Raw genomic sequence first — 84,291 nt, 5'->3', positions numbered from 1 at the left:
GCCTAACTACACGGCATTGGCACTAGCGCCCCTTGGCGACCGTTAGGAGAAACGCTGAGTCCTCCACGGCCGTGACCGAGTGCCGGGCCTGCGGGATCACGATCAGGTCGCCGCGGGAACCCTCCCAGCTGACGTCGCCCACGGCGAGCACGATGCGCCCGGCCAGCACATGGGCCGTGGCCTCACCCGGGTTGTCGTGCTCGTCCAGCATGCTCCCGGCCGTCAAGGCGATGACGGTGTGGCGCAGGATCCGTTCATGCCCGCCCACGACGGTGCGGGCGGCGCGCCCGTTCCCGGACGTCGCGGCGGCCGCGAGCAGTTCCCGGGCCAGCGCCGTCAGTGATGACTTTTCCACGATGCTCCCTTGCCGTAGATGGATGCCCCCACCCTACCCGCCCATCAGTGCAGGTGGCGCTCGTCGGGTCCGTTGTACTCCGAGAGCGGCCGGATGAGCGCGTTCGCGGCGCGCTGTTCCATGATGTGCGCCGTCCAGCCGGTGATGCGTGAGGCGATGAAGATCGGCGTGAACATGTCCGTGTCGAAGCCCATCAGGTGGTACGTCGGGCCGGCCGGGTAGTCGAGGTTCGGCTTGATACCCTTCGCCTCGTCCATGGCCGCCTCCAGCCCGTCGTAGAGCCCGAGCATCTCCGGCCGGTCGAAGTGGGCGATCATTGCGTCCAGCGCGGCCTTCATGGTGGGCACGCGCGAATCGCCGTGCTTGTACACGCGGTGCCCGAACCCCATGACCTTCTTCTTCGCCGCCAGCGCCTCCTCCATCCACGCCTTGGCCCGGGCCGCGGCCTCCTCGCGGGACTCCTCCTTGCGGATCCCGATCTCGGTGAACGTGTGCATGACGGCCTCGTTCGCGCCGCCGTGCAGCGGCCCCTTCAACGCGCCGATGGCGCCCGTCACGGCCGAATGCAGGTCCGACAGCGTGGAGGTGACCACGCGCGCCGTGAACGTGGAGGCGTTGAACGAGTGCTCGGCGTACAGCACCATCGAGACGCGGAACGCGTCCACGACCGCCGGCGCCGCCTCCTCGCCGAACGTCATCCAGAGGAAGTTCTGCGCGTAGTCCAAGTCCTCGCGCGGTCCTACGAGGGGCAGCGAACGACGGCGGCGCTGGTCGTAGGCGACGACGGCGGGGAACGCCGCAAACAGCTCCTTGGCCTTCTCCAGTTCCGCCGCCGGCGAGGAATCCTCGGCCAGCGCGTGGTTCGCGCCGAGCACGGACACGGCCGTGCGCCCCACGTCCATGGGGTGGCAGTCCAGCGGCAGCAGGTCGATGGCGGCCTTCACGCTGGCATCCAGGACGCGGTTGGCCCGCTCGAACGCCTCGAAGTCGATCAGCTCCGCCGCCGTCGGCAGTTCCCCCGTCCACAGCAGCAGCGCCACCTCCTCGAAGCTCTTGCCCGCCGCCAGCTCCTGCACGGGGTAGCCGCGGTACAACAGGGAGTTCGTCTCCGCGTTGACCTTGGAGATGGCGGTGTAGTCGGCGACAACGCCGGCCAGGCCCTTCCTGACTTCGGATTCACTCACGGTGGTTCTCCTTCTCCCCTAGAGGTTGGCGTTGTTCGAGCCGATGTCCAGGCCGGGAACCTGGAAATTGAAGATGCCCGTATCGAATCGGTTATACGCCTCGTAGTCAACCAGTTCATAGAGCCGGGCGCGAGTGAGCATGGCACCGACCTGTGCGCCCTGGCTGCCGTCGGCCGAAATGGCGTCCAGCACGCGCTCGGCGGCGCCCATGGCGCTGCGCAGCAGCGTGACCGGGTAGATGACGACGGCGACGCCGACGTCGGCCAGGGCGTCCCGGGTGAACAGGTCGCTCTTGCCGAACTCGGTCATGTTCGCCAGTACGGGCACGTCCACGGCCCGGCACACGGCGTCGAACTCGGACAGGTCCTTCATGGCCTCCGGGAAGATCGCGTCGGCGCCGGCGTCGACGAGCGCCTTGGCCCGGTCGATGGCGGCGTCCAGTCCGTCCACGGCGCGCAGGTCGGTGCGGGCCATGATGAGGAAGTTCGGGTCGCGGCGGGCGTCCGCGGCGGCCGCGATGCGCTTGACCGCGGTGTCCAGGTCCACCATGTTCTTCCCGTCCAGGTGGCCGCAGCGTTTCGGGTTGAACTGGTCCTCGATGTGGCAGCCGGCCAGGCCGGCGTTCTCCAGCTCCTGGATGGTGCGGGCCACGTTCATGGGCTCGCCGAAGCCGGTGTCCGCGTCGATGAGGCACGGCAGATCCGTCATGCGGGCAATCTGCCCGCCACGGGCCGCCACCTCCGTCGAGGTGGTCAGCCCGATGTCGGGCAGGCCCAGATCGTTGGCGAGGACCGCGCCGGAGATGTACACGCCGTCGAACTTCTTCTCCTCGATCAGGCGGGCCGAGAGCGGGTTGAACGCGCCCGGGAATTGGCGTGCCGTGCCCGGGGTGAGCATGGCGCGCAGGTCGCGGCGCTTCTGCTCGGGTGTCTTGTGTGAGTACAACATGTCAGAACAGTCCCTTGGGGGCGGCGGCCAGGTCGATGACGCCGGGCGCCGCGACGATGTTCAACTGGTCCAGTTCACCGGCGGCCAGGTTGGGCAGGTTGGCGGCGGCGGCCAGGAAACGCTCGATCTCGGCCGGCTCCACCAGGCCCTCGGCCAGCGTGCGGAACTTGTTGACGTACTGCTCGCGGGCGAACGGGCGGGCACCGAGCGGGTGCGCGTCGGCGACGGCGATCGAGTCGGTGATGACCGTGCCGTCATTCAGGGTGATCTCCACGGTGCCGCCGAACGCCTTCTCGGCGATGTCGTTGGTGTGGTAGCGCCGGGTCCACTCCGGATCCTCCTCGGTGGTGACCTTGTGCCACAACGCCACGGTGTCGGGGCGGGCGGCCCGTTCCGGGGCGTAGGAGTCCACGTGGTGCCAGCGCCCGTCCTGCAGGGCGACCGTGAAGATGTAGGGGATGGAGTGGTCGAGGGTTTCCCGCGAGGCCGTGGGGTCGTACTTCTGGGGGTCGTTGGCGCCGGAGCCGATCACGTGGTGCGTGTGGTGGCTGGTCTTGATCAGCACGCTCGTGACATTGGCCGGGTCGGTGACCTCGGGGTGTTCGCCGTGCAGCTTGCGGGCCAGATCGATCCAGGCCTGCGCCTGGTATTCGGCCGAATGCTCCTTCGTGTACGTGTCCAGGATGGCGCGCTTGGCCTCGCCGTCGGCCGGCAGCGGCACCTCGTAGGAGGCGTCCGGGCCGTCCAGCAGCCAGGCGATGACGCCGTCCTCGCCCTCGTAGATCGGCACGGGGGAGGTCTGCCCGCGCATGGCACGGTCTACGGCCTCCACGGCCATCTTGCCGGCGAACGCGGGGGCGTGCGCCTTCCAGGTGGAGATTTCGCCCTTGCGGGACTGGCGGGTGGCCGTCGTCGTGTGCAGCCCCTGGCCGACCGATTGGAAGATCGTCTCGACGTCCAGGCCCAGCAGCGTGCCGATGCCGGCCGCCGCGGACGGGCCAAGGTGGGCGACGTGGTCGATCTTGTGCTTGTGCAGGCAGATGGCCTTGACCAGGTCCACCTGGATCTCGTAGCCGGTGGCGATGCCGCGGACCAGGTCGGCGCCGGACGCGCCGGTGTGCTGGGCGACGGCGAGGATCGGCGGGATGTTGTCGCCCGGGTGCGAGTACTCGGCGGCCAGGAACGTGTCATGGTAGTCGAGTTCGCGCACGGCCACGCCGTTGGCCCACGCCGCCCATTCCGGGGAGACCCTCTCCGTGATGCCAAAGACGGACGCGCCCGCACCGCCGGTGGACGGGGCGTGGGTGAGTGCCTGGGCGCGGGCGGCGACGATCGGCCCGCGGTTCAACGACGCGATGGCGACGGAGGCGTTGTCGATGATGCGGTTGATGACCATGTCCGTCACCTCCGGGGTCACGGCGACCGGGTCGGCGGCGACCCTCGCGATCTTGTGCGCGAGCTGGTCCTCGCGGGGCAGGTTTTCCTCGCTCTTGTACACGCGGACGTGGTGTTGCGTAACCATGGGGGTCCCTCCGGGGAGTTGGGTTTCGGTGGCTTGTCAGTTGTCTGTCAGTGGCTTGTCGACAGCAGGCGGTGCAGGCTGTTGTCCAGGTGCACGGTGGTGGCGGCGCTGGCGACGGCGGCGTTGCCGTTCGCGATGGCCAGCGCGATCGTGGCGTGTTCCCGGGCGGCCTCGCGCAGCCGGGCCGGGTTGTCCTTGGAGAGCCGGCGCACGCGCACCAGGTGCACGCGCAGGCTCTTGAGCGCCTGGGCCAGGTAGGCGTTGCCGACGGCGTCGTCGATGGCCGCGTCCAGCCGGGCGGCCAGCTCGTAGTAGGAGTGCCGGGACGGGTCGTCATCGGTGAGCAGGTCGCCGGCGGCCGCCAGCTCGGCGTGCAGTGCGCAGAACGTGGCGGCGTCGCCCCGTTCCGCGGCCAGTTCGGCGGCCCGGCATTCGAGCGCCGAGCGCAGCTCGAACAACTCCCGCACGTGGTCCAGCGAGATCTCCGTGACGACGACGCCGCGCCCGCTTTGCGGCGCGGCCAGCCCCTCGGCGCTGAGCCGGGCGAGGGCCTCCCGGACGGGTGTGCGGGACACGCCGAGGCGTTCCGACAGCTCCACCTCGGCGAGCACCGTGCCCGGCGGCAGGCGCCACTCGACGATGTCGGCGCGCAAGGTGGCGTAGGCCTTGTCGCTGGCCCGCATGCTGCCTCCCATGCTGTCTCCCTGGGGTTCCGGTGATGTGGGCCGTGTCCCGACCCCTGCCATCAGTGTATACAAAGCAAGTGGAGTTTGGGCAGCATTCCGGAAACTTCCGCAAGAATTTTTCACATGTGTATACATCGGGTCTTGTGTTGCGGCGACAGGCATGCCTAGCATGATGCACATCACGAAGACTGTTTTCAGTGGCCTCGAGGGGAGAAACCATGGGCAACTACGCAGCGGCGTACCGGCAGAGCCTTGGCCGGCGGGACGTGTTCTGGGCGGACGCCGCCGCCGCCGTGGACTGGGACGTGGCGCCGACCCGCGTGTACAGCGACGCACAGGCCCCGTTGAGCGAATGGTTCCCGGACGGCGAGCTGAACACGGCCTACAACGCGCTGGACCGGCACGTGGCGGCCGGCCGCGGGGATGCGCCGGCGCTCATCCACGATTCGGCCATGCTGGGCACCGTCCGCACGTACTCGTATGCGCAACTGACCGACGAGGTGGCCCGGTTCGCCGGCGTCCTGCGCGCGCGGGGCGTGGGCCGCGGCGACCGGGTTGTCATCTACCTGCCGATGATCCCGGAGGCCGCCATCGCCATGCTCGCCACGGCCCGGCTCGGCGCCGTGCACTCGGTGGTGTTCGGCGGGTTCGCGGCCGCCGAGCTGGCTGCGCGCATCCGCGACGCCCGGCCCGTCGTCGTCGTCACCGCCTCCGGGGGCCTGGAACCGAACCGGCGGATCGAGTATCTGCCGGCTGTCCACCAGGCCCTCGACCTGGCGGGCGTGCCGGGGCTGCCGGTCATCGTCAAGCACCGCGACGGCTTCGCCACCGACCCGGCGGCCCTGGCGTGGACGTGGCTCGACTGGGATGCCGCCATGGCCGACGCGGAGCCCGCCGCGCCGGTGCCGGTCAAGGCCACGGATCCGCTCTACATCCTGTACACGTCGGGCACCACCGGGGTGCCCAAGGGGGTGGTGCGCGACAACGGCGGGCACGCCGTCGCCCTCCTGTGGACCATGCGCAACCTGTACGACATCGGCGCCGGCGACGTCTGGTGGACGGCCTCCGACGTCGGCTGGGTGGTGGGGCATTCGTACATCGTGTACGGGCCGCTGCTCGCCGGGGCGACGACCGTCCTCTACGAGGGCAAGCCCGTGGGCACCCCGGATGCGGGCGCGTTCTGGCGTGTCATCGCCGAGCACGGGGTGAAGGCGCTGTTCACGGCGCCGACGGCGCTGCGCGCCATCAGGAAGATGGATCCGCAGGCGATTGAGCTGGCGAAGTACGACGTCGGCACGCTGGAAACGCTGTTCACCGCCGGCGAGCGGCTGGACACCGACACGTACCACTGGGCCACGGGGGTGCTCGGCGTCCCCGTGGTCGACCACTGGTGGCAGACGGAGACCGGCTGGGCGATCGTGGGCAACCCTCGCGGCTTGGAGCCGCTGCCGTTGAAGGCCGGCTCGCCGACGCTGCCCATGCCCGGCTACGACCTGCGGGTGGTGGACGGGCTGGGGGAGCCCGTCGCGGCCGGCGAGGAGGGGAACATCGTGCTGCGGCTGCCGCTGCCGCCGGGCACGCTGGCCACGCTGTGGGGCAACGACCAGCGCTACATCGACTCGTACCTGAGCGCGTTCCCCGGGTTCTACGCCACCGGCGACTCCGGCCACGTGGACGCGGACGGGTACGTGTTCGTCATGGGCCGCACCGACGACGTCATCAACGTGGCCGGGCATCGGTTGTCGACGGGCGCCATCGAGCAGGTCCTGGCCCAGCACCCGGCCGTGGCGGAGTGCGCCGTGATCGGGGTGGCCGATCCGCTGAAGGGCCAGCGCGCCAGCGGGTACGTGGTCCTCAAGGACGGCGTCACGGTCGATCCGGAGCAGCTGCGCGCGGAGCTGGCCGCCCTGGTCCGGCGGGAGATCGGCGCCGTGGCCGATTTCAAGCAATCAACCGTGGTCGACTCCCTGCCGAAGACCCGGTCGGGGAAGATCCTGCGCAAGACCATGCGCCAGATCGCCGACGGGGAGGACTACGTGGTGCCGTCCACCATCGAGGACCCGTCCGTGATCGACGCACTCATCCCCGTCCTCCGCCCGGCCGCGGCGAAGTAGCTTGCAGGAAGCGTACCGTTTTCGCCCCGTCGTGACGGGGTGTGGTGCGCTTGGGACATCCGGTTGGGTATCGTCTCAAGCACGGAGGACACGGACCCGACCAAGGAGGCCGCCATGAGCTACGACCCGACCCGGTTCAAGGACTACTTTGAACATTCCTTCACGTACGAGGCAGGCTTCCGCCGCAACACGGGCCGGTACGGGGCGGCGGTGGCCATGCTGGACCCGGCCACCGGGCGCGAGTGGACGTACAGGGAGCTGGCCGCCGACGTCGACCGGGTCGCCGCCATGCTGGCCGCACGGGGAGCCGCCGAGGGCGCGCGGGTCGCGTACCAGCTGTTCAACGGCCCCGAGTTCGCCATGCTGTACCTGGCCACGCAGCGGCTGGGCGCCATCGGCGTCCCGGTCAACTACCGGCTGGCGGAGGGGGAGACCGCCGTGATCCTGCGCGACAGCGATCCGGCCGTGTTCATCTTCGACGCCGAGGTGGCCTCCTCCGCCACGCAGGCCGTCGAGCTGGCCGGCTCGGACGCAACGCTGCTCGTCGTCGGCGCCCCGGCGACGGACGACATCGAATCGTTCGCCGCCGCCGTCGACGGCACCGACGGCGCGGTGCCGGCGCGGACCACGGCACCGTCCGTGTACGACGAGACCACGCGGCTGTACACCTCCGGCACCACGGGCCGGCCCAAGGGCGTGCCACTGCCGTCCATCGTCGAGGTGATGAGCGCCCACGACGTCATCATGCACTTCCCGCTGCGCCCGCAGGACCGGACCCTGAACATGACCCCGTGGTTCCACCGGGGCGGGCTCTACTCCGGCGGCCCGAACCCGGTCTTCTACGTGGGCGGCTCCGTGGTGCCGATGCGCAGCTTCGACGCCGCCACGGCGCTCGACTGGGTCGTGAGGTACGGCATCACGTTCCTGATCGGCGCGCCCACGACGCTACGCATGCTCGCCGACGAGCAGGAGCGCACGCCCCGGGACCTGTCCGGGCTGCGCGGCATCGTCACGATGGGCGCCCCGCTGGACCGGGCGGCCGTGCTGCGCTACCAGCGGCTGCTCACCCCGCGCATCTTCAACGGCTACGGCACCACCGAGGCGTTCTGGAACACGTTCCTGCGCCCGGAGGACCTGCCCGAGCATGCGGGCTCGGCCGGCCGGGCGTGCACGGACGACGACGTCGCCGTCGTCCGCCTCTACCCCGACCACCGCGCGGATCCGGACGACCTGGCCGCCCGCGACAACGCCGAGGTCGGCGAGGTCATCATGCGCTCGCCGAAGTCCGGCTTCAGCTACTTCAACCTGCCGGCCGCCAACGAGGAAAAGTTCGTTCGTGGCTGGCTGTACCCGGGCGACCTGGCCACGTGGGACGACGACGGCTTCGTCACCATCGTGGGGCGCAAGGACGACATGATCATCTCGGGCGGCGAGAACGTCCACCCCGTCCAGGTCGAGGAGGTGCTCGGCGCGCACCCCGCCGTCCGGGACTCCGTCGTCATCGGGCTTCCCGACGAGCACTGGGGCCAGCGCGTCGTGGCCTATGTGATCCGTGCGGGCGCGGACGTCTCGGCCGACGACCTGGACAAGCACTGCCTGGCCAGCGCCGACCTGGCCGACTTCAAGCGGCCGCAGGCGTACCGGTTCGTCACCGAGGTGCCCATGACGGCAACCGGCAAGAAGATGCACTTCCAACTGGCCGAACAGGCCGTCCGGGACGCGGCCGACGGGCTGTTCGAGGTGCCGGCCGGACACGACGGACACGACGGCGGGCAGGAACCCGGAATGCGCGGTCTCCTGTGAGCGCCGCCGGGGCACACCGCGAGCGCGTCGTCATCACCGGCATCGGGGCGGTCACCCCGCTGGGCAACACCTGGCGCGCCACGTGGGAGGCGCTGCTGGCCGGGCGCAGCGGCGTCGGGCCGATCACGCAGTTCAACGCCACGGATTTCCCCACCCGCATCGCCGCGGAGGTCAAGGGCTTCGACCCGGCCGCGTTCCTGCCCGTGAAGCGGTTGAACCGGTCCTCGCGCTGCACCCAGCTGTCCATTGCCGCGGCGCGCGAGGCCGTGGCCGACGCCGGTCTGGGGCCGACGCTGGAAGGCGTCGAGGCCGCCGTCGTGCTCAACAGCGCCGTGTCCGGATTCCCGGAGATCGAAAAGGCCACCGGCACGCTGGGCACCCAGGGGCTGCGCCACATCAGCCCCAGCTTCGTGGCCTCGGCGCTGACCAACATGGCCGCGTGCGAGGTCGCCATCGACCTGGGCGTGCACGGCCCCGTCAACGCCAGCGCCCTGGCCTGCGCCAGCGGCACGCACGCGCTGCTGGAGGCGGGCCGGCTGCTACTCGACGGCGACGCGGACGTGGTGGTGGCCGGCGGCGCGGACGCCGCGATCACGCCTGTCATGTTCGGCGGCCTGTCCACCATGCGCGGGCTGTCGAAGAACAACGACGCGCCCGAGCAGGCGTCCCGCCCGTTCGATGCGGACCGGGACGGGTTCGTGTTCGGCGAGGGGGCCGTCGTGTTCACGCTGGAACGGCTCTCCGACGCGGCCGCGCGCGGCGCCCGCATCTACGCCGAGGTGTCGGGGGCCGCCATGACCAGCGACGCGTTCCACATCGTGGCCCCGGAGCCGGACGGCCAATACGCGGCGCTGGCCATCACGAAGACGCTGGCGAAGGCCCGGCTCGACCCGGCCGACGTCGACCTTGTCTGCGCCCACGGCACGTCCACGAAGGCGAACGACAAGACCGAGACCGCCGCTATCCACCAGGCGTTCGGCGGCCATGCCGGCGCGCTCGCCGTCACGGCGCCGAAGTCGATGACCGGGCACCTGATCGGCGCCGCCGGGGCGCTCGGGGCGTTGGTGTGCGTCATGGCGATCGCCGAGTCGGCCGTCCCGCCCACCATCAACTATCAAACCCCCGACCCCGACTGCGACCTGGATTACGTGCCCAACCAGGCCCGGGCCATGACCGTGCGGCACGCGGTCACGAACGCGTTCGGCTTCGGCGGGCAGAACTGCGTGGTGGCGTTCTCGGCGCTGTAGGCGCTACCGGCCGCCGCGCCACCGGTATTCGAGTTCGGGACGGCCGGGGGAGCCGTGCCGCGGGGCCTTCACGGCCGAGCCCGTCTCGACGAGGTGCTCGAGGTACCGCCGCGCGGTGACCCGGGACATGGCCAGTTCCCCCGCCGCCTCGGTGGCGGAGAGCGGGCTGGCCGCCGCCCGCAGCAGGTCCGCCACGGCGCCCAGCGTCTCGGCCAGCAGGCCCTTGGGCAGTTGCAGCCGTCCGCTGGGGCGCAGCGTGGCCAGCGCCCGATCCACCGCGTCCTGGCTGGTGACGGACCGGTCGGCCAGCACGGCCGCATAGTCGCGGTAGTTCTCCAGCTTCTCCCGGAACGCGGCGAACGTGAACGGCTTGATCAGGTAGGCGGTGATGCCCATGGCGATGGCCGAGCGGACCACCTGGATCTCCCGCACGGCGCTGATGGCCACCACGTCCGGGGCCAGGCCCAGGCCGTGCACCCGGCGCAACAGGTCCAGGCCGTGGCCGTCGGTCAGGTTCAGGTCGAGCAGGACCAGCTGGATCGGCGCGCCCGCCGACCGCGCGGCCGTGAGCGCCGCCAGCGCCTCGCCCATGCCGGCGGCCATGGCACTGACCGCGAACCCGTCCATGCGCCGCACATAGTCGGCATGGGCGGCCAGGGCGACGGGTTCGTCGTCGACCACCAACACCCGGATGGGGCCGGATTCGGCCGTCATGGCGCACCTCCCTCCGCCCGCACCGGGGCGGCGGGGTCCGGAACGGGGACGCTCACGGTGAACACGGCGCCGCCGTCGTCCTCCACCGTGAGCGTACCGCCCAACGCGGCCACGGCGCGCCGCACCAGCGCCAGGCCGTAGCCGTGACCATGTCCGGGCGCGCCCGCGGGTTTGCTGCTCGCCCCGATCCGGGCCAGCGCGTCCAGGTCCGTGCCGGCCAGGCCGGGGCCGTCGTCGGCGACCGTCAGCAGCAGCCCGGCCTCATCGGCGGCCAGGTCCACCCACACGTGCGCGCCCGGCCGGCCCGCCACGGCGTCCATGGCGTTGTCGATCAGGTTGCCGAGGATGGTGATCAGGTCGCCCGGATCCAGGGTGCCCGGCGGCAGCGACCCGGCCGCACTGACCACCAGGTCGATGCCGCGCTCGCGGGCCTCGGCGTCCTTGCCGAGCAGCAGCGCGGACAGGTACGGCTCGTCGACGGCGCCCACCGCGTCCCCGGCGAGCCCGTGCGCCCGGCCCAGGCCGGCCGTGGCCAGGACCAGTGCCTCGTCCCGGTGCCCGAGCTCCAGCAGCGAGGCGATGGCGTGCAGGTGGTTGGCATGCTCGTGGGTTTGCGAGCGCAGCGCCTGCACGAGTGTCTGCGCGCCGTGCAGGTCCTCGGCCAGCCCGCGCAGCTCGGTGTGGTCGCGCAGCGTGACGACGGTGCCGCGGCCGCCGCCGGTGGGGCGCTGGCTGATGACCAGCAGGCGCGTGCCGGCCAGGTGCACCTCGTCGACGGCGGTGCGCCCGGAGGCGAACAACGCCGCGATCGACGGCGGCAGGTCCAGGTCGCCGGCCGGCGTCACCCGGGTGCCGGGCGGCAGGGCGAGCAGGTCGGCGGCGTGGTCGTTGTACAGGGCCAGCCGGCCCCGCGCGTCGATCAGGACGAGCCCCTCGCGCAGCGCGTGCAAGGCCGAGTCGTAGTAGTCGAACAGTCGCGCCAGTTCGGCCGGGCCGTAGCCGAGGGTGGCCCGGCGCAGGCGGCGGCTGAGCAGCCAGGCGACCACGGCACCGGCGACGACGGCGGCGCCGGCCACCAGCAGGATCGACGGCAGCGCGGCGGCCTGCACGGTTTCCAGCGACTTCAGCGTGAACCCGACCGCGACCATGGCCACGACCTTGCCGTGGCTGACCACGGGCACGATGGCGCGCACCGATGGGCCCAGCGTGCCCACGTAGTCCTCCACGAGCGGCTTGCCGGCCTGGGCGGTCGTGATGGTGCCCTGGTACCGGCCACCGATCTCGCCCGGATTCGGATGCGTGTAGCGAATGCCCTCCCGGCTCATGATGGTGACGAAGTCGACGTCCGCCGTCGCCACCAGCGTCTGCGTGAACGGTTGCAGCGACGCGGTCGGGTCCGGGCCGGTGACGGCGCCGGCCACGAACGGGTCGTGCGCCAGCGTGGTGGCGACGCTGAGCACGCGCAGGGACGCGGACGCGTGCGCCTGGGCGCGGGCCTGCTGGTAGCTGGCGATCGAGATGACGGCCGTCAGGACGGCGATGACGAGCAGCTGCCAGCCGAACAGGCGGCCGGCCAGGCTCAACTGCCCGCGGCTCCAGCGCGCCATGGACACCCTCCTTCCGGCCGCAGGGCCGGTTCCGGGGCCCGGTGTTGTGAACTCAATGAACACAAGGGCGGCCCGGTCCACTGTGACCCGGATCATGGATGGAAGTCACAGCCACCCCAAAGCACGGCAGCAAGGAGCAACCATGGCAACGAGGCCACGACCCGAACTTTCCACCCCCGCGGCGAAGTCCCGCGGCAAGAGCCACTGGCTATACATCCTAGTCATCGGCGCCGTGGTGCTCGGCGCCGCCGTCGGGCTGCTGTTCCCCGAGGCGGGCAAGTCACTCAAGCCGCTCGGCACCATGTTCATCGCCCTGATCAAGATGATCATCGCCCCGGTCATCTTCTGCACCATCGTGCTCGGCGTGGGATCTATCGCGAAGGCGGCCACGGTCGGGAAGGTCGGCGGCCTGGCCCTGGTCTACTTCCTGGCCATGTCCACCCTGGCGCTGGGGATCGGCCTGGTCGTGGGCAACATTATCCACCCCGGCGCGGGCCTGCACCTGCAGCCGTACAAGGCGTCGGCCGCCGGCGACAACGCCACCGTGAAGTTCCTGCTGGACATGATCCCGGGCGACATCCCGGTCCTGCCGACCCTGGTGCTGGCCCTGCTCGTCGGGTTCGCGCTGCAGTCCATGGGCAAGTCCAGCGAGCCGGTGCTCAATGGCATCAAGCACATCCAGAAGGTCGTCTTCCGCCTCATGATGATGATCATGTGGGTGGCGCCGGTGGGCGCCTTCGGCGCGATCGCCGCCGTCGTCGGTGCCACCGGCTGGGCCGCGATCGGTTCCATGGCCGTGCTCATGGGCGCGTTCTACCTGACCTGCGCGCTGTTCATCGTCGTGGTGCTCGGCACCATGCTGCGCCTGGTCACCGGCCTGAACATCTTCGCGCTGCTGCGCTACCTGGCCCGCGAATACCTGCTGATCTTCGCCACGTCGTCGTCCGAGTCGGCGCTGCCGCGGCTGATGGCGAAGATGGAGCATGCCGGCGTGTCGAAGCCCGTGGTCGGCATCACCGTGCCCACCGGGTACTCGTTCAACCTGGACGGCACGGCCATCTACCTGACCATGAGCGCCCTGTTCATCTCCACGGCCATGGGGCTGCCGATGAACCTGGGCGAGCAGATCGGCCTGCTCGTGTTCATGGTCATCGCCTCCAAGGGTGCCGCCGGGGTCACCGGGGCCGGGCTGGCCACGCTGGCCGCCGGGCTGCAGGCGCACAAGCCGGTGCTGCTGGACGGCATGGGCGTGATCGTGGGCATCGACAAGTTCATGTCCGAGGCCCGGGCCCTTACCAACTTCACCGGCAACGCCGTGGCGACGCTGCTGATCGGCAAGTGGACGCGTGAACTGGACATCACCCAGGCCCGGGCCGTGCTCTCCGGCCGGGACCCGTTCGATGAGGCGACCATGGAGCCGGACGCGCACGGCGCCCCTGTGGCTCCGGCGGAGGAACGCGAGCCCGTCGCCGTGTAGCGGAGCAGCCGTTCTGCGCAGCGCCGCGGCCCGTATGTTGCGCAACTGCGCAAGTTGCGCGGCCTTGGCCCCGGTACGTTGCGCAGATCGGCCGGCTCAGCGCTTGGCGGGCGGCTGTTGCTGCGCCAGGGACGCCAGGAACCCCTCGCCCTGCTTCTTCCGGCGCCGCACCCGGGTGCCCCACGCGTACGCGAGCGTGGACAGCAGCAGCTGGATGGGGAACGCGATCAACGGGACGCCGCCGGCCACCAGGCAGATCAGCACGGGCAGCAGCGTGATCAGGGACAGGTCCGGGCCCACCAGGAACGACCGCACGGCACCGGTCGGCACCGGGCCGAGCGGGCTGGCGACGGCCGGCATTGTCCAGTCCGGCGACGGGCGGAACGCGGCCCGGATGGTTGCCCCGCCCAGCCCGGGACCCGCGCACACGGCCAGGATGACCAGCGGCCACGACGCCGCGCCCAGCGCATGCAGCAACAGGAAGCACACCAGCGCCCACAACGTCATCCCGCCCGCCGGCAGCACCCAGTGTGTACGCCGCACGGTCCGCTCGGGCAGCGGCATGAGCCGGTCCACGGCCGGGTTGCCGGCGGCGAACCGGGCCGTGCCGCCCAACGTCGTGGCGGCCAGGTGCCCGCACAGGTACAGCACGAAGGCGATCAGGATGGCGTTGCCCAGGTGCGCCACGGACGCCACGGACGCCGGGATGGCGGCCAGCACCAGCACCCGGGCCAGCTGGGCGGGCTGGCGCAACAGCATGGTGGCGTGCGTGCTGATGAGCGTCTTGATGCTGCGGGCCGTGGCGGTGCCGCGGCGGAACACGACCGGCAGCCGGACGCGGGAACGGCCCACCAGGTTGCCGCCGCCCAGCGACCGGGACAGCTCGGAGGCGTCCATGGACAGCAGCGACCCCTGCACGTAGGCGCCGGCCGCCGCGGCCGCGCGCAGCCGGCCCGTCGTGATCCGCTCCAGTGAGGCGTAGGCGCGCAGCAGCAGGGCCAGGGCGGCCGGCAGCACGACGAGCGGCCACAGCGACCCCTGCGCGACGAGCAGCGGCCAGCCCGTGGGCAGGTAGGCCAGCCAGTCCATCGACAGGCTGTGCCCGGCGCCGGCGTTGTCGTACAGGGCCGTGACCACGAGCGTCAGCGGCGCGACCAGGGTGAGCACGCCCGCCACGCCCTTGAGGAACCGCAGCGAGTTCGTGATCTGCGCCCACGCGGCCACACCGTACAACAGCAGCCCCACGCCGATGCCGCACAGCACGGCCAACGCGATGCGCCCCGGCTGCGGCGCGCCCGGCAGGCCCAGCGTGAGGGGGACGACGACGGCGATCGCCGCCGCCGTCGGCCACACCATCGAGAGCAGGAAGCCGGGCTGGATGAACCCGCGCCGGCGCACCGGCAGGCCCAGCCACCACGCCGTCTGCGGCACGCTCATGGTGATCGGGCCGACCGACATCTCGACGCTCAGCAGCGCCCCGGCCAGGGTCAGCAACACCGTGGCGGAGGCCTGCAGCAGGCTGACGGCGTGGAAGTCGGGGGACAGGACGGAGGACACGAAGCCGGACCCGTTGCCGATGCCCAGGCTGTTGCGCAGCCCGACGACGACGGCGCCGGACATGACGAGCAGCACGACCGCGCCGAGCACGTACGTGTACCCCTCGGAGATGAGCTCCATGAGCCCGCCCTCGGACCGGCTCAGCCCGGCCCGGAACGTGTACTGGCGGATTTCCCTGGCGCTGAAGCGCTCCTGCGTGCGTGCGCTCATCAGTTCGCGTGCGGGTTCTCGGTGGAGATGGCCACGGCGGCCTGGGCCGGGGTCATGGTCCTGACCTCGTCGGCGATGAACAGGGCCCGGGTGGCCACGGTCTGCAGGAACGCGGGGTCGTGCGTGACCACGAGCAGGGCCAGCCCGGCGTCGACCTCGGCCCTCAGCCGCTCGGCGAGCGCCGTGCGCATGGCGGTGTCGAGGCGTTGTTCGGGTTCGTCGAGCACCAGCAACGTCCGGGGCCGGACGAACGCCGCGGCCAGCAGGAGCCGGCGGCGCTGGCCGGAGGACAGGCTGTACGGGCGGGCGTCGCGCAGCGCGCCCAGGCCGAAGAACGCCAGCTCCCGGTCGATGACCTCCTCCACCTCGCCGCTGCCGTGGCCGGCGGCCACGATGGCCAGGTGCTCGGCGACGGTCAGGGCGGGGAAGAACGCGTCGTCGTCGAACACCACCGCCACGTCGCGGCGGAACTCGATGTCCCGGTCGTCGACGGGCGCCCCGTTGACCTCCGTGCTGCCGTGCACGGGCTCCAACTGGCCGACGACGGTCTTGGCGACGGTCGACTTGCCGGCGCCGTTCGGCCCGACGAGGGCCAGCGCGTCGCCGGCCCGGACGGTGAAGCTGACGACGCCGCACACGGCCTTGTCGCCGTAGCCGGCCTGGAGCTTGTCGGCGCGCACCACACTGGGTCGGGCCGGGGCGGTCGGGGACTTGGTGGAGGGGGTGCGGGACTTGGTCATGGTAGCTGCAGTATAAGCGCGCCGGCCCAACATTCAGGCTCCACTTGAGGGTCAAGGCTCGTATTTCAGTGCGCCGGAAATGTCGCCGGGCGGGTCCGGATTGCCGGTAACCTTGGTGTGATGACACGTGATTTGGCGAAAGTGTGGACTGATAGGTGAGCAACGAGCAGAGTTCAACGACTCTTGCAGTGGATGACGTCGTGGTGGGCCCCACCGGGCGGCCGCTGACCGAGTTCCCCGAGCCGCCGGTCCTCGCCTCCCACGGCCCGGCACGCGTCATCGCCATGGTGAACCAGAAGGGCGGGGTCGGGAAGACGACGTCGACCATCAACCTGGGTGCCGCGCTCGCCGAGGTCGGTCGCCGCGTGCTGCTGGTCGACTTCGACCCGCAGGGCGCCCTGTCCGCCGGGCTGGGCACGAACCCGCATGAGCTGGACGTGACCGTCTACAACGTGCTCATGGACCGCAAGGTCGACATCCGGGACGCCATCCGGCAGACGGACATCGAGAACGTCGACATCCTGCCGGCCAACATCGACCTGTCCGCCGCCGAGGTCCAGCTCGTCAACGAGGTGGCCCGGGAGCAGGTGCTCGACCGCGCGTTGAAGAAGGTGGAGGACGAGTACGACGTCGTCCTCATCGATTGCCAACCGTCGCTGGGGCTCCTGACGGTGAACGCGCTCACCGCCGCCCACGGCGTCATCATCCCGCTGATCTGCGAGTTCTTCGCGCTGCGTGCGGTGGCGTTGCTGATCGAGACGATCGACAAGGTCCAGGACCGGCTGAACCCGCGCCTGCAGGTCGACGGCGTGCTGGCCACCATGTTCGACGCCCGTACGCTGCACAGCCGCGAGGTGCTGGCCCGCCTGGTCGAGGCGTTCGACGACAAGGTGTTCGAGACCGTCATCAAGCGCACCATCAAGTTCGCCGATGCGACCGTGGCCGCGGAGCCGATCACGCAGTACGCGGGCAACCACCAGGGCGCCGACGCGTACCGCCGCCTGGCCAAGGAACTGATCGCCCGTGGCGGAGCGCCCTAGCAAGCCCGGCTTCGAGGTCCGGCTGGACAATTTCACCGGCCCGTTCGACCTGTTGCTGGGGCTCATCTCCAAGCACGAGCTGGACATCACTGAGGTGGCGCTGGCCACCGTGACGGACGAGTTCATCGCCTACATCCGCGGCCTGCGGGAACTCGGCCAGGAATGGGCGCTGGACGAGGCCAGCGAGTTCCTGGTGCTGGCCGCCACGCTGCTGGACCTGAAGGCGGCCCGGCTGCTGCCGGCCGGCGAGGTCGAGGACGATGAGGACCTGGCCCTGCTGGAGGCCCGCGACCTGCTGTTCGCCCGGCTGCTGCAGTACAAGGCGTTCAAGGAGGTCGCGTCCCTCCTGGAGGAGCGGCTCGAGTCCGAGGCCCGGCGCTTCCCCCGCATGGTGGGGCTCGAACCGCGGTTCGCCGCCCTGTTGCCCGAACTCGTGTGGCGGCACACGCCCGCCCAGTTCGCCGCCCTGGCCGGGGCCGCGCTGGCACCCAGGGAGCCGAAGCCGACCGAGGTGGGGCTGGCCCACCTGCATGTGGCACCCGTGAGCGTGCGCGAACAGGCGGCCATCATGTCCGCCATGCTGGCCGGCGGGGCGACGCTCTCCTTCCGGGCGCTGTGCGCGGGCGCGGCGTCGCCGGTGGTCGTGATCGCCCGGTTCCTGGCCCTGTTGGAAATGTTCCGTGACGCGGTCATATCCTTTGAGCAGGCCAGCCCGCTCGGCGAGTTGATGGTGCGGTGGAGCGCGGCCGGGCAGTGGGACAGCAGCACCATGGCCAGCGACTACGAGGACCAGGACGCAGTGACACAAGAAGCCATGACACGAGAAGCAGTGACACAAGATACCGTGACGCGGGAGGCAGTGGGGGTGGGCGCATGAGCGAGCGGCAACCGCCCGATGACCCTCCCGGTGGCGCGCACGCCGCCCTGGAGGCGGTGCTCATGGTCACGGACGAGCCCGTCACGGAGGCCCAGTTGGCCGCGGCCACCGGCCTGGCCGTGTCCGATGTCCACCGGGTGCTGGCCGAACTGGCCGCCGAATATGACGGCTATACTAGGGACGGTATGCCCGCGCCCGTGCGCGGGTTCGAACTGCGGTTCGTCGCCGGCGGCTGGCGGATGTACTCGCGGGCGGCGCACGCCGGGATCGTGTCGCGGTTCGTGATGGACGGGCAGACGGCCCGGCTCACCCAGGCCGCGTTGGAGACGCTTGCGGTGATCGCCTACCGGCAGCCCGTGTCCCGGGCCAGGGTTTCGGCGATCCGCGGCGTGAACGTCGACTCGGTGGTGCGCACCTTGGCGCAGCGCGGGCTGGTGGAGGAGGCGGGCACCGATCCGGTGTCGGGGGCCTTCCTGTACCGGACCACGGGTTATTTCCTGGAGCGGCTGGGAATGGACTCGCTCGAGGACTTGCCACAGCTTTCCCCGCACCTGCCCGGGTTGGAGAACCTGGGCGACTACACCGCACATTATTGAGCAGCACGCCAGTTTTCACAGACGTAAGGACAAGCCATGACACCCACGCCCCGATCCGGCGGCAGCGCCGGCCAGCACCAGCCGCGGGGCGGCAAGCCGCGCGCCGGCGGAGCGCGCCCCGTCACGGGCGCCTCCGGGTTCGGCAAGGGCCACGCGGGCGGCGGAAAAGCCACGGAAAGGGGAGTCGGCCAGGGAAGCGGCCAGGGGACCGCCAAGGGCACCGGATACCCCAAGGGCAAGGGCACCGGCAAGGCCCCGGGCACCAGTACGTACGCGAAGAAGCGCCAGCGCGACGCGGCCAAGATCCGGCCCAACGCCCGCGCGTTCGGCAATGAGCGCTTCGGGCAGAACCTGGGCCCGGTGAAGAACCGCGCCGTGGAGGCCAACCGCCAGGCGGAGCGCACCACGGACGAGGTGGACCTGTACAACCCGGGCGGCGTGCGCCTGCAGAAGGTGCTGGCCGGGGCCGGGGTGGCGTCCCGGCGCGTCTGTGAGGACCTGATCCTCGAGGGCCGCGTGCAGGTGGACGGTGTCACGGTCACCGAGCTGGGCCTGCGCGTCGACCCGGAGACGGCCGTCATCTCGGTCGACGGCATGACCGTCCAGCTCAACGAGTCCCTGATCTACATGGTGTTCAACAAGCCGCGCGGCGTCGTCTCCACCATGAACGATCCGGAGGGGCGCCCGTGCATCTCCGATTTCCTGAAGAAGAGGTACCACAAGGAGCGCCTGTTCCATGTGGGCCGGTTGGATGCCAACACGGAGGGCCTGCTGCTGTTGACGAACGACGGCGAGCTCGCCAACCGCTTGACGCACCCCAAATACGAGGTGCCCAAGACGTATGTGGTGCAGGTGCGCGGGCCGATGGCGCACGGCGTGGGCCAGCAGCTGAAGGACGGCGTGGAGCTAGAGGACGGCTGGTCCCGGGTGGACTCGTTCCGGCTCGTGGACTCCACACCGGGCCACGTGCTCGTCGAGGTGGTGCTGCACTCGGGCAAGAACCGGATCGTGCGCCGCATGTTCAGCGCCGTCGGCTACCCGGTGGAGCGGCTCGTGCGGATCAAGTTCGGCCCGATCAGCATCGGCGACCAACGCCAGGGCAGCATGCGCCTGCTCGGCCGGCAGGAGATCGGACACCTGCTCGCCGCCGTGGGAATGTAGGGCCCATGGTGAACCCGTCACACCTGTCCGGCCCGGTCCTGGTGCTCGGCTCCGGCCTGCTCGGCGCGAGCATCGGCCTGGGCCTGCGGCACAACGGCGTCGACGTCGTCGTCTCCGACCCGTCCCCGTCCGCGCAGGCCGTGGCCGTGGACATCGGCGCCGGCCGTCCGCTGGACCCGGCCGAGGCGCTGGAACCGGAACTCGTCGTCGTCGCCGCACCACCGGACGTGAGCGCCCGCGTCGTGGCGGACGCGCTGCGAACGTACCCCGCCGCCGTCGTGGTTGACATTGCCAGCGTCAAGCTGGCCGTGCTCACCGAACTGCAGCAGCTGGTGGGGGAGGACAGCCCGCTGCTGGAACGGTACGTGGGCACCCACCCGATGGCGGGGCGGGAGAAGTCCGGGCCGGTCGCGGCGCGCGGCGAGCTGTTCATGTCCATGCCGTGGGTCGTGTGCCCGGGGGAGGCGAGCCGGCCGCATGCGGTCAAGGTGGCGCATTCGCTGGCCATCGACCTGGGTGCCGTGATCTTCCGGATGAGCCCGGACGAGCACGACGCCGCCGTGGCGCTCGTTTCGCACCTGCCGCAGGTGATGTCCTCGCTGGTGGCCAGCAGGCTGCAGGACACCCCGGCCGGTGCGTTGTCGCTGGCCGGCAACGGGCTGCGCGACGTGACCCGCATCGCGGCCAGCGACCCGACCCTGTGGGTGCAGATCCTGGGCGCGAACGCGGACAAGCTGCTGGGCATCGTGGAGGGCGTGCGCGCCGACCTGGACCGCCTGATCGCCACGCTCAGCGCGCCCACCGCGCCCGGCGCCCGGCTGGACCTGGCCCAGCTGATGGCCGAGGGCAACGCCGGCGTCTCCCGCATCCCGGGCAAGCACGGCGGCCCGGCGCAGCAGTACGCGTGGCTGACCGTGCTGGTCGACGACCGCCCCGGGCAGATCGCGAAGCTGCTCACGGAGATCGGGCAGATCGGCGTGAACGTGGAGGACCTGCGGCTGGACCATTCGGCCGGCCGGCAGGTGGGCATGGTGGAGTTGTCGGTGCTGCCCACGCGGCGCGTGGCGCTGGTGGAGGAATTGACGGACCGCGGCTGGAAGGTCATCTTGTGAGCACCCATTTCCCGGTCCTGCGGCCGGGCAAGCCGCTGGTCGTGGCGATCGACGGCCCGTCCGGATCCGGCAAATCCAGCGTGAGCCGCGAGGTGGCCCGGCGGCTGGGCCTGGCGTACCTGGACACGGGGGCCATGTACCGGGCCGTGACATGGCATTGCGTGAACGGCCGGATCAACCTGCGCGACGCCGTGTACGTCGAGGGCGCCGCCCGGTCCATCCACCTGGAGCAGAGCGTGGACCCGGACCATGAGGAGGTCCGGGTGAACGGCATCAACGTCACCGCCGCGATCCGCGAGCCCGTGATTTCCGAGCGCGTCAGCGCCGTCGCCACGACCATGGGGGCCCGGGCCGAGCTGATCCGCCGGCAGCGGGCCGTGATCAGCGAGCACCGGCACCGGATCGTGGTGGAGGGCCGGGACATCACCACGGTGGTGGCGCCCGACGCCGAGGTGCGGCTGCTGCTGACCGCCAGCGAGGAGGCGCGGCTGCGCCGCCGCGGCCTGCAGCTGGGCGGCACCCAGACGAAGGAGCAGCTGGCCACGCAGGTGCTGGCCCGCGACGCGAAGGACGCCACGGTGGTGAACTTCCAGCAGGCCGCCGACGGCGTGTTCACGGTGGATTCGTCCGAGCTGGATTTCGAGGCGACCGTGCGGGCCGTGCTCGAGGTGGTGTACACGGCGGTGCACGAGCACCCTGCTGTCGAGGCGGCGGACGCGTGAGCGTGGAACTGCGCCAGTCCTCCGGCCAGCAGCACTGGAAGACGTGGTGGAGCCGGCCGGTGGGACGTGTTCTTGACCACGTCATCTACAACACCCGGGTGCAGGGCCGGGCCAACATCCCGGCGTCCGGGCCGGTGATCTTCGCCGCCAACCACCTCTCCTACCTGGACGGGCCGGTCCTGGTGGGCGCGGCGCCGCGCTACATGCACGTGATGGTCCGGCATGACATGTTCAAGGGGTTCCTGGGCTGGCTGCTGGACGCCTCCGGGCAGATCCCGGTGGACCGCAGCGGCGACCGGCAGGCGCTGCAGGCCGCCAAGGCCGTGCTGGAGCGCGGCGACTGCATCGGCATCCTGCCGGAGGGCACCCGGGGAACCGGCGACGCCGCGTCCATGAACGGCGGGGTGGCGTGGCTGGCGCTCAACTCGGGCGCTGCCGTCGTGCCCGTCGCCATCCTGGGCACCCGGCAACCGGGCGAGCACAAGGACATCATCCCGCGCCCGCGCCGCCGGCTCGACGTCGTGTTCGGTGCGCCGTTCAGGATCGAGCGCGAGCCGGGCGTGTCGGGCCGTGTTTCAATGGACAGGGCAACCGAGCAGATCCGGGTGCGGCTGGCCACCCACATCGCCGCCGCCGGCGCGGCCACCGGCCAACAGCTGCCTGCCGACGACTGACTACCGATTAAGGACACACCATGAGCGACTTTCCCGCGAACGCCGCCGAGGACGAGTACACGCCCACCGGGACGGACAAGGTCGCCGAACACCTGGCCGCGATGGACGACGCCGAGGCCGAGGAGCGCGCCGCCGCGCTGCTGGCGGGGCTGGCCGACTATGAGCTGGACGAGGCGGACGCCGCGCTGCTGGCGGGGGAGTACGACGACGGCACGGGCGAGGGTGCGCTGCGCCAGGACCCGGTGCTGGCCATCGTGGGGCGGCCGAACGTGGGCAAGTCGACGCTGGTGAACCGCATCCTGGGCCGGCGCGAGGCCGTGGTGGAGGACACCCCGGGGGTGACCCGGGACCGGGTGACCTACCCGGCCGAGTGGAACGGGCGCAACTTCACGCTGGTGGACACCGGCGGCTGGGAGCATGACGCGCGCGGCATCCACGCCCGCGTGGCCGACCAGGCCGAGGTGGCCGTGGAGATGGCCGACGCCGTGCTGCTGGTGGTCGACGCGACCGTGGGCATCACGGCGACGGACGAGGCCGTGGTGCGGATGCTGCGCCGGGTGAAGAAGCCGATCATCCTGGTGGGCAACAAGGTGGACAACGAGGCGCAGGAGGCCGACGCGCACGAGCTGTGGGGGCTGGGCCTGGGCGAGCCGTACCCGGTGTCGTCCGTGCACGGGCGCGGCGTGGCGGACCTGCTGGACAAGGTCGTGGAGGTGCTGCCGGAGTTCTCCGCCGTGGCCGGCGTGGAGCGCACGGGCGGGCCGCGGCGGGTGGCGCTGATCGGCCGGCCGAACGTGGGCAAGTCCTCGCTGCTGAACAAGCTGGCCGGCAGCGAGCGGGTGGTGGTGGACCCGATGGCGGGGACCACGCGGGACCCGGTGGACGAGTTCATCGAGTTGGGCGGGCGCACGTGGCGGTTCGTGGACACGGCGGGCATCCGGCGCCGCCAGCACATGGCGCAGGGCGCGGACTTCTACGCGTCGCTGCGCACGCAGGCCGCGCTGGAGAAGGCGGAGGTGGCCGTGGTGCTGCTGGCCGTGGACGAGGTTCTCTCGGAGCAGGATGTGCGGATCCTGCAGCTGGCCATCGACTCGGGCCGGGCCATGGTGCTGGCGTTCAACAAGTGGGACCTGCTGGACGATGAGCGCCGCCGCTACCTGGAGCGGGAGATCGACCAGGACCTGGCGCACGTGGCGTGGGCGCCGCGGGTGAACATGTCCGCCAAGACGGGCTGGCACAAGGATCGCCTGGTGCCGGCGCTGGATCTGGCGTTGGAGAACTGGGACAAGCGCATCCCCACGGGCCGGCTGAATGCGTTCCTGGGCGAGCTGGTGGCCGCGCACCCGCACCCGGTGCGCGGCGGCAAGCAGCCGCGCATCCTGTTCGGCACGCAGGCCTCCAGCCGGCCGCCGAAGTTCGTGCTGTTCACCACCGGGTTCCTGGACCCCGGCTACCGGCGCTTCATCACGCGGCGGCTGCGTGAGACGTTCGGGTTCGAAGGCACGCCCATCGACGTGAGCATGCGAGTGAGGGAGAAGCGCGGCAAGAAGTAGTCCGGTGGTCGAGCCCGTCGAGACCCGGTGATTGAGCCTGTCGAAATCGCCACCCCAACCACTGCTTGAGCCTGTCGAGACCGTGGTCATCCCCCCTCGATTTATACGGTAAGCTCTTACAGGTGGTTCGGCCGGGAACGGTACGGGCCAGCGGGCTGTAGCGCAGCTTGGTAGCGCACTTGACTGGGGGTCAAGGGGTCGCAGGTTCAAATCCTGTCAGCCCGACCAATAATGAAGCCCCGGCGAGGCATTGTCTTGCCGGGGCTTTGCTGTCATCTGGATAACGTAGCGGAGAATATACGTGCGCTCGGTCGTGGGCGGTAAGGGGGCGCTGACATGAGGATCATTGACAACGTCAGTGACCTCCTCGGAGATGACCTCAAGGCCGAGATCACGCCAGGCTCGAAGGTACGCATCGCCGCATCGACGTTCTCCATCTTTACGTTCGAGGCGCTGCGCAAGGAGCTCGAGCAAGTCTCCGAGCTGGAGTTCATCTTCACCTCGCCCTCGTTCGTGACCGAGAAGGTGACGGACAAGCTCCGCAAGGAGCGCCGCGAGTTCTTCATCCCGGTCGGGCATGCGGAATCGAGCTTGTATGGCAGTGAATTTGAGATCCGGTTACGCAACAAGCTCACCCAGCGCGTCATCGCGAAGGAGTGTGCCGACTGGGTACGGCGCAAGGTGACGTTCCGCTCAAACGCCACGGGCAACCCGATGCAGCAGTTCGCCGTGATCGACGACAAGACCGCCTACACTCAGCTTCAAGGCTTCACCACCGCAGACCTCGGCTACGAGCGCGGCAACGCGGTATCGAGCTTCGTGAACCGGCTCGACGAAGCGCCCATGACCGAGCAGTACATACAGCTGTTCGACCAGATTTGGAGCAACCCAGACCAACTCCGTGACGTCACGCAGGCCGTCTACGACCACATCGCTAGCGTCTATGCCGAGAACTCGCCGGCACGCATCTACTTCCTGATCCTGTACAACCTGTTCGCCGAGTTCCTCGACGACATCAACGAGGACGTGCTGCCGAACGACCGCACCGGCTACCAGGAGACCAAGGTCTGGCAGAGCCTGTACAACTTCCAACGTGACGCCGCGACGGGCATCATCAATAAGCTGGAGACCTACAACGGCTGCATCCTGGCCGACTCGGTCGGTTTGGGTAAGACCTTCACCGCGCTTGCGGTGATCAAGTACTACGAGCTGCGCAACAAGTCGGTGCTGGTGCTGTGCCCGAAGAAGCTCGCCGAGAACTGGACGAACTACAACGCCAACCTCACGACCAACATCTTCGCTTCCGACCGGTTCAACTACGACGTCCTAGCACACACCGACCTGTCCCGCACGAAGGGCGAATCCCTTGGGCTGCGGCTGGATCGGATCAACTGGGGCAACTACGACCTCGTCGTGATCGACGAGTCGCACAACTTCCGCAACGCCGACTACGCCGAGGAGAAGGAGTCGCGTTACCAGCGCCTCATGCGGCAGGTCATCCGCGAGGGCGTGAAAACCAGGGTGCTGATGCTCTCGGCCACTCCCGTGAACAACCGGTTCAATGACCTGAAGAACCAGCTCCAGCTCGCCTACGAGGGCGAGTCGGAGAATCTCGCCCAGCACCTCAACCTGTCCACGACGGTCGAGAAGGTTTTCTCCGACGCGCAGCGGGTGTTCAACGAGTGGTCCAAGCTCGACCCCGAGCAGCGCACGACCGACCGCATCCTCCAGATGCTCGATTTCGACTTCTTCGAGTTGCTCGACTCGGTCACCATCGCCCGCTCGCGTAAGCACATCCAGGCCTTCTACGACACCACTGAGATCGGCGCCTTCCCGGAACGACGGGCACCGCTGTCGATCCGCGAACCCCTCACCGATCTGCCTGACGCGCCGGGGTTCAACGACATCTTCGAGCAGCTCCAGGCCCTCACCCTCGCGGTCTACACGCCGCTGGCGTACGTGTTCCCCAGCAGACTCTCCAAATACGAGGACCTCTACAACGTCACGGCGGGCAGCGCCCGCTCCAACCTCGGCCAGGCCGGGCGTGAGCAGGGCCTGAGGAAGCTCATGACTGTGAACCTCCTCAAGCGGCTGGAGAGTTCTGTCGACGCGTTCCGGCTGACGCTGACCAAGATCGAGGAGTCCGTAGACCGGACCCTGCGGCGGCTCGACTCCCACGCGGGCTCCCTCAGTGACCCGACCACGGCTCTGGCCGGGCTCGACTTCGATATGGACGACGAGGACGACGCGAACATCGAGGCGCTCTCATACGGAGAGAAGATCAAGATCGACCTCGACGACCTCGACATCGAGTCCTGGCAGCGCGACCTGTGGAACGACCGCGAGACCCTGCGTGAGCTGCTCGACGAGATGCGCAGAGTCACCCCCGCCCACGATGTGAAGCTCCAGAAGCTCAAGCAGCTCATCGCCGACAAAGCCGCGCACCCGATCAACCCGGGCAACCGCAAGGTGTTGGTGTTCTCTGCCTTCGCCAATACCGCGGATTACCTCTACCGCGAACTCGCCCCCACCCTCACGGATGCTGGGTTGGAAACCGCCGTCATCACCGGCGGGAGCCACGGCGCGAAGACCACCTTGGGCACCGGGCTCGACTTCCAGCAGGTCTTGTCCCTGTTCTCACCACGTTCGAAGCAGCGACATCTCACCATGCCACGTGAGACCCGCGAGCTGGACGTGCTCATCGGCACCGATGTGATCAGTGAGGGCCAGAACCTCCAGGATTGCGACTACCTGATCAACTACGACATCCACTGGAACCCGGTGCGGATCATCCAGCGGTTCGGCCGCATCGACCGCATCGGCTCCACCAATGGCCAGATTCAGCTGGTCAACTTTTGGCCCGACATCTCCCTCGACGAGTACATCAACCTCAAAGAGCGTGTCGAGAACCGCATGGTCATCGCCGACGTCGCGGGCACGGCCGACGACAACGTGCTCACCCTCGAAGACTCCGACGCCGCGTTCCGCAAGGAACAGCTCCGCAAGCTCCAGGACGAGATCATCGAACTTGAAGACGTCCGCACCGGCGTCTCCATCACCGACCTGGGTCTCAACGACTTCCGGATGGACCTGCTCGGTTACATCAAGGAGAACGGCGACCTCGCGACCGCACCCAAAGGTCTCCACGCTGTCATCCCCGCCGACCTGGGTAACGGGCTGAAGCCGGGGGTGATCTTCGCGTTGCGGAACGTGAATGCCGGCGAGAGCATCAATCGCGGCAACCGTCTCCACCCGGACTACCTCGTCTACCTGGACGGCGACGGCAACGTCATCGCCGACCACACCGAAGCCAAGCACCTGCTCGACCTCATCCGTGTTGGCTGCCGGCCCTACGACGAGCCCGTCGCCGACGTCGTGCATGCCTTCAACGCCGCGACGCGCGAGGGAGCGGACATGGGCAAGTACTCGAATCTGCTCACCGATGCGATCCACTCAATGATCGACGTCACCGAGGAACGCGACATCGACAGCCTCTTCACCGGCGGCCACACGACCGCCCTCACCCAAGCCATTGCAGGCCTCGACGACTTCGAGCTGATCGCCTTCATCGCCGTCGTAGATCCGGCCGCCTCGATGGTTGGGCCTGTCGAAACCCGAGGCGATGCCACATGACGGCCCTGCTCTACGGGTGGCCCGCCGCCGCGAAGTTCGGCAGTCGCGTGCCGAAGGATAAGTTCTACGAGCACGGCACCGTCACCACGGCCGTACGGGAGAAGTTCGTCTCCGAGGTTCAGCGCATCACCTGGGCGTACAAGCTTGCTGAGTCTACAATCAACCTGCCGGGCACTGAAGCAGTGCCCGAGGTGCAGGTTTTCCAGATTGATGCCAAGGGCGCGGACGTGTCCGAGGCAGTGTTGGCTGCGATTGACAAGGCCATCCCGTTCCCGATAATTTTCGAGATCACCCGCCCGGTCGCCGCGCTTGGCAGCGGCCACGGTGTCATCCGGATGACTGCCGCCCACAAGCATGCGGGTACCGGTGCCCCCAAGCTCAGCAGCTACTTCACGACCGACTGGCTCCCCGCGGACCAAGAGCGCCTCAGCCTGCCGACCGCGATCACGCTTCCCGCTCTGTACGCCTCACTCTTGGAACCGTTGACGAAGGTGCAGGTCCGGCCGGGTGAAGACGTTTCAGAGGTGGCTGCCAGACTGAAGACCATCGGCGCGCTCGAACGAGACATCGAAGCCCTGAAGCGCAAGCTCAGAAGCGAGAAGCAGTTCAACTTCAAGGTCGAGCTGCGCCGGGAACTCAAGGCCAGACAAGCTCAACTGGAACAGCAAAGGTAAGACCGTGGAGAAACTGCGCATGACGTCGCCAGACCTGACCGCCGCCAATATCGACAAACTGGCCGAACTGTTCCCCGCCATCGTCACCGAAACGCTCGACGCCGACGGCAACGTCACGCGGGCCTTTGACTTCGACATGCTCCGCCAGGAACTCTCCGACCACGTCGTCGAGGGACCTCAAGAGCGCTACCAACTCGACTGGCCCGGCAAGCGCGCCGCCGCCTTTGCCGCCAATGCACCCATCGCCAAGACGCTCCGCCCCGTCCGCGAGGAGTCGGTCGACTTCGACACCACTAAGAACCTCTTCATCGAAGGCGACAACCTCGACGCCCTCAAGCTGCTCCAAGAGTCCTACCTCGGCAAGGTCAAGCTGATCTACATCGACCCGCCCTACAACACCGGTGGGGACTTTATCTACGACGACGACTTCGCCGAGTCTGTTGACGACTTTCTCGCCCACACCGGCCAGAGCGATGAGACCGGCACCCGCCTGGTAGCCAACAGCGACAGCAGCGGCCGCTACCACTCCGACTGGCTGAGCATGATGTACCCGCGCCTCAAGCTGGCCCGGAACCTCCTCAAGGACGACGGCGCCATCTTCATTTCAATCGACGACCACGAGATCGACAACCTCCGCAAACTCTGTGACGAGGTCTTCGGCGCACAGAACTTTGTCGCCCAGATCATCTGGCAGAAGGTGTTCTCACCGAAGAACTCTGCCCAGTGGTTCTCCGAAGATCACGACTACATCGTGTGCTACGCCCGTGACAAGCAACGGTGGACCCCCAACCCGCTGCCACGCACCGCGGAGATGGACGCACGCTACAAGAACCCGGACAATGACCCGCGCGGTCCATGGACATCTTCTGACCTGGCAGCACGAAACTTTTATGCGGCGGGAACATACCCGATTACAACGCCATCCGGCAGGGTCATTGACGGACCACCGCGCGGTCGATATTGGGGCACTTCGGAAGACAATTTCAAAGCATTGGATGCTGACGGGCGAATTTGGTGGGGTGCTGAGAGGGACAACATGCCACGCCTCAAGCGATTTCTCGCGGAGATGACGGGCGGCCGAACTCCGCAGACATTTTGGCCGTACTCGGAGGTCGGGCATACCCAGGACGCCAAGAAGACGCTGCTGAAGTTCGTGCCGTTCGAGCACACCGAGAACGTCCTCAACTCGGTCAAGCCGGTGCAGCTGATTCAGCGGATCCTTCACCTTGCAACTGACCCCACAGCCGGCGACATCGTCCTCGACTTCTTCTCCGGAAGTGGCACCACGGCCCACGCCGTCCTCATACAAAACGCAATGGACGGCGGCAACCGGCGCTTCATTGCCGTTCAGGTGCACGAACCGCTTCGCACACCCGAGCCGGAGTTTGACTCGATCCTGGGTATGAGCACGATGCGTTTGCGCAACGTTGCCGCCGAGATCGCCCAGCAAGTCGACGTCACCGGCAGCCGCGACCTCGGCTATCGCATGACCAAGGTCGCCGCCACCAACATGGCGGACGTCCTTCGCGCCCCGGAACAGACGGATCAGCTCAACATCGATGCCCTGAAGTCGAGCGTCAAGCCCGACCGTTCCGGTGAGGACCTGCTGTTCCAGGTTCTGCTTGATTCCGGCCTCGAACTGACCATGCCGATCATGCGCGAGGAGCGCGACGNGAGAGAGAGAGAGAGAGAGTAGAGAGAGAGCTGCCGCGCGGTCTCGTCACCGAGCTTGCCGGCCGGCAGCCGCTGCGCATGGTCTTCCTCGACGAGGAGTTCTCTGATGATGCGGCGCGCATCAATACGGAGCAGATCTTCCGTGAACTCTCCCCGCATACGGAGGTCAAGTCGCTGTGATGGCACGCGGGCTGTCGCTCGCGCACTGGTCGGGGCTGGTGCGTGATGGAGAAGCGTACCCTGCACTCACCCGACCTCACGGCCCGCAACATCGAGAAGATCGCCGAGCTCTTCCCGAGCGTGATCACCGAGTCCCGCGACTCGAAGGGCAACGTGACTACTGCAGTTGACTTTGACCTGCTCCGTCAGGAGCTGAGCGACCACATCGTTGAGGGCCCGCAGGAACGGTACCAGCTCGACTGGCCAGGCAAGCGTGCCGCCGCGTTTGCTGCAAATGCGCCGATCGCCAAGACTCTCCGACCCGTGCGGGCGGAGTCGGTCGACTTCGACACGACCAAGAACTTGTTCATTGAGGGTGACAACCTAGATGCGCTGAAGCTGCTGCAGGAGTCGTACTTGGGCAAGGTCAAGCTGATCTATATTGACCCGCCCTACAATACCGGTGGGGACTTTATTTACGACGACGACTTTGCAGAGTCCGTTGATGACTTTCTCGCCCGCTCCTGCCAGAGTGATGAGACCGGCACTCGCCTTGTGGCCAACAGCGACAGCAACGGCCGCTACCACTCCGACTGGCTAAGCATGATGTATCCGAGGTTGAGACTGGCGCGGAATCTTCTATCTGACGACGGTCTGATCGCTATTTCGATTGACGACCATGAGATCGGAGCGCTCAGGCAGTTGGCAGATCAGGTCTTTGGAACGTCCAACTTCATCGCCACTGTGATTTGGCACAAGATGGACAGTCCAAAGAACTCGGCCCGACACTTGAGTGAGGATCACGAATATCTCCTCCTTTTTGCAAGGAATGCGGATATTTGGCGGCCTAATCTTTTGCCACGCACGGGCGACATGGTCGCGCGCTACAAGAACCTTGATGATGACCCACGCGGGCCTTGGCTACTTGGAGACATGGCGGCACGGAATCCGTACGATCAGGGGCAATACTCCATCACGACGCCTTCCGGCCGTGTTATCGAGGGGCCGCCACCGGGAAGCTATTGGCGGATCAGTAAGTCTAGGTTCGATCAGCTCGATGCGGATGACCGTATTTGGTGGGGTGACGGTTCTGTGCGTCCAGGAATTAAACGATTTCTGTCTGAGGTTCGGGATGGGGTCATCCCCCAGACCTATTGGCACTGGAAAGAAGTCGGAAGCACTCGAAACTCGAAGCAGGAGCTTCATAAACTAATGGGTGCCTCCAGCGGCGAGAACCTGTTTGTCACTCCGAAACCCGTACGCTTGATCTCACGTCTACTGCAAATTGCCACGGACTCCGACTCAGTCGTGCTCGATTTCTTCGCCGGTTCGGGAACTACGGCGGACGCCGTCCTTCGTGCGAATGCTGCTGACCGTGGTACTCGTTCGTTCATCGAAGTGCAGGTCGCTGAAGACATGCCCGATGGAGGGCAGTACTCGACTGTGGCCGACCTTGCACGGAAGAGAATCCAGAAGGTCTGTAACGAAGTCCTGGAGTCAGGGACTGTGTCGGGAGATCTCGGCTTCAGGGCATTTCAAGTGGACAGCACCAGTATGACTGATGTTCTGCGACCTACTGATGGCGTCGACCAAGACCTGCTGGGTGCGCTTGAAGCCAGTATAAAATCAGACCGATCTGGCGAGGACTTGCTGTTCCAGTTGCTGCTCGACTGGGGCCTGGAACTGACACTGCCGATGGTGCGTGAAGATATTGATGGCTGTGAGGTGTTCGCGGTCGATGATGACGCGCTGATCGCATGCTTCGCCGAGTCGGTGAGTTCCGACGTCGTGCGTGCCATCGCAGCCCGGCGTCCGTTGCGTGCGGTGTTCCGTGACGACGCCTTTGCCTCGGACGCCGCACGTATCAACGCGGAGCAGATTTTCAAGGAACTTTCACCCACAGGCACGGAGGTACGCACGATCTGATGAGTGACGCGGATCTGTTGGAACTGCTCGACTCTCTCCTCGCCGCCGGCGAGAGCGAGGTGGTCGAGTTCAAGCGTGCGGGCGGCAACTATGACACCGACAAGATCGGTGAGTATTTCTCCGCCCTCGCGAACGAGGCGAATCTGCGCGGCGTCGACGCAGCGTGGTTGGTGTTCGGCGTCGACGACAAGACCCGCAAGGTCGTCGGCACCGCCTACCGGGAGGACCCCGCACGCCTTGACAGCCTGAAGCTTCAGATCAGCCAGAACACCGACCCGAGCGTCTCCTTCCGCCAGATCCACGTGCTCAGCCATGCCGGCGGGCGCGTGGTTCTCTTTGAGATTCCGCCCGCCCCGCGCGGCTTCCCCATTGCATGGAAGGGCGACTACCGGGCCCGGGCGGGGGAGAGCCTGACACCCCTGGGGCTTGCCAAGCAAGACGAAATCCGCAACCAGGCCATCGCCACCGACTGGACCGCCGAACCAGTCCCCGGCGCCACGCTGGAACACTTGGACCCTGCGGCCCTGGCGCGGGCCCGGCAAGGGTTTGCGGAACGGAACCCGAGGCTGGCAGAACAGATCGTCGGCTGGGACGATGCCACGTTACTGGCCAAGGCCCGGCTCACCCTCGACGGGCACATCACCCGCGCCGCGCTGCTGCTCCTCGGACGTGACATCTCGGCACACCTGCTCAGCCCCCACATGGCGGAACTGACGTGGAAACTCATCGGTGAAGAATCGGCGTACGAACACTTCACAACGCCGTTCCTGCTGACCGCAACCAAACTGGTTCAGCGGATTCGGAACGTGCAGATCCGCTTCAACCCGCCCAATGAGCTGATTTACCGCGAGATCGAGAAGTACAACGAATCCAGTCTGCACGAGGCGCTCTACAACTGCATCGCGCACCAAGACTACCGGCAGAACTCCAGGGTCATCGTCACCGAACGCGTCGACCGGGTCGAGTTCATCAGCGTCGGAGAGTTCTACGACCAAACCCCGGACGCCTACATGCTCAGCGAGAGGGTGCCACGCCGATACCGCAACCCGTTCCTCGTCGCCGCCATGACCGAGCTGAACCTCATTGACCACATGGGCAACGGCATCCATCGCATCGTCGACCAGCAGCGCAAGCGCTTCCTCCCACTACCTGACTACGACCTGGGCGCACCCGGTGAGGTCAAGCTGACGGTCTTCGGCGCCGCGATTGACGAGGCGTACTCCAAACTTCTCATGGCTCGTGAAGACCTGCCCTTGGAAGACGTGCTCGTGCTGGACCGCGTGCAGAAGCACCTGCCCATCAGTACCGAGGCCGCGGCCCGCTTGCGGAAGGCGAAGCTCATTGAAGGCCGCAAGCCGCACTTGCGAGTTGCCGCCGCTGTCGCAGACGCCGCTGGGACCCGCGCGGAGTACATCCGCACCCGTGGCCAAGATGACGCGTTCTACATCAAGCAGGTCCGCGACTATCTAGAGAAGTTCGGATCAGCGAGCCGTGCCGACATTGACGGTCTGTTGCTGTCCCAGCTGAGCGCGGCCCTGGATGACGGGCAGAAGCGCAACAAGGTCGGAAACCTGCTGGGCAAGATGCGCGATGCGGGAACGATCCACAACGATGGCACCCGCGCCCGGCCGAGATGGGTGCTCTCGTAAATGCCCACCCAAACCCCGCAGCTATCCAAGGATCTACGAAAGACATCCCAATTCGCCAGGCGCGTCCCCGCCTGTCAGCACGGTCTCCACGGTCTTCGTGCGCACAATGGATCCAGCGACTACTACGAAAGAAAGCACAGCGTCGGATGAAGCTTCAGTTCAAGGTTCAGCAGTACCAGACCGAGGCCGTTGACGCCGTCGTCGAGGTCTTCGCCGGCCAACCCAAGCGCGACGGCATCTCGTACCGGATCGACCCCGGTGCGGTGACGCCGTCGTCCGCGCCCGCGTTGTTCGAAACGGACTCGGGCCTGGCCAACGCCCCCATCGAACTCAAACGCGCACAGTTGCTGGAGAACGTCCACCGGGTGCAGGCCTCGCGTAACCTGCCCAAGTCGAGTGCCTTGACGGACTCGAAGGCGGCACTGGGGGCGCCGAACCTTGACGTGGAAATGGAGACCGGTACGGGTAAGACGTACGTCTACATCAAGACGCTCATGGAACTGCAGAGGCGGTACGGATGGTCCAAGTTCATCATCGTCGTGCCGTCGGTTGCGATCCGTGAGGGTGTGAAGAAGACCTTCGACATGACTGCGGACCATTTCCAGTCCATCTACGGCACCAAGCCTCGCTCGTTCATCTACAACTCATCCCAATTGCATGAGCTGGAGCGGTTCAGTTCCGACGGCGGGGTGCAGGTGATGATCATCAACATCCAGGCATTCAACGCCACCGGCAAGGACCAGCGCCGCATCTACGACGTGCTCGACGACTTCCAGTCACGACGCCCGATCGACGTGATCAAGGCCAACCGGCCGATCGTCGTCATTGACGAACCCCAGAAGATCGGCGCAGACAACTCCTTGAAGGCTCTGGCGGAGTTCAACGCTCTCATGGTGCTGCGCTACTCGGCCACCCACAAGGTCGCGCACACCAAGGTCCACCGCCTTGACGCACTGGATGCGTACAACGCCAAGCTGGTAAAGAAGATTGCAGTGCGCGGCATCACCGTCAAGGGGCTGGCGGGTTCCACCGCCTACCTGTACCTTGACGAGATCCTGCTGAAGAAGGGCGCGGCGCCCACCGCCCGGATCGAGCTGGAAGTGCAGACCAAGGGCGGCCCAATCAAGCGGCAGACCCGAATCGTGACGAAGCGCTCCAACCTCCACGACCTGAGCAACGGCATTGAGGCATATAAACCGGAGGGCCAGCCGCTGTTCATCACCAACATCGACGCCAACCAGGACATCATCGAATTGTCCAGCGGCGATATCGTCACCGCCGGGCAGCTCGCCGATCGGGACGCAACCGAGGAATCGAAGCGACGCATCCAGATCCGTGAGGTGGTTCGTGCCCACATCGCGAAGGAACGCGAACTGTTTGCGCAGGACATCAAGGTGCTGTCCTTGTTCTTCATCGACGAGGTGGTGAAGTACCGCGACTACGACCGCGAGGACACGCTCGGTGACTATGCGCGCATGTTTGAGGAGGAGTACGCGGCCATCTGTGCAGAGGTCCTTGGTGAGTTGGAACTCGACGAGGGTACAGCGGCATACATGAGGTATCTCCAGCGCGACGAGGTCAACGCGGTCCATGAGGGCTACTTTTCAATTGACAAGAAGTCGAAGCGGCAGATCGACGGCAAGGTCTCGGGCCGGGGTGACGACAAGGGACAGTCCACGGACATCGACGCCTACGACCTGATCCTCAAGGACAAGGAACGCCTGTTGTCGTTTGCGGAGCCGGTGCGGTTCATCTTCTCCCACTCTGCGTTGCGCGAGGGCTGGGACAACCCCAACGTGTTCGTCATGGGGATGTTGAAGAAGAGTGACAATACGGTCTCCCGCCGTCAGGAGATCGGCCGTGGCCTGCGGCTCGCCGTCGACCAGCATGGAGAGCGGATGGACAACCCCATCACCGTCCACGAAATCAACGAACTGACCGTCGTGACAGACGAGTCCTACACCGACTTCGTCGGCGGCCTGCAGAAAGAGATCGCGGAATCGCTGTCCTCGCGCCCGCGCAAGGCCTCCGTCGACTACTTCGTGGGCAAGACAATCAAGACCCCGGATGGCGAGTCGACGTTGGAGAAGGATGTCGCCAATGCCCTGTACATGTACTTGATCAAGAACGACTACATCAACGAGGACCAGACGGTCTCCGAGGTTTACAAGGATGCCAAGGAGAACGGCACGTTCGCAGCCTCCACCTCAGAGATCCTGAGCCCAGTCATGGACTACATATGGCCGCTGGTCGACGCGCTGTACCTCGACGTCTCGATGATCGGGGGCGATGACCGGGCCATGAAGAGAATCCCGTTGAACGAGAAAAACTTCGCCAAGGCCGAGTTCAAGGAACTGTGGGGTCGGATCAACCACAAGGCCGTCTACCAGGTCGAGTTCGACTCGAATGAGCTGATCGACAAGGCGCTCAAGGCGCTCGATAAACAGCTGAACGTCACCGGCCTGTCGTACGTGATCGAGCACGGCAAGCAGATCGGCGAGTTGGAGGCCGCGCAGCTCGCGAGTGGGCAGGCATTCCGCTTGGACGGGCACAAGCGCGAGACCGAACAGATTACTGCGAACTCGTCGGTGAAGTACGACCTATTGGGTGAGATCACCGAGAAGACGCAGCTGACCAGGCGTACCGCGGCAGCGATCCTTCGTGGCGTGCGGCCGGATACCTTCGCGAAGTTCAGGCTGAACCCGGAGCAGTTCATCAGCGAGACCGCCCGGCTGATCAACGAGGAGAAGGCAACTGTCATCGTCGAACACTTGACATATGACGCGCTGGAAGATCGATTCGACACGAAGATTTTCACGGAGAACCAGTCGACGCAGGATTTTCGCAAGGCGGGTGAGAAGCTCACGAAGCATGTCTATGACTACGTCGTGACCGATTCGAAGGTGGAGCGCGAGTTCGTTACCAAGCTCGATACCAGCAAGGAGGTCGCCGTGTATGCGAAGCTCCCGCGTGGGTTCTTCATCCCGACCCCGGTCGGTGATTACAACCCCGACTGGGCGATCGCGTTCAACGAGGGGTCGGTCAAGCACGTCTACTTTGTTGCCGAGACCAAGGGCACCATGTCGAGTCTGGAACTCAAGGGCATCGAGGACGCCAAGATCGAGTGCGCCACCCGGTTCTTCGAGACCCTCACGAAGAAGCACCAGGGCGAGGTCGTCTACAAGCAGGTCGACGGCTTCGACCGTCTCATGGAACTCGTCGGGAAGTGACCGCCATGGCGTACGATCGGCGGGCAGAAGCTGCGGCTGTTCTCGAAACCGAGACCAGCCGACTGGGAGACACCTTCCGCGGTGATCGCGATGATTAAAACAACCCTGTCACGATCAAGGCCTTGATGGACGGCACGATTCCTGCCGGGCCTACGTTGGCGCTGCAATCTGCGCGTCGTCTGCAGACTCTGTTGAAGCGAACAGACCTTTCGCCGGAGTTGTGTGCGGACTGGGTTGCACTGGAGGAGCAGCTCACCCTTCGCGCCGCGGACCGAGTCGTAGCGGAGGCTGAGGAAGCGGAAACAGCAGGTTCAAATCCTGTCCGCCCGACCATGTGACGTCTCAGGACGACGTGGACACCCGCACTCGCCGTGAGCAGCCCAGATCCCCGCGGACTACGCTGCCCACCGGCGCGCAGGGCAGGCTGACCGACGTGAGGTGTCAGAACAGTCCGACGGTCAGCCCGTTCTCGTCGATGTCGATATGCGCTGCGGCCGGGTCGGAGCCGAGACCGGGCATCGTCTGCATCTGGCCGCAGATGGCGTAGATGAACCCTGCGCCCACGGAGGCCCGCACCTCCCGGATCGGCAACCGCCATCCGGTGGGGGCTCCGAGCAGCGTCGGGTCCGAGGACAGCGACAGGTGCGTCTTGGCCATGCACAGCGGCAGGTCTCCCCAGCCACACTGTTCGTAGTGCTCCAGCGACCAGGCGGCAGCCGGCGTGTAATCCACCCCGTCGGCGCCATAGACGCGGGTGGCGATCGCCTCGATCTTCTCGCGCAGCTTGGCCTCGGCAGGGTAGAGGTAGGTGAAATCGCCCGGCTCGTCGGCGGCTTCGGCCACGGCGTCGGCCAGCTCGGCGGCCCCGGCACCGCCGTCCTCGAAGTGCGTTGAGCGGGCGCACCTGACGCCGACCTGCGCCGCGATCTCGCGGATTGCGGCATGCTCGGAGGGATAGTCGCTGGAGAACGCGTTGATCGCCACCACGGGCGTGACGCCGTGCAACCGAATGTTGGCGATTTGACGGCGCAGATTGTCCGCTCCCGCATAGACGTCGTCGGGATTTTCCGCCAGCATTTCCTCCGGCAGGGGACGTCCGGCCACGACCTTGTGTCGACCCGAGTGCAACTTCAGCGCCCGTACGGTCGCGACGACCACGGCGGCGTCAGGCACCAGGCCGGAGACGCGGCACTTAATGTTGAAGAACCGCTCTGCGCCCATGTCGGCGCCGAATCCGGCTTCCGTGACCAAGTAGTCTCCGGCACGAATGCCAATCAGATCGGCGACGATCGAGGAGTTGCCGGTGGCGATATTCCCGAACGGGCCACAGTGCACCAGTGCCGGGGTGTTCTCAATGGTTTGCAGCAGGTTCGGCTTGAGCGCGTCGCGCAGCAGGACCGTCATCGTCCCAGCTGCCCGCAGCTGCTCGGCGGTTACGGGCTCTTGGGCGCCGGAGGTGTAGCCAACCACCACGCGCCCCAGGCGCTCGCGTAAGTCGCGTAGCGAGGTGGCCAGTGCCAGTGTGGCCATCAATTCCGATGCGGCGGTGATATCGAAACCGGTCTGCCTGGTCACGCCGTTCGTCCGCGGGCCAAGCCCCACCACGATGTCCCGCAGCGAGCGGTCGTCGACGTCCAGCACTCGGCGCCACGTGATCGAGGCCGGGTCGATTCCCAGGGGGTTGCCTCGGTATAGGTGGTTGTCCAGCATGGCGGCAAGCTGGTTGTGGGCGGCGGTGACGGCGTGTATGTCCCCCGTCAGGTGCAGGTTCAACCGCTCCATCGGGATCACCTGGCTGTGTCCGCCACCGGCGGCACCCCCCTTGATCCCGAGCGTCGGCCCCATCGAGGCTTGGCGGATCGCGATGGTGGCTTGCCTTCCGGTGTGATTCAGCCCCTGGCCAAGGCCAACCGTCGTGGTGGTCTTGCCTGCCCCCAGGGGTGTGGGCGTGATTCCGGAGACCACGACGTACTTCGCCAGCGGCCGGTCGGCGAGCTCCTGGATCGCTGCCAGGTCGATCTTTGCCACCCCTGTACCGTAAGGCTCGAGTAGATGCGCGCCGATGCCCATCTTTGCCGCGATGTCCGCGATGGGTTTCAGCGTGGCCGCACGTCCGATGTCCAGACTGGACCGCGGGTCCCGTCCCGATGTCGGAGTTGATGTCATTGTCCTCGCCTCCGGTCGGCGTTTCACTTGTCCGATGTTTCCGGGGACCGCTGGCCGCCGGTCGACACCTGCCGCCACCACCGGCAGCCGGCGATGTCATTGAACGTGTAGACCTAAACCACTGTAGCGCGTAGGCCGGGTCGGGGAAGGCCGGTGCAAGGTCGGCGAGCAACGCGGTGGGGTGCCACGAAGTAGGCGTGGCAAGATGCCGCAGACCGCCCCGATGGTGTAGCAGTACTCGCCTGGACTCGCCGACACCGATCTTGGCACCAACTTGCAGTAGGTTGCTTGCTCACGGTAGCCTGTCCAGTCCCCGACGACCAAGAGCACCGCATGCTCCTTGCGCGTCTTGAGGGTGTCACTGTTTCGAGCTATGACAGAGACGCGAAGGCGGGGAGTAAACTTCGGGTCAATCTGCGTCGGAAGGAGAAGTAGCGGGTTCCGTCTGGCAGTGAGAGCCCGGAAGCGCCGGGACCAAACCGGGACCAGAACTATGCATCCCATGGGTTGCACGCCTGGCAAACGGCCCCAGAGGCACGCAGAAGTCCCCGAGAATCGGCCAAATGGGCCGATGCGGGTATCTGGGGCCAAGGGGTCGCAGGTTCAAATCCTGTCACTCCGACCAGATTTGGCAGGAGGCAGTGTCCGTTATGGGCACTGCCTCTTGTACATCCTCCGAGTGCGGCCGGGCCGTATTGTCGCATCGACCCATTCGAGCAGGCGGGGCGAATTGAACCGGTCGACGCCGCCGCTCACGAGCTTCTCGCGGGTGCTGGAGGTGCGCGTAGGCGCGGGTCGTACGGAGCGGTCAGACGAGGGGGTGTTGCCACTCAGAGAAGAACATCCGATCTCGACACTCCCTCGATTTCGTATTACATTAATGACATGAATGACATGGCTTCGGACGAAACGATCAACGGCGTGCCGGTCACGGAGGAGCAGATCGCTGCCTGGGCTGCCGAGGCTGAGGCTGGGTACGACGTCGGGGCGTTGAAGAAGCGGGGTCGTGGCCGGCCTGGGCGCGGCGCGGAGCCGTCGCAGGTCGTGGCGCTGCGCCTCACGCTGGAGGAGCTCGCAGCTATCGATGCGCGAGCGGCGCGTGAGGGGAAGACACGCTCCGAGGTCATCCGTGAAGCACTGGCGGCCTCGGCCGCGTGAAGGTTCACGACTCGGCGCTCAAACACGGGATTCTTCCCGACGGTGCGGTCCAGGCTGCGAGCTGGGCGCTCTGGATTGAGGACCTCGACGAGCAGGGCCCCGCCAGGCAGCTGCGGCTCGGTTTCGATACGCAAGGACGTCTCCTGGAGACCGTCGTTCTTGTCTTTGACAGCGGGAATGAACTTGTTATCCACGCTATGAAGGCGCGACCTCAGATGCTCGAACTGCTTCCGTAGGGACTCGGAACGAGCAAATCGCCCGCTTCTCTGTCAACGCCTGGAAATCGAGACGATCCGAGTTTTCGGAAGAACCAGCTGTGATCAGGGTTTTCCAGGGGTTCGCTGATTCAAATCTTGTCAGCCAGAGCGCGGCGACCTCGCCGGGGTGTCACCGGAGATCCTCGACAGCCTGGCCCGCACCCTCCGGTTCGACGACGCCGAGGCCGAGCACCTGCACGACCTCGCCCGTGCGGCCGGACCGCAGCCGGTCCGCCGTCGGAAGCGTCCGGCCGGGCCTACAGCGCTTCCTCGACGCGCTCACCGGCGCACCGGTCTGGGTGCGCGACCGCCGGATGAACTTCGTGGCGGCCAACACGCTCGGGCGTGCGCTCTACGCCCCGGTCCTCGACGACCCTGCGAACCGGTCGAACACCGCCCGCTTCATGTTCCTCAATCCGGCGGCCCGCAACTTCTTCCCCGACCGGGAACAGGGCGCCGACGACATCGTCGCCACGCTGCGCGGCTACGCCGGGCAGAACCCGCGGGACAAGGGCCTGACCGATCTGATCGGCGAACTCGTCACGCGAAGGGACGCCTTCCGGTTGCGCTGGGTGGCCCACAACGTTCGCTTCCACCGCACCGGCGTCAAGCACATCCATCACCCAGACGTCGGGGACCTCGAGCTCGTGCCCGATGTCCTCGCCGGAACAATCGATCCGGCACGTCGGTTGCTGACCGCGCCCCGAGGGGTGTACTGCCAGTCACTCCCACAATCCAAACGGCACACCTAAAGTCGGGAGTATGACCATGAACGTGACCTTGAACAACGGTGTGGAGATGCCGGCCCTGGGCTTCGGTGTCTTCCAGACCCCGCCCGACGTGACCGCGAACTCGGTCGAAGAAGCACTCCGCGCCGGCTACCGCCTCATCGACACCGCCGCGTCGTACTTCAACGAACGCGAGGTCGGCGACGGCATCCGGCACTCCGGCCTGGACCGCTCCGAGGTGTTCATCGAGACCAAGGTGTGGATCAGCGACTATGGCTACGACGAGACGTTGCACGCCTTCAAGAAGAGCGCGGGCAAGCTCGGCGTCGACCAGATCGACCTGCTGCTTTTGCACCAGCCCGTCCCGACCCAGTTCGACAAGACCGTCGAGGCTTACCGCGCCTTGGAGACCCTCCTTTCGGAGGGACGCGTCCGCGCGATCGGGGTCAGCAACTTCATGCCGGAGGTGCTCGCGGCGCTCCTGGACCGGTCGAGCGTCATCCCGGCCGTGAACCAGGTGGAGCTGCACCCGTACTTCACCCAGCCGGACGTGCAGCGGGCGAACGCCGCGCACCAGATCCTGACCCAGGCGTGGTCGCCGCTGGGCGGCATCACCAGCTACCGCGGAGGTGGGCGCAGCACCTTCGACGACCCGGTCATCGCCCAGATCGCCGCCGAGCACGGCAAGACGCCAGCCCAGGTCATGCTGCGCTGGCACCTGCAGGAGGGGCGTTCGGCGATCCCGAAGTCGGTGAACCCCGCACGCATCGCCGCCAATTTCGACGTGTTCGGCTTCGAGCTCACCCAGGACCAGCTCGTGGCGCTCGACGGACTGGACACGGGCGTGCGCGGCGGGCCGGAACCGGAGACCGTGACTCCAGAGGCCTTCGGCCGGGACATCCCCGAGGCGTGACCCGCCGATCGACGGGGCCCAGAAGGCAACCGTATTCCGCAGGAACCGTCAGGAGAGATGATTCGTGCCTACAACCATGTCCAGCGTGCTGGTCGTCGGGGCAACCGGGAGCGTCGGCAGACTGGCCGTTGCTGGGGCGCTCCGTGCGGGGTTTGAGACTAGAGCGTTGGTGCGCAAAGATGCCCAGGTGACTTCGTTTCCCGCCGGGACCCTCACCGTCATCGGAGACCTCACGAGAGCCTTACACCCTCGGCGGCGGTCGAGGGCGTCACGGGCATCGTATTCACACACGGATCTCACGGCGGTGAGCATGATGCGGAGCTGGTTGATTACGGCGCGGTGCGCAACGTCCTGAGCGTCCCAGGCGCCCTGGCTCTGTACCTGCGGTTTCGACCAGCGGGTCTCGACGGGCTCGACCGCCGGGTCTCGACGACGGGGTCTCGACGGGCTCGACCGCCGGGTCTCGACGGGCTCGACCGCCGGGTCTCGACGGGCTCGACCACCACCGTCGTAGTCCTTTGCAACACCCTGCTTGCACGTGACTGCGCGCACACCTATGCTAGTTGTGCACTATTAGAACTGCATGTTCAAATAGTGAACAAGCAGTGACGGTGGTGAACGAGCCGCCCACAACGTAGTGAGGAGACCCCTGTGCAGTTCCACCATCACGGATACGTATCCGGTGACCCGCGCATCCAACCGGCCGCGGGGACGGGCATCGACCGCCCCGAGGAGCTTCCCGACGAGGTGGACGTGCTCATCGTCGGCTCGGGCCCGGCGGGCATGCTCACGGCGGCCCAGCTCTCCCAGTTCCCGGGCATCACCACTCGCCTCGTGGAACGCCGCGACGGACGCCTGGAGATCGGCCAGGCCGACGGCATCCAGGCTCGCAGTGTCGAGACCTTCCAGGCCTTCGGCTTCGCCGAGGCGATCACCTCCGAGGCCTACTGGATCACCGAGATGGCGTTCTGGCGCCCGGACACCGAGAACCCCACGCACATTGTCCGTGGGGGCCGCGCCAAGGACGACGAGACCGGCATCAGCGAGTTCAAGCACCTGATCGTCAACCAGGCCCGCGTGCTCGACTACTTTGCCGAGGTCGCCAAGAACTCCGCCGCGCGCTTGACCCCAGATTACGGCTGGGACTTCCAGGGCCTCGACGTTACTGAGGAGGGCGACTACCCGGTAAGGGTCACGCTCGTGCGCAGCGCCGGCCCGGACGAGGGCACCGAGAAGACGGTGCACGCCAAGTACGTCGTCGGCTGCGACGGCGCCCGCAGCAAGGTCCGCGCCTCGATCGGCTGCACCATGGCCGGCGACCAGGCCAACCACGCCTGGGGCGTCATGGACGTGCTGGCCAAGACGGACTTCCCCGACATCCGCACCAAGTGCGCAATCCAGTCGCACGACGGCGGCTCCATCCTGCTGATCCCGCGCGAAGGCGGCCATCTCTTCCGCATGTACGTCGATCTGGGCGAAGTGGCGGAGGACGACAAGGGGGCCGTGCGCAACACCACCATCGAGCAGATCATCGCCAAGGCCAACGAAATCCTCCACCCCTACACGCTCGACGTCCGCAACGTCGCCTGGCACAGCGTGTACGAGGTCGGCCACCGCCTCACCGACCGGTTCGACGACGTCCTCCCGGAGCAGCTGGGCAACCGCACCCCGCGCGTGTTCATTACCGGCGACGCCTGCCACACGCACAGCGCCAAGGCCGGCCAGGGCATGAACGTGTCCATGCAGGACGGGTTCAACATCGGCTGGAAGCTCGCCCACGTGCTCGAGGGCCGCAGCCCTGAGGCACTGCTCTCCACCTACTCGGCCGAACGCCAGGTCGTGGCGAAGAACCTCATCGACTTCGACAAGGAATGGTCCACGATGATGGCGAAGAAGCCCGAGGAGTTCGACAGCCCGTCGGACCTGGAGGACTTCTACGTGCGCACCGCCGAGTTCCCTGCAGGCTTCATGACCGAGTACGCCCCCTCGCTAATCACCGGCGAGGCCACGCACCAGGGGCTGGCCACGGGCTTCCCGCTGGGCAAGCGCTTCAAGTCGGCGATCGCGTGCCGCGTCTGCGACACCAACCCGCTGCACCTGGGCCACCAGGCCGCGGCCGACGGCCGGTGGCGCATCTACGTCTTCGCCGACCCGTCCCCGGCCGGTGCCGCCTCGCCCGTCGCCGACTTCGCGCAGTGGCTCTCCGCCGCGCCGGAATCGCCACTGGCCGCCATGCCGGGCGGGCTCGACGCCGATGCCTGGTTTGATGTGAAGGTCATCTACCAGCAGCCGCACGAGGACATCGACATCAACGCCGTCCCCGAGGCCTTCAAGCCTGAAGTCGGTCCGTTCAGGCTGACCAACCTGGAGAAGGTCTACGGGACCGTTCCGGGCGAGGACATCTTCGACGTGCGCGGACTGTCCCGCGACGGCGTGGTCGTCGTGGTCCGCCCGGACCAGTACGTGGCGAACGTCCTGCCGCTCACGGCCACCGGCGAGCTGGCGGACTTCTTCCGGCAGATCCTGCTCGAGCGGTAGGGCGGCGCCGCCGCCTTGCGTCGCACGCGGCGGACCGTAATGATGATTGATGGCGCTGTACGCCGGTCGGGCGTACATTTGATGTATGGGTGCGGTGACGAAAGATGAACGCCTGGCTGTGCGTGTCACGGCCCGCCAGAAGCAGACGATTGAGCGGGCTGCCGCTGTGCTCGGCCGCAACGTCACGGAGTTTTCCGTGCAGGTCTTGACTGAGCGGGCCGAAGAAATCCTGTCCGAGCGGCGCGTGTTTGGAGCGTCACAACAGGCTTGGAACGACTTCATGAGCCACCTCGAAGTACCAGCCCGCCCGGTGGCGGAACTGGTCGCGTTGATGCAACGTCCGTCCGTCTTCGAAAAGTGAGCCGCTACGCCCGACCCGTTCCACTGACGGCGGACCATGATCGGGCTGGTTTCCACAGCGGCAATGCCGCGCTGGATTCGTGGCTGCGCGACCGTGCTCACAAGAATGAAGCCTCGGGTGCGTCGCGGACCTTCGTCACGTGTCCGCTCGGGGAACCGATCGTGGCTGGCTACTACGCGCTCGTCGCATCGGCGGTTGAGCTTGACGTGGCACCCGGCGCCGTGCGCCGCAACATGCCGGACCCCATCCCCGTGATCTTGCTGGGACGGCTGGCGGTCGATCAGGAACACCAAAGGACCGGTCTGGGCGCATCACTGCTGCAGGACGCCATCCTGCGCGTGACTGGAGTGGCCGAATCGGTGGGCGTGGGAGCCCTCCTGGTCCATGCGATCGATGAGAACGCCGCAGAGTTCTACCGGCACTTCGGTTTCATTCCATCGCCCTTCGATGACCGGACGATGTTCCTGACCATGAAAACCGTCCGAGCCAGTATGCAGCGGGCAACGTCACCCGACTGACCTGGGTGACGGCGCAGACCAGCGGGTATGCGAACGGCCGCCCCCCAGTACCCACGACGGCGGGACGGACCTCCTGCGCGGACCAACAGTTCGCTTCGTGGTTGTCAGGGACCTGACTGTGGCTACCGGAGACGTGGCGACGGGATCCGGCTACGTTGGTGCCATGGCAACAGAAGCGGTGATGCTCCCGGTCGGCGACCGCGAGATCCGGATCTCCAGTCCCCATCGCGTCCTCTGGCCGGAGCCCGGCATCACGAAACTCGACCTGGCCAGGTATCTGGTGGACGTCGGCGACGCCTTCCTGGCCGCGAACGGCGGCCGGCCCATCACCTTGCAACGGTTCCCCGACGGCGTCGACGGTGACCAGTTCTTCTCCAAGAACCCGCCCAAGGGCGCGCCGGACTTCGTTCGGTCGGTGCCCGTGGTCTATCCCAGCGGCCGGAAGCACCCGCAGCTGGTCCTCGACGAGCCGGCGGCAGCCGTTTGGGCCGTGCAGATGAACACCGTGGTTTTCCACCCGTGGCCGTCCCTCGCCGAGAACTCGGACAACCCCGACCAGCTACGTATCGACCTGGACCCGCAACCCGGCACGGACTTCGGCGACGCCGTCCCGGCCGCGCAGGAACTGCGGACGGTGCTAGCCGAGGCGGGCCTGACCTCCTTCGTGAAGACGTCCGGCAACCGCGGGCTGCACGTGTTTGCGCCCATCAAGCCGGACCACGAGTTCCTGGACGTCCGGCACGCCGTGATCGCGGCGGCCCGCGAGCTGGAGCGGCGGATGCCGGAGCGGGTCACCACGGCCTGGTGGAAGGAGGAACGCGGCGAGCGGGTGTTCGTCGACTTCAACCAGGCCAACCGGGACCGCACGATGGCCGGGGCCTACAGTCCGCGCCCGCTCGCCCACGCGCCGGTTTCCTGCCCGCTGGGCTGGGACGAACTGGAGCACGTCAAGCCGGCGGACTTCACCGTCCTGACCGTCCCGGAGCGGCTGCGCACGGTCGGGGACCCGTGGGCCGGCATGGCCGCCGACCCGGGCGGCATCGAGGAACTGCTGGGCTGGTGGGAGCGGGACGTCGCGAACGGGCTAGGGGAGTTGCCCTTCCCGCCGGACTACCCGAAGATGCCCGGTGAACCGCCCCGGGTCCAGCCCAGCCGGGCCCACAAGGAGCCGTAGCCGGCCCAATAGCCGCCTCTCCATAGTCCATAGTCTTGTACAAACCGATGACCGAATTGTGCAATAAGGGAATGGCGACAATGAGTGTCAGCTCTGCGAGGGAGAACCTGCCGGCCGCGGTAGAGGAAATTGAAGACGTTGCCGCCTTTGATGCGGCCATGGCCGAAGAAGGCGAAAACATCCCGTGGGAACAGGTCAAGGCTGACTTGGGCTGGGGATGACGGGCTTGCATCATCCCGTTCCGTCAACATCCTTATACGTCAGCGACACCATCCGTCAGTGGCGGACACGCCGGGCGGCACACTCGATGCACAGCCTGGCTTCCGGCCGGGCCTCCAGCCGTGCCAAGGCGATCGGCCCGCCGCAGTGCTCGCACACGTCGTAGGTCCCGGCCGCCAGCCGGTTCAAGGCCTCCTGGAGGTCTGCCAGGCTGCGCCGCGCGCCCTCCCGCAATTCGACCTCCAGGGCCCGGTCCTGCGACAGTGTCGAGCCTTCCGGATCGTGCTCGTCGTCCTCCGCCGTGCCGTCCCGCGCCGCGGTGAGCTCCCCGATGCGCCGTGCGGCGGCCTCGAGCTGCGCGCGCGTTACCGTGATCCGGGCGTCAATGACTCGGCGGAAGCGGTCCGTGGCGGCCGGGTCCACGCCTACCCGGCCAGCGTGATCGAACCGGACAGCTGCCGGAAACAGTGCACCGCGAGGTCGGCGGGCGTCCCCGGACCGGTTGCCGCGGGGTCGGGCAGTGGGGCATCCGACTCCGCCCATGCTTCGAGGGCAACCCGGATGGCGTCGGTTGCCGCGGCGGCCGCCAGCCGGACGGCGAGCGGACTGGCGGCGGGGGACGCCAGGCCCCGGATGACACGCAGCAGTTGTGCCTCCGACTCGCGATTGACCCGATACCAGACCACCATCAGCGCCTGGTCCCGCACACCGGCACGTAGGAGACCGCGAGTCCAACCGAACCCCTCGACGTCGTCGGCGGTCCCCGGGGTGAGCGCGCTGATGATCGCCTTCTCGATGGTCGCGATGGGGTCGGCGGCCGGCCCGGCAGAGGCCAGCGCAGCCCGCCAGCGGTCCGCGCCGACACTGAGCAGGGGAGCGACGGCGTCCTCCTTGCTGCGGAAATAACGGTAGAACGTCCGCAGCGCGATTCCGGCGGCGGCGGCGATGTCATCGGCCGTCGTCCTGTCAGGTCCGTGCTCGGTGAAGAGCCGGGCTGCGGCGCGGGCGATGTCGAGCTGGGTCGCCGCCTTGCGGCGCGCGGTCAGGGAAGGGGCATTCGCATCCACATAGGAAGCCTACGCGAGACGGTCTTAAATGACACCGATCGACAATATGGCAGAGTGTGCCATATAGGCGTATTGTGTAGATGTTGAACCAACCGAAAGGTGGAGATCATGAATCGTTACGAGGGACGCCGCGCACTGGTCACCGGTGGCGGGTCGGGAATCGGCCAGGCGACCGTGCTGCGCATGCTTGCCGAGGGTGGCCGGGTGGTCGCCGCGGACGTGAGTGAGGCCGGACTCGCCGACACTGTCGACAAGGCGGGGGACGTCGGCAGCAGGCTGACGACCGTGCAGGTGAACGTCGCCGATGAGGCGTCGGTACGCGACGGCGTGGCCACCGCGGTGGCCACGCTGGGCGGCTTGGACGTCCTGGTGAACGCCGCCGGCATCCTGCGCTCGTCGCACACCCACGAAACGAGCGTCGACGCGTTCGAGCAGGTGCTCCGCGTGAATCTGGTCGGCGCGTTCCTCATGATCCGGGAGTCCATCCCGGCCCTGCTGGGAGGCACCGGATCCGCCGTCGTCAATTTCAGTTCGACGTCGGCCGTGTTCGCCCACCCATACATGGCGGCCTACGCGGCCAGCAAGGGCGGTGTGCAGTCGATGACGCACGCACTCGCGGCCGAATACGCGAAGCAGGGCATCAGGTTCACTGCCGTCCAGCCCGGGTCGATCTCCTCCGGCATGACCGACGGCAGCGGTGCGAGCAAGCAGAGCAGCGGCCCCGGCCTGCCGGACGACGCCGACATGGGCCTGTTCATGAAGCTCGCCCCGGCCCTGGGCCAGGGCTTCGCCGACCCTGAATCCGTCGCCGGAGTGGTGGCCATGCTCGCCAGCGCGGACGGGGCATTCATCACCGGCACCGAGGTGCGCATCGACGGCGGGACGCACTTCTGAGTGACGTCGCCTAGGGTGCGGCCGTCTGTTCGGCCAGCAGCTCCTCCCACGTCTGCTTGCCGACCGCGCGCTCAGGGACGAGGTTCGCCCCGGCCCGGATCGCCGCCGCCGCGGCGCCCGGGAACCGCACCGGCAGGAACAGGCGGCGCCGGCCGGTGGCGGCCAGGTAACCGCGGATGAGGTCGGCCATCAGGTAGGCGCGCGGACCGCCCAGGTCCGGGACCGCACCCGCCGGCTCACCCAGCGCGAGCTCCACCAGCGCGGCGGCCACCTCGTCGACGGCCACAGGCTGGAACCGGGTCCCCGTCGGCGCCGGGATCACGGGTGACTTCGCCATCTGCCGCACGACGGCCAGCATCGACTCCTGGAACTGCGTGGCGCGAAGCGTCGAGTAGGGGATGCCCGATTCGGCGACCACCTGCTCGGCGGCGCGCTTGGCCGCGAAGTAGCCGAACACGGCGCGATCCACGCCGCTGACCACGGGAACGCGCTCGGCGCCGACCACCGAGATGAAGACCAGATGCTGCACGCCCGCGTCCTGGGCCGCCCGCACCAGGGTCCGGGTCATGGCCGCGTCGCCCTTGGCGTTCCCGGCGCAGTGCACCACCGTCCGGATCCCGGCCACCGCGGCCTCGACGCCGGCACCCGTGGCGAGGTCGCCGATCACCCGCGCGCCGCCGTCGTCCGTCCCGTGCGCGTGCCGGCTCAGCACGCGCACCGACTCACTGGCGGCGCGCAGGCGCCCGACAACCAGCGTGCCAAGCCGGCCCGTGCCGCCGGTCACCAAAATGCTCGATGCCATCACATCTCCTTCATGGCGGGCGGTCCGGCGCGCCTCGTGGGCGAGCGCCCGGCCGCGTGGTTAGTGTTCACTAATCCTAGGTTAGTATTTACTAACAGACAAGGAGGAGGCCATGAAATCCACGCGTGAAGCCATCCTGGATGGTGCGCTCAGCGTGATGCGTTCCAGGGGACTGGCCCGCACCACCACCAAGGAGATCGCCCGGGCGGCGGGATGCTCCGAGCCCCTGCTGTACAGGCATTTCAACGACAAGATCGACCTTTTCCTCGCCGTGCTGGCCGAACGGCTGCCGAAGGTCGGCGTGGTCGTTGACGGTGCCGAGAGCCTTGCCGGCTCAGGGGCGGTGGCCGGCAATCTTCATCTGATCGTGGTCGAGGTGACGGGCTTCTACCGGACGGTGCTGCCGATCGGCATGTCGATCTTCTCCGACACCGACCTGCTCTCCCGGCACCGGGATGCCGTCCGCGCCCACGGCACCGGCCCCGAGATCATCAGCGATGGAGTGAAAGGCTACCTGGCCGCCGAGCAGGTTCGAGGACGCATTGACGCGACCGCACCCATCGAGGGGGCCGCGATGGCGCTGACCGGCGCCTGCATGCACCAGGCGTTCCTGTGGTGCTTCCATGGCGGCACCGCCGACGACGGGCCGCCGCCGACGCGCGTCGATGCGTTTGCCGGCGGGGTCGTGGCCGCCGTCCTGCCCTCACTGCGGGCGACGGCGGACTGACGCGCAAATTCGTTCGCTTTATGGCCGGCGCACGAGCGGCAACAGCTCCGCCGGCGGGCGCCCGCGATCAACCACCATCCACCCGATGGCGTGCGGTCTGGCGCCAAACAAGACGATCACCTGTCCGTCGGCGTCCTCGCCGGGCCGCATGCCGAGTTCAACGCGCCACCCCCCGGCCGCGCCGTCTCGAAGAGCCGCTGAGCGGGTGCGGAGGGCCACTGCGCCTTCGCCGCGTAGGCGTGCCGCCTCCTCCTGGCAGGCCGCATACGATTCGGTCCCGCCCCGGATCGCCTCGTCCGGCAATGCCGGGGACGCGAAGTCCTCGTCGTCAATCCTGATCGCCCAGATCGCCCGGCTGACGCCCGCGAGGTCGACTTCGTCCACGATCTCTTCATGGCGCAGGAATTCGGCCCACGCGCCGCTCGGCGTGTCCGCCATGTATTGAACGGGTCCCTCGCCATGACGGTGCCATCGCGCAGCGGGCTGATCCGCGTCTTCCCAGAGGAATGGAAAACGACTGTCGTTGTGGCGGAAGGCAATCATGCCGCGAGTGGAGCCAGCAGGGCGGCAGCGAGGGCCCTGACCTGTCGGGTGGCCTCGTCATCCGGCTTCCAATCCCCGGTCAGGAGTTCGGCGGGTGATCGGTGTGAAAGCACGGATCGCTGTCTGCCGAACCAACGGCGAATCCCGAAGTCGTTGTAGCTTCCGGCCAGGTCCGCCACGATCAGTGTCACGACGTGAAGTCTGGCTGCGATATGGTCGGGGGTCAAACGGTCGCGGGACCGGTAACGGTGCATCGACGTGATGGATGCTCCAACCAGCTTCGCCAGCATGTCTTCCCCCAGCACGTCGGCCATGGCTCCCCACTCGCAGTCGGGGAGCGGCGAGTCCTCGATGGCCTCCAAGACGTCGGTGAGGACTGCGGCAAGCCGCACCGGCGTGACCTGATCCCCCAAGGCGGCCGCGTGACGGGCGACGCCAACTCCGGCGAAGGCGTTCAGGGCCGCTTGGATTCCCGCCAGGCCGACCCCGGGCGTGGGTGACTTGGAGACGAGTTGCATGACTTCGGCCAGGGACACGAGTCGGACGGTCAGGTAAGCCGCCCTTGCCTCCGTGCGGTCGATAAGGGCTGGGCCAGGCTGGATCATTCGGAATTCCTTCGGAATTGCTTCGGGTCTATTACGATACCCGTTTTCTCTCCGAAATCCCCCATGGTCCTGTTGTCCCTGACGTCGCCGATCGCGGTGCCGTCAGGCCAGCAGCCACGCCGTAGGTCAAACGTTCAGCGGCACTACCCGCCGAGCCCGGTGACCCGCATGGTGATGTTGATCCGCCCGGTGGACAGGCCGCAGCCCTCTGGGGCCGTGCCCGGGTAAACCTTCTGGACGCCGTGGAACGCCAGTCGGCTGGGGCCGCCGAACACGAACAGGTCCCCGGAGGCCAGGTCGATGTCCTGGTACGGCTTGTTCCTGCTGGAAGTGTTGCCGAACCTGAACCGGCACGTGTCGCCGATCGACAACGACACCACCGGGGCACGCGAGCGCTCGTCCCGGTCCTGGTGCATGCCCATGCGGGCCGCATCGTCGTAGTAGTTCACCAGCGCCGTGTCCGGCGTGTAATCGTCGCCGGCGTGTGCGTCCCCGGTGGCCGCCACCAGGGCCGTACGGCCGAGCCGGACCATCCAGGCCGGGAAGTCCAGCACCCGGTTGCCGTTCACGTCGACCGCCTCCCGGGTGTATTCGTAGGGCCGCCAATGCCAGCCCAGGCACACCGTCTGCACGCTCATCTGGTGCCCGCCCATCGACGCCGCCCGGATCGGCACCGGCCCGTTCACCCATTCGTGGAACCGCGCGGCGATCCACCGCTGCTGCTCCAGCGTGAGCCAGTCGGGAACCCACGTGGCCCCGGGGGCCAGCTCACGCCGCGGCCGGGCGAAGAGCTCCTCGGGAAAGAGGGTGTTCATGGCGGTTCCTCCGGTGGTTCGGGGCGTGGGTGCATTGGCCGGGGCGTGCGGGCGCCGGTCATCCATTCTCCCGCGAACACGTCCCTGCCCGATACGTCACGGGCAGGCGGACGGCACGGGGCCGGTAACCTGCGGCAACAGCGTGGCCATGCTGTCCTCGACACGCGTCTGCCACGGATCGGCCGCCGCGCTCATGCCGCCTCCAACGCCAGCAGCGCTGCCTTGGCGTCGAGACCGCCAAGGTAGCCGCCCAGCGAGCCGTCGGTGCGCAAAACGCGATGGCAAGGCACGACGACGGGCAGCGGGTTGGTCGCGCAGGCCGAGCCTACCGCGCGCATGGCACGGGGATGGCCGACGCCCGCGGCAACGTCCGTGTACGTCCTCGTACGCCCGTACGGGATCAGCGTCAGGTGCTGTTGGACGGCCTGCCTGAAGCCGGTGGACAACGCGAAGTCCAGCGGCAGCTCGAACGCCGCCCGGGTGCCGGCGAAGTACTCGGCAACCTGCCGGGCGGCAGCATCCAACCGGTCCGGCGTGTGCACGGCCGGCGCGCCCAGCCGGGTGGCGAGCGTGTCCAGGACGGTGTCGAAGTCCTCGCATTCAAAGGCGACCCGCACCAGGCCCTTCGCCGTCGCGGCCAGCAGCAGCGGTCCGATCGGCGTGTCCAGCGTCGTGTAGTCGAGGGGATTCATCGGGATGCTCCTTTCGTGGGCAACACCCCGTAGACGTTGCGTCGTCCGGAAACGTGAGGTCATTCCCGGCCGCCGGGGCTCGTTTCGACCACCGGGGGGTCTCGACGGGCTCGACCACCGGTGATTGAGCCTGCCGAAATCCCTGGTTTCGACGAGCTCGACCACCGGGGGTTTCGACAGGCTCGACCACCGAGAGGTCCGACAGACTCGACCACCCAAAGCGACTACGGAATCCGAACCTAGGGTGGGTAGACTCGCGCACGTGGAGGGGATGCTGCCGAAGCTGCGCCGGACGTGGACGCGCCCGCCGGTGCGCATGGCCGTGCTCCTCGTCGCGTTGCTGGCCCCCGTCGTCGCGTGCCTGCTTTCCCCGTTGTCGCAGGGCGTCGGGTGGCTGATCCTTGGCCTCCTGCCCGCCGTGACGGCCGGCCGGATGAGGCCGCGTGCCGGATTCCCGGTCGCCCTGATCACCGCAGCTGCCGTCGTCGTCGGACTACTTGCCGGCAGCGGCCCCGCCAGCGCCGTCGTCGTGATGGGGCTCGCCGCGGCGGCGGTGGCCGCGTCCGCCCACTACGGCTGGAATCCGGTGGCCACCCTGGTGGCCATCGTCATGTCGATCGTCGTCATCTCGTCGCCGGAATACATCGGCGCGCAGGGCTCGGTGGCCGCCCACGGATCACTGGCCGTCGCACTCCTCGTGGCCGCGTTTTTCCTGGTCGGCGGACTGTGGGGCGCCGCGGTCACGGCGGCCACGATCAGGGCTCCGGGGACTGCGCGGTTCGACTGCGCGAGCACCGGAGAGGCGGTCGTCTACGGCACCGAACTGGTGGTCCTGGTGTGCCTGGGCACGTGGGTGGCGGTGTCATACATTCCCGGCACGCGGGCCTACTGGCTGGTACTCACGTTGTTCGTCGTCCTCATGCCCACACATGGCGAGTCGCGACGGCGCATCTGGGAGCGCGTCGGCGGGACCATGGCAGGCGGTGTGGCGGCGGCCGTACTCATCGAGGTGGTGCCGGTACCCCTGGTACTGCGGGTTTTCGGTGTCGTCTTCCTGATCCTCACCGTCGTCACCAGCCTGTCCAGGCCGTATTGGTTGTACGCGGCCAGCCTGACCGGGGCCCTGGTTCTGGCGTCGTTCTCGGATCGGGCCTCCGGCCTGGCGATCGCGGCCGAGCGCGTTGGCGCGACCGTCGCCGCCGGCCTCGCCGCCGTGCTCGTCATCGAGGTGGTCGACCGGCTCGCCGCGCGGGCGCGGAGGCCGGCATGACGAACGACGGCGGCGCTCGCCTCGGTGCCGCGCGTCGCCGCCATTGCATCCACGCCGGCATGTGGCCACTGAACCGCGAACTCCGAGTTTAATTCCCCAGGTGATGCAGGTTTTCGCGTCGAAATCTGCATCACCTGGGGAAACGGGCCATCCATGCGAGTGCCGGCCAGTGTGCATGGGGCGACCACCGGTGATTGAGCCTGTCGAAATCACGGGGTCTCGACGAGCTCGACCAGCGGGGTCTCGACGAGCTCGACCAGCGTTCACTCCCGCAGGCAGGCGGCCAGGATCGCGGTGACGGACGCCCGGTCCCGGGCCACAGCGTGCCATGCTGTAACGGTGACCGATACACCGAAGCAGACCATGCACCTTGCCCGGCGGCCGCACGGCAGCGGCGACGCCTGGGTCGAGGGCCCGGACGGGCGCCGCTATTGGGGCATGTTCGGCGCCGCCGGGCTGCTCGTGGCCCACCCGGTTGCCGGCATCCTGCTGCAGCACCGCGCCGAATGGAGCCATTTCGGCGGCACGTGGGGCCTGCCCGGCGGCGCCCGGCACGAGGGGGAGTCCGCCGCCGACGGCGCGCTGCGTGAGGCCAACGAGGAGGCCGGCGTCCCGGCCGCTGCCGTCGAGCCGCGCTTCGAGTCCGTGATGGACCTGGGCTGGTGGTCGTACACGACGGTCGTCGCCGCGGCGACGGAGGCGTTCACCCCCGTCATCGGGGACGCGGAGAGCCTGGAGTTGCGCTGGGTGCCGGCCGCCGCCGTCGACCATCTCCCGCTGCACCCCGGGTTCGCCGCGCGCTGGCCCTCGCTGCGCGCCGCCCTGGACATCCGGCCGCGGCTCATCGTCGACGCCGCGAACGTGGTCGGCGCACGCCCCGACGGCTGGTGGCGCGACCGTGTGGGCGCCACGAACCGCCTGCTGGAGAGGTTGCGGATCCTCGCCACCACCGGTGTGCCCGCCGCCCTGCTCGGATTGGCGCATGACCGGTGGCGGCCGGTGGTCGCGTTGGTCGTGGAGGGGCAGGCGAAGGCGGTGGCGGACGACGGCGTCGTCCGGGTGGTGCGTGCGCCGGCCGACGGCGACGGCGCCATCGTGGAACTGGTCCATGCCGGGGATGGGCCGGCCACCGTGGTCACGGCCGACCGGGACCTGGCCCGCCGTGTCGGCGGGCTGGGCGCGCGGGTGGTGCCGCCGTCGCGCCTGCTGGCGCTGCTGTAGGAGGGGCTAGGAACCGCCCACCCAGTAACCGAGGGCCGCGGCGGCCACGCAGCCGGCCAGCATGCCCAGCCCGCTGCCCAGGGCTGCCGCGTACCGGCGCTCGCGCACCAGCCGGACCGTCTCGTAGCTGGCCGTGCTGAACGTCGTGTAACCGCCCAGGAAACCGGTGCCCAGCACCAGGCTCCACTCGCTGGACACGAGCGAGCGGGTGACAAGTGCGGTCAGCAGCCCGAGCAGGAACGACCCGGTCACGTTGATGACGGTCGTGGCCCACGGGTAGGCGGTGACGAACCGGGCGCGGATGACGCCGTCGACCATGAACCGTGCGGCCGCGCCCACCCCGCCGGCCGCGGCCAGGGCCAGGAAGACCGGCAAACTCACCGGACGGCCGCCGCAGCCCCGGACCGTGCCCCGTGCGCGGCGCCGGCGGCGATGCCGGCCCAGGTGGCCAGCGCGCCGACCAGCACGGTGCCCGCCAGGTAGGCGACGGCCGGCCACGGCGCATCCCGGGCCAGCAGCACGCCCCCGACGGCCAGCGAACTGTACGTGGTGAAACCGCCGCAGAACCCGGTGCCGAGCAGCATGCGCAGCCGGCGATTCAGCGGCTCGGGCGCGCGGCCGCGGGTCAGCCACTCATACAGGTAGCCGAGGATGAACGCGCCGAGCACATTGGCCACGAGGATGGGCACGGGCACGCCGCCGGCCGCGGGGATGAGCAGCACGAGCAGTTCGCGCGCCGCCGCGCCCGCGGCGCCGCCCAGGGCCACGAGCCCGATCGACCGCCACCGCAGGTGGTGCGGCCTCACCCGCGATCCGCCGGGGGGAGATCGCCGCCGCCACTGCCGTGCCCGGCGTGCGCCGCGTGGCCGTGCGTCGGCACCACGTGCACCGGCAGCTGCTGTCGGCGCGCCAGCGCATTGGCCACCGAATGCCGGAAGAATTCGCGCATGTTCCCGCCGTGGGCGTCATTGTGCGTGCCGACCACGATCATCGACGCCGAAACGGCCGCGGCCAGGCCGGCCAGCGCATCCGCCACGGTGCCGCCGAGCAGCACGGGCCGCCAGGACACGCCCGTCGGAGCCAACAGGGACTGCAGCGCCGCGGCCACCTCCGGCGGGAATTCCTCCTCGGAGTCGTCGAAGTCGGGGTCCAGCGACGCGGTGGTGACGTTGCCGTCGTCGTCCTCGGTCACCACGTACCGGGCCACGTTGACGAAGGCGCACACCAGCTCCGCGCCCAACGCTCCAGCCAACCGTGCCGCCTCCGCGGCAACGGCAGGCGACTGGCCGCGGCACACGCCGACGATGATCGGGGCGGCCATCTCAGGCCACCGCGTCCGGGGGAGGGGGCGATTTCCGCGCGGCCTTCTCGGCATCCCTGACGGCCTTGGCCGCGGCCTTCGCGGCCAGCCGGGCCGTCCGCTTCTGCGCGTGGTTGCGCCGCCAGATGCGCGTGAACACGATCGCCGCCACGGCCAGGACCACGCCGACCAGCATGAAGGCGACGCTCCACCCGCCGAACCAGTTCGCCTGCGTGGCCCACACGAGCCGGGCGCTGGCCGCCGTGTTGCCGCGCCCGTTCAGCACGGCCAGGGTGAGCAGGTTCGGGATGGTCAACGCGACCGCCACGGCCAGGATCGTCACCCGCAGCCACCGCTTCATGCGCCTGTGGTGCGCCTGCCAGCCGACCAGCACCGGCACGAAGCTGAACACGAACCCGTAGAACATGCCCAGCGGGATGCCCAGGCCCAGGTTGCCGCCCACCTGCCCGGCGATGGAGTTGGCCCAGACCAGCGGCAGCGTCGCCGAGCCGATGACCCACAGGACGACGACGGCGGCGGCGATCGCCACCCCGACGATCGTGCGCTGCAGCCAGGCCGGCCGGGGCTTCCGTGGCACCGGCGTGCCCGGCACGGCGGGATTTTCGCTCATGCAAGAATCATGGCATGCATGCGGGCCGGGACGTAGCCTCGCGGCCCGTCCGTGTTCTAATTAATGAGCAATCACTCGTCACACGCGACACACCTTGAAAGGCCGGTAGCGATGAGCAATATCCCAGCAGAATTTTCCTACACCGCCGAGCACGAGTGGGTGGGTGCGCCCGACGCCGACGGTGTGGTCCGCGTGGGTATCACCGACTTCGCCCAGGACGCCCTCGGGGACGTCGTCTACGTGCAGATGCCCGACGCCGGCACGGATGTCACGGCCGACACCGTCGTCGGCGAGGTGGAGTCCACCAAGAGCGTCAGCGACATCTATGCCCCGCTGACCGGCCAGGTCATCGCCCGTAACGAGGCGCTCGACGCCGATCCGGCCCTGATCAACTCGGATCCGTACGGGGCGGGCTGGCTTGTGGAGATCAAGCTGGCCGACGCCGCCTCGGTCGCCTCGCTGCTCAGCGCCGCGGACTACCAGGAAAAGGTAGGCTAGGGAAACAGGCCCCGCGGTCACGATTTCGACGGGGCCCCCAACGACTAGTACACGATGGGCCGCGGCACGCGGTCCCGCTATGCAAGGAGGAGCGCCAATGGTTGACATGGGAAACGACGCCGGGAAGAACGGTGCGCCCGAGTCCCAGGATCAGCCGAGCGCTTCGGACACCACGTCGATCCAGCTGCCGTCGCCGAGCGTCGAGCCCCGGCTGGCCCCGCCGCTGGGGCCGGAGGAGCGCTCGGCCGTCGATTCGCTGCCGGCCGGCTCCGCGCTGCTCATCGCACACACCGGGCCGAACGCCGGGGCCCGGTTCCTGCTCGACGGCGACGTCACGACGGCCGGCCGCCACCCGGATGCGGACATCTTCCTCGACGACGTCACCGTCTCGCGCCGCCACGCCCGGTTCAACCGGGTCGAGGGCGGTTTCGAGGTGGTCGACGCCGGCAGCCTCAACGGCACCTACGTCAACGGCGACCGGGTGGACGCCGTGCGCCTGCGGACCGGCAACGAGGTGCAGATCGGCAAGTTCCGGCTGACCTACTACTTCAGCGCCGCCGCGACACCGGGTGCCTGAGGGGCGCCGTGGCCAGCCTGAACCACGATGCGAGCCGGCGACTCTCCGACGTCAGGGCCGCCGGCCAGCGCCCCGGCGCGCCCGTCATCTTCAACATCGGCGAGGTCCTGGCGCAGCTGACGGACGACTTCCCGACCGTCACCGCGTCCAAGATCCGCTTCTACGAGGAAAAGGGCCTGATCGCCCCGAAGCGCACCGCGGCCGGGTACCGCCAGTTCATGGATGCCGACGTCGAACGGCTGCGCTTCGTGTTGGCGCTGCAGCGCGACCACTACCTGCCGTTGAAGGTCATCCGCGACTACCTGGACGCGATCGACCGCGGCGAGACGCCCACGAACCTGCCGCCCGGGGTGACCATCGCCCCGCGCATGGTCTCCGACGAACTGGTGCAGGAGTTCAAACGCCGTTCCCGCCGGCTGACCACCGAGCAGTTGCGGGCCGAGTCCGGGGCCAGCACGGCACTTCTCGAGGCCATGGTCAGCTACGGGCTGATCGCCGAACACAACGGCTGCTACGACGATCACGCGCTGCGCGTGGCCCGGGCGTGCACCGAGCTGGCCGCACACGGGCTGGAACCACGCCACCTGCGCCCGTTCCAGGCCGCCGCCGACCGCGAATTCGGGCTGGTGGAACGCGCCGTCTCCCCGCTGTCCTCCCGCCGGGACGCGGCGTCCTCGGCCCGGGCCGCGGAGGCGGCGCGGGAGATTGCCGAACTCTGCCTGGGCCTGCACAGCGCCCTGGTACACACCCGCATCGCGCGAATGGAAACGTGAGCCACGCCATGATCGAGGTCGAAATCGTCGGCGTCCGCGTCGAGATGCCGTCCAACCAGCCGCTGGTGCTGCTCAAGGAGGTCGACGGCGACCGGCACATCCCGATTTGGATCGGCACGGCGGAGGCCACCGCCATCGCCCTGGCCCAGCAGGGCGTCGTGCCGCCCCGGCCGCTCACGCACGACCTGCTGGTCAACGTCGTCATGGCACTCGGCCGGGCCATCGTGCGCGTGAACATCACCTCCGTCATCGACTCCGTCTTCTATGCGCAGCTGGTGTTCGACGACGGCACGACCGTCGGGTCGCGATCCTCCGATGCGATTGCGCTGGCCCAGCGCGTCGGCTGCCGCATCTTCGCCGACGAGGAGGTCGTGGATGACGCCGGCGTGCGGATCACGGAGTCCGACGACGACGAATCCGCCACCCCGACCCCGGTGGAGGAGAACGAGCAGGAGCTGCGCCGGTTCCGGCAGTTCCTGGACGGCGTCGAGCCGGAGGATTTCGACAACTAACCCTCAGGCGGAGGCTGAAACTTTCGACACGCCGAAAGTTTAAGCATCAACGTCTTTGACCTTGGCCCCCAGCGGGAATAGCGTTCAGGTAGATGGTTCCCATTGCCAGCGGCGTGCTGCTGCGGTCACACTTGGAGTCAGCGACCTTGCGTCCTGTCCACGGTGCCGGCAACGCGTCCCGGCACCCACCCGTTTGAGGGAACTGCGACAAGGAGGATCCACGTGAGTCCGAAGGGCGACGCCGGCAAATTGCAGCCTGCCGTTGTTTCGAGCACCGCCATACCGGGCGGCGCCCAGGGTTTGCTGTTCACCGAGGATCTGCCGGTGCTGGACGAGGACGCCGGCTACCGTGGCCCCATCGCGTGCAAGGCCGCGGGGATCACCTACCGCCAACTTGACTACTGGGCCCGCACCGGCCTGGTGGAACCCGCCGTGCGCGGCGCGGCCGGCTCCGGCTCGCAGCGCCTGTACGGCTTCCGCGACATCCTGGTCCTGAAGGTCGTCAAGCGGCTGCTGGACACGGGCGTGTCCCTGCAGCAGATCCGGGCGGCCGTCGAGCACCTGCGCGAGCGCGGTGTCGAGGACCTGGCCCAGATCACCCTGATGAGCGACGGCGCGTCGGTCTACGAGTGCACGTCCGCGGACGAGGTCATCGACCTGGTCCAGGGCGGCCAGGGCGTGTTCGGCATCGCCGTGGGCCGTGTCTGGCGCGAGGTCGAGGGATCCCTGGCCCAGCTGCCCAGCGAGCACGCCGCGGTCGAGGAGTTCCCCGACGACGAACTCGGCAAGCGCCGCGCCCGCAAGATTTCCTAGGTCTCGACAAGTCTCGACGGGCTCGACCACCGGGTCTCGACAGGCTCGACCACCGGGTCTCGACGGGCTCGACCACCGGGTCTCGACAGGCTCGACCACCGGTGGTCGAGCCCGTCGAGACCTCTAGCCGCGGTACATGCGGCTGCGCGTGGCACCCTGGGTGACGACCTCGTCGAGCAGCTTGTCGAACAGCGCCGACGCGTTCTTCGCGGACTCGCCCGGCCACTGGTGGATCGGGTGCGCGGCGCCCTGGATCTGCTGCCAGTTCGCCTGCTCGGGGATCGTGGGGGAGAGCAGCAGGTCGCCGAACATCGTCTTCATCTCCTGCAACCGGTACGCATGCTCGTTCGAGCCGCTGCGCACCCGGTTGGCGATGATGCCGGCCGGTGTCAACGCCGGGGCGAATTCCTTGCGGAACAACTCGATGGCCCGCAACGTCCGCTGTGTCCCGGCCACGGAGAACAGGCCGGGCTCGGCCACGAGCAGCACCCGGCTGCTGGCCGTCCACGCCATGCGCGTCAGCCCGTTCAGCGACGGCGGGCAGTCGATGAGCACCAGCTGGTACGGGGCCACGCCGCCCCGGTCGGCGTTGGCCAGCACGGTCGACAGGCGGCGCAGGTCGCGCCGGCCCAGGTCCGGGCGGTCGTAGATGCCCGTGTACGCGCTGCCCATGGCGACGTCGAGCACCGGCGACGGCCCGGCGTCGTGCTGGTAGGCGGCAAGCCAGCCGCTGGGCACCACATTCGCCGCCAGGTCGGCACGCCGGGGCGCCTTGACCATCCGGCCGATGTCCTGCTGCCCGTCCGGGCGGACGGCCAGCCCGGTGCTGGCGTCCGCGTGCGGGTCAAGGTCGATGACCAGGGTGGGGATGCCGGCCGCCAGTGCCGCAGAGGCCAGGCCGAGTGTCACACTCGTCTTGCCGACGCCGCCCTTGAGGCTGCTGATGCTCACTACTTGCACGGGTAGAACCACGACCTTTGCATTCCATCTTCACTCACGTTTTGCGGGCGTCCGAGACGTCCGGGGCCGCTGCCGTCTGACACTTACAATATCTAAGGAACGTTCGCGACTTGGAGACCCCAGTGACAAACACCTCAAACACCCCAGACATGACAGCCGAAAGCCTGCCCACGAGCGGCTTCGCGGCGGCCGGCTTCAGCGACCGACACATCGGGGTGACGACCCAGCCCCATGTTCATCATATGTTGAGCACCCTCGGATTCGGTTCTTTGGAGGAATTGACCACCGCGGCGCTGCCCGAGTCGATCTACACCACCGAGCCGCTGTCGCTGGCCGCGGGCGTGTCGGAGGAGGCCATGCTGGCCGAGTTGAGGGAACTCGCGGCCAAGAACACCGTCAACCGCTCCTTCCTCGGGCAGGGCTACTACGGCACGTTCACTCCCGGCGTGATCGCGCGCAACGTGCTGGAGAGCCCGGCCTGGTACACCGCCTACACGCCCTACCAGCCGGAAATCTCCCAAGGCCGGCTGGAGGCGCTGCTGAACTTCCAGACCACCGTCGCCGACCTGACCGGCATGGTCACCGCCAACGCGTCCATGCTCGACGAGGGCACGGCGGCCGCCGAGGCCATGGCGCTGATGCGCCGCTCCAACCGGTCGGCAAGCGCCGACGCCGTGTTCCTCGTCGACGCCGACGTGTTCCCGCAGACACTGGCCGTCGTCACCACCCGCGCCCGCGCCATGGGCATCCCCGTCCTGGTCCACGACTTCGATGCCGGCGCCCCCGGGCAGGAGTACTTCGGCGTCCTGCTGCAGTACCCGGGCGACTCCGGCCGGATCCGCGACCTGGCCCCGCTCATCGACGCCGCCCACGCGGCCAAGGCCCTGGTCGGTGTCGCCGCGGACCTGCTCGCGCTGACCCTCCTCGAGGCCCCCGGCACGCTCGGCGCCGACCTGGCCGTGGGCACCTCGCAGCGCTTCGGCGTCCCGATGGGCTTCGGCGGCCCGCACGCCGGCTACATGGCCGTGCGCAAGGGCCTCGAACGCGCCCTGCCCGGCCGCCTGGTCGGTGTCTCGAAGGACGCCGACGGGCACATCGCCTACCGGCTGGCGCTGCAGACGCGCGAACAGCACATCCGCCGCGAGAAGGCCACCTCCAACATCTGCACCGCCCAGGTGCTGCTGGCCGTCATGGCCGGCATGTATGCCGTCTACCATGGCCCGGCCGGCCTGTTGGCCATCGCCGAACGCGTGCACGCGGACGCGGCGGCCGTCGCCGCCACGGCCGCGGCCGCCGGCCACACCGTGGTCCACGCCGACTTCTTCGACACCGTGCGGATCCGCCTCGCCGGCGCGAACGCCGATCAGATCGTCGCGGCCGCGCACGCCGGCGGGTATCTGCTGCGCCGGATCGACGACGCGCACATCCAGATCGCCGTCGACGAGACGACGACGGCGGCGGACCTCGCCGCCCTGGCCGGCTTCCTCGGCGCGGCCACCGTGACCGTCCCCACCGGAGCCGGCGCCATCGCCGCGGCCCGCACCACCGGCTACCTGGACAACGGGGTGTTCCACGCGCACAACTCCGAGACCCAGATGCTGCGCTACCTGCGCAAGCTCTCCGACGCCGACTACGCGCTGGACCGTGGCATGATCCCGCTGGGCTCGTGCACCATGAAGCTGAACGCCACCGCCGAGATGGCTGCCATCACCTGGCCCGAGTTCGCGGGCCTGCACCCGTACGCGCCGGCCGAGGACACCGTCGGCATCGTCGAGATGGCCACCCAGCTGGAGGCCTGGCTGGCGGAGATCACCGGCTACGACGCCGTGTCCGTGCAGCCGAACGCCGGGTCCCAGGGCGAATTCGCCGGACTCATGGCCATCCGCGCCTACCATGTCGAGAACGGCAACCCGGACCGCGACATCGTGCTCATCCCCACCTCCGCCCACGGCACGAACGCCGCCTCCGCCGTCATGGCCGGGCTCAAGGTCGTCCCGGTCGCCACGGACGGCTTCGGCAACGTCGACATCGATGACCTCAAGCGCCTCATCACGCTGCACGAGGACGACCTGGCCGCCATCATGGTCACCTACCCGTCCACGCACGGCGTGTTCGAGACGTCGATCACCACGATCTGCGCCATGGTGCACGACGCCGGCGGCCAAGTGTACGTCGACGGCGCCAACCTGAACGCCCTGGTCGGGCTGGCCAGGCCCGGCAAGTTCGGCGCGGACGTCAGCCACCTAAACCTGCACAAGACGTTCTGCATCCCGCACGGCGGCGGCGGCCCGGGCGTCGGCCCCGTCGGGGTCCGCGCGCACCTGGCCCCGCACCTGCCGGCCCGGTCGCTGGGCCAGCACTCCAGTGTGGGGCTCGTCTCCAGCGCACCGTACGGCTCGGCGTCGATCCTGCCGATCTCCTGGGCGTACATCCGCATGATGGGCCCGGACGGCCTGCGCCGGGCCACCCAGACGGCCATCCTGTCCGCCAACTACATCGCCCGCCGGCTGGCCGGCCACTACCCGGTCCTGTACACGGGGGCACACGACCTCGTGGCGCACGAGTGCATCCTGGACCTGCGCGGCATCACCGCCGATTCCGGTGTCAGCGTCGACGACGTGGCCAAGCGCCTGATCGACTACGGCTTCCACGCCCCGACGATGTCGTTCCCCGTGGCGGGCACGCTCATGGTCGAACCGACGGAGTCCGAGGACCTGGCCGAGGTGGACCGCTTCGTGGACGCCATGGTCGCCATCCGGCGCGAGATCGCCGCCGTGCAGGACGGGCTGTGGCCGGCCGGGGACAACCCGCTGGTCAACGCCCCGCACACGGCCCGCAGCCTGGTCAAGGACTGGACGCACCCGTACAGCCGGGAGGAGGCCGTGTTCCCGGCCGGCGTGGACCCGCGTGCCAAGTACTGGCCGCCGGTGCGCCGCATCGACCAGGCCTATGGCGACCGCCACTTGGTCTGCTCCTGCCCGTCCATCGAGGAACTCGCCGCGGATCTCTGAGCAATATTACGTGGCCCGGCTGTGACCCGGGCCACGTGTTGTTGCGGCGGCGGCCCCAACCCGGGAGACTTGCACCACTTTGGTCTCCAAGAACATAACGGAAACTAAACCAACGATTAAACATCGGTTAACCATCGATGAGGCGTTTGCGCCAAGCCTGCAGTACCGATCCAAACCATCGTTCACACAGGAGTGTCATGTTTTCCAAGATTCTGGTTGCCAACCGCGGTGAGATCGCCATCCGAGCATTCCGGGCCAGTTACGAACTGGGTGCGAAGACGGTTGCGGTGTTCCCCTACGAGGACCGCAATTCCATCCACCGCCAGAAGGCCGATGAGGCGTACCTGATCGGCGAGGAGGGCCATCCGGTCCGCGCCTATCTGGACGTCGAGGAAATCATCCGCGTGGCCAAGGAGTCCGGTGCCGACGCGATCTACCCCGGCTACGGCTTCCTGTCCGAGAACCCGGGCCTGGCCGAGGCCGCGGCTGCCGCCGGCATCACGTTCGTCGGCCCGCCCGCCGAGGTGCTGGCGCTGGCAGGCAACAAGGTCAAGGCGCTGGCCGCCGCCCGCGAGGCCGGTATCCCGGTGCTCAAGTCCGGCGCCCCCAGCTCCGACCTGGACGAACTGGTGGCGGCCGCCGACGAGATCGGTTTCCCCATCTTCGCCAAGGCCGTCGCCGGCGGTGGCGGGCGTGGCATGCGCCGCGTCGACCGCCGCGAGGACCTGGCCGAGGCGCTCACGGCCGCCATGCGCGAGGCCGACGCCGCGTTCGGCGACCCGACCATGTTCCTGGAGCAGGCCGTGCTGCGCCCGCGCCACATCGAGGTGCAGATCCTGGCCGACGCCGAGGGCAACGTCATGCACCTGTTCGAGCGGGATTGCTCGCTGCAGCGCCGCCACCAGAAGGTCGTGGAGATCGCCCCGGCGCCGAACCTGGACGAGCACATCCGCCAGGCGCTGCACCGGGACGCGGTGAAGTTCGCGCGGGCGCTCGGCTACGTCAACGCCGGCACGGTCGAGTTCCTCGTCGATACGGTGGGGGAGCGGGCCGGCCAGCACGTGTTCATCGAGATGAACCCGCGCATCCAGGTCGAGCACACCGTCACCGAGGAGATCACCGACGTCGACCTGGTCCAGGCCCAGCTGCGCATCGCCTCCGGCGAGACCCTCGCGGACCTCGGCCTGAGCCAGGACAGCGTCCACGTCAAAGGGGCGGCCCTGCAGTGCCGCATCACCACCGAGGACCCGGCCAACGGGTTCCGGCCGGACGTCGGCAAGATCACCGCCTACCGTTCGGCCGGCGGAGCAGGCATCCGCCTGGACGGGGGCACCGTCTACTCGGGCGCGGAGATCAGCCCGCACTTCGACTCCATGCTGGTCAAGCTGACCTGCCGCGGCCGCGACTACCCGGCCGCCGTGGCCCGGGCCCGCCGCGCCCTGGCCGAGTTCCGCATCCGCGGCGTGTCCACGAACATCCCGTTCCTGCAGGCCGTGCTCGACGACCCGGCGTTCGTGGCCGGCGACGTCGCCACGTCGTTCATCGACGAACGCCCGGACCTGTTGAAGGCCCGCGTGTCCGCCGACCGCGGCACCAAGCTGCTGACATGGCTGGCCGACGTCACCATCAACAAGCCCAACGGGGACCTGCACTTCCACGACGACCCCGAACGCAAGCTGCCCGCCGTCGACCTGTCCACCGCACCGGCCGGCTCCCGCCAGCGCCTGCGGGAGCTCGGGCCGGAACGATTTGCCGCCGCCCTGCGCGACCAGGCCGCGGTCGCCGTCACCGACACCACGTTCCGTGACGCGCACCAGTCGCTGCTGGCCACCCGGGTGCGCACCCGGGACCTGGCCGCCGCCGGACCGGCCGTGTCCGTGCTCACGCCCGGGCTGCTCTCCGTCGAGGCCTGGGGCGGGGCCACCTACGACGTGTCGCTGCGCTTCCTCGGCGAGGACCCGTGGGAGCGGCTGGACAAGTTGCGCGCGGCCATGCCGAACATCTGCCTGCAGATGTTGCTGCGCGGCCGCAACACGGTTGGCTACACCCCGTACCCGGAAGAGGTCACGACCGCGTTCGTGCGCGAGGCCGCGGCCAGCGGCATTGACATCTTCCGCATCTTCGACGCGCTCAACGACGTCGGCCAGATGGAGCCCGCCATCCGCGCCGTCCGGGAAACCGGCACTGCCGTCGCGGAGGTGGCGCTGTGCTACACCGGCGACCTGCTCGACCCGGCCGAGACGATCTACACGCTCGACTACTACCTGACGTTGGCGCAGCGGATCGTGGACGCCGGGGCGCACATCCTGGCCATCAAGGACATGGCCGGCGTCCTTCGCCCGGCCGCCGCGGCACGGCTCGTCACCGCCCTGCGCGAGCGCTTCGACCTGCCCGTGCACCTGCACACGCACGACACCGCCGGCGGCCAGCTGGCCACGTTGATCGCGGCCGTGGACGCCGGGGTCGACGCCGTCGACGTCGCCTCCGCGTCGCTGGCCGGCACCACCAGCCAGCCGTCCGCCTCCGCACTGGTCGCCGCCCTGGCGCACACCCCGCGCGACACCGGCATCTCGCTGGCCGCCATCAGCTCGCTGGAACCGTATTGGGAGGCAGTGCGCCGCGTCTACGCCCCGTTCGAGTCCGGCCTGGCCGGCCCCACCGGGCGCGTGTACCAGCACGAGATCCCCGGCGGCCAGCTGTCCAACCTGCGCCAGCAGGCCATCGCCCTGGGCCTGGGCGAACGGTTCGAGGAAATCGAGGACATGTACACGGCCGCCGACCGGATCCTCGGGCACCTGGTGAAGGTCACGCCGTCGTCCAAGGTGGTGGGCGACCTTGCCCTGCACCTGGTCGGCATCAAGGCGGACCCGGCCGACTTCGAGGCGAACCCGCAGAACTACGACGTGCCGGATTCCGTGGTCGGGTTCCTCTCCGGCGAATTGGGCACCCCTCCCGGGGGCTGGCCGGAACCGTTCCGCACCAGGGCGTTGCGGGGCCGCACGTTCGTGCCCGGCAAGGGCGAGCTGGTCGCCGCGGACAGCGCCGAGCTCGCCGCCGACTCCGCCACGCGCCGCCGCGCCCTGAACCGGCTGCTGTTCCCCGCCCCGACGAAGGAGTTCGACCGGGTCCGCGAAACGTACGGCGACGTCTCGGTGCTGGACACCCGCGACTACCTTTACGGCCTGCAGCACGGGCGGGAGCACGGCATCACGCTTGAGCCGGGCGTGCGCCTCATCGCGTCGCTGGAGGCGGTGTCCCAGCCCGATGAGAAGGGCCTGCGCACCGTCATGTGCACGCTCAACGGCCAGGCCCGGCCCGTCACCGTGCGCGACCAGTCGGTTGAGAGCACCGTCAAGACGGCCGAGAAGGCGGACCCGTCGGTCGCCGGCCAGGTCGCCGCGCCGTTCGCCGGCACCGTCACCATGAAGGTCGCCGTCGGCGACGTCCTCGAGGCCGGTGCCGCCGTCGCCACCATCGAGGCCATGAAGATGGAGGCGTCCATCACGACGCCGGTGGGCGGTACCGTCAAGCGGCTCGCCGTGGGCGCCGTGGAACCGGTCCAGGGCGGCGACCTGCTCGTGGTGATTGAGGCGTAACCTTCGATTACACTAAGGCCACAACCCGCCGCCGCGGTCGGAACCAGCCCGGTTCCGGCCGCGGCGGCACATGTGGAAGGCGGAGCCATGGTCACGAAAAAGTTCGACCCCGCACCGTCGTTGTCGGCGGTTGACCCCGCCGGCAACGCCGAACCCGACGAACAGGCCAGTGAACAGGCCGGTGAACAGGCCGGGGAACCCCACCAGTCCGGCGACGGGCTGCCCGGTGACGCACCGCCGGTCGGGGCGGCCCAACCCGCGACCGTCCCGCGCATCGAGGTCGTCACACCCGCCGACGCTGCCGACGGCACGGTCGTGGACCCCGCCGGCACCGGCCCCCTGGGGCTGGCGGCGGCGGCCGGCGACCCGGCGTCCACCGGCAGCGTGGGTCAGGTGGCCAGCGTCGTCCCAGATCCACCGGAGGTGCCGCCCATGCCGACGACGACGGCGGCCGCCCCGGACTGGGTGCCGACCGGCGCCCCCGTCCCGCCGGCGCCTGCGGACGGGCCCGCCACCGTGCCGGCCAACGGCGAGGCCGGGCACAGCCCGCGCCGGCAGCGCGACGACGGCCCGGAACCGGCGGCCGCGCTGACGCCCGACCGGCTGCTGGCCAAGTCGGCCGCACCGCCCGTGGGCGGCTGGCGGCTGCTGCTGTACCGGGTGTCGTTCGGTGCCATCAACCTCGGGGACTCCGACAAGGTCCGGCTGCGCCGGGCCATGGAGAACACGATCGCCACCCGGCTGGGCGACCGCACCCGCTACGTGCCGGTGCTCTCGCGCAAGGGCGGGGTGGGCAAGACCACCGTCACGACGCTGCTGGGCATGGCGCTGGCCGACATGCGCGAGGACCGGGTGATCGCCATGGACGCGAACCCGGACCGCGGCACGTTGTCGGACAGGTCGCCGGGACGGGCCGACTTCACGGCGCGCAACCTGGTCAAGGACAGGTTCGAGGTCAGCACGTTCCCGCAGCTGTCCAACTACGTGGCGCGCGACGGGTCCCGGCTGGACGTGCTGGCCTCGGACACCGATCCGGCCGTGGCGCAGGCGTTCGACGACGCCGACTACCGGGCCGTGACGGACATCCTGGGCAAGTACTACTCGATAGTGCTCACCGATTCGGGCACCGGCATGGTGCACTCCGTCATGAAGGGCACGCTGGAGAAGGCCGACACAGTGGTGCTGGTCTCGGGCGGCAGCGTGGATGAGGCCCGCTTGGCGTCCGAGACGCTGTCCTGGCTGGAGGCGCACGGCCGGCACGACCTGGTCGCGCGGGCGATCGTCGTCATCAATCTCTCCGGCGGCGAGACACAGGTCGACATCGACGAGATCGAGGGGCACTTCCGCTCCCGCGTGGACCACGTCCTGCGGTTGCCCTACGACAAGCACCTGGCCGAGGGGTCCCGCATCCAGCTGGCCCGGTTGCGCCCGGCCACGCAGGCGGCCGTCGTGGAACTCGCGGCGCTCGTGGTGGGGGAGCTCGTGGCGCTGCCGCCCAAGGCGGGGTAGGCGACCGGACTAGACGGCCGGCTTCGGCGCGGCGTAGATGTCCTCGACGACGTCGGTGAAGTCCTTGAGGACCTCGGCCCGCTTGACCTTCATGGACGGGGTCAGGTGGCCCGAGGCCTCCGTGAAATCGGTGGCCACGATGCGGAACGCCTTGATGGCCTCCGCCTGCGACACGGTCGCGTTGGCCCGGTCGATGGCCTTCTGCACGGACGCGATCACGGTCTGGTTCACGGCGGCCTCGGCGACCGTGATGGTCGACGGCAGGCCGTGGTGGGCGGCCCACTGGGGCAGCGCCTCCTCATCAAGGGTGACGAGCGCGGCGATGAACGGGCGCTGGTCGCCGATGACCATGCACTGGGAGACCAGCGCGTCGGCCCGGATCGGGTCCTCGAGCATGGCCGGGGCCACGTTCTTGCCGCCGGCCGTGACGATGATCTCCTTCTTCCGGTCGGTGATCCTCAGGAACCCGTCCGCGTCGAGTTCGCCCACGTCGCCGGTGTGGAACCACCCGTCGGTGAACGCGTCGGCCGTCAGGTCGTCGCGGCCGAAGTAGCCCTTCATGACGCACACGCCCTGGGTGAGGATCTCGCCGTCGTCGGCGATCCGTACGGCGTTGCCGGGCAACGGCGCACCGACCGTGCCGATCTTGATGCGGGCCGGGCGGTTCACCGTCACGGGGGCGGTCGTCTCGGTCAGGCCGTAGCCCTCGAGGATCTGCAGGCCGATGCCCTGGAAGAAGTGGCCCAGCCGAACGCCCAGCGGGCCGCCGCCGGAGACGGCGTGCCGGACCTGCCCGCCCATGGCGGCGCGCAACTTGGCGTAGACGAGCTTGTCGAACACGAAGTGCCGGGCCGAGAGCAGCAACGGGACCCGGCCGCCCTGCCGCGCCTTGGAGTGGGCGATCGCGGTGCGGGCCGCGGCCGCGAAGATCTTGCCCTTCCCCTCGCTCTCGGCCCGCATGGACGCCGAGTTGTACACCTTCTCGAACACGCGCGGCACGGCCAGGATGAACGTCGGCCGGAAGCTCTGCAGGTCGCCCAGCAGGTTCTTGATGTCCGGGGTGTGGCCCACCTTCGCGCCGGCGGCGACGGCCAGCACGGAGATGAAGCGGGCGAACACGTGGGCCAGCGGCAGGAACATGATGGTCTGGGACCCGGGCGGCACCACATCCTGGCCGAGCACGGCGAGGGCGTTGTCGCTGAGCTCGACGAAGTTGCCGTGCGTGATCATGCAGCCCTTGGGCCGGCCGGTGGTGCCGGACGTGTAGATGATGGTGGCGAGGTCGTCGAGCCCGTTGGCGCTGCGGGCCGCCTCCAGCGTCTCGTCGGACACCTCCCGGCCGCCCGCCCGCAGCGCGTCCAGGCCGGGACCGTCGAGTTGCCACACGTCCACCACGGCGGACAGGCCCTCGTTGTGGGCCGCCTGGCGGATGATGTTCTCATGGGCGGCGGTCTCGGCGAACGCGGCGATGGCCCCCGAGTCGCCCAGGTTCCACGCCACCTGTGACGGCGACGACGTCTCGTAGATCGGCACGGACACGGCCCCGGCGAACCAGACGGCGAAGTCGACCAGGGTCCATTCGTACCGGGTGCGGGACATGATCCCGATCCGGTCGCCGGGCCGGATGCCGGCGGCGATCAGGCCCTTGGCGATGGCGCACACGTCCTGGTGGAACTCGCGGGCGGAGATGTCCACCCACACGTTGTCGGCGTTGCGGCGGGAAAACAGGGCCGGGTTCGTGGGGATTGCGGCCTGGCGCAGGACGAAGTCGGTGGCATTCGCGTTCCCGGGGGTGGTGACCTCGGCCGGGACCTTGATTTCTCGCACTGTGAGCTCCTTCGTGTCAGTGAGTGCCGTGCCTGTGAGTCCTGCGGGCTTGGCAATACTCTATCCGGCCCCCGGGGATGCCGCGCCGTAGATAAGTTACTCGTCAGTAACAATATGTTGTTTGTGTCACGCTTTCAATTCGCACCGGCCCGCCGCGGGCGGCGCCGGGCCGGCTGTCCCTGCAGGACAGGCCGTGGCGTCGTGCGAACCAGTGGGCGGTAAATGCTCGTTTCGTGCCGATTTGCCGGGATTTTCGACATCTGCTGCCCATCAGTTGCGTTATCGACATCTGGTGCCCGGCAGTTGCGTCCGGGGCCCGGGCGACGCCCCCGACGGCGAGGCCCCCGACGCGGCGACGGCCGCCTGAACAAACACCCCCGGCCTTTCCGGTGTCCGTCGCTAGACTCGACGCATGCCCGCCCGCCCCACCGCCTTCCGTCCGCGTTTCCGCTTCGCCAACGCCCGCCCGGCCGAACGCGCGCTGGCCATCGGCATCGACATCGGCGGCACGAAGGTGGCCGCCGGCGTCGTCGACGGCGCCGGCACGGTCATCGAGGAACGACGGCGGCCCACCCCCGGACGTGACGCGCGCGCCGTCGAGGCCACCATCGTCGAGCTTGTCCGCGAGCTCGGCGGCCGCCACGACATCCGCTCGGTCGGCATCGGCGCGGCGGGCTGGATGGACCTGGCCGACAGCACCGTCATGTTCAGCCCCCACCTGGCGTGGCGCAACGAGCCGCTGCGGGCGAACCTCGAGGCCCTGCTGGGCCGGCCGGTCATGCTCACGAATGACGCCGACGCGGCCGGCTGGGCCGAATGGCGCTTCGGGGCCGGCCGGGGCCAGGAACACCTGGTGTGCCTGACCCTCGGCACGGGCATCGGCGGGGCCATGGTCACCAACGGCCGGGTGGAACGCGGCAGCTTCGGGCTGGCCGGGGAATTCGGGCACCAGGTCATCATGCCCGGCGGGCACCGCTGCGAATGCGGCAACCGCGGGTGCTGGGAGCAGTACGCGTCGGGCAACGCGCTGGGGCGCGAGGCCCGGGAGCTCGCCCTGGCCGACTCCCCGGTCGCCGCGGCGTTGTTGGCGGCGGCGAGCGGCCGGGCCGAGGACATCACCGGGGCGCTGGTGACGGAACAGGCCATGGCCGGGGACCCCATGTGCCGGGACCTGGTCCACGAGGTCGGGGAGTGGCTGGGGCTGGGTATCGCGAACCTGGCCGCCGCACTCGATCCGGCACTGTTCGTCATCGGCGGGGGCCTGTCCGGCGCGGGCCGCCTGCTCATCGATCCGGCACGCGCCGCGTTCGCCCGGAACCTGACCNCGCCGGCATGATCGGCGCCGCCGACCTGTCGCGCGTGCGCCACGGCACCCGGGTGGGCATGCGGCGCATCCGCCGGACGATCGTCTAGCGCGGTGGCCGGAAGGGTTTGCCGGTTTCGGGTTCGTGGCCACCTGGGGTTGGTGCGCCTGGGGTTGCTGCCGCCTGGGCTTCGATGGGCCGGCCGTCATGGGAGGAAGGGCCACGGCCTCTGGCGAACCAGTGGACGGTAAACGCTCGTTTGTGAACTGGTGGGCGGTAGGTGCTCGTTTCGGGCCGATTTTCGACATCTACTGCCCAGCAGTTTGCGTCATCGACAGCTACTGCCCCGCAGGCGCCCNCGCGTGCGCCACGGCACCCGGGTGGGCATGCGGCGCATCCGCCGGACGATCGGCTAGACGACGGCGCCGTCGTCGCCGTCGTCATCGCGCGACTTGGGCAGCCGGTACACGAGGTAGGCGGCGCTGCCGATGAACGCGATGATGATCGCCGCGACGGCCAGCAGCGGGATGTCGCGCCAGAACAGCGCGGCCAGGAACAGGAACACCGGCCCGCCGGCGGCCCCGACCCACGCCGCGACGATGGCCGGGTCCGCGTTCGCCAGCGACGGCGGATCCGGCGGCACGAATTCGCCCTCGTCGTCCTCCGCCGCGTAGTCGCGCGGGCCGCCGGCCGTCCCGCCCTCATCGGCCCGGGCGGCGGGCCGGTTCCACACACCCAGCGGATCGAAACCGGCAAACGACCCGGCACCCGGGTGCGGTGCGGCACCCGGGCGCGGACCGCCGTCGTCCGCCTTGCCGGGAAGCGGGTCCGGGAAGTCGGCGAGCCCGTCCAGGAACCCGTCATCCGGCTCCTGCAGGCGGGCGACCAAGTCCGCCCAGACGGCGTCGTCGTCGCTGTCGCCGGGAACGGGCCGGTTCGTTTCAGGATTGGGGGACATGGGCGTGCTCCCGGAAGAAGTCGACGGACCGTTCGAAGATCATGGGTGCGTCGTTGTCCATCGTGGCGACATGGTAGCTGTTGGACAGGGCCACGACGGACAGGTCCCGGGCCCCGATGGCGGCGGTGAGCACGTCGAGGCTCGACTCCGGAACCACGGCGTCCACGGTCGAACGGAACACGATGGTCGGGGCCGTGACGCGCGGCAGGCCGGCGACGGTGTCCTTGAACAGCTTCGCGAGCTCGTGCACGGACGCGACGGGCGTGCGGTCGTAGGCGCCCTCACTCACGCCCGGGGCCTTGATGTCGTCGGCGATCGCCGGCATGCTCCTGACCAGGTGCTTGAGGACGGGTGCGAACCGGGCCCGCGGGTCGGCGAACGTGAGCGCCGGGTTGACGAGCGCGACGCCGGCCACCGGGTGGTGCTCGGCCACGCGCAGCGCCAGCGTCCCGCCCATGGACAGCCCGGCCACGAACACGGCATCGCAGCTGCCGGCCAGCTCAAGGTAGGCGTTCTCGGCGTCCCGGTACCACTGCTGCCACGTGCTGCGGGCCATGTCCGTCCAGTGCGTGCCATGCCCGGCCAGCAGGGGGAGGTTGACCGCGTAACCGAGCCCGGCGAGGTGCTCGGCCCAGGCACGCATGCTGGCCGGCGTGCTCGTGAACCCGTGGCTGATGGCCACCCCGATGCGGGCCGTGTCCCCGTGGCCGGCAGACCGGAATGCCGCCGTGGACGGTGTTGCGGTCGTCATGGATCCTCCCGGTGACGCGGCCCCGCCGGCGTCCGGCGTGTGTTTGAAGTACAGGTACGTCACTAGACTACTGTTGATACGACGTGCCGGAGCCAATCGAGCGGGCATTGTCTGGCACAGCGCGGCGCGCCGCTTCGGGAGGGACACTCGCATGATCTATTGGGCGCTGAAACGGATCTTCATGGGCCCGCTGCTGAAGCTGCTGTTCCGGCCCTGGACGAAGGGCCTGGACAACATCCCGGAGACCGGACCGGCCATCCTGGCCAGCAACCACCTGTCGTTCTCCGACTCGATCTTCATGCCGCTCATGGCGCCGCGGCCGGTGATCTTCCTGGCCAAGATCGAGTATTTCACCGGCCGCGGCATCAAGGGCCGGCTGATCGCACTGTTCTTCAAGGTGACGAACCAGCTGCCCATGGACCGCGCCGGTGGGGCGGCGTCGGCGAACTCGCTGAACACGGGGCTCGACGTGCTCCGCGACGGAGGCCTGCTGGGCATCTACCCGGAGGGCACGCGCAGCCCGGACGGCCGGCTGTACCGCGGCAAGGTCGGCGTCGCCAAGCTGGTGCTCCAGGCCAATGTCCCGGTGATCCCGGTGGCCATGATCGGCACCGACAAGGTCCAGCCGATCGGCCGGCGCATCCCGACCATCCGCCGGCTCGGCATCATCTTCGGCGAACCCATGGACTTCAGCAAGTACAAGGGGCTGGAGCATGACCGCTTCGTCCAGCGGTCCGTCACCGATGAGATCATGTACGAGCTCATGCGGCTCTCCGGCCAGGAATACGTCGACTCGTACGCCAGCACGGTGAAGGACAAGCTGGCGGCGAAGAAGGCCGAGTCGAAGTCCGCCGCGCCGGAGGCCGTGCAGGAGGCCGCCAAGGACGCGGTGCGCGTGGACCCGGCCGAATCGCTGGCCCCCGGCACCGTCACCGTGATCGGCCAGAAGGACGACGACGGCCCCGGTCCCGCAGGGCGGGGCGCGGGGCGCTAATCTTGAGATGTGACTGATCTTTCAACCGCCGCCACCCCGACCGACAACCCGACGGTGCTGACCGTCTCCGGCCCCGCCGAATACCCGGGCCTCGACGAGTGGCGCAACCTGCCCATCTCCCAACAGCCGACGTGGGCGGACCCCGACGTATATGCGGCCAGCATCAAGGAACTCGGCTCCGTTCCGCCCCTGGTGTTCGCCGGCGAGGTCGATGTGCTGCGCGAGCGCCTCGCCCAGGCCGCGCAGGGCAAGGCGTTCCTGCTGCAGGGCGGCGACTGCGCGGAGACGTTCGAGGCGGCCACCGCCGACAGGATCAGTGCCCGGGTGAAAACAATCCTGCAGATGGCCGTCGTGCTCACCTACGGCGCGTCGCTGCCGGTGATCAAGATGGGCCGCATGGCCGGCCAGTTCGCCAAGCCCCGCTCCTCCAATGACGAGACCCGCGACGGCGTGACGCTGCCGGCGTACCGTGGCGACATTGTCAACGGGTACGAGTTCACGCCCGAATCCCGCCGCCACGACGCGTCCCGCATGCTGCGCGCCTACCACACGTCCGCCTCGACGCTGAACCTGATCCGCGCGTTCACGCAGGGCGGGTTCGCCGACCTGCGCGCGGTGCACACCTGGAACCGTGGCTTCACCGCCAACCCGGCACACGCCCGCTACGAGACCCTGGCCAAGGACATCGACCGGGCTATCAAGTTCATGGCGTCCTGCGGCGCCGACTTCGACGCGTTGAAGACCGTCGAATTCTTCGCCAGCCACGAGGCGCTGCTGCTCGACTACGAGCGTGCGCTGACCCGCATCGACTCGCGCACCGGGCTGCCATACGACACCTCCGGGCACTTCCTGTGGATCGGGGAGCGCACCCGCGGGCTCGACCAGGCGCACGTCGACTTCCTGTCCCGCGTGCGCAACCCGATCGGCGTGAAGCTTGGCCCGACGACGTCCGCCGAGGACGCGCTGGCCCTGATCGACAAGCTGGACCCGAACCGGGAACCCGGCCGGCTGACGTTCATCACCCGCATGGGGGCCAAGAACATCCGCGAGAAGCTGCCCGACCTGGTCGAGAAGGTCACCTCCTCGGGCGCCCGGGTACTGTGGGTGACCGACCCCATGCACGGCAACACCGTCACCTCCCCCAACGGTTACAAGACGCGCAACTTCGACGACGTCATGGACGAGGTCCGCGGCTTCTTCGAGGTGCACCGTGACCAGGGCACCTTCCCGGGCGGCCTGCATGTGGAGATGACCGGCGACGACGTGGCCGAATGCCTCGGCGGTGCCGACCCGATCGACCAGGAGGCGTTCCTCACCGGCTACGAGTCGGTCTGCGATCCGCGCCTGAACCACAAGCAGTCCCTGGAGATGGCGTTCCTCGTCGCCGGCGCCCTGGCGCACAGCCGGTAGGCGGATCGGTGATTGAGCCTGCCCGTCCGGTGATTGAGCTTGTCGAAATCAGCGGGGTCTCGACGGGCTCGACCACCGGGGTCTCGACGGGCTCGACCACCGGGGTCTCGGCGGGCTCGACCGGCGGCCCGCCCGTCTAGATGACCCGGAGGGTGACGGTTGAGCCCTCCGGGGCGTCCGTGTTCTCCGGGTCCTGGAACCGGACCGTGCCGAAGAAGCCGCCGAGCAGGTTCTCGATCTGGACCTTGAACCCGAGGGCCTCCAGTTGGCGCTGCGCGTCGGCGGCCTGCTGGCCCACGAAGCTGGGCACGTGGATCATGCGGGGGCCCTTGGAAATGGTCAGTTGCACCGTGCCGCCGGGCGGCAGCGTGCCGCCGGCCGGGTCCTGGCCGGCCACCGCGCCCTCGGGGACCGTCCGGCTGAACACCCGGTCGGGCCGGATCACCGCCACGAGACCGGCATCCGTGAGCTCCTTGACGGCGTCGTCGGACGATTGGCCGGCCACGGACGGCACGGGGACGGGGCGGGGCCCCTTCGACACGATCAGGTTGATCGTCGTGCCCCCGCGTTTCTGCGCGTCGGCCGGCGGATCCTGGCCGAGCACGACGCCGGCGGGGACCTTCGCGTCGTAGCTTTCGGTCACGACGCCCACGGCCAGATGCGCGCCGGCGATCGCCGCCTGCGCCACGTCCCGCGGCATGCCGACGACGTCGGGGACGCCGTAGAGCACGGGACCCTTGGACACGAGCAACGTGATGACCTGGAACTTGCGCACCCGCGCGTCCGCCGCCGGGTCGCTTGTGACAACCAGCCCGGCGGCCACCTGCTCGTTGAACACGTCGGAGACGGTGGTGCCGGTGAAGCCGGCTCGCTCCAACAGGGAGCGGGCCTGGGGGACTGTCTTGTTGCCGACCGACGGCACGGTGGCCAGCGCCCCGGGGCCCAGCCCGAAGAACCAGCCGGCGCCCGCGCCGAGCAGGGCCAGCAGCAGGACGACCAGCACCCAGATGACCGCCCGGCGGCGGGGATGGCCCTTCTGCAGCGACTTCGTCGGAATGGCGGCGGCCCGGGCCTGCGCCTTGGCGACCGCCCTGGCCTGCCGCTTCGAGCGCGCCGGCTCGTCCGGGCCGGCTTCCGCCCCGGGTGCGACGAGGTCGCCCGGCACGTACAGCCCCGACCCGGCCGGCAGCACGGTCGTCGCCTGCGGCGCCCGGGTGATGACCTCGGTCGGTTGCGGGCCGGGAACCGCCGGCGCCGTCGCCGGATAAGCCGTGCGCGTGCGCGGCAGGCCGGCGCGGATGTGCCGCAGGTCCTCCAGCAGCGCGGCGCCGTTCGGCGGCCGGTTGTCCGGTTCCTTCTCGGTCATGTAGCGGACCAGCTCGTCGACCTCGGGGGAGAGGCCGGGCCGCTCCAGCGAGGGTGCCGGGACCGTGCCGGTCACGTGCGCCATGGCGACCTGGATGGCGCTGTCGCCGCGGTACGGCTGGTGCCCGGTCAACAACTCGTACAGCAGGATGCCGGTCGAGTAGATGTCGCTGCGGGCGTCGGCCGCGCCCTGGTTCGCCAGCTCGGGGGAGATGTAGGCGACCGTGCCCATGAGCGTGGCCGTCCCGGACGCCGCCGACGCGTCCCGGGACAGGCCGAAGTCGCCGATGGTGATGCGCCCGTCCCCGGAGATCAGCACGTTCTCCGGCTTGACGTCCCGGTGGACCAGGCCCTTGGTGTGCGCGGCGGCGAGCCCCTCGACGATCGGGTCCAGCAGGTCCAGCGCGTCGTCCGGGCCCATGGCGCCGCGGGCGTTCATGACATCGCGCAGCGTGTGCCCGGGAATATACTCCATCACCAGGTACGCGAATCCGTCCACGGCCCGGAAATCGTACATGTGGACCAGGTGCGGGTGCGACAGGCTGGCGGCGATGCGCGCCTCCTGCTGCAGCTTGCCCATGTACCGGGCATCGTCGGCCAGGTGCGGGAACAGCACCTTGACGGCCACGTCGCGGTTCAGCCGCAGATCCGTGGCCAGGTACACGGTGGACATGCCGCCGCGCGCCACCCGGGCACGCACCAGGTAGCGTTCGTCCAGGGTGGTCCCGACAAGTTGGTCATGAGGCACGGCTTGCACCCCCTGATCTTACCGGGACAACCCGGACGGCTCGGGTCAGCGGAACTGCTTCCGCAGCGCCTTGATGTTGGCGACGTACGCCTTCGTGTCCGCGAACATGCCGTGCACGGACACGGAGTACTGGCCCTGGTAGTACCCGGCGATGGCCAGGTCCTCCGTCTTGGAGCCGGCCAGCAGCGCCCGGATGATGGCCACCCCCGCCGTGACGTTGTCCTGCGGGTTGAGCAGGTTCAGCGTGCGGCCCACCAGGTCCGACGCCCACTGCCCGGCCTGCGGGATGACCTGCATGGTGCCGATGGCGTTGGCGGGGGAGACGGCCCGTTGGTTGAAGCCGGACTCCTGCTGGGCGAACGCCATGGCCAGCGACGGGTCCACGCCCATCTGTGCGGCGGTCCTGGCGACCATCTCGCGCATCTGCGCCTGCGACGGCACGGGCGCCGCCAGCAGCGCCGCCTTGTTCACGTTGGCCTCGGCCACGACCGCGTCCGGGTATGTGTAGTGCAGGAACGTGTTGCCGACTTTCTCATTCTCCGGCAGCGGTGTGACGGAGGTCGCGGCGGCCGCTACGCCCGGGATGGTGAGTGTCTTGCCCGCGTAGATGATCGAGTTGGTGGTGAGGTTGTTGGCCGCCGTCAGCGCGGCCAGCGTGACGCCGTATCGGGCGGCGATGCCGCTGAGCGTGTCGCCGGGCACGATCCGGTAGGTGCCGGCGGCCTTGGCCGGGGCGGCCGGCGCTGTTGCCGCGGGGGCGGCCGGCGCTGTTGCCGAGGGGGCGGCACCGGGGATCGACAGCTTCTGGCCCGGATAGATGATGGTGGTTGCGGACAGCCGGTTGGCGGCCAGCAAGGCGGACAGCCCGACGCGGTACCTGGCGGCAATGCCGCTGAGCGTGTCGCCGGCGCGGATGGTGTACGTACCGGCCGTGCCTGACGACGGCGCTGCGGCGGGGGGTGTCTTCGTCACCGCGGCGGCCGGGGCGGCGCCGGCCGCCGTGCCCAGGAGAAGGACCTGGCCGGGGTAGATGATGCTGGTGGCGCCCAGGTGGTTGGCGGCCAGTACGGCGTTCGTGGACAGGCCGTGCCGGGCGGCGATGGCACTGACCGTGTCGCCGGCGCGCACGGTGTATTTGGCGGCGGCCGGGGTGCCGGCGTTGGCGGCCGGCTTCGCGGCCGGGGCGGTGGCCGTCCCGGTGAGGGCGAGTCGCTGGCCGGGGTAGATGATGCTGCTGGGCGTGAGCTTGTTCAGTCGCAGCACGGCATTGGTGTCCAGGCCGTGCCGGGCGGCGATCGCGCTGACGGTGTCGCCGGCGCACACCGTGTACGACGCCGGCACGGTCACCCGGATGGGCGAGATGGTGGTTGGCACGCTTCCGGCGACGACGGCTGCGGGGACGTGGCCGGTGGTGGCGGCGGCCACGGCCTTGGCCAGTGCGCCCGGGGCCAGCGTCACGGGCGACAGGTGGGCGCCCACGGGTGCGGCGGCGGCAGGATGCGCCAAGGCCAGGGACGACAGCACGACGACGGGCAACGCTGCCGTGGCGACGGCGGCCAGGTGCTTGGTGGAGGCAGTGCCCGGACGGGCGGGGCGTTCGGAAGTCATGAAGGGATTCCTCTGGTCCGTTGCGTATGTTGCACGTGATGAAGTTGTTACTGATGTGACTAATGTGAATTTACACCAGTTTTGCCGTGAAACAACCTCGATATGGGAACCTTGAATACGTGAGTACTCTTGAACAACTAATTGCCGAATGGCTGCCGCTGCCCGATGTCGCCGAACGACTGGGCGTTTCCATCACGAGGGTGCACGCCCTGGTCAAGGACGGGACGTTGCTGGCGGCACGCATTGGCGAACACAATGTCCGTGCCGTTCCGGCGGAATTCCTCGTCGACGATCACGTTCTCGACAGCCTGAAGGGCACGGTCTCGGTGCTCGGTGACGCCGGCTATAACCATGAGCAGGCGCTGGCGTGGCTTTTCACCGCCGACGACTCGCTGCCCGGGCGCCCGATCGACGCGCTGCGGGAGGGCCGCAAGACCGAGATCAGGCGCCGCGCGCAGGCGCTCGGCTGGTAGGTCGGCCGCTCAGGACTTGCGCTGCACGGCGGCGTTGCCCAATTCGGACAGCGCCGCCACAATGTCGGAGCCGATCGGCAGCCGGTCCAGCGCCGAGAACGCCGTGCCGCCCAGTTCCCCGATCATGTCCTCGGTCCGGTCCAGGGCGCCGGAGCCGACGATGATGGCCCGGATGCGGGCGATGTCGTCCCCGGTCAGGTCCTGCCGGCCCAGGTGAGAGTGCACGAACGCCGCGTCGCCGTCCCCGGCGGCGGTCAGCGTCAGGCCGACCAGCACGGTGCGCTTGCCCTCGCGCAGGTCATCGCCGGCCGGCTTTCCCGTTTGCGCCGGGTCGCCGAACACGCCCAACACGTCGTCGCGCAGCTGGAAGGCCTCGCCCAGCGGCAGTGCGAAGGCGCTGTACCCGGCCAGCAGCGCATTGTCCGCGCCGGCCAGCGCGCCACCGAGGACCAGCGGATGCTCGGAGGAGTACTTTGCGCTCTTGTAGCGGATGATGGCGGCGGCGCGTTCGACCGCGGTGGAGTTCGGTTTGCCCGGCCCGGACACCTCTTCCAGGATGTCCAGGTACTGCCCGGCCATGACCTCGGCGCGCATGAGGTTGAACACCTCCCGGGCGCGCGTCCCCGACGCCGCGGCCGGGCCGATGTCCGCGAACAGCTCCTCGCTGAACGACAGGCACAGGTCGCCGGTGAGGATGGCCGCGGCGTGCCCGAACCGTTCCGGATCCAGGGCCCAGCCCCGCTCGCCGTGCAGGCGGCTGAACTGCATGTGCACGCTTGGGCCGCCGCGCCGGGTGTCGGAACGGTCGATGATGTCGTCGTGGATCAACGCCGCCGCCTGGAACAGTTCCAGTGCCGCGCCGGCCGCCACGATCGACGGCGATTGGGCGTCGCCGCCGGCCCCGCGCCAACCCCAATAGCACAGGAGGGCGCGCATGCGCTTGCCGCCGGTGACGAGGGTGCGGATCGCATCCAGCAGCACGAGCGAGTCGGCGGAGATGCCGGCCAGCATGGACTCCTTGGAGTCCAGGAATGACGCCAGCCTCGCCGCGATGGCCTCGATGAAGGCGTCCTGCTCGGTGGCGGGGGCGTTGGCTGCGGTTGCGGTGCTGATGGCGGAGCCTTCCTGGGACGTCACTTCAAGGATGCGGGCAGGACGTTGGCGCCGAGCGTGAAGGTCACCCGGCTGCTCGTCACGTCCAGGGACAGCGTGATGACGTCCTGGCCGGTGGCCCGGGTGAATGTCTTCGTCGGCACACCGGCCACCGTGTCACCGGGCTGGGCCGTGAACCCCTGTGCGGTGAACGCCTTCGTGTAGTAGGCGAGGATGTCCGCCTGCTTGGCCGCGGTGGTGGCCGTCAGGGACGCCGTGGCCGGCGTCGTGCTGCGATCGAAGCTGGACGCGGTGACCGTGGCACCGGGCATGAGCGGCAGCAGTTTCGACGGGAAGCCCTGCACCAGCGCGTTGACCGTCGAGGTGGCCGAACTCGTCGCCATGGACGACGACGTCGTCGTCGCGGTGCCCGTCGCGGAACCGGGGGCCGAGGCGCTGGTGGAGGCCGTGGCCGTTGCGGCCGTTGTGCCGCCGGTCGAAGGTGCGGGCGCGCCGCCGCCGGAGCAGCCGGCCAGCAGGACGACGGCGGCCAGTGCGGCCGCGGCGCCGGCCGGCGCGAACAGTTTCCGTTCCATGACTCATCCTTCATGCAGAGGCGGGTTTCCCCTCCAGTTTAGCCAGTCCCTGTGTCGGACCCCGAAACTACACTTGAGGGGTGCCCCCCAACCACCAGGACCCGTTCCCCCAACACTCGATCCACCAGGACCTGTTCCCCCATGACCCCGTCGCCGGGCCGGACCAGGCCGGCTGCACGATCCTGCACGTGGACATGGATGCGTTCTTCGTGTCCGTCGAGCTGCGGGAGCGCCCGGACCTGGTGGGCCGCCAGGTCATCGTCGGGTTCCCGGCCGGCCGATCGGTGGTGCTGTCGGCATCGTACGAGGCCCGTGCGCTGGGTGTGCACTCGGCCATGCCCATGGCGACGGCGCAGCGGTTGGCGCCCACCGCCGTCGTCCTTGAACCACGGCACGGGCTGTACCGGCAGGTCTCCGGGCAGCTCATGGGAATCTTCGACTCCATCACCGACCTGGTCGAGCCGCTCAGCGTCGACGAGGCGTTCCTGGACGTCTCCGGGGCCCTGCGCCGGCTCGGGACGCCGCTGCAGATCGGCGCACTGATCCGGGAACGGGTGTCCCGCGAGCTGGGCATCACCGCGTCGGTCGGCATCGCGGCCAGCAAATTCGTGGCCAAGATCGCCTCCACGCGGGCCAAGCCCGACGGCATGCTGCTGATCGAACGGGACCGGACGGTCGAGTACCTGCACACGCTCCCGGTGGGCGCGTTGTGGGGCGTGGGCGCACGCACCCGCGAGGTCCTGGCCCGGTTCGGCATCCACACCGTCGCCGACGTGGCGGCCACGCCGCTGCCCGTGCTGCGCAAGGCGCTCGGTGTCGCCGGGGAACACGTGTACAACCTGGCGTGGGGGCGGGACCCCCGGCCGGTCACCCCGGTGCGGGCCGAGAAGAGCATCGGCGCCGAGGAGACGTTCGCGCAGGACACCGACGACGACGACCAGCTCACCAGGGAGCTGCTGCGGCTCGCCCACCGCGTGGCCAAGCGGCTGCGGGCGGCGTCGCTGGTGGGCAGGACCGTGGCGCTGAAACTGAAGTACGCCGACTTCTCCACCATCAACCGGTCGCGGGCCATCGGCTCCGGCGTGGACAGTGCCGGCCAGATCTACGGCGCGGCCCTTGGCCTGTTGCAAGGGCTGGGCCGGCGGCCGCAATACGTGCGGCTCATCGGCGTGCGGGTGGAACAACTGGAACCGGCGGACCGGGCCGCCGTGCAGCTGAGCCTGGACCCGCGCGAGGACAACGCGCGCACCGCGGAGCGGGCCAGCGACGCGGTCGCCGCGCGGTTCGGCGGCGCCGCGATCGGGCCGGCGCGGCTGCTGGGACCGGGAAAATCCATTCGCCGCAGCAACCCGCCGTCCGCACCTTGACGGTTCCGCACAGGGGGCCGCGCCCGGGCGTCGGGGAACGGACTGACTGATTGCTCACAAGCCCGCGGGGCAACTTTTGGTTCTGCGGATTCAAGCCTATTGTTAG

General features: G+C 68.7%; 73 protein-coding genes, 1 tRNA gene and 1 pseudogene. 46 read left to right on the top strand and 29 right to left on the bottom strand.

What is annotated here, in order from left to right:
- Positions 1 to 22: 22 nt before the first annotated feature.
- Genes EJC77_RS08225 through EJC77_RS08205 form a run of 5 tightly spaced genes read right to left on the bottom strand, consistent with a single transcriptional unit; the run spans position 23 to position 4,692 of the window.
- The gene (locus EJC77_RS08225; RefSeq protein ID WP_125611461.1) at positions 23 to 355 is read right to left on the bottom strand and encodes a cupin domain-containing protein; all 333 of its coding nucleotides are present in this window, start codon (positions 353 to 355) and stop codon (positions 23 to 25) included.
- Positions 356 to 399: 44 nt separating this feature from the next.
- A complete protein-coding gene (locus tag EJC77_RS08220; RefSeq protein ID WP_125611459.1) occupies positions 400 to 1,539 on the bottom strand; it encodes a bifunctional 2-methylcitrate synthase/citrate synthase in 1,140 nt (379 codons plus the stop codon).
- 18 nt (positions 1,540 to 1,557) lie between these two features.
- Positions 1,558 to 2,487: a methylisocitrate lyase gene (gene prpB, locus EJC77_RS08215; RefSeq protein WP_125611457.1), complete on the bottom strand. Its 930-nt coding sequence runs from the start codon at positions 2,485 to 2,487 to the stop codon at positions 1,558 to 1,560.
- A gap of 1 nt (position 2,488) precedes the next feature.
- On the bottom strand, positions 2,489 to 4,009 hold the full coding sequence (locus EJC77_RS08210) for an MmgE/PrpD family protein (protein WP_125611455.1): 1,521 nt from the start codon (positions 4,007 to 4,009) through the stop codon (positions 2,489 to 2,491).
- 47 nt (positions 4,010 to 4,056) lie between these two features.
- Complete coding sequence (locus tag EJC77_RS08205; RefSeq protein WP_125611487.1) at positions 4,057 to 4,692, bottom strand: GntR family transcriptional regulator; 636 nt, start codon at positions 4,690 to 4,692, stop codon at positions 4,057 to 4,059.
- A gap of 221 nt (positions 4,693 to 4,913) precedes the next feature.
- Here EJC77_RS08205 and EJC77_RS08200 point away from each other — a divergent pair, with 221 nt between their 5' ends.
- From EJC77_RS08200 to fabF, 3 genes are all read left to right on the top strand, one after another.
- Positions 4,914 to 6,809, top strand: a complete 1,896-nt coding sequence (locus EJC77_RS08200) for an AMP-binding protein (protein WP_125611453.1) — start codon at positions 4,914 to 4,916, stop codon at positions 6,807 to 6,809.
- A 114-nt stretch (positions 6,810 to 6,923) separates the two neighbouring features.
- Positions 6,924 to 8,612 carry a class I adenylate-forming enzyme family protein gene (locus EJC77_RS08195; protein ID WP_125611451.1) on the top strand — a complete coding sequence of 563 codons (1,689 nt, stop codon included), beginning with the start codon at positions 6,924 to 6,926 and terminating at the stop codon, positions 8,610 to 8,612.
- Entirely contained in the window at positions 8,609 to 9,859 is a 1,251-nt protein-coding gene (gene fabF, locus EJC77_RS08190) for a beta-ketoacyl-ACP synthase II (protein WP_125611449.1), read from the top strand. The genes EJC77_RS08195 and fabF overlap by 4 nt, the downstream gene beginning before the upstream one ends.
- 3 nt (positions 9,860 to 9,862) lie before the next feature.
- Here the strand turns inward: fabF and EJC77_RS08185 are convergent, their stop codons facing one another.
- Both EJC77_RS08185 and EJC77_RS08180 read right to left on the bottom strand, forming a co-directional pair.
- Positions 9,863 to 10,573, bottom strand: a complete 711-nt coding sequence (locus tag EJC77_RS08185) for a response regulator (protein WP_125611447.1) — start codon at positions 10,571 to 10,573, stop codon at positions 9,863 to 9,865.
- Positions 10,570 to 12,180: a sensor histidine kinase gene (locus tag EJC77_RS08180; RefSeq protein ID WP_125611445.1), complete on the bottom strand. Its 1,611-nt coding sequence runs from the start codon at positions 12,178 to 12,180 to the stop codon at positions 10,570 to 10,572. Before EJC77_RS08180 ends, EJC77_RS08185 begins: the two co-directional genes overlap by 4 nt.
- Positions 12,181 to 12,322: 142 nt before the next feature.
- Between EJC77_RS08180 and EJC77_RS08175 the strand changes: the two genes are divergently transcribed.
- Entirely contained in the window at positions 12,323 to 13,657 is a 1,335-nt protein-coding gene (locus tag EJC77_RS08175; RefSeq protein ID WP_125611443.1) for a cation:dicarboxylate symporter family transporter, read from the top strand.
- 96 nt (positions 13,658 to 13,753) lie between these two features.
- Here the strand turns inward: EJC77_RS08175 and EJC77_RS08170 are convergent, their stop codons facing one another.
- Together EJC77_RS08170 and EJC77_RS08165 are read right to left on the bottom strand one after the other, a co-directional pair.
- Complete coding sequence (locus EJC77_RS08170; RefSeq protein WP_125611441.1) at positions 13,754 to 15,424, bottom strand: DUF6297 family protein; 1,671 nt, start codon at positions 15,422 to 15,424, stop codon at positions 13,754 to 13,756.
- Positions 15,424 to 16,164, bottom strand: coding sequence for an ABC transporter ATP-binding protein (locus EJC77_RS08165; protein WP_125611439.1), 741 nt, complete (start codon positions 16,162 to 16,164; stop codon positions 15,424 to 15,426). The genes EJC77_RS08170 and EJC77_RS08165 overlap by 1 nt, the downstream gene beginning before the upstream one ends.
- 155 nt (positions 16,165 to 16,319) lie before the next feature.
- Between EJC77_RS08165 and EJC77_RS08160 the strand changes: the two genes are divergently transcribed.
- The 15 genes from EJC77_RS08160 to EJC77_RS08090 all read left to right on the top strand — a co-directional run bounded on the left by EJC77_RS08160 (position 16,320) and on the right by EJC77_RS08090 (position 36,844).
- Positions 16,320 to 17,204, top strand: a complete 885-nt coding sequence (locus EJC77_RS08160) for a ParA family protein (RefSeq protein ID WP_125611438.1) — start codon at positions 16,320 to 16,322, stop codon at positions 17,202 to 17,204.
- Entirely contained in the window at positions 17,188 to 18,081 is an 894-nt protein-coding gene (locus EJC77_RS08155; RefSeq protein ID WP_125611436.1) for a segregation and condensation protein A, read from the top strand. The genes EJC77_RS08160 and EJC77_RS08155 overlap by 17 nt, the downstream gene beginning before the upstream one ends.
- Positions 18,078 to 18,677 (top strand): SMC-Scp complex subunit ScpB, encoded by a 600-nt coding sequence (gene scpB, locus EJC77_RS08150; RefSeq protein ID WP_125611434.1) that lies wholly within the window; start codon positions 18,078 to 18,080, stop codon positions 18,675 to 18,677. The genes EJC77_RS08155 and scpB overlap by 4 nt, the downstream gene beginning before the upstream one ends.
- Before the next feature lie 36 nt (positions 18,678 to 18,713).
- On the top strand, positions 18,714 to 19,838 hold the full coding sequence (locus EJC77_RS08145; RefSeq protein ID WP_125611432.1) for a pseudouridine synthase: 1,125 nt from the start codon (positions 18,714 to 18,716) through the stop codon (positions 19,836 to 19,838).
- A 5-nt stretch (positions 19,839 to 19,843) separates the two neighbouring features.
- Positions 19,844 to 20,950 carry a prephenate dehydrogenase gene (locus tag EJC77_RS08140; protein WP_125611430.1) on the top strand — a complete coding sequence of 369 codons (1,107 nt, stop codon included), beginning with the start codon at positions 19,844 to 19,846 and terminating at the stop codon, positions 20,948 to 20,950.
- Complete coding sequence (cmk, locus tag EJC77_RS08135; protein ID WP_125611428.1) at positions 20,947 to 21,672, top strand: (d)CMP kinase; 726 nt, start codon at positions 20,947 to 20,949, stop codon at positions 21,670 to 21,672. The genes EJC77_RS08140 and cmk overlap by 4 nt, the downstream gene beginning before the upstream one ends.
- 2 nt (positions 21,673 to 21,674) lie before the next feature.
- Positions 21,675 to 22,346, top strand: a complete 672-nt coding sequence (locus EJC77_RS08130) for a lysophospholipid acyltransferase family protein (RefSeq protein WP_240629969.1) — start codon at positions 21,675 to 21,677, stop codon at positions 22,344 to 22,346.
- 20 nt (positions 22,347 to 22,366) lie between these two features.
- On the top strand, positions 22,367 to 23,899 hold the full coding sequence (gene der, locus EJC77_RS08125) for a ribosome biogenesis GTPase Der (RefSeq protein ID WP_125611426.1): 1,533 nt from the start codon (positions 22,367 to 22,369) through the stop codon (positions 23,897 to 23,899).
- Positions 23,900 to 24,050: 151 nt separating this feature from the next.
- Positions 24,051 to 24,127, top strand: a tRNA-Pro gene (locus EJC77_RS08120).
- 108 nt (positions 24,128 to 24,235) lie between these two features.
- Positions 24,236 to 27,532, top strand: a complete 3,297-nt coding sequence (locus EJC77_RS08115; RefSeq protein ID WP_125611424.1) for a helicase-related protein — start codon at positions 24,236 to 24,238, stop codon at positions 27,530 to 27,532.
- Positions 27,529 to 28,206 (top strand): DUF4391 domain-containing protein, encoded by a 678-nt coding sequence (locus EJC77_RS08110; protein WP_125611422.1) that lies wholly within the window; start codon positions 27,529 to 27,531, stop codon positions 28,204 to 28,206. Before EJC77_RS08115 ends, EJC77_RS08110 begins: the two co-directional genes overlap by 4 nt.
- Before the next feature lie 19 nt (positions 28,207 to 28,225).
- Complete coding sequence (locus EJC77_RS08105) at positions 28,226 to 29,902, top strand: site-specific DNA-methyltransferase (RefSeq protein ID WP_476712881.1); 1,677 nt, start codon at positions 28,226 to 28,228, stop codon at positions 29,900 to 29,902.
- 203 nt (positions 29,903 to 30,105) lie between these two features.
- Complete coding sequence (locus EJC77_RS08100; RefSeq protein WP_125611420.1) at positions 30,106 to 31,965, top strand: site-specific DNA-methyltransferase; 1,860 nt, start codon at positions 30,106 to 30,108, stop codon at positions 31,963 to 31,965.
- A 17-nt stretch (positions 31,966 to 31,982) separates the two neighbouring features.
- Positions 31,983 to 33,614 (top strand): RNA-binding domain-containing protein, encoded by a 1,632-nt coding sequence (locus EJC77_RS08095; RefSeq protein ID WP_205786991.1) that lies wholly within the window; start codon positions 31,983 to 31,985, stop codon positions 33,612 to 33,614.
- 146 nt (positions 33,615 to 33,760) lie between these two features.
- On the top strand, positions 33,761 to 36,844 hold the full coding sequence (locus EJC77_RS08090; RefSeq protein WP_125611416.1) for a type III restriction-modification system endonuclease: 3,084 nt from the start codon (positions 33,761 to 33,763) through the stop codon (positions 36,842 to 36,844).
- A 441-nt stretch (positions 36,845 to 37,285) separates the two neighbouring features.
- On the opposite strand, the gene EJC77_RS08085 is transcribed toward EJC77_RS08090, so the two are convergent.
- Positions 37,286 to 39,010 carry a formate--tetrahydrofolate ligase gene (locus EJC77_RS08085; protein WP_125611483.1) on the bottom strand — a complete coding sequence of 575 codons (1,725 nt, stop codon included), beginning with the start codon at positions 39,008 to 39,010 and terminating at the stop codon, positions 37,286 to 37,288.
- A gap of 894 nt (positions 39,011 to 39,904) precedes the next feature.
- Here EJC77_RS08085 and EJC77_RS08080 point away from each other — a divergent pair.
- The 10 genes from EJC77_RS08080 (at position 39,905) to EJC77_RS20995 (ending at position 46,878) form a co-directional block, all read left to right on the top strand.
- Positions 39,905 to 40,168, top strand: a complete 264-nt coding sequence (locus EJC77_RS08080; RefSeq protein ID WP_125611481.1) for a ribbon-helix-helix domain-containing protein — start codon at positions 39,905 to 39,907, stop codon at positions 40,166 to 40,168.
- Positions 40,165 to 40,404, top strand: a complete 240-nt coding sequence (locus EJC77_RS08075; RefSeq protein WP_125611414.1) for a toxin — start codon at positions 40,165 to 40,167, stop codon at positions 40,402 to 40,404. The genes EJC77_RS08080 and EJC77_RS08075 overlap by 4 nt, the downstream gene beginning before the upstream one ends.
- A 230-nt stretch (positions 40,405 to 40,634) precedes the next feature.
- Positions 40,635 to 41,177 (top strand): MmyB family transcriptional regulator, encoded by a 543-nt coding sequence (locus tag EJC77_RS08070; RefSeq protein ID WP_240629954.1) that lies wholly within the window; start codon positions 40,635 to 40,637, stop codon positions 41,175 to 41,177.
- A gap of 16 nt (positions 41,178 to 41,193) precedes the next feature.
- Positions 41,194 to 42,066 carry an aldo/keto reductase gene (locus EJC77_RS08065; RefSeq protein WP_205787003.1) on the top strand — a complete coding sequence of 291 codons (873 nt, stop codon included), beginning with the start codon at positions 41,194 to 41,196 and terminating at the stop codon, positions 42,064 to 42,066.
- Positions 42,067 to 42,142: 76 nt separating this feature from the next.
- Positions 42,143 to 42,421, top strand: coding sequence for an NAD(P)H-binding protein (locus EJC77_RS21525; RefSeq protein ID WP_205786989.1), 279 nt, complete (start codon positions 42,143 to 42,145; stop codon positions 42,419 to 42,421).
- Positions 42,422 to 42,717: 296 nt separating this feature from the next.
- The gene (locus EJC77_RS08055; RefSeq protein WP_125611410.1) at positions 42,718 to 44,604 is read left to right on the top strand and encodes an FAD-binding monooxygenase; all 1,887 of its coding nucleotides are present in this window, start codon (positions 42,718 to 42,720) and stop codon (positions 44,602 to 44,604) included.
- 85 nt (positions 44,605 to 44,689) lie between these two features.
- Positions 44,690 to 44,965: a type II toxin-antitoxin system TacA family antitoxin gene (locus tag EJC77_RS08050; protein ID WP_125611408.1), complete on the top strand. Its 276-nt coding sequence runs from the start codon at positions 44,690 to 44,692 to the stop codon at positions 44,963 to 44,965.
- Positions 44,962 to 45,483 carry a GNAT family N-acetyltransferase gene (locus EJC77_RS08045; RefSeq protein WP_125611406.1) on the top strand — a complete coding sequence of 174 codons (522 nt, stop codon included), beginning with the start codon at positions 44,962 to 44,964 and terminating at the stop codon, positions 45,481 to 45,483. The genes EJC77_RS08050 and EJC77_RS08045 overlap by 4 nt, the downstream gene beginning before the upstream one ends.
- A 163-nt stretch (positions 45,484 to 45,646) precedes the next feature.
- Positions 45,647 to 46,657, top strand: a complete 1,011-nt coding sequence (gene ligD / locus EJC77_RS08040) for a non-homologous end-joining DNA ligase (RefSeq protein WP_205786987.1) — start codon at positions 45,647 to 45,649, stop codon at positions 46,655 to 46,657.
- A 35-nt stretch (positions 46,658 to 46,692) separates the two neighbouring features.
- Positions 46,693 to 46,878, top strand: coding sequence for a hypothetical protein (locus EJC77_RS20995; protein WP_125611404.1), 186 nt, complete (start codon positions 46,693 to 46,695; stop codon positions 46,876 to 46,878).
- A gap of 55 nt (positions 46,879 to 46,933) precedes the next feature.
- On the opposite strand, the gene EJC77_RS08030 is transcribed toward EJC77_RS20995, so the two are convergent.
- The gene (locus EJC77_RS08030) at positions 46,934 to 47,299 is read right to left on the bottom strand and encodes a TraR/DksA family transcriptional regulator (protein WP_240629951.1); all 366 of its coding nucleotides are present in this window, start codon (positions 47,297 to 47,299) and stop codon (positions 46,934 to 46,936) included.
- Positions 47,300 to 47,301: 2 nt separating this feature from the next.
- A complete protein-coding gene (locus tag EJC77_RS08025) occupies positions 47,302 to 47,943 on the bottom strand; it encodes a TetR/AcrR family transcriptional regulator (RefSeq protein ID WP_125611400.1) in 642 nt (213 codons plus the stop codon).
- A gap of 108 nt (positions 47,944 to 48,051) precedes the next feature.
- On the opposite strand from EJC77_RS08025, the gene EJC77_RS08020 reads away from it, so the two are divergent.
- Positions 48,052 to 48,837 (top strand): SDR family NAD(P)-dependent oxidoreductase, encoded by a 786-nt coding sequence (locus EJC77_RS08020; protein ID WP_125611398.1) that lies wholly within the window; start codon positions 48,052 to 48,054, stop codon positions 48,835 to 48,837.
- Between the two features lie 10 nt (positions 48,838 to 48,847).
- Here the strand turns inward: EJC77_RS08020 and EJC77_RS08015 are convergent, their stop codons facing one another.
- A complete protein-coding gene (locus tag EJC77_RS08015) occupies positions 48,848 to 49,639 on the bottom strand; it encodes an SDR family oxidoreductase (protein ID WP_125611396.1) in 792 nt (263 codons plus the stop codon).
- Between the two features lie 112 nt (positions 49,640 to 49,751).
- Here EJC77_RS08015 and EJC77_RS08010 point away from each other — a divergent pair, with 112 nt between their 5' ends.
- The gene (locus EJC77_RS08010) at positions 49,752 to 50,366 is read left to right on the top strand and encodes a TetR/AcrR family transcriptional regulator (RefSeq protein WP_125611394.1); all 615 of its coding nucleotides are present in this window, start codon (positions 49,752 to 49,754) and stop codon (positions 50,364 to 50,366) included.
- 18 nt (positions 50,367 to 50,384) lie between these two features.
- Here EJC77_RS08010 and EJC77_RS08005 read toward each other — a convergent pair whose 3' ends face one another.
- From EJC77_RS08005 to EJC77_RS07990, 4 genes are all read right to left on the bottom strand, one after another.
- Complete coding sequence (locus EJC77_RS08005) at positions 50,385 to 50,909, bottom strand: RES domain-containing protein (protein ID WP_125611392.1); 525 nt, start codon at positions 50,907 to 50,909, stop codon at positions 50,385 to 50,387.
- Positions 50,906 to 51,514: a hypothetical protein gene (locus EJC77_RS08000; RefSeq protein WP_125611390.1), complete on the bottom strand. Its 609-nt coding sequence runs from the start codon at positions 51,512 to 51,514 to the stop codon at positions 50,906 to 50,908. Before EJC77_RS08000 ends, EJC77_RS08005 begins: the two co-directional genes overlap by 4 nt.
- Before the next feature lie 143 nt (positions 51,515 to 51,657).
- Positions 51,658 to 52,329: an alpha-ketoglutarate-dependent dioxygenase AlkB family protein gene (locus EJC77_RS07995; protein ID WP_125611388.1), complete on the bottom strand. Its 672-nt coding sequence runs from the start codon at positions 52,327 to 52,329 to the stop codon at positions 51,658 to 51,660.
- Between the two features lie 191 nt (positions 52,330 to 52,520).
- Positions 52,521 to 53,021 carry a methylated-DNA--[protein]-cysteine S-methyltransferase gene (locus EJC77_RS07990; protein ID WP_240629948.1) on the bottom strand — a complete coding sequence of 167 codons (501 nt, stop codon included), beginning with the start codon at positions 53,019 to 53,021 and terminating at the stop codon, positions 52,521 to 52,523.
- Between the two features lie 271 nt (positions 53,022 to 53,292).
- On the opposite strand from EJC77_RS07990, the gene EJC77_RS07985 reads away from it, so the two are divergent.
- A complete protein-coding gene (locus tag EJC77_RS07985) occupies positions 53,293 to 54,291 on the top strand; it encodes an FUSC family protein (protein WP_240629966.1) in 999 nt (332 codons plus the stop codon).
- A gap of 363 nt (positions 54,292 to 54,654) precedes the next feature.
- Positions 54,655 to 55,512: an NUDIX domain-containing protein gene (locus EJC77_RS07980; RefSeq protein ID WP_125611477.1), complete on the top strand. Its 858-nt coding sequence runs from the start codon at positions 54,655 to 54,657 to the stop codon at positions 55,510 to 55,512.
- Between the two features lie 6 nt (positions 55,513 to 55,518).
- On the opposite strand, the gene crcB is transcribed toward EJC77_RS07980, so the two are convergent.
- From crcB to EJC77_RS07960, 4 genes are read right to left on the bottom strand one after another with little or no spacing between them, the layout of a single operon-like run.
- Positions 55,519 to 55,893: a fluoride efflux transporter CrcB gene (crcB, locus tag EJC77_RS07975; protein WP_125611382.1), complete on the bottom strand. Its 375-nt coding sequence runs from the start codon at positions 55,891 to 55,893 to the stop codon at positions 55,519 to 55,521.
- Entirely contained in the window at positions 55,890 to 56,318 is a 429-nt protein-coding gene (locus tag EJC77_RS07970) for a fluoride efflux transporter FluC (protein WP_125611380.1), read from the bottom strand. The genes crcB and EJC77_RS07970 overlap by 4 nt, the downstream gene beginning before the upstream one ends.
- Positions 56,315 to 56,833, bottom strand: a complete 519-nt coding sequence (locus EJC77_RS07965; RefSeq protein ID WP_164520352.1) for a universal stress protein — start codon at positions 56,831 to 56,833, stop codon at positions 56,315 to 56,317. The genes EJC77_RS07970 and EJC77_RS07965 overlap by 4 nt, the downstream gene beginning before the upstream one ends.
- Before the next feature lies 1 nt (position 56,834).
- Complete coding sequence (locus EJC77_RS07960; RefSeq protein ID WP_125611376.1) at positions 56,835 to 57,443, bottom strand: hypothetical protein; 609 nt, start codon at positions 57,441 to 57,443, stop codon at positions 56,835 to 56,837.
- A gap of 111 nt (positions 57,444 to 57,554) precedes the next feature.
- On the opposite strand from EJC77_RS07960, the gene gcvH reads away from it, so the two are divergent.
- The 5 genes from gcvH to EJC77_RS07935 all read left to right on the top strand — a co-directional run bounded on the left by gcvH (position 57,555) and on the right by EJC77_RS07935 (position 60,616).
- Positions 57,555 to 57,941 carry a glycine cleavage system protein GcvH gene (gene gcvH / locus EJC77_RS07955; protein WP_125611374.1) on the top strand — a complete coding sequence of 129 codons (387 nt, stop codon included), beginning with the start codon at positions 57,555 to 57,557 and terminating at the stop codon, positions 57,939 to 57,941.
- A 106-nt stretch (positions 57,942 to 58,047) separates the two neighbouring features.
- Positions 58,048 to 58,518, top strand: coding sequence for an FHA domain-containing protein (locus EJC77_RS07950; protein WP_125611475.1), 471 nt, complete (start codon positions 58,048 to 58,050; stop codon positions 58,516 to 58,518).
- An 86-nt stretch (positions 58,519 to 58,604) separates the two neighbouring features.
- Positions 58,605 to 59,291, top strand: coding sequence for a transcriptional regulator FtsR (gene ftsR, locus EJC77_RS07945; protein ID WP_240629963.1), 687 nt, complete (start codon positions 58,605 to 58,607; stop codon positions 59,289 to 59,291).
- Positions 59,292 to 59,299: 8 nt separating this feature from the next.
- Positions 59,300 to 59,803 carry a bifunctional nuclease family protein gene (locus EJC77_RS07940; RefSeq protein WP_125611471.1) on the top strand — a complete coding sequence of 168 codons (504 nt, stop codon included), beginning with the start codon at positions 59,300 to 59,302 and terminating at the stop codon, positions 59,801 to 59,803.
- 222 nt (positions 59,804 to 60,025) lie between these two features.
- On the top strand, positions 60,026 to 60,616 hold the full coding sequence (locus EJC77_RS07935; RefSeq protein ID WP_125611372.1) for a MerR family transcriptional regulator: 591 nt from the start codon (positions 60,026 to 60,028) through the stop codon (positions 60,614 to 60,616).
- 123 nt (positions 60,617 to 60,739) lie between these two features.
- On the opposite strand, the gene EJC77_RS07930 is transcribed toward EJC77_RS07935, so the two are convergent.
- Complete coding sequence (locus EJC77_RS07930; protein WP_125611370.1) at positions 60,740 to 61,576, bottom strand: ParA family protein; 837 nt, start codon at positions 61,574 to 61,576, stop codon at positions 60,740 to 60,742.
- 149 nt (positions 61,577 to 61,725) lie between these two features.
- Between EJC77_RS07930 and gcvP the strand changes: the two genes are divergently transcribed.
- From gcvP to EJC77_RS07915, 3 genes are all read left to right on the top strand, one after another.
- Positions 61,726 to 64,587 (top strand): aminomethyl-transferring glycine dehydrogenase, encoded by a 2,862-nt coding sequence (gene gcvP, locus EJC77_RS07925; RefSeq protein WP_125611368.1) that lies wholly within the window; start codon positions 61,726 to 61,728, stop codon positions 64,585 to 64,587.
- Positions 64,588 to 64,784: 197 nt separating this feature from the next.
- Positions 64,785 to 68,183 carry a pyruvate carboxylase gene (locus tag EJC77_RS07920; RefSeq protein ID WP_125611366.1) on the top strand — a complete coding sequence of 1,133 codons (3,399 nt, stop codon included), beginning with the start codon at positions 64,785 to 64,787 and terminating at the stop codon, positions 68,181 to 68,183.
- 87 nt (positions 68,184 to 68,270) lie between these two features.
- Complete coding sequence (locus tag EJC77_RS07915; RefSeq protein ID WP_240629945.1) at positions 68,271 to 69,692, top strand: MinD/ParA family ATP-binding protein; 1,422 nt, start codon at positions 68,271 to 68,273, stop codon at positions 69,690 to 69,692.
- Positions 69,693 to 69,701: 9 nt separating this feature from the next.
- Here the strand turns inward: EJC77_RS07915 and EJC77_RS07910 are convergent, their stop codons facing one another.
- Positions 69,702 to 71,519 (bottom strand): AMP-dependent synthetase/ligase, encoded by a 1,818-nt coding sequence (locus EJC77_RS07910; protein ID WP_125611364.1) that lies wholly within the window; start codon positions 71,517 to 71,519, stop codon positions 69,702 to 69,704.
- Between the two features lie 412 nt (positions 71,520 to 71,931).
- On the opposite strand from EJC77_RS07910, the pseudogene EJC77_RS07905 reads away from it, so the two are divergent.
- Positions 71,932 to 72,932, top strand: a pseudogene (locus EJC77_RS07905) (ROK family protein).
- A 303-nt stretch (positions 72,933 to 73,235) separates the two neighbouring features.
- On the opposite strand, the gene EJC77_RS07900 reads toward EJC77_RS07905, so the two are convergent.
- Positions 73,236 to 73,781 (bottom strand): hypothetical protein, encoded by a 546-nt coding sequence (locus tag EJC77_RS07900; RefSeq protein WP_125611360.1) that lies wholly within the window; start codon positions 73,779 to 73,781, stop codon positions 73,236 to 73,238.
- Entirely contained in the window at positions 73,765 to 74,532 is a 768-nt protein-coding gene (locus EJC77_RS07895) for an alpha/beta hydrolase (protein ID WP_125611358.1), read from the bottom strand. The genes EJC77_RS07900 and EJC77_RS07895 overlap by 17 nt, the downstream gene beginning before the upstream one ends.
- 151 nt (positions 74,533 to 74,683) lie before the next feature.
- Between EJC77_RS07895 and EJC77_RS07890 the strand changes: the two genes are divergently transcribed.
- Together EJC77_RS07890 and EJC77_RS07885 are read left to right on the top strand one after the other, a co-directional pair.
- Positions 74,684 to 75,526 (top strand): lysophospholipid acyltransferase family protein, encoded by an 843-nt coding sequence (locus EJC77_RS07890; protein WP_125611356.1) that lies wholly within the window; start codon positions 74,684 to 74,686, stop codon positions 75,524 to 75,526.
- Positions 75,527 to 75,535: 9 nt separating this feature from the next.
- Positions 75,536 to 76,936: a class II 3-deoxy-7-phosphoheptulonate synthase gene (locus EJC77_RS07885; protein WP_125611354.1), complete on the top strand. Its 1,401-nt coding sequence runs from the start codon at positions 75,536 to 75,538 to the stop codon at positions 76,934 to 76,936.
- A gap of 136 nt (positions 76,937 to 77,072) precedes the next feature.
- On the opposite strand, the gene pknB is transcribed toward EJC77_RS07885, so the two are convergent.
- The gene (pknB, locus tag EJC77_RS07880; protein ID WP_240629942.1) at positions 77,073 to 79,058 is read right to left on the bottom strand and encodes a Stk1 family PASTA domain-containing Ser/Thr kinase; all 1,986 of its coding nucleotides are present in this window, start codon (positions 79,056 to 79,058) and stop codon (positions 77,073 to 77,075) included.
- A 36-nt stretch (positions 79,059 to 79,094) separates the two neighbouring features.
- On the bottom strand, positions 79,095 to 80,657 hold the full coding sequence (locus EJC77_RS07875; protein ID WP_125611352.1) for a LysM peptidoglycan-binding domain-containing protein: 1,563 nt from the start codon (positions 80,655 to 80,657) through the stop codon (positions 79,095 to 79,097).
- 119 nt (positions 80,658 to 80,776) lie between these two features.
- Between EJC77_RS07875 and EJC77_RS07870 the strand changes: the two genes are divergently transcribed.
- On the top strand, positions 80,777 to 81,130 hold the full coding sequence (locus EJC77_RS07870; RefSeq protein ID WP_164520350.1) for an Rv2175c family DNA-binding protein: 354 nt from the start codon (positions 80,777 to 80,779) through the stop codon (positions 81,128 to 81,130).
- Positions 81,131 to 81,139: 9 nt separating this feature from the next.
- Here EJC77_RS07870 and EJC77_RS07865 read toward each other — a convergent pair whose 3' ends face one another.
- Together EJC77_RS07865 and EJC77_RS07860 are read right to left on the bottom strand one after the other, a co-directional pair.
- Positions 81,140 to 82,267: a polyprenyl synthetase family protein gene (locus EJC77_RS07865; RefSeq protein ID WP_240629938.1), complete on the bottom strand. Its 1,128-nt coding sequence runs from the start codon at positions 82,265 to 82,267 to the stop codon at positions 81,140 to 81,142.
- A complete protein-coding gene (locus EJC77_RS07860) occupies positions 82,264 to 82,818 on the bottom strand; it encodes a hypothetical protein (RefSeq protein WP_240629935.1) in 555 nt (184 codons plus the stop codon). Before EJC77_RS07860 ends, EJC77_RS07865 begins: the two co-directional genes overlap by 4 nt.
- A 119-nt stretch (positions 82,819 to 82,937) precedes the next feature.
- On the opposite strand from EJC77_RS07860, the gene dinB reads away from it, so the two are divergent.
- A complete protein-coding gene (gene dinB / locus EJC77_RS07855) occupies positions 82,938 to 84,185 on the top strand; it encodes a DNA polymerase IV (protein WP_240629957.1) in 1,248 nt (415 codons plus the stop codon).
- Positions 84,186 to 84,291 lie beyond the last annotated feature (106 nt).

This window comes from Specibacter cremeus (assembly GCF_003946885.1).
Taxonomy (GTDB): domain Bacteria; phylum Actinomycetota; class Actinomycetes; order Actinomycetales; family Micrococcaceae; genus Specibacter; species Specibacter cremeus.
The sequence above is the reverse complement of the archived record's forward strand: the minus strand, read 5'-3'. Positions and strand labels throughout refer to the sequence as shown.

Coding starts and splice junctions, on each gene's coding strand:
- prpB (WP_125611457.1), bottom strand. CDS start 2,487: ATGTTGTACTCACACAAGACACCCGAGCAGAAGCGCCGCGACCTGCGC.
- EJC77_RS08210 (WP_125611455.1), bottom strand. CDS start 4,009: ATGGTTACGCAACACCACGTCCGCGTGTACAAGAGCGAGGAAAACCTG.
- EJC77_RS08205 (WP_125611487.1), bottom strand. CDS start 4,692: ATGCGGGCCAGCGACAAGGCCTACGCCACCTTGCGCGCCGACATCGTC.
- EJC77_RS08200 (WP_125611453.1), top strand. CDS start 4,914: ATGGGCAACTACGCAGCGGCGTACCGGCAGAGCCTTGGCCGGCGGGAC.
- EJC77_RS08195 (WP_125611451.1), top strand. CDS start 6,924: ATGAGCTACGACCCGACCCGGTTCAAGGACTACTTTGAACATTCCTTC.
- EJC77_RS08185 (WP_125611447.1), bottom strand. CDS start 10,573: ATGACGGCCGAATCCGGCCCCATCCGGGTGTTGGTGGTCGACGACGAA.
- EJC77_RS08180 (WP_125611445.1), bottom strand. CDS start 12,180: ATGGCGCGCTGGAGCCGCGGGCAGTTGAGCCTGGCCGGCCGCCTGTTC.
- EJC77_RS08175 (WP_125611443.1), top strand. CDS start 12,323: ATGGCAACGAGGCCACGACCCGAACTTTCCACCCCCGCGGCGAAGTCC.
- EJC77_RS08170 (WP_125611441.1), bottom strand. CDS start 15,424: ATGAGCGCACGCACGCAGGAGCGCTTCAGCGCCAGGGAAATCCGCCAG.
- EJC77_RS08165 (WP_125611439.1), bottom strand. CDS start 16,164: ATGACCAAGTCCCGCACCCCCTCCACCAAGTCCCCGACCGCCCCGGCC.
- scpB (WP_125611434.1), top strand. CDS start 18,078: ATGAGCGAGCGGCAACCGCCCGATGACCCTCCCGGTGGCGCGCACGCC.
- EJC77_RS08145 (WP_125611432.1), top strand. CDS start 18,714: ATGACACCCACGCCCCGATCCGGCGGCAGCGCCGGCCAGCACCAGCCG.
- EJC77_RS08140 (WP_125611430.1), top strand. CDS start 19,844: ATGGTGAACCCGTCACACCTGTCCGGCCCGGTCCTGGTGCTCGGCTCC.
- der (WP_125611426.1), top strand. CDS start 22,367: ATGAGCGACTTTCCCGCGAACGCCGCCGAGGACGAGTACACGCCCACC.
- EJC77_RS08115 (WP_125611424.1), top strand. CDS start 24,236: ATGAGGATCATTGACAACGTCAGTGACCTCCTCGGAGATGACCTCAAG.
- EJC77_RS08110 (WP_125611422.1), top strand. CDS start 27,529: ATGACGGCCCTGCTCTACGGGTGGCCCGCCGCCGCGAAGTTCGGCAGT.
- EJC77_RS08100 (WP_125611420.1), top strand. CDS start 30,106: ATGGAGAAGCGTACCCTGCACTCACCCGACCTCACGGCCCGCAACATC.
- EJC77_RS08090 (WP_125611416.1), top strand. CDS start 33,761: ATGAAGCTTCAGTTCAAGGTTCAGCAGTACCAGACCGAGGCCGTTGAC.
- EJC77_RS08085 (WP_125611483.1), bottom strand. CDS start 39,010: ATGACATCAACTCCGACATCGGGACGGGACCCGCGGTCCAGTCTGGAC.
- EJC77_RS08080 (WP_125611481.1), top strand. CDS start 39,905: ATGGCTTCGGACGAAACGATCAACGGCGTGCCGGTCACGGAGGAGCAG.
- EJC77_RS08065 (WP_205787003.1), top strand. CDS start 41,194: ATGAACGTGACCTTGAACAACGGTGTGGAGATGCCGGCCCTGGGCTTC.
- EJC77_RS21525 (WP_205786989.1), top strand. CDS start 42,143: ATGTCCAGCGTGCTGGTCGTCGGGGCAACCGGGAGCGTCGGCAGACTG.
- EJC77_RS08050 (WP_125611408.1), top strand. CDS start 44,690: ATGGGTGCGGTGACGAAAGATGAACGCCTGGCTGTGCGTGTCACGGCC.
- ligD (WP_205786987.1), top strand. CDS start 45,647: ATGGCAACAGAAGCGGTGATGCTCCCGGTCGGCGACCGCGAGATCCGG.
- EJC77_RS08020 (WP_125611398.1), top strand. CDS start 48,052: ATGAATCGTTACGAGGGACGCCGCGCACTGGTCACCGGTGGCGGGTCG.
- EJC77_RS08015 (WP_125611396.1), bottom strand. CDS start 49,639: ATGGCATCGAGCATTTTGGTGACCGGCGGCACGGGCCGGCTTGGCACG.
- EJC77_RS08010 (WP_125611394.1), top strand. CDS start 49,752: ATGAAATCCACGCGTGAAGCCATCCTGGATGGTGCGCTCAGCGTGATG.
- EJC77_RS08005 (WP_125611392.1), bottom strand. CDS start 50,909: ATGATTGCCTTCCGCCACAACGACAGTCGTTTTCCATTCCTCTGGGAA.
- EJC77_RS08000 (WP_125611390.1), bottom strand. CDS start 51,514: ATGATCCAGCCTGGCCCAGCCCTTATCGACCGCACGGAGGCAAGGGCG.
- EJC77_RS07995 (WP_125611388.1), bottom strand. CDS start 52,329: ATGAACACCCTCTTTCCCGAGGAGCTCTTCGCCCGGCCGCGGCGTGAG.
- EJC77_RS07990 (WP_240629948.1), bottom strand. CDS start 53,021: ATGAATCCCCTCGACTACACGACGCTGGACACGCCGATCGGACCGCTG.
- EJC77_RS07985 (WP_240629966.1), top strand. CDS start 53,293: ATGCTGCCGAAGCTGCGCCGGACGTGGACGCGCCCGCCGGTGCGCATG.
- EJC77_RS07980 (WP_125611477.1), top strand. CDS start 54,655: ATGCACCTTGCCCGGCGGCCGCACGGCAGCGGCGACGCCTGGGTCGAG.
- EJC77_RS07965 (WP_164520352.1), bottom strand. CDS start 56,833: ATGGCCGCCCCGATCATCGTCGGCGTGTGCCGCGGCCAGTCGCCTGCC.
- EJC77_RS07960 (WP_125611376.1), bottom strand. CDS start 57,443: ATGAGCGAAAATCCCGCCGTGCCGGGCACGCCGGTGCCACGGAAGCCC.
- gcvH (WP_125611374.1), top strand. CDS start 57,555: ATGAGCAATATCCCAGCAGAATTTTCCTACACCGCCGAGCACGAGTGG.
- EJC77_RS07950 (WP_125611475.1), top strand. CDS start 58,048: ATGGGAAACGACGCCGGGAAGAACGGTGCGCCCGAGTCCCAGGATCAG.
- EJC77_RS07940 (WP_125611471.1), top strand. CDS start 59,300: ATGATCGAGGTCGAAATCGTCGGCGTCCGCGTCGAGATGCCGTCCAAC.
- gcvP (WP_125611368.1), top strand. CDS start 61,726: ATGACAGCCGAAAGCCTGCCCACGAGCGGCTTCGCGGCGGCCGGCTTC.
- EJC77_RS07920 (WP_125611366.1), top strand. CDS start 64,785: ATGTTTTCCAAGATTCTGGTTGCCAACCGCGGTGAGATCGCCATCCGA.
- EJC77_RS07915 (WP_240629945.1), top strand. CDS start 68,271: ATGGTCACGAAAAAGTTCGACCCCGCACCGTCGTTGTCGGCGGTTGAC.
- EJC77_RS07900 (WP_125611360.1), bottom strand. CDS start 73,781: ATGTCCCCCAATCCTGAAACGAACCGGCCCGTTCCCGGCGACAGCGAC.
- EJC77_RS07895 (WP_125611358.1), bottom strand. CDS start 74,532: ATGACGACCGCAACACCGTCCACGGCGGCATTCCGGTCTGCCGGCCAC.
- EJC77_RS07890 (WP_125611356.1), top strand. CDS start 74,684: ATGATCTATTGGGCGCTGAAACGGATCTTCATGGGCCCGCTGCTGAAG.
- EJC77_RS07875 (WP_125611352.1), bottom strand. CDS start 80,657: ATGACTTCCGAACGCCCCGCCCGTCCGGGCACTGCCTCCACCAAGCAC.
- EJC77_RS07860 (WP_240629935.1), bottom strand. CDS start 82,818: ATGGAACGGAAACTGTTCGCGCCGGCCGGCGCCGCGGCCGCACTGGCC.